105 protein-coding genes and 2 pseudogenes (1 of these 107 only partly in view) are annotated in these 112,242 nt (G+C 63.7%); 55 read left to right on the forward strand and 52 right to left on the reverse strand.

Going from position 1 to position 112,242, the window contains the following annotated elements; genetic code table 11:
• Positions 1–193: 193 nt before the first annotated feature.
• From THIMADRAFT_RS26450 to THIMADRAFT_RS04465, 10 genes are all read left to right on the forward strand, one after another.
• On the forward strand, positions 194–1,288 hold the full coding sequence (locus tag THIMADRAFT_RS26450) for an HNH endonuclease (RefSeq protein WP_007191776.1): 1,095 nt from the start codon (positions 194–196) through the stop codon (positions 1,286–1,288).
• 353 nt (positions 1,289–1,641) lie between these two features.
• Positions 1,642–1,812 (forward strand): hypothetical protein, encoded by a 171-nt coding sequence (locus tag THIMADRAFT_RS26990; RefSeq protein WP_158308358.1) that lies wholly within the window; start codon positions 1,642–1,644, stop codon positions 1,810–1,812.
• 232 nt (positions 1,813–2,044) lie between these two features.
• Entirely contained in the window at positions 2,045–2,365 is a 321-nt protein-coding gene (locus THIMADRAFT_RS25415; RefSeq protein ID WP_199484211.1) for a type II toxin-antitoxin system RelE/ParE family toxin, read from the forward strand.
• Positions 2,352–2,657 carry a helix-turn-helix domain-containing protein gene (locus tag THIMADRAFT_RS04440; RefSeq protein ID WP_007191777.1) on the forward strand — a complete coding sequence of 102 codons (306 nt, stop codon included), beginning with the start codon at positions 2,352–2,354 and terminating at the stop codon, positions 2,655–2,657. The genes THIMADRAFT_RS25415 and THIMADRAFT_RS04440 overlap by 14 nt, the downstream gene beginning before the upstream one ends.
• Before the next feature lie 362 nt (positions 2,658–3,019).
• Positions 3,020–3,316 carry an AbrB/MazE/SpoVT family DNA-binding domain-containing protein gene (locus tag THIMADRAFT_RS04445; RefSeq protein ID WP_007191778.1) on the forward strand — a complete coding sequence of 99 codons (297 nt, stop codon included), beginning with the start codon at positions 3,020–3,022 and terminating at the stop codon, positions 3,314–3,316.
• Positions 3,317–3,348: 32 nt separating this feature from the next.
• A complete protein-coding gene (locus THIMADRAFT_RS25420) occupies positions 3,349–3,678 on the forward strand; it encodes a hypothetical protein (RefSeq protein WP_007191779.1) in 330 nt (109 codons plus the stop codon).
• A 305-nt stretch (positions 3,679–3,983) separates the two neighbouring features.
• The gene (locus tag THIMADRAFT_RS04450) at positions 3,984–4,244 is read left to right on the forward strand and encodes a hypothetical protein (protein WP_007191780.1); all 261 of its coding nucleotides are present in this window, start codon (positions 3,984–3,986) and stop codon (positions 4,242–4,244) included.
• Entirely contained in the window at positions 4,241–4,663 is a 423-nt protein-coding gene (locus tag THIMADRAFT_RS04455; protein ID WP_007191781.1) for a type II toxin-antitoxin system VapC family toxin, read from the forward strand. Before THIMADRAFT_RS04450 ends, THIMADRAFT_RS04455 begins: the two co-directional genes overlap by 4 nt.
• A 360-nt stretch (positions 4,664–5,023) precedes the next feature.
• Positions 5,024–5,653 carry a hypothetical protein gene (locus THIMADRAFT_RS04460; protein ID WP_007191782.1) on the forward strand — a complete coding sequence of 210 codons (630 nt, stop codon included), beginning with the start codon at positions 5,024–5,026 and terminating at the stop codon, positions 5,651–5,653.
• Between the two features lie 269 nt (positions 5,654–5,922).
• A complete protein-coding gene (locus THIMADRAFT_RS04465) occupies positions 5,923–6,273 on the forward strand; it encodes a type II transport protein (protein ID WP_050799481.1) in 351 nt (116 codons plus the stop codon).
• 67 nt (positions 6,274–6,340) lie between these two features.
• Here THIMADRAFT_RS04465 and THIMADRAFT_RS04470 read toward each other — a convergent pair whose 3' ends face one another.
• The 10 genes from THIMADRAFT_RS04470 to nosZ form a co-directional block, all read right to left on the reverse strand.
• A complete protein-coding gene (locus THIMADRAFT_RS04470) occupies positions 6,341–7,168 on the reverse strand; it encodes an ABC transporter permease (RefSeq protein ID WP_007191784.1) in 828 nt (275 codons plus the stop codon).
• Positions 7,169–7,191: 23 nt separating this feature from the next.
• Complete coding sequence (locus THIMADRAFT_RS24425; protein WP_324603127.1) at positions 7,192–7,725, reverse strand: hypothetical protein; 534 nt, start codon at positions 7,723–7,725, stop codon at positions 7,192–7,194.
• A gap of 202 nt (positions 7,726–7,927) precedes the next feature.
• Positions 7,928–8,812, reverse strand: coding sequence for an ABC transporter ATP-binding protein (locus THIMADRAFT_RS04480; RefSeq protein ID WP_007191786.1), 885 nt, complete (start codon positions 8,810–8,812; stop codon positions 7,928–7,930).
• A complete protein-coding gene (locus THIMADRAFT_RS04485) occupies positions 8,809–9,786 on the reverse strand; it encodes a NapH/MauN family ferredoxin-type protein (protein ID WP_007191787.1) in 978 nt (325 codons plus the stop codon). The genes THIMADRAFT_RS04480 and THIMADRAFT_RS04485 overlap by 4 nt, the downstream gene beginning before the upstream one ends.
• Positions 9,783–10,634, reverse strand: coding sequence for a 4Fe-4S binding protein (locus THIMADRAFT_RS04490; protein WP_007191788.1), 852 nt, complete (start codon positions 10,632–10,634; stop codon positions 9,783–9,785). Before THIMADRAFT_RS04490 ends, THIMADRAFT_RS04485 begins: the two co-directional genes overlap by 4 nt.
• Before the next feature lie 14 nt (positions 10,635–10,648).
• Positions 10,649–12,052 carry a nitrous oxide reductase family maturation protein NosD gene (gene nosD / locus THIMADRAFT_RS04495; RefSeq protein ID WP_199484212.1) on the reverse strand — a complete coding sequence of 468 codons (1,404 nt, stop codon included), beginning with the start codon at positions 12,050–12,052 and terminating at the stop codon, positions 10,649–10,651.
• Positions 12,053–12,150: 98 nt separating this feature from the next.
• Positions 12,151–13,353, reverse strand: coding sequence for a hypothetical protein (locus THIMADRAFT_RS04500; RefSeq protein WP_199484213.1), 1,203 nt, complete (start codon positions 13,351–13,353; stop codon positions 12,151–12,153).
• 210 nt (positions 13,354–13,563) lie between these two features.
• A complete protein-coding gene (locus THIMADRAFT_RS04505) occupies positions 13,564–14,325 on the reverse strand; it encodes a c-type cytochrome (RefSeq protein WP_007191791.1) in 762 nt (253 codons plus the stop codon).
• A 160-nt stretch (positions 14,326–14,485) separates the two neighbouring features.
• Positions 14,486–14,809, reverse strand: a complete 324-nt coding sequence (locus tag THIMADRAFT_RS04510) for a c-type cytochrome (RefSeq protein ID WP_007191792.1) — start codon at positions 14,807–14,809, stop codon at positions 14,486–14,488.
• Positions 14,810–14,893: 84 nt separating this feature from the next.
• Complete coding sequence (gene nosZ / locus THIMADRAFT_RS04515) at positions 14,894–17,206, reverse strand: Sec-dependent nitrous-oxide reductase (RefSeq protein ID WP_007191793.1); 2,313 nt, start codon at positions 17,204–17,206, stop codon at positions 14,894–14,896.
• A gap of 256 nt (positions 17,207–17,462) precedes the next feature.
• Here nosZ and THIMADRAFT_RS04520 point away from each other — a divergent pair, with 256 nt between their 5' ends.
• Complete coding sequence (locus THIMADRAFT_RS04520; RefSeq protein ID WP_007191794.1) at positions 17,463–17,936, forward strand: DUF302 domain-containing protein; 474 nt, start codon at positions 17,463–17,465, stop codon at positions 17,934–17,936.
• Between the two features lie 69 nt (positions 17,937–18,005).
• Here THIMADRAFT_RS04520 and THIMADRAFT_RS04525 read toward each other — a convergent pair whose 3' ends face one another.
• Entirely contained in the window at positions 18,006–18,887 is an 882-nt protein-coding gene (locus THIMADRAFT_RS04525; RefSeq protein ID WP_007191795.1) for a sirohydrochlorin chelatase, read from the reverse strand.
• 338 nt (positions 18,888–19,225) lie between these two features.
• On the opposite strand from THIMADRAFT_RS04525, the gene THIMADRAFT_RS04530 reads away from it, so the two are divergent.
• On the forward strand, positions 19,226–21,529 hold the full coding sequence (locus tag THIMADRAFT_RS04530; protein ID WP_007191796.1) for a putative bifunctional diguanylate cyclase/phosphodiesterase: 2,304 nt from the start codon (positions 19,226–19,228) through the stop codon (positions 21,527–21,529).
• Positions 21,530–21,562: 33 nt separating this feature from the next.
• On the opposite strand, the gene THIMADRAFT_RS04535 is transcribed toward THIMADRAFT_RS04530, so the two are convergent.
• The 3 genes from THIMADRAFT_RS04535 to THIMADRAFT_RS28205 all read right to left on the reverse strand — a co-directional run bounded on the left by THIMADRAFT_RS04535 (position 21,563) and on the right by THIMADRAFT_RS28205 (position 25,581).
• Complete coding sequence (locus THIMADRAFT_RS04535) at positions 21,563–22,315, reverse strand: anaerobic ribonucleoside-triphosphate reductase activating protein (RefSeq protein ID WP_233490184.1); 753 nt, start codon at positions 22,313–22,315, stop codon at positions 21,563–21,565.
• 34 nt (positions 22,316–22,349) lie between these two features.
• Positions 22,350–22,541 carry an anaerobic ribonucleoside-triphosphate reductase gene (gene nrdD / locus THIMADRAFT_RS28200; RefSeq protein ID WP_007191798.1) on the reverse strand — a complete coding sequence of 64 codons (192 nt, stop codon included), beginning with the start codon at positions 22,539–22,541 and terminating at the stop codon, positions 22,350–22,352.
• A gap of 61 nt (positions 22,542–22,602) precedes the next feature.
• On the reverse strand, positions 22,603–25,581 hold the full coding sequence (locus tag THIMADRAFT_RS28205; protein ID WP_007191799.1) for a ribonucleoside triphosphate reductase: 2,979 nt from the start codon (positions 25,579–25,581) through the stop codon (positions 22,603–22,605).
• Between the two features lie 305 nt (positions 25,582–25,886).
• Here THIMADRAFT_RS28205 and miaB point away from each other — a divergent pair, with 305 nt between their 5' ends.
• Genes miaB through THIMADRAFT_RS04570 form a run of 5 tightly spaced genes read left to right on the forward strand, consistent with a single transcriptional unit; the run spans position 25,887 to position 30,724 of the window.
• On the forward strand, positions 25,887–27,263 hold the full coding sequence (miaB, locus tag THIMADRAFT_RS04550) for a tRNA (N6-isopentenyl adenosine(37)-C2)-methylthiotransferase MiaB (RefSeq protein ID WP_007191800.1): 1,377 nt from the start codon (positions 25,887–25,889) through the stop codon (positions 27,261–27,263).
• 14 nt (positions 27,264–27,277) lie between these two features.
• Positions 27,278–28,276, forward strand: coding sequence for a PhoH family protein (locus tag THIMADRAFT_RS04555; RefSeq protein WP_040729912.1), 999 nt, complete (start codon positions 27,278–27,280; stop codon positions 28,274–28,276).
• Positions 28,273–28,800 carry an rRNA maturation RNase YbeY gene (gene ybeY, locus THIMADRAFT_RS04560; RefSeq protein ID WP_007191802.1) on the forward strand — a complete coding sequence of 176 codons (528 nt, stop codon included), beginning with the start codon at positions 28,273–28,275 and terminating at the stop codon, positions 28,798–28,800. The genes THIMADRAFT_RS04555 and ybeY overlap by 4 nt, the downstream gene beginning before the upstream one ends.
• Complete coding sequence (locus tag THIMADRAFT_RS04565) at positions 28,781–29,671, forward strand: HlyC/CorC family transporter (protein ID WP_040729827.1); 891 nt, start codon at positions 28,781–28,783, stop codon at positions 29,669–29,671. The genes ybeY and THIMADRAFT_RS04565 overlap by 20 nt, the downstream gene beginning before the upstream one ends.
• Positions 29,672–29,692: 21 nt before the next feature.
• Positions 29,693–30,724 carry a ribonuclease T2 family protein gene (locus THIMADRAFT_RS04570; protein ID WP_007191804.1) on the forward strand — a complete coding sequence of 344 codons (1,032 nt, stop codon included), beginning with the start codon at positions 29,693–29,695 and terminating at the stop codon, positions 30,722–30,724.
• 31 nt (positions 30,725–30,755) lie between these two features.
• Here the strand turns inward: THIMADRAFT_RS04570 and THIMADRAFT_RS04575 are convergent, their stop codons facing one another.
• Both THIMADRAFT_RS04575 and THIMADRAFT_RS04580 read right to left on the reverse strand, forming a co-directional pair.
• On the reverse strand, positions 30,756–31,532 hold the full coding sequence (locus THIMADRAFT_RS04575) for a 23S rRNA (adenine(2030)-N(6))-methyltransferase RlmJ (protein WP_233490185.1): 777 nt from the start codon (positions 31,530–31,532) through the stop codon (positions 30,756–30,758).
• A gap of 217 nt (positions 31,533–31,749) precedes the next feature.
• Positions 31,750–32,640, reverse strand: a complete 891-nt coding sequence (locus THIMADRAFT_RS04580; RefSeq protein ID WP_007191806.1) for a phosphoribulokinase — start codon at positions 32,638–32,640, stop codon at positions 31,750–31,752.
• A 272-nt stretch (positions 32,641–32,912) separates the two neighbouring features.
• On the opposite strand from THIMADRAFT_RS04580, the gene THIMADRAFT_RS04585 reads away from it, so the two are divergent.
• Entirely contained in the window at positions 32,913–35,045 is a 2,133-nt protein-coding gene (locus THIMADRAFT_RS04585; RefSeq protein ID WP_007191807.1) for an ATP-binding protein, read from the forward strand.
• Between the two features lie 183 nt (positions 35,046–35,228).
• Here the strand turns inward: THIMADRAFT_RS04585 and THIMADRAFT_RS04590 are convergent, their stop codons facing one another.
• The 7 genes from THIMADRAFT_RS04590 to metG form a co-directional block, all read right to left on the reverse strand.
• Positions 35,229–35,951, reverse strand: a complete 723-nt coding sequence (locus THIMADRAFT_RS04590; protein ID WP_007191808.1) for an electron transport complex subunit E — start codon at positions 35,949–35,951, stop codon at positions 35,229–35,231.
• The gene (rsxG, locus tag THIMADRAFT_RS04595; protein WP_007191809.1) at positions 35,951–36,598 is read right to left on the reverse strand and encodes an electron transport complex subunit RsxG; all 648 of its coding nucleotides are present in this window, start codon (positions 36,596–36,598) and stop codon (positions 35,951–35,953) included. The genes THIMADRAFT_RS04590 and rsxG overlap by 1 nt, the downstream gene beginning before the upstream one ends.
• A complete protein-coding gene (rsxD, locus tag THIMADRAFT_RS04600; RefSeq protein WP_007191810.1) occupies positions 36,595–37,641 on the reverse strand; it encodes an electron transport complex subunit RsxD in 1,047 nt (348 codons plus the stop codon). Before rsxD ends, rsxG begins: the two co-directional genes overlap by 4 nt.
• 111 nt (positions 37,642–37,752) lie before the next feature.
• Complete coding sequence (rsxC, locus tag THIMADRAFT_RS04605; RefSeq protein ID WP_007191811.1) at positions 37,753–39,351, reverse strand: electron transport complex subunit RsxC; 1,599 nt, start codon at positions 39,349–39,351, stop codon at positions 37,753–37,755.
• A gap of 13 nt (positions 39,352–39,364) precedes the next feature.
• A complete protein-coding gene (gene rsxB, locus THIMADRAFT_RS04610) occupies positions 39,365–39,937 on the reverse strand; it encodes an electron transport complex subunit RsxB (protein ID WP_007191812.1) in 573 nt (190 codons plus the stop codon).
• 13 nt (positions 39,938–39,950) lie between these two features.
• Positions 39,951–40,532: an electron transport complex subunit RsxA gene (gene rsxA / locus THIMADRAFT_RS04615; protein ID WP_007191813.1), complete on the reverse strand. Its 582-nt coding sequence runs from the start codon at positions 40,530–40,532 to the stop codon at positions 39,951–39,953.
• 265 nt (positions 40,533–40,797) lie between these two features.
• Positions 40,798–42,879: a methionine--tRNA ligase gene (gene metG, locus THIMADRAFT_RS04620; RefSeq protein WP_007191814.1), complete on the reverse strand. Its 2,082-nt coding sequence runs from the start codon at positions 42,877–42,879 to the stop codon at positions 40,798–40,800.
• Positions 42,880–43,124: 245 nt separating this feature from the next.
• Here metG and apbC point away from each other — a divergent pair, with 245 nt between their 5' ends.
• Together apbC and dcd are read left to right on the forward strand one after the other, a co-directional pair.
• Positions 43,125–44,216 carry an iron-sulfur cluster carrier protein ApbC gene (gene apbC / locus THIMADRAFT_RS04625; RefSeq protein ID WP_007191815.1) on the forward strand — a complete coding sequence of 364 codons (1,092 nt, stop codon included), beginning with the start codon at positions 43,125–43,127 and terminating at the stop codon, positions 44,214–44,216.
• A 247-nt stretch (positions 44,217–44,463) separates the two neighbouring features.
• On the forward strand, positions 44,464–45,030 hold the full coding sequence (gene dcd, locus THIMADRAFT_RS04630; protein ID WP_007191816.1) for a dCTP deaminase: 567 nt from the start codon (positions 44,464–44,466) through the stop codon (positions 45,028–45,030).
• A 196-nt stretch (positions 45,031–45,226) separates the two neighbouring features.
• Here the strand turns inward: dcd and THIMADRAFT_RS04635 are convergent, their stop codons facing one another.
• On the reverse strand, positions 45,227–46,453 hold the full coding sequence (locus THIMADRAFT_RS04635) for a glycosyltransferase (RefSeq protein WP_007191817.1): 1,227 nt from the start codon (positions 46,451–46,453) through the stop codon (positions 45,227–45,229).
• 84 nt (positions 46,454–46,537) lie between these two features.
• On the opposite strand from THIMADRAFT_RS04635, the gene THIMADRAFT_RS04640 reads away from it, so the two are divergent.
• From THIMADRAFT_RS04640 to THIMADRAFT_RS04700, 13 genes are all read left to right on the forward strand, one after another.
• Complete coding sequence (locus THIMADRAFT_RS04640; protein ID WP_007191818.1) at positions 46,538–46,936, forward strand: hypothetical protein; 399 nt, start codon at positions 46,538–46,540, stop codon at positions 46,934–46,936.
• Between the two features lie 124 nt (positions 46,937–47,060).
• Positions 47,061–48,104: a PstS family phosphate ABC transporter substrate-binding protein gene (locus tag THIMADRAFT_RS04645; RefSeq protein ID WP_007191819.1), complete on the forward strand. Its 1,044-nt coding sequence runs from the start codon at positions 47,061–47,063 to the stop codon at positions 48,102–48,104.
• Positions 48,105–48,189: 85 nt separating this feature from the next.
• On the forward strand, positions 48,190–49,581 hold the full coding sequence (pstC, locus tag THIMADRAFT_RS04650) for a phosphate ABC transporter permease subunit PstC (RefSeq protein WP_007191820.1): 1,392 nt from the start codon (positions 48,190–48,192) through the stop codon (positions 49,579–49,581).
• Positions 49,574–50,881, forward strand: coding sequence for a phosphate ABC transporter permease PstA (pstA, locus tag THIMADRAFT_RS04655; protein ID WP_007191821.1), 1,308 nt, complete (start codon positions 49,574–49,576; stop codon positions 50,879–50,881). The genes pstC and pstA overlap by 8 nt, the downstream gene beginning before the upstream one ends.
• Positions 50,882–50,945: 64 nt before the next feature.
• Positions 50,946–51,809: a phosphate ABC transporter ATP-binding protein PstB gene (pstB, locus tag THIMADRAFT_RS04660; protein ID WP_007191822.1), complete on the forward strand. Its 864-nt coding sequence runs from the start codon at positions 50,946–50,948 to the stop codon at positions 51,807–51,809.
• Positions 51,809–52,573, forward strand: coding sequence for a phosphate signaling complex protein PhoU (gene phoU / locus THIMADRAFT_RS04665; RefSeq protein ID WP_007191823.1), 765 nt, complete (start codon positions 51,809–51,811; stop codon positions 52,571–52,573). The genes pstB and phoU overlap by 1 nt, the downstream gene beginning before the upstream one ends.
• Positions 52,574–52,668: 95 nt before the next feature.
• A complete protein-coding gene (locus THIMADRAFT_RS04670) occupies positions 52,669–52,956 on the forward strand; it encodes an encapsulin-associated ferritin-like protein (protein WP_007191824.1) in 288 nt (95 codons plus the stop codon).
• 189 nt (positions 52,957–53,145) lie between these two features.
• The gene (locus THIMADRAFT_RS04675) at positions 53,146–53,472 is read left to right on the forward strand and encodes a 4a-hydroxytetrahydrobiopterin dehydratase (protein ID WP_007191825.1); all 327 of its coding nucleotides are present in this window, start codon (positions 53,146–53,148) and stop codon (positions 53,470–53,472) included.
• Positions 53,473–53,620: 148 nt separating this feature from the next.
• Positions 53,621–54,880: an ABC transporter permease gene (locus THIMADRAFT_RS04680; protein ID WP_007191826.1), complete on the forward strand. Its 1,260-nt coding sequence runs from the start codon at positions 53,621–53,623 to the stop codon at positions 54,878–54,880.
• Positions 54,881–55,107: 227 nt separating this feature from the next.
• Positions 55,108–55,689 (forward strand): DUF3299 domain-containing protein, encoded by a 582-nt coding sequence (locus tag THIMADRAFT_RS04685; RefSeq protein ID WP_007191827.1) that lies wholly within the window; start codon positions 55,108–55,110, stop codon positions 55,687–55,689.
• Positions 55,690–55,995: 306 nt separating this feature from the next.
• Positions 55,996–56,490 (forward strand): 6-pyruvoyl trahydropterin synthase family protein, encoded by a 495-nt coding sequence (locus THIMADRAFT_RS04690; RefSeq protein WP_007191828.1) that lies wholly within the window; start codon positions 55,996–55,998, stop codon positions 56,488–56,490.
• Complete coding sequence (locus THIMADRAFT_RS04695) at positions 56,487–57,188, forward strand: SDR family NAD(P)-dependent oxidoreductase (RefSeq protein ID WP_007191829.1); 702 nt, start codon at positions 56,487–56,489, stop codon at positions 57,186–57,188. The genes THIMADRAFT_RS04690 and THIMADRAFT_RS04695 overlap by 4 nt, the downstream gene beginning before the upstream one ends.
• Positions 57,185–57,946 carry an SDR family NAD(P)-dependent oxidoreductase gene (locus THIMADRAFT_RS04700; protein ID WP_007191830.1) on the forward strand — a complete coding sequence of 254 codons (762 nt, stop codon included), beginning with the start codon at positions 57,185–57,187 and terminating at the stop codon, positions 57,944–57,946. The genes THIMADRAFT_RS04695 and THIMADRAFT_RS04700 overlap by 4 nt, the downstream gene beginning before the upstream one ends.
• A gap of 142 nt (positions 57,947–58,088) precedes the next feature.
• Here THIMADRAFT_RS04700 and THIMADRAFT_RS04705 read toward each other — a convergent pair whose 3' ends face one another.
• A complete protein-coding gene (locus tag THIMADRAFT_RS04705) occupies positions 58,089–58,508 on the reverse strand; it encodes an SCP2 sterol-binding domain-containing protein (protein ID WP_007191831.1) in 420 nt (139 codons plus the stop codon).
• Positions 58,509–58,685: 177 nt separating this feature from the next.
• On the reverse strand, positions 58,686–60,209 hold the full coding sequence (locus THIMADRAFT_RS04710) for a Ppx/GppA phosphatase family protein (protein ID WP_007191832.1): 1,524 nt from the start codon (positions 60,207–60,209) through the stop codon (positions 58,686–58,688).
• 190 nt (positions 60,210–60,399) lie between these two features.
• Here THIMADRAFT_RS04710 and recQ point away from each other — a divergent pair, with 190 nt between their 5' ends.
• The 5 genes from recQ (at position 60,400) to THIMADRAFT_RS04735 (ending at position 65,036) form a co-directional block, all read left to right on the forward strand.
• Positions 60,400–62,604 carry a DNA helicase RecQ gene (recQ, locus tag THIMADRAFT_RS04715; RefSeq protein ID WP_007191833.1) on the forward strand — a complete coding sequence of 735 codons (2,205 nt, stop codon included), beginning with the start codon at positions 60,400–60,402 and terminating at the stop codon, positions 62,602–62,604.
• A gap of 94 nt (positions 62,605–62,698) precedes the next feature.
• The gene (locus THIMADRAFT_RS04720) at positions 62,699–63,085 is read left to right on the forward strand and encodes a hypothetical protein (protein WP_007191834.1); all 387 of its coding nucleotides are present in this window, start codon (positions 62,699–62,701) and stop codon (positions 63,083–63,085) included.
• Between the two features lie 203 nt (positions 63,086–63,288).
• Positions 63,289–63,834 carry a Uma2 family endonuclease gene (locus tag THIMADRAFT_RS04725; protein ID WP_007191835.1) on the forward strand — a complete coding sequence of 182 codons (546 nt, stop codon included), beginning with the start codon at positions 63,289–63,291 and terminating at the stop codon, positions 63,832–63,834.
• Between the two features lie 290 nt (positions 63,835–64,124).
• Positions 64,125–64,532, forward strand: a complete 408-nt coding sequence (locus THIMADRAFT_RS24430; protein ID WP_007191836.1) for a type II toxin-antitoxin system Phd/YefM family antitoxin — start codon at positions 64,125–64,127, stop codon at positions 64,530–64,532.
• Positions 64,533–64,673: 141 nt separating this feature from the next.
• A complete protein-coding gene (locus THIMADRAFT_RS04735; protein WP_007191837.1) occupies positions 64,674–65,036 on the forward strand; it encodes a SpoIIAA family protein in 363 nt (120 codons plus the stop codon).
• Positions 65,037–65,101: 65 nt separating this feature from the next.
• Here the strand turns inward: THIMADRAFT_RS04735 and metH are convergent, their stop codons facing one another.
• The 9 genes and pseudogenes from metH to uvrA all read right to left on the reverse strand — a co-directional run bounded on the left by metH (position 65,102) and on the right by uvrA (position 76,126).
• Entirely contained in the window at positions 65,102–67,741 is a 2,640-nt protein-coding gene (metH, locus tag THIMADRAFT_RS04740; RefSeq protein ID WP_007191838.1) for a methionine synthase, read from the reverse strand.
• A 63-nt stretch (positions 67,742–67,804) separates the two neighbouring features.
• Positions 67,805–68,182, reverse strand: coding sequence for a type II toxin-antitoxin system VapC family toxin (locus tag THIMADRAFT_RS04745; RefSeq protein WP_007191839.1), 378 nt, complete (start codon positions 68,180–68,182; stop codon positions 67,805–67,807).
• Positions 68,183–68,184: 2 nt separating this feature from the next.
• On the reverse strand, positions 68,185–68,424 hold the full coding sequence (locus THIMADRAFT_RS04750) for a type II toxin-antitoxin system Phd/YefM family antitoxin (RefSeq protein ID WP_007191840.1): 240 nt from the start codon (positions 68,422–68,424) through the stop codon (positions 68,185–68,187).
• Positions 68,425–68,698: 274 nt separating this feature from the next.
• A pseudogene (locus THIMADRAFT_RS04755) lies at positions 68,699–69,765 on the reverse strand (ATP-binding protein); the annotation flags it as partial.
• Between the two features lie 87 nt (positions 69,766–69,852).
• Positions 69,853–70,051, reverse strand: a pseudogene (locus THIMADRAFT_RS25430) (Txe/YoeB family addiction module toxin).
• A 47-nt stretch (positions 70,052–70,098) separates the two neighbouring features.
• Positions 70,099–70,341: a type II toxin-antitoxin system Phd/YefM family antitoxin gene (locus THIMADRAFT_RS04760; RefSeq protein WP_007191842.1), complete on the reverse strand. Its 243-nt coding sequence runs from the start codon at positions 70,339–70,341 to the stop codon at positions 70,099–70,101.
• Between the two features lie 364 nt (positions 70,342–70,705).
• Complete coding sequence (locus tag THIMADRAFT_RS04765) at positions 70,706–71,899, reverse strand: hypothetical protein (RefSeq protein WP_007191843.1); 1,194 nt, start codon at positions 71,897–71,899, stop codon at positions 70,706–70,708.
• Position 71,900: 1 nt separating this feature from the next.
• Positions 71,901–72,344: a hypothetical protein gene (locus THIMADRAFT_RS04770; RefSeq protein WP_007191844.1), complete on the reverse strand. Its 444-nt coding sequence runs from the start codon at positions 72,342–72,344 to the stop codon at positions 71,901–71,903.
• Positions 72,345–73,300: 956 nt separating this feature from the next.
• The gene (gene uvrA, locus THIMADRAFT_RS04775) at positions 73,301–76,126 is read right to left on the reverse strand and encodes an excinuclease ABC subunit UvrA (RefSeq protein WP_007191845.1); all 2,826 of its coding nucleotides are present in this window, start codon (positions 76,124–76,126) and stop codon (positions 73,301–73,303) included.
• 127 nt (positions 76,127–76,253) lie between these two features.
• On the opposite strand from uvrA, the gene THIMADRAFT_RS04780 reads away from it, so the two are divergent.
• The 6 genes from THIMADRAFT_RS04780 (at position 76,254) to rfbD (ending at position 82,083) form a co-directional block, all read left to right on the forward strand.
• Positions 76,254–77,636 (forward strand): MFS transporter, encoded by a 1,383-nt coding sequence (locus THIMADRAFT_RS04780; RefSeq protein WP_007191846.1) that lies wholly within the window; start codon positions 76,254–76,256, stop codon positions 77,634–77,636.
• Between the two features lie 78 nt (positions 77,637–77,714).
• Positions 77,715–78,230 carry a single-stranded DNA-binding protein gene (ssb, locus tag THIMADRAFT_RS04785; protein ID WP_007191847.1) on the forward strand — a complete coding sequence of 172 codons (516 nt, stop codon included), beginning with the start codon at positions 77,715–77,717 and terminating at the stop codon, positions 78,228–78,230.
• Positions 78,231–78,660: 430 nt separating this feature from the next.
• The gene (gene rfbB, locus THIMADRAFT_RS04790; protein WP_007191848.1) at positions 78,661–79,719 is read left to right on the forward strand and encodes a dTDP-glucose 4,6-dehydratase; all 1,059 of its coding nucleotides are present in this window, start codon (positions 78,661–78,663) and stop codon (positions 79,717–79,719) included.
• An 11-nt stretch (positions 79,720–79,730) separates the two neighbouring features.
• Entirely contained in the window at positions 79,731–80,612 is an 882-nt protein-coding gene (gene rfbA, locus THIMADRAFT_RS04795; protein ID WP_007191849.1) for a glucose-1-phosphate thymidylyltransferase RfbA, read from the forward strand.
• Positions 80,609–81,175, forward strand: a complete 567-nt coding sequence (rfbC, locus tag THIMADRAFT_RS04800; RefSeq protein WP_007191850.1) for a dTDP-4-dehydrorhamnose 3,5-epimerase — start codon at positions 80,609–80,611, stop codon at positions 81,173–81,175. The genes rfbA and rfbC overlap by 4 nt, the downstream gene beginning before the upstream one ends.
• Positions 81,172–82,083: a dTDP-4-dehydrorhamnose reductase gene (gene rfbD / locus THIMADRAFT_RS04805; RefSeq protein ID WP_007191851.1), complete on the forward strand. Its 912-nt coding sequence runs from the start codon at positions 81,172–81,174 to the stop codon at positions 82,081–82,083. The genes rfbC and rfbD overlap by 4 nt, the downstream gene beginning before the upstream one ends.
• 175 nt (positions 82,084–82,258) lie before the next feature.
• Here rfbD and lon read toward each other — a convergent pair whose 3' ends face one another.
• From lon to tal, 3 genes are all read right to left on the reverse strand, one after another.
• Entirely contained in the window at positions 82,259–84,667 is a 2,409-nt protein-coding gene (lon, locus tag THIMADRAFT_RS04810) for an endopeptidase La (RefSeq protein ID WP_007191852.1), read from the reverse strand.
• Positions 84,668–84,713: 46 nt separating this feature from the next.
• Complete coding sequence (gene rsmA, locus THIMADRAFT_RS04815) at positions 84,714–85,508, reverse strand: 16S rRNA (adenine(1518)-N(6)/adenine(1519)-N(6))-dimethyltransferase RsmA (RefSeq protein ID WP_007191853.1); 795 nt, start codon at positions 85,506–85,508, stop codon at positions 84,714–84,716.
• A 296-nt stretch (positions 85,509–85,804) separates the two neighbouring features.
• Positions 85,805–86,776, reverse strand: coding sequence for a transaldolase (tal, locus tag THIMADRAFT_RS04820; protein ID WP_007191854.1), 972 nt, complete (start codon positions 86,774–86,776; stop codon positions 85,805–85,807).
• 174 nt (positions 86,777–86,950) lie between these two features.
• On the opposite strand from tal, the gene THIMADRAFT_RS25435 reads away from it, so the two are divergent.
• Both THIMADRAFT_RS25435 and THIMADRAFT_RS04830 read left to right on the forward strand, forming a co-directional pair.
• Positions 86,951–88,519: a CHAD domain-containing protein gene (locus tag THIMADRAFT_RS25435; RefSeq protein WP_007191855.1), complete on the forward strand. Its 1,569-nt coding sequence runs from the start codon at positions 86,951–86,953 to the stop codon at positions 88,517–88,519.
• Positions 88,520–88,629: 110 nt separating this feature from the next.
• Positions 88,630–89,322, forward strand: a complete 693-nt coding sequence (locus THIMADRAFT_RS04830) for a rhodanese-like domain-containing protein (protein WP_040729830.1) — start codon at positions 88,630–88,632, stop codon at positions 89,320–89,322.
• A gap of 140 nt (positions 89,323–89,462) precedes the next feature.
• Here THIMADRAFT_RS04830 and THIMADRAFT_RS04835 read toward each other — a convergent pair whose 3' ends face one another.
• The 8 genes from THIMADRAFT_RS04835 to hoxE form a co-directional block, all read right to left on the reverse strand.
• Positions 89,463–89,852 carry a DUF4124 domain-containing protein gene (locus tag THIMADRAFT_RS04835; RefSeq protein WP_007191857.1) on the reverse strand — a complete coding sequence of 130 codons (390 nt, stop codon included), beginning with the start codon at positions 89,850–89,852 and terminating at the stop codon, positions 89,463–89,465.
• Between the two features lie 236 nt (positions 89,853–90,088).
• The gene (locus tag THIMADRAFT_RS04840) at positions 90,089–90,634 is read right to left on the reverse strand and encodes a hydrogenase maturation protease (protein WP_007191858.1); all 546 of its coding nucleotides are present in this window, start codon (positions 90,632–90,634) and stop codon (positions 90,089–90,091) included.
• Positions 90,635–92,062: a Ni/Fe hydrogenase subunit alpha gene (locus tag THIMADRAFT_RS04845; protein WP_007191859.1), complete on the reverse strand. Its 1,428-nt coding sequence runs from the start codon at positions 92,060–92,062 to the stop codon at positions 90,635–90,637. It lies immediately after the preceding gene.
• A complete protein-coding gene (locus THIMADRAFT_RS04850; protein WP_007191860.1) occupies positions 92,059–92,403 on the reverse strand; it encodes a hypothetical protein in 345 nt (114 codons plus the stop codon). The genes THIMADRAFT_RS04845 and THIMADRAFT_RS04850 overlap by 4 nt, the downstream gene beginning before the upstream one ends.
• A gap of 4 nt (positions 92,404–92,407) precedes the next feature.
• Positions 92,408–92,950 (reverse strand): NADH-quinone oxidoreductase subunit B family protein, encoded by a 543-nt coding sequence (locus THIMADRAFT_RS04855; RefSeq protein ID WP_007191861.1) that lies wholly within the window; start codon positions 92,948–92,950, stop codon positions 92,408–92,410.
• Positions 92,947–93,678 (reverse strand): bidirectional hydrogenase complex protein HoxU, encoded by a 732-nt coding sequence (hoxU, locus tag THIMADRAFT_RS04860; protein ID WP_007191862.1) that lies wholly within the window; start codon positions 93,676–93,678, stop codon positions 92,947–92,949. The genes THIMADRAFT_RS04855 and hoxU overlap by 4 nt, the downstream gene beginning before the upstream one ends.
• A gap of 109 nt (positions 93,679–93,787) precedes the next feature.
• Positions 93,788–95,398, reverse strand: coding sequence for an NADH-quinone oxidoreductase subunit NuoF (nuoF, locus tag THIMADRAFT_RS04865; RefSeq protein ID WP_007191863.1), 1,611 nt, complete (start codon positions 95,396–95,398; stop codon positions 93,788–93,790).
• A complete protein-coding gene (gene hoxE / locus THIMADRAFT_RS04870; protein ID WP_007191864.1) occupies positions 95,398–95,892 on the reverse strand; it encodes a bidirectional hydrogenase complex protein HoxE in 495 nt (164 codons plus the stop codon). The genes nuoF and hoxE overlap by 1 nt, the downstream gene beginning before the upstream one ends.
• A gap of 273 nt (positions 95,893–96,165) precedes the next feature.
• Between hoxE and pssA the strand changes: the two genes are divergently transcribed.
• The 4 genes from pssA to THIMADRAFT_RS04890 all read left to right on the forward strand — a co-directional run bounded on the left by pssA (position 96,166) and on the right by THIMADRAFT_RS04890 (position 99,587).
• The gene (gene pssA / locus THIMADRAFT_RS04875; protein WP_007191865.1) at positions 96,166–96,918 is read left to right on the forward strand and encodes a CDP-diacylglycerol--serine O-phosphatidyltransferase; all 753 of its coding nucleotides are present in this window, start codon (positions 96,166–96,168) and stop codon (positions 96,916–96,918) included.
• Between the two features lie 242 nt (positions 96,919–97,160).
• Entirely contained in the window at positions 97,161–97,379 is a 219-nt protein-coding gene (locus tag THIMADRAFT_RS04880) for a hypothetical protein (protein WP_007191866.1), read from the forward strand.
• Positions 97,380–97,382: 3 nt separating this feature from the next.
• The gene (locus THIMADRAFT_RS04885; protein WP_007191867.1) at positions 97,383–98,549 is read left to right on the forward strand and encodes a hypothetical protein; all 1,167 of its coding nucleotides are present in this window, start codon (positions 97,383–97,385) and stop codon (positions 98,547–98,549) included.
• 225 nt (positions 98,550–98,774) lie between these two features.
• A complete protein-coding gene (locus THIMADRAFT_RS04890) occupies positions 98,775–99,587 on the forward strand; it encodes a UDP-2,3-diacylglucosamine diphosphatase (RefSeq protein WP_007191868.1) in 813 nt (270 codons plus the stop codon).
• A 16-nt stretch (positions 99,588–99,603) separates the two neighbouring features.
• Here the strand turns inward: THIMADRAFT_RS04890 and ampD are convergent, their stop codons facing one another.
• Positions 99,604–100,233, reverse strand: a complete 630-nt coding sequence (gene ampD / locus THIMADRAFT_RS04895) for a 1,6-anhydro-N-acetylmuramyl-L-alanine amidase AmpD (protein WP_007191869.1) — start codon at positions 100,231–100,233, stop codon at positions 99,604–99,606.
• 345 nt (positions 100,234–100,578) lie between these two features.
• On the opposite strand from ampD, the gene THIMADRAFT_RS04900 reads away from it, so the two are divergent.
• On the forward strand, positions 100,579–102,720 hold the full coding sequence (locus tag THIMADRAFT_RS04900; protein ID WP_040729832.1) for a DUF1631 family protein: 2,142 nt from the start codon (positions 100,579–100,581) through the stop codon (positions 102,718–102,720).
• Complete coding sequence (gene nadC / locus THIMADRAFT_RS04905; RefSeq protein WP_007191871.1) at positions 102,713–103,603, forward strand: carboxylating nicotinate-nucleotide diphosphorylase; 891 nt, start codon at positions 102,713–102,715, stop codon at positions 103,601–103,603. The genes THIMADRAFT_RS04900 and nadC overlap by 8 nt, the downstream gene beginning before the upstream one ends.
• Before the next feature lie 252 nt (positions 103,604–103,855).
• Here nadC and THIMADRAFT_RS04910 read toward each other — a convergent pair whose 3' ends face one another.
• The 3 genes from THIMADRAFT_RS04910 to THIMADRAFT_RS04920 form a co-directional block, all read right to left on the reverse strand.
• Positions 103,856–104,200 carry a chaperone modulator CbpM gene (locus tag THIMADRAFT_RS04910; protein ID WP_007191872.1) on the reverse strand — a complete coding sequence of 115 codons (345 nt, stop codon included), beginning with the start codon at positions 104,198–104,200 and terminating at the stop codon, positions 103,856–103,858.
• 3 nt (positions 104,201–104,203) lie between these two features.
• Entirely contained in the window at positions 104,204–105,130 is a 927-nt protein-coding gene (locus tag THIMADRAFT_RS04915; RefSeq protein WP_007191873.1) for a DnaJ C-terminal domain-containing protein, read from the reverse strand.
• 107 nt (positions 105,131–105,237) lie between these two features.
• A complete protein-coding gene (locus THIMADRAFT_RS04920) occupies positions 105,238–106,830 on the reverse strand; it encodes an AAA family ATPase (protein WP_199484215.1) in 1,593 nt (530 codons plus the stop codon).
• Positions 106,831–107,393: 563 nt separating this feature from the next.
• Here THIMADRAFT_RS04920 and THIMADRAFT_RS04925 point away from each other — a divergent pair.
• The 3 genes from THIMADRAFT_RS04925 (at position 107,394) to THIMADRAFT_RS04935 (ending at position 110,360) form a co-directional block, all read left to right on the forward strand.
• Positions 107,394–108,944, forward strand: a complete 1,551-nt coding sequence (locus THIMADRAFT_RS04925; RefSeq protein WP_007191875.1) for a 2-isopropylmalate synthase — start codon at positions 107,394–107,396, stop codon at positions 108,942–108,944.
• An 11-nt stretch (positions 108,945–108,955) separates the two neighbouring features.
• Positions 108,956–109,876, forward strand: a complete 921-nt coding sequence (locus THIMADRAFT_RS04930; protein ID WP_007191876.1) for a uracil-DNA glycosylase family protein — start codon at positions 108,956–108,958, stop codon at positions 109,874–109,876.
• A 106-nt stretch (positions 109,877–109,982) separates the two neighbouring features.
• Positions 109,983–110,360, forward strand: coding sequence for a sulfur globule family protein (locus THIMADRAFT_RS04935; RefSeq protein WP_007191877.1), 378 nt, complete (start codon positions 109,983–109,985; stop codon positions 110,358–110,360).
• 318 nt (positions 110,361–110,678) lie between these two features.
• On the opposite strand, the gene THIMADRAFT_RS04940 is transcribed toward THIMADRAFT_RS04935, so the two are convergent.
• Complete coding sequence (locus THIMADRAFT_RS04940) at positions 110,679–111,206, reverse strand: phosphatase PAP2 family protein (protein WP_007191878.1); 528 nt, start codon at positions 111,204–111,206, stop codon at positions 110,679–110,681.
• Positions 111,178–112,242, reverse strand: partial view of a glycosyltransferase family 4 protein gene (locus tag THIMADRAFT_RS04945; protein WP_007191879.1) — the 3' portion only. The gene runs 171 nt beyond the window's last position; 1,065 of the gene's 1,236 nt are visible here — the last part of the coding sequence; its start codon lies beyond the right edge, outside the window — the gene reads right to left on this strand; the stop codon is at positions 111,178–111,180. Before THIMADRAFT_RS04945 ends, THIMADRAFT_RS04940 begins: the two co-directional genes overlap by 29 nt.

The raw sequence follows: 112,242 nt of genomic DNA on the forward strand, positions 1-112,242 counted from the left end.
CGTAGCGGCGGCGATGGTCCTCGTCCAAGGTGCGCGAGAACATCCGCATCGTCTCCTCGTGCGCTGCGCCGTAGCCCGGAAATTCGTTCATGCGGCAACCACTCCCGTTCGGATCATCGGGAGCGATGCTCGCAGCACGTCGATTCTTTTTCAAGTCGCTAACGCACTTTTCATACAAGATGGCTGAGGTAAAATGCCTTACTTGTTAGTGAATCGTTACCTAGAGCAATACCAGCTGGCTTTTTGTGTTGAACATAGGCAAGCCGCTATCATGCTTCCAAATAATTCTGCTTTAGTGTTTAGCACCGAAGTGAGTGGGTTAAAGAAGCAAACGTCATTCCCCAGTTCTCGGTATGCGTTGAGCAAACGGCAAGGGGTTGACTTGTTTTCCTTCCTTCACCTATTGGACAGGGAAGGGAGCGACAGATCACCTTCTTGGTTTGATAATTTTGACGATTTTTTTCTTGAGGCCGTGAGGTATCTTTCTTATTCGCCTGGCGAGCCATGTGCTACGTTTGAGATCTCCGAGGATGGCGGCGGTTTCTTCGAAGTGGCACGATTCGATATCGGCGGTGGCGCAGGCAAGTTCATCAGTCTAAATTTTTCGCACTGCCATGACCACGAATCGTTCCAAAGAATGTGCTTGGAGGTAATGAAACAAGTTGGGCTCGAAATGTTCGGCGCTTGTGGGCGTTCACTTTCGGAAGCATCATGGGCTTGTGTTACGCTTGGTGACTGCGCCCACCTCATGCTTCGTGGACTAGTAAGGCAAATCTTGAGTATTGTCTGGGGCTTTGTCCCGCAATCGTTTAGCAGAGTGGTATGGCGTAACCTTCATAAACGCCACTCGGGGTCAGAACAAATTTTTGAATGCCAACCGAAACGCGAACGCATTGAAGTCGTGCGCTTTGACCGTGATCGAGAACCCCGGGAATTCACAAAGGCCCTCTATGACGACTGCTGCCAGGCGTGCGGGTACAGGATCATTAGCCCCAACGAAACCGGGTGCTCTGAAGTTCACCATATCCGACCCTTGAGCGAAAGCGGTCCGGATATGGTTGGTAACATGCTGGTGCTATGCCCTACGCATCACAAGGAATTCGACTTGTCGATTCTGGCTATTGATCCTGATTCTTTCCGTATTTCTTCGCTTGCCTCCTCGCATCCTTTGCATGACCAGCCTCTTCGCATTTGCAGCGAACATCGGCTTGACCTTCAATGTCTCACATGGGCAAGGGAACGCCAAGAGGCTTTCGCCCAACAAATGCCCAAGCCGGTCGAGCGCTGACGGGGTCAGGTCGTGTTTAAAAGGGGCCTGGCTCAATTCCTGGGGTTGTCGCAACGTTGAGTGGGGCTTCCTCGTAACTTCGGCCATCGTGGCTCGTGGCGCAGAGCGCCAGGGGCATGCGTGATACCTCAGCGCGGGTGTCACGAGCGATACGGTCTTTTGGGTGGCCGGTCTTACGAGCGAGGAAGTTGAGGCTTGCTCATGAACCCGTCCACGTCGCTGATCGGAGCCGTCGGGTGGACAAGCGCAGCGCTGTCCACCAGCGTTGGCGCGGGGCTCGGTGGACTTCGCTCTCGCTTGTCCATATATGAAGATAACCGTGGTACGTCCAGGGGTTTCCCGCGATCTCCGATGTGCTGAAACGCGGCCTGCAAGCCCATGCGGCAGGCGGCGGAACAAGTCGACGTAAGCCCGATGACATCTACCGTGAGCTGGATCTCGGCCGGAGCGGCGATGCGGGCGCACCGGCGCGTGAGGTCAAGGCCGCCATGGCGCATCTGATCCGCAGGAAGCACCAGTGGTGAACACGGTCGACACCGCGCCACTGGTCGCCCTGTTCGATCGCTGCGGATGGTGACCACGAGAGATGTTTTCGATTCGTTGCGCAGATTGAATCTCGTGCAACGCTCGCCCGCAAGAGCATTCGGGCCGGGGTCGCGCACCACGGCCTGCGAGCGAACTGCGACACATATCCCCTCCGACCTTGCCCCGTCGTCTTGGCTTGCCGCCTATGCGCCAATGGCGTATGCTCGGAGGATGCTGACGATCATTGAGTCTCCGCTGTTCACAAGGCTCTGGCCGGACTATTGGTCAGAAGAAGAGCGAGCCGATTTCGCGAGCTATGTTGCTGCCAGTCCAGATGCGGGCGATGTTGTGCCTGGCTCCGGTGGCTGTCGAAAAATCCGTTGGGGAAGGCCGGGGACCGGGAAGCGCGGCGGAGTCAGAGTCATCTATACCACGCGGCTTTCGAGCGGTGCTGTCGTGCTGCTCATCATGTATGCCAAGAGTGCCGAGGGCACGATTCCTTCTCACGTATTACGGCAAATTGCAGAGGAGATGGGATATGCCACTCACTGAAAAAGAACTCCTTGAGCGCGATGCCAAGCGCAATATTGGCGAGGAACTGCTGCAAGCTATTCGCGACGTGAAGGCGGGGCGTCATGGCGCCGTCTATGAGGTCGAACCTAACGAGGTTGCGGCGACACGCTTGCGCTGCGGTCTGTCGCAGGCACAGTTTGCAGCTGCCCTTCGTATCTCGCCGCGTACCTTGCAGCAGTGGGAGCAAGGGCGCCGCAGGCCGTCCGGAGCGGCTGAAACCTTATTGAAGATCGTTGCCCGCCATCCCGAGATTCTGCGCGAAGTCATTTGAAGCACGAGAGCAGCGATAAAAGGGGAATGGCTCGAATGGCGCGCCGCTTCCGTTTTGCGTGGGTGACCCCGCTGCCCCAGCTTTCGACGTTGCCCGGTCATTGCCTCGATCTCTGCAGAAGCCGTCCTGCGGGGGCTCATTCTCGAATTGCGCGCCCTGCGCCCCTTTACGGCCGCCGAGCTCTGCAATGTGATCGGACGCAGTGACCCACGGGAACTGTCACGCAGCCGCTTGAAACCGATGCGGGAGGCTGGGCAAATCGAACTGCGCTACCCGGAAAGCGTCAAGCACCCACACCAAGCCTATTTGGTTCCTGGAAATGCCCATTTGAAAGGGATGCCATTCAATCGAGGAGATTTCCCATGTCTATCGCGACCGTCATCATCAACCAGGGGCAGATTGAAATTCCCAAGCACATTCGCGACGAGATGCATTGGGAAAGCGGCCATGCCCTGATTCTCGAAACCACCGACGCAGGCGTTCTGTTGCGAGCGCAAACGGCGAAAAAGCCGCTGCGACTCGAGGCACTGCGCGGCTTCCTCAAGCAGGACGGCCCGCCGGTATCCACCGACGACCTGTGCGCGCCGGTCGATGCCGGCGTCGACTGGGATGCGGCGGAACGGCGCAGCCGACCTTGCGCATGCAACCTTGTCGCATGAGCGTGCAACCCAGACAGCACAGGAAGACCGGCATGAGTGAGGGACTCAACCGAACCAGGCTGGCGGCGCGTCAAGTTCGGCGAGGTCGTCCATCTCTCAACAAGGACACCAGCAAGAATCCCCAGGCCGATGGACTCAACCGCTATGTGGGTCTGGAACACCTGGAGCCGGGCGATCTGCGGATTCGGACCTGGGGCAACATCGCCTACGGGATCACTTTCACGAACCGTTTCCGGGCGGGGCAAGTGCTGCTCGGCAAGCGCCGAGCCTGTCAGCGCAAGGTCGCCGTCGCTGATTTCGATGGAAATAACCGTGGTGCGTCCCCGGTTTCCCGTTCTGGGTCCATCCGCGGGACGCGATGATGGCGGCCTCCGCCGGGGTGTCGGCGATGGCATCCCAGACGCTGGTATGAGTTTCGACGCTGCCGTCATTCCCAAGGTCGCCGGCTCTTGGATCTGGCGAATCTCTCAAGCCCCATCGAGATGTTGTAGACGCTGTCTGCCGAATCCCTGTTCGCCGATCCTTTCTCCTACCCGGGGCGTTGCCCTGGCCTCGCCGTTTTAATACCGTCCGTATTTGCAGGCCGCTGGAGCGGCGTGTGAGGGGTGCCAGCGATCGCGACCGGTGCCACGCGGCATGATCCACACGACCAGGAAAGAGAGTCAACATGGGTACCAGAACCGTCCGGCTCGACGATGAGGCTGAAAAGACCTTGGGGCATCTGCGCACCCTCACCGGGCTTTCGATCTCCGAGGTGCTGAAGCGCGGCCTGCAAGCCTACGCGGCACAGGCCGCGGAACAAGCCGACCGCAAGCCCTATGACATCTACTGTGACCTGGATCTTGGCCAGGGCGGCTATGCGGGCGTACCGGCACGCGAGGCCAAGACAGCGGTCGCGGATCTGATCCGCCGGAAGCACCAGCGGTGATCCTGGTGGATACCGGGCCGCTGGTCGCGCTTTTCGATCCCGCCGATGGCGACCACAATGGGTGCGTTCGAGTCCTTGCAGAAATCGAAGAGCCCTTATCCACCACAGTCCCGGTGTTGACCGAGGCGTTTCATCTGCTCGGTCCGGGTCGCATCGGCTCACAACGGCTGATGGACTTTGTGCCCCGCCAAGGTTTGCAGGTTCATTTCCTCGACGATCGGGCGCTGGTGCGGACCTTTGAGCTGATGCTCCGTTATGCCGACCAGCCCATGGACTTGGCAGACGCATCGCTCGTGGTGCTGGCGGAGACCTTAGGTCTGCGTCGGGTTTTCACCATTGATCGCCGGGATTTCGCAACCTATCGCATCCGGCAAGGGCATCGCCACCTCGCCTTCGACGCGCTCTCGGGGGCGTCCTGATGCCCGGTCGGTACACGGATCCTGCGCCTTGTGCGCGGCGTACTTCGAGGCCGCGTCTGCGTTGAATCCGGAGCTGGTGGCACATTGTGAGGGCGATGACGGCGAAAGGACTCGCTCATAAACCCGGCTACGTCGCTGATCGTAGCTGTAGGGTGGACAAGCGCAGCGCAGTCCACCAGCGCCGGCGCGGGGTTCGGTGGACTTCGCTCTCGCTCGTCCACCCTACGGCCGGGATGATGAACAACGCCCGGCGAAACTATCCGCGGTGCGGCTGAGAGGATCCGGCGTATACGCTGCAACGCCCATCATGCAGAACGATCCGGCGAATCATCCATCAACGAAAAGCCACAAGGACCATCTATGGCGCTCGATCAAAAGGCATTGCAGAAGAAGCGGGCCAAACGTGAGCTGAAACGCAGGCAAACCAAGCCGGCGTCTTCAGTGCTGCCGGGCGCCCTGTCGGCGGCGCGGGTCTGGGCCAACGTGGGCCGGGCACCGATCGCGGATATCTTTGTCCCGTCGAACCTCTTCGAGCTGGGCATCGGCACCGTCTGGGTGAGCCGGATTCTTCCGGATGGACGCTATGCCGTAGCCGGGATTGTCGTGGATGTTTTTTGTTTGGGTATCAAGAACGCCTTGTACAAGATTGTCGATGCGGCCGAGTATCCGACCGTCCTGGCTCGCATCCAAGGGAATACGACGGAGTCGTTCGAGGTCCAGCATCCGAGCTATGCGCGCAAGCTGGTCGAGGACGCATTGGCCTATGCCAAGGACCTCGGCTTCGAGCCGCACCCGGACTACCGGATTGCCCGGTTGATCTTCGGCGACATCGATGCCGGCGCCTGCCCGGTGTCCTTCACCTTCGGGAAGGACGGCAAGCCCTTCTATATCAACGGGCCGAACGAAAACCTTGCGATGCAGCGGCGCATCGTCAATCAGCTGGAGCGTCGCTGTGGTCCGGGGGCATACGACTATCTCGTGATGGCTTGATGGCGTGGCGGCGTCGGATCAGCCTTCGGGGTGAATCGACGCTGTTGGTCTCGAGGTCGATACTCTGACTTCTGCGGTTGGTTATTCGTGCGTAAGAGACTGATGGAAAGCGAGTCTTTGGCTTGAGTCAGTCGCCGGATGGCCGGTCGACAGCATCGGATCAAGTACCACCGAAGAGGCGAGGTCATCACAACAACGATGAAGAATATCGAGCTGGCGTCCTTCGACGATTTTCTGCACCTGGCTCGGCGGCAGCCCGACCCCAGCAATTGCTGTTCGTGTTCACGCGCAACGAGCTTCCGGAGGGTCATACGCCCGAGCAGGCGGAGCACTACAAGGCCGGCCAAGGCGGGCACCTGGCGCCGGTCGTTTGCGTGGACAAGGTGCCGCATGAGATCGGCGGTTTTTCGGCCTTTGTGGAGGAGGCCGACGGAAATATCGACGACTGGGCGGTGTTCTTCGTGGCCGCCCTGCCCGGGGTCGCGAATCGCGAGCCGACCCCGCTCGCGGTGGAGGAGGCGCTCGATCGGATGGTCGAGTCCGTGCGGATCGGGCAGGTCGGCACCTATCTGGCGTTCGATCGCTCGGGTGCGCCTTTGCAGTTTGCCTCGGTCAATTGACGTGCGCTCGGCGGGATGTCGGGACGACACCCCGCCGTACCGGCTCGAATCCCTTGTGCGATGGGGGTTAGGGTAGGTCGCCCCGACGGAAGAGCAGATACCCACCGAAGGCACACGCGGTGCCGACCAGCATCGGGTAGACAATGGCATAGGCCATGTACCCGGCCTGCCCGAAGTTGTCGAGGATGACGTAGGCGGAGGGGCCGAGCATGACCAGCTGCGAATCGAGCAGGAGCATGGCCGCGGTGCGGAAGACCTGCATGGGGTTGGCCAGGGCGATGCCGACGACCGTCTCGGGCGGGATCTGATTGCGGATCAGGGTGCCGAGCAGGATGAGATCCAGGAACAGCAGGAGCGTCAGCCAAACGACGAAGGCGGATGCCTGGGCGACATCGGCCGAACGGCTGAGTGTGGAGAGCAGCATCCCGATGCCCAGAAAACACCAGGCGAGCGCCATCAGAAGTGCGGTGTACCAGATGAAGAGCACCCAGGGTACCTCGGCCCCTTTGACAGAGCCCCAGACGATGGCGCCGACCATTGCGAGGAACACGGGCAGGAAGACGACCAGGAAACGGCCGGCGAGCTTGCCCCAGTACCAGGGCGCCAGACCGATGGGCAGCGAGAGCAGATATTCGTAGACGCCGGCCTCGCGGTCGCCGGCCACCGAGCGGACCGTGGTGATGAGCACGAAGACCGGCAGGATGGCCATGGCGAGCTGGATATAGGTCACCATCAGGCGGGACAGCCCGGTAAAACCCATGATCCGCGACTCGGTCAGCCCGAAGGCGAACAGCAGGACCACCAGCCCGCCGAAGACCAGCGTGTAGGCGACGAACCACTTGGCCCGGAACGACTCGAGGAGATCGGTTTGGGCGGTCAGCCAGAATTCACGCATGGTCTCGGGACTCCATCAAGGGTTCACTCGGCGTGGTCATGCGGCTTCTGGGTCGGCTGGACCTGATTCGCCGGCGGGATCTGATCCGAGGCCGCGCCGGGCGACGCCGGGTTGGCATCCAGATGTCCGCCGTGGACATTGAAGCGGGCTTCGACGTCGAAGATGTGCGCCTTGGCCTGCCCGAAGTCGAGTCCGTCCGGCGCGGGCTCGGGTTGGGCACCGAGGCCGTATTCCATCGGCGTGACCTGGCCGCGCAGATAGGTCGCGGTGCGCGCATCGATCCAGTCGCCGGTGCGCCAGTCGTTCACCCAGATCTCGGTGGCGGGATCGTCGCGCTCGGCACGCTCTTCGAGCCAGATCAGCGCGCACCCGATATCGTCGAAGCGATAGACGCGCGAGCGACCGTCCGGTGTCGGGACACGCACCTGAGCGGAGTGCAGACGGTCCGAGAGGACCATGCGACAGCGCCCGCAGGCATCACGGTCCCATTTCACCTCGCCAGGTCCCTGACCCGGATCACCGCCGCAGGCGGCGAGCAGAAGCGCAAGCACAACCACCAACAAGGCGCTGAACCGCGACGAGAGTGATGAAGGGAGGCTCGGCGGTTCACTCTCCGACCCGTACACCCCAAGCGACCCGAGCTCGACGCGCTTCAGAAAAAGAAACAAAGAATCTCTGAACCGCGTCGACTGCGACGCCTGTTGATCGCCGCGGACGAAGCGCCCGTGCGAAACCGATCCATATTCTGCCGGACGCGGTTCACGCATACCGCACCTCGGCCAATTCCGGCCCTCTCGCCGCATCCAACCGAATGGAATCAAGCAGCGCCGCATACCTCGACAAGAGCCCGAGGAAGCGCAGGCGATCCGCCCCGGCGACCCAGCCGTCCCATGTGATGCCCTGATCTGCACTGCGCAGACCCCAAGGGGTGACCGCCCGCGCGAAGGCGTCGTCCGCACGCGTCAGGACCAGACGGCAGCGCAGACGGCTGGTGAGATCCACCAGGTCCGCGACACGATCGTCGAGGACCACCAGACCTTGGTCCATCTCGATGACCCGGTTCACGAGTGCGGCGACCTCGTCGAGCCGGTGACTGGAGATGAGCATGGCGACCTGCTCCTGGCGTTCGGCCAGCAGCTCGAAGAAGATGTGGCGCGCGTCGGGATCCAGGTTGGCGGCGGGTTCGTCCATGACCAGCAGCTCGGTATCCCGACCCAGGGCGATGCTGATCAAGAGCTTCTGTTTTTGGCCGCCCGAGAGCTTCACGAAGGGCTGGTGCCGAAACGCCTTCGCATCCAACCCGAGCCGTGTCGCGACCGCTTCCATGCGGCGTGGATCCGCGCCGCAGACCCCGGAGGCAAACTGAATCAATTGCCCGACCGGCATCTTGAGCGGCGGCGGCAGCTGCGGCACGAAGCCGATCTTGCCGAGCACCTCGCGCCGGTGCTCGCGCGGGTCCAGATCATCGACGCGGACCTTGCCCTGACACACATACTCCCCGAGCAGACAGCGGATGAGCGTGGTCTTGCCAGCCCCGTTGGAGCCGACCAGGGCGACCCGGTGTCCGCGCTCGATGACGAGGTCGATCCCCTTCAGAACGGTCTGGCGACGAAAGCGTTTGCTGACCTGCTCGAAACGGATCATAGGGCCTTCTCCAGTCCCTTGAAGGTGTAGCTCAGCGAGCCGGTCGGACAGATGTCGACGCAGAGACCGCAGCGGGTGCAATCGGCGCCGATGTCGGTGGTGAGTCCTTGCGCACGGCCGCGAATGGTGACGTCGAGCACATGCGGCACCATGCAGATCTTCCGACAGTCGCCCTCGTGGTGGCAGCTGCGCATGTTGTACTGCACGCGCAGCGGCGAGATGACACCGACGAGACCGTAGGTGATGCCGATCGGGCAGACATAGCGACACCAGGCCCGGCGCGAGAGCAGCACCTCGAAGGCCAGCAGGGCGAGGATCCAGAGCAGCGCCAGGCCGGGACCGTAGATGAGCGCGCGGCTGAGGATCCCGGTCGGGGAGATGGTCTCGAAGACGGTATAGCCGGTCAGCAGGGCAAGCAGGGCGAAGATGACGTAGAAGACCGCCCGCACGGTGCGATGGAACTGGATGTCGATCGCCCAGCCGCGCTTGGCGAGCCACAGGTGCAGCGATTCGGCCCATTCGGCGACCAGATGATAGGGACAGACCCAGGAGCAGAAGGTCCGCCCGCCGAGCAGGATCCAGAGCACCAGGACGGTCAGTGTACCGATCAGCAGGTTAACCACGATGTGCTTGTAGGCGAGCGTGACCTGCAGCGCCGAGTTCAGATCGGCCAGGTGGAAGCCGATGACGCGCGAGGCGGTCAGCGCGCCCTCGACCAACTGCACGTCGAGCACGTAGGACAGGACGAACAGCAGATTCACCACGATCAAGGTGATCCAGCGGCGATTGCGCCATTTGTGGCGGTTCGCGCTGCGTGCGTGACCCGCTTCGACGGCGTGCAGCGCCTCGCGGGTCAGAGGCGTCTTGCGCTTCTCTTTATAGATCGCCTGGACCGGGATGGGGATCTGCTCGGGCGTCGGCTTGACCGGTTTGAGCCCGAGCAACTGGCGCAGCGATTCGACGAAATAGCTCATTGGAAGTCGGCGCTCCGATGGATGTCCACCACGATGGCGGCGGGCTCGGCGGGACAGACCATCTCGCAGACGCCGCATCCGACACAGCCGTCTTCGACGACCGGTGTCGCGGTGCGTCCGTCCGGCATTGGTTGCATCCGGATGGCGTGCAAGGGTGGGCACTGATTGGGATCGCCCGAGGGCGGGGTGCCGGCCTCGCATTGGGCGATCCGGATCTCGATCGGGCAGAGTCGGACACACAGATCGCACAGCGGCAGGTCGAACGGATGCTCGGCCAAGCGGATCGGATTCCAGCGGTCGACGGACTCGAAGCGCAGCAATGCGGGGTGATCCGTGCCGCGCGCAGCACCCTTGAAGGGCTGACCGCGCACGGCAAGACAGCGGCAGGGCCGGGCGAGCCGCGCAAATCCCATCCGCGTCTCGGCGGGGTAGTCGATGTCGTGCGTCAGTGCCCCGGTGGGACAGGCCAGCACGCATTGCAGCCCGTCGCAGGAGAAGTCGCAGGCCTGGTCGCGCGCCTCGATGTAGGGCACGCCGAGGCCGACGCCGTCGTTGATGTCGGCCAGCTTGATCGCTTCGACCGGACAGACTTGTACGCACTGGCCGCATTTGATGCAGGCCGAGAGAAATTCCTGCTCGTCGAGCCGATCCTTGAGCGCGCCCGGTGGACGCAGACGCGCGTTGGCCTGTCCAATCAGCGGGATGAGTCCGACGAGCGAGGCCCCGACCATCCCGACGAGGAGGGCGGTGCTGCGCAGAAACTCGCGTCGTCCCTGCTCGCGCAGCTTCTTGGTCTTGCGCTTCGGTTTCGGCTTCGTCTTCGGTTGGGCGTTCGGTTTCTCTTTCATGTTCGCTTCACCTCTCAATCCCTCCCGAGCGAGCGACGCAACGCCTCGTAGGCGTCATAGCCACCCGGTGCAGCATCCGGGGCGGGCGCCTCGGACTCCGCGTCCGGATCCAGCTCCCAATCAGAACCGCCCGCCAATCCGGCTTGCGGTACGGCGAGCACGACCTCGGTATCGGCGGCCCAGAGCGGATGCTCGTCGCGCACCAGAAGATCCGGCGTCGTGAAGGGGGCGAGGCGCTCGAGGAAATCGATGACCTCGAGCATCGGGGAGCCCTTGAAGAACTGCGCCGGAGGCACGTCCATCCAGAGCCGGTCGGCGAAGGCTTGAATGACGTGCGGCGAGTCGCCGACGCCGTCGTCGTCTCGGTCGAATCCCTCGTAGTCGTCCCAGTAATTGCCGTCCCAGGTGTTGCGGTTGGCGGTCTTGCCGCCCTCGACCACCACCTGCGTGGTGTTGCCCTTGAAGCGATTTCCGGTCAGGACGTTGCCCTGCCAATCATTGATGAAACGGATCCCGATACCGTTGTAGGCGATCAGGTTGTCGCGAAAATAATTGAGGCTGCCGGGTTGGTAGGGCGAGACGTCCAGATACAGGCCCTCGGCGCAATAGAGGATGCGGTTGCCTTCGATGACGACGTCCGAGGTCTCCTTGAAGCCGATCCCGATGCCGGTCGTGCCGGTGGCGTTGGCGATCAGGTTGTTGCGTACGACGATACCGTCGCTGTACATGAGGAAGATCCCGACCGTGTTGTTCTCGTAATGGTTGCCCTCGACCCGGTTGGTCTGGGAGTACATGAAGTGCAGCGAATAGCGGCCGCCGCGCGCGTCGTTGCGGGCGATCAGGTTGTTGCGCGAATACCAGACCACGGTGTCGCGCGCGTCGCGGATGATGTTGTCCGTGACCTGGTTGTCGAAGCTGTACCAGAGCCGGATCGCATCGCCCCGCACACCGAGATCGACCGGCTTGGACGAGATGTGGTTTCGCCGCACGATGTTGTTCTCGGACTGCTGCAGGTCGACGCCGAACAGGGCGTTGTCGATACGGCTGTCCGTAATCACGTTGAACTTACCTCGAACCTGCACGCCCGAGTCCAGATCGTTGTGCGAGCTGCCCGAGTTGGTGAGATGCAGGTTCCGAAGCGTCGCCCCGTCGGTCTCGAGCAGGACCACGGTGCCTTTGCCGCCGCCGTCGATCGTCACCTCATCGCGACCGTCGATGGTCAAGGGCTTGTCCACGCGCACGGGCCCGGCGTAGATGCCGGGCTCCGGCATCAGTACCGAACCCGCTTCGGCGGCATCGACCAGAGGCTGCAGCGGCGGGTAGGCCGCCCCGGCCAATGCGGGGATCAGGAGCAGTGCAGCGCAAGCAAGTCGGCTGGACTCAAGCCGTAGGATGGGTAGAGCGAGAGCGAAACCCATCCGGCCCGCGCCAATGGCATCGGGCCGAAACCCGGCAACGCGGCGGTTTGGAGGATGGGTTTCGCTGCGCTCTACCCATCCTACGGTTGAGCTTGGACTCATGGGGACGACTTAAGCTGCTTGCGTCGCAGCAGGGTCGCCGCCGCCAGCACGACCGAGAGCAGCAGCATCAGCCCGAAGCCCCAATAGGGATAGGAATGGGTCCCGAATTGGGCAACCTTGCCGTCGCCGAAGACGGTCGGCATGAAGGGCTTCACCGTGAAGGCGCCCATCGCATTCATGTTGTGGCCGTACCACCAGAGCCAGGCGGAATAGTCCAGGATGAAGATCAGGGGCAGGGCAAGCGGTGCGATGATCAAGAGCCAATAGAGCGGACCTTGCGTGCGGCGCGCACCCCAGAGCAGCAGCAGCATGGCCCCGATGATCCCCCAGAAAACGACATGGGCGGCCGTGCTCATGATGCCGACCATGGGCCGGATCTCTTCGGGATTGTTGAAGTAGCGCCCGAGGCTCTTGCCGTAGTGCCAGGTGAGCAACTGATGGCCGCTGCCGGTCCACTCCAAGCGCTCGCCGGCCGGCTGTTTGGCCTGATCGCGCTCGAAGGCACCGCGCAGGCTTGCGGCAAGTGCGGCCTTGTCCGGTTCGCCGGCGATGTCGATGTCCGGAACACCCGAGTCGGCCCCCGGTTCCGCATCCCCCTCCAGCGACGCCTTCATCTGGGCGATCAGTGCCTCGGCCGGTGACAGGCCCTTTTCGGCTTCGGGTGTCGCACTCTCTTGATCGAGTGCGAACGCCAGTGCGCTCAGATAGCCTTGGCTGTTCAGCTTGAGCCCATCGGCCGTGTAGAGGGTCATGGTCATCCAGCCGACGATGAGCGCAAACCCCGCGCCCATGACCGCCAATCGGGTCTTGGAGCCGGGGATGGCGAATCCGACGATCATGACGCCGAGCATCGACAGCAGAAATGGCGCGAAGGCCCGCTCGACCACGCCGCCGGCCGAGATGGGATACATGCCGACATAGTGATTGATGGTGTCCATCTCGTGGACACAATTGAGCGCCTCGTCCTCGGTGATCTCCGACTTCTCGACCTTTTGGCAGCCGTTGAAGACGCCGTTCATATGGAAATGGATGCGAACGCCGTCCGGAAAGGATTCGGGCGGATAGTTGGGTGCGGTCAACGAGACCCACCAGACGGGAACGAAATAGATGGCGCCGAGCAGGATCAGTCCGATCAGGCTCAGACCGAAGATCAACGGCGTGCGCCGATCCGAAAAGGAGAGAGTCGATGTATTGCTCATGATGGATACGGCCATGCGCGTGCGTTGCGTGGAGGAGCCTTCAGCATCGGTCCGGCCGGCGACAGCTGAAGTGAGGAGCGTCGAGCCGATACGCGACACCGCCGCAGCGGTGTCACGCGATCGGAATCAGGCTGCGGATCTCGGGATCCGGAATGCGCCGTATCGATGCTTTCCGTCAAACGCCGGATCCGAACCGTGATCCTCTCCGGATTACTCGAAGTCCGGGTTCTTCCAATCCGCCGAGTCGGCCAACTGCTCCTCGGGGACCGGTTGCCAAGAGGTGTAGCTGATGACCGCCTGCATGTCCTTGTCCGAGAAATTCTTGATCTGCTCGACCATCTCCGGATTGGCATTGCGCCGCTTATGGTCGCGGATCCATTCGAACTGGCGAACCATGTATTCGTAATGTTGGCCGTTGATGCGCGGATAGAATTTTTCCACGTCGCCCATCCCGACCTCGCCGTGGCATTTCACGCAGTTGTCCTTGTAGAGCTGCTCGCCCAGCGCATACTCCTCGGTTCCGGGTCCATACGGCCCTTTGCCCCACGCCGGGTTCATCGGCAGGCTTTCGATATAGGCCACCACATCGGCCAGCGCCTGTGCGTCGCCGATCGACTGCGGGAGCGAGAAGGGATACATGGTCGGGTTGTCGCGGTTCTGGGCGCGGATGTCCGCCATTTGCTTGATCAGCACACCACGATGCTGGCCTGCCAATTGCGGGAAGGTTCCGTCAGGCGTGCCCCAGCCTTCGGGCAAATGGCAGGCAGCACACACCTCGTAAACATCCATGCCGTTCTCGATGTCGGGCTCGAGATGCAAGGCTGCGTCCTGCTCGCCTCCGCCTTGGTTCCAATCGACGGGCTCGGCGCGATGGACGCGGTCGGCGTCGCTCGCCTCTTCTGCCCAGAGTGTTCCGGCTGTTCCGACGGCAGCAGCCAGGATTGCGACCTGAAAAAGATGACGTTGATTCATGATGGACTCCGAATCGAGCTCGAACGACTTCCACTACGGCGCAAGGCGGCATGAGTCGTTTCGATGTTTTGTGTGTTGAGATGAAACATGTTCGCACTGCGAGGAGACACGCGCTCCGGACAAACGATCGATGATGCGAGTGACGCTGAACGGCGCGCGTTTAATTCAGCGTGCCCAGCCAGTTCGCGATGGCTCGCATCTCTTCCTCGTTGACGAGATGCATAACACCCTTCATCGCCGCGGTCATGCCGTTGCTGCGGGCGCCGCTTTTGATGTCCACCATTTGATTGTAGGCGTAATCCGGACTTTGGCCCGCGAGCTTCGGATAGATGGGCAGAATGGGTGTTTTGGCGTCTTTGCCGTGACAGGCGACACAGGTCTTGGTGACGTAGAGCTCGGCGCCGTCCATCGCGAGAATGGGCAAGGATGCCGTTGTCGCCGCGGCGATCGAGATCGAGATTAGAACGGACTTCAAGGCGTTCATCGTGGACTCTCCGGCGATTGGCCGATTGCGGATGTCGAGAGGCTGTCATTGACCGGGATCGGGATCCCGGTCAATGACGCGACTTCACTTGTTGACCGTCGCGCCCTCCTCGTCCAGGAGGTTCTTCGCCCGCAGGCCCAGGTCGGCGGCCTTCACCTGGTATTGCCACCACTGATTGGCCCAGAGCATGGCGTTCTGCCAGTCGGCCTTGGCGGCGGCGTCCTCGGATTTCTTCTTGGACTCCTGAGCGAAGCCGAGCTGGTCGGTGGCGTCCTCGACGAGCGCGACCGCGGTCGGGAAATCCTGGAAGTTCCGAGCCGTGATATAGGCGACGACCTGATCGATGACGCCTTGGGTCTCGAGGTTGGTCTTCACCTGGGTGTCGTAATCGGCTTGCGAATACAGCGTCCCTTCGACCATCGCGACCTCGGTCGCCTGGTAGCCCTTCGGACGGACGAGCAGGTAGCCCTGCATCTCCAGATGCAACGCGGAGCAGAACTCCGTGCAGTAGTAGGGGAAGACGCCTTCCTCGTCGGCGACGAAGCTGAACGACACGGTCTTGCCGGGCTCGATCGAGAGGTTCACGTTTTGCCCGTAAAGTGCGAATCCATGGACCTGATCTTGAGCGCGCTCGAGGTTGGTGAGATGCAGATGGACCTCGTCGCCGACCTCTGCCTCGATGATCTCGGGGGTGATGTGCGAGCGAATCACGGTACCCATCACACGGGTGGTGCACTTACCGTCGGCATCGCAGGTCCGCTCGGTCGTCTCGCGGCCGGCGCGGGTCCGATTCGGGTGCTGTTCATCGGTCCGACTGTTCCAGCCGGATTTGTAGCGCACGGCGGGTTGCAGCTTCTCGGCGCGAATGGCGGCGGCATAGTGGGGCTCGCCGAGGGGCAGGGGCATGTCGTAGATGAGCTGCATCTTGTCGCCGCTGATGTCGATCAGCTGATGGTTCTGCGGATGCAGCGGGCCGACGGGCTGATGACGATCGATCGAGAGCTTGTTCAGGGCGACCAGATATTTGCCCTGCGGGTTGACCGTGTCGCCCTCCATCGTCATGAGATGACCGATGTTGTAATGGATCGACAGCTTGTCGAGGACCTTGCCTTCGCAGTAGTCATACTTCGCGACCTGCGAGTCCACATACAGAGAGGTATAGGCGATGCAGGGCTTGGAGTCGAACTGGGTGTGCAGCGGACCCAGCCCGAGATTGACCTGCGTATGGAGCGCATCCTGCATCGGGATGATCGGCACACCGTAGGGATCCTTGCCCTCGAAATTGCCATCCGCGATGGCCTTCATGATCTTCTCGACACTGTAGACCGAGACATGGCTGTCGAGCTTGCCGGCGACGATGATGAATTTGCCGTCCGGCGTGACATCCACGCCGTGCGGACTCTTGGGCTCCGGCACCAGGTAGAGCAGACCTTCGGCGATCGCCTGCTCCAACGGGATGAAGTACATCCCCTTTTCCTTTTTCACCTTGCCGGCCTTGACCAGCTCCTCGGCCTTCTTCCAATGGGTGACATGCAGATAATCGGTGTCCTTGGAGGAGCATCCGGCCTCGAAGGGTGGGCGTCCGCGCTCGATGCCGCCGACATAGCGCTCGGTACAGAAAGAGTTTGTGAAGCCCCAGCCGTAACTGTCCTTCTTGCCTGCGTCGGAAAGATCTTGGCTATAGGGGCCGAGCTCGAGCGTAAAGGAGTTTTCGGGCTCGATGCGGCCTTTTTCCTTATTGAAGCTCCAATAGGTCAAGCCGCCGCGGTATTTGTCGTTGAACTCCTCGAGGGGCACGAAGCCGTCGTCGAGGAGCGGGGCCGCGTATTGCGCTGCTTCCATGACATACTCGGTATTGGGCGTCACGAACGCACCGCCGTGCGATGATTTGAAGAAGGGATTGACGACGATCTGCTTGGTTTCGAAGTCATGCAGATCGATCACCGCGATACGCGGGTTTGCCTTGTCGTTGATGAAGACGTATTTGGCGTCGTAATCGCCGTCGGTCTCGGATATCGCCGGGTGATGGGTGTCGCCGTAGACCAGATCCTTGCCGCGTGTACGGCCCTGCTCGAGGACCGCCTTGGACTCGTCGTCGAAGCCGTAGCCCTGCCAGGGCTCGGGCGTGAAGACGCCGATATATTTAAGCAACCGCATCGAGGGGATGCCGTAGACGATGACCTGTCCGGACTGTCCTCCGGACGCGAAGACCACGAACTCGTCGCGCCCGCCCGTGGGGACATAGGTCTTGGCCGCGGCGAGAAGATCCTTTTCGGTGAGGCCGCGTCGGTCCATGACGTCCTTCAGTGTGTCTTCGGACCAGGCGGCCCCCGCGGCCCCCAGTCCGAGGACGACTCCCGTGGCCAGGGTCGTCAGACGTTGCGCGCTTTTATTCATATGTTCTCCTCCGGTGCCATTGAACGAGATCTCGAACCGGTCTCTCGACCGGTTCAAGCTAGCAAAAGGCACCGGGGAGGAACTTGATCTATGTTAAATCCGATAGTGAGCGTGTGATATCGCACATTCTCGGTGATGACGGACCGCATGATCCCGAGCGCGGGGCGGCCTGGCCGTGGCGGGCTTCGGGTCAGCAAAAATAGTAGAAGACGCTAATATTCTAAGTAAGACCATGCCTAATGCGGAGGTTTCGGCAATGTCCACGCGATACAATCCGTCTGTCTCCTTCGTTGTTTTGTTCATGCTGCTGGGCGGCTGCTCGATGGGCTCCCTGTTCATTCATGAGCAGCGCAGTCCTTACGACTTCGATACTACGGTGGCGAAGGTCGTGGAGAACGCACAAGCGGAAGGTTGGATCGTTCCCAAAATATTCGACTTTCAGAAGTCTCTGGTGGACCATCGTCAGCGGGACCCCGGACGGATGAAGGTCATCAAGATCTGCTCGCCCGAGCTGGCGTCGCGGATGTTCGCCGATGACGACTCGAAATTTGTATCCGTGATGGCGCCCTGCTCCATCTCCGTGTACGAAAAGGCCGATGGTTCCACCTATCTCGCGGCCATGGATATGGCTCTGATGTCGAAGCTCATGGGTGGAAATGTCGGGCCGGTACTTGCCGACATCGCGGCTGAAGACGCCGCAATCCTTCGCTTCGCTTCGGGCGATCCATAACAGGAAAAAGCTCGCCTAGGGTGCTATGGTTTTTCGATCCGGGCTGCTGTCAGGCAGCCCTTACCATCCCTATTCCTTCAAGGTCATCTCGGCGAGGTCAGCTGTTGTGGCAGGCTCGGTCCTCATCTCGCTAACCCGCGCTGCAAGGATGTCGAGCAGTCGAGGATGAGCGCCGACCAGCGCGGATGGGTGGATGCGAAAGCCCGGATGATCGCGTTCGACCGACGCGCAGATCTCGGTGATATCGCCGCCCGGTCCGGCGTGTCGCCCGGGCGAGAGGAACAACATCGAGAGGATGACCGGGGTCGAGGCGTCATCCGCGGCGAGCGTGCGCAGCCGGTCCTCCAGAAGTTCTCCGTTGAAGTCGTATTCCGCCCCGGAGCGCCGCTCCATGACGGCCTCGCCGAGCTCGATGCCAGGGCCGGAGTCCTCGGCAAGCCGTCGCGCCAGCTGTCGCGCAAGCCACTGCCGGACCTCGGTGACGGCGGGGATGGGCGAGCCGTGGTCGACCAGCAGGATCCGGCTCGGCGCGATGCCCTGCTCGCAGGCGGTGCCGCGAATCTGCTCCAGAAGGATCTCGACTAGATCAGGCTCGCCCTCCGGTAGCGGGCAGAGTGCTCGCGCAACCCGGACCTCGAACGGGCCGAAATCGCCTCGCAGGGCCGCGATGCGTTCCGGGACGTAGTCGCTGATCGCACGGCTCGCGCCGAAGAAGAGCGGGAGGATCAAAAAACGCCGAGCGTCCTCGTTCAGGCGACGACGCAGAAAGGACTCGAAGGTGTCGGCGGGTTGTCCGTGCAGCTCGCTCGCCGGGATACCGTCGGAGTGCAGCAGGGAGACGGGATGGACGGTCTCGCCGAGACGCTCGGCGAGACCGCTCGCGATCCGTCTCAGGCTCAGCGTGGCGTCGGCTCGCTTGGAGCCGTTGTCGATCAGCAGGATGTCGCGCATGGCATGCTCTTGGTCGTCGCTGTTTGACAGTGTTGTATGAGCCATGAGATGGGGTGGCGTAGGGTTACGCACAAACAGGAACCGCGCGCGGTATGCGCCGCAGATCCGTGCCGTGCGTCGCGAGGGACAACGGGATCTCAATGAGTGCGATCGCGTCGATTTTGCGACTGAGCTCACGGTTTCCGCATCGCTCTGCATCCGGCTCTGATCATTGCCCGAGGCTGCATTACACTCCTTATCATGCAGCTTCATCGAGACGTGTGTTGGCCGGCACCTCTCGAGATGCTTGGCAAGGTCGCCCCCGAGCCTTGTCGCAATAGGGGAGAAGGATCGATGCGTTGGGAACATCCGTGAAGGCCGATCCGCAGGGCAAGAAGGTCCGCAGCCGACGCTGGTTGCCTGCGTCGACGGTTGCCGGCGGCGTCGCAGTGGTCGTCTATCTTGCCATCCTGCTCGTGACCACCTGGGTCGCGCAGGACCGCTTGAGTCACTCCACTGCGGCCCGGCGCGCGCTCGATGCACAGCTTCACGCCAACGCCTTGAGCTATTTCTACGCCGAGCGTCTCGGCGATCTGGCGAATCTTCGTCGTGATCAGGCGGTTCAGTCCTTTTTCGTGAATCGCGACCTGGGCATGTCGATGAAGTACGGACTGCAAGCAAGCTTGGTTTCGATCCGAGCGGCCCTGATCGAACGCGTCGGCGAGAAGCGGGTCGATTCGGGGCCGTTCTTCGATCGAATCGCCCTGTTCGATGCCGACGGTACAATCCTGGTCGATACCGCGACCGATCCGCCGTCGGCGGAGCCTCGGGCGCCGCTGGATCCCGGCGCTCAGGCCCATGTCCGGTTGGTTGTCGATGCGCCCGGGCACCCGGATGCTGTTCTCGTCGAAGCGCCGATCGTCATGGCGGCGCGCGCGCGCGGGACATTGGTTGCCTGGGTCAACGAGCGGACGACCCTCGCTGCTCTGGTCGGGTTGGATCCGTCTGGCAGTGGATTCGCTCGTTATCGATTGCTGCGCTCGGCGGCGGAGCTTGCCGACGTCGAGGACGCTGCCGGAGCGCCGGTCGAGGTGTCCGGAACCCCCTTCTTCTTGGTCGACCGTAAGCCGACCTCGCTCGACGAGCGCCTCCTGACATCGCGTTGGTTCTTGTTCGCACTCGTCCTGCTGGCCTTCGCCTTGTTGGTCGGGGGTTGGATGCTCCTCGGGGCGCAGCGGGAGAACTTGGTGCTGCAGACGCGGATGGATGTTGCGCGACTCCAGCGGCGCAAGCTCAGCGAGCACAACGAGCGTTTGCGCGAAGAGATCAAGAAGCGGAAGGAATACGAGCGCCGTCTGGTCTATCAGGCCAATTACGATGCCCTGACGGGGCTTCCGAATCGTGCCTTGGCAATGGATCGCCTCGAGCAGAGCCTGATGATCGCGGCGCGCGAGGGGCATCGGGTCTTGGTCTTTTATTTGGATATCGACCACTTCAAACGGGTCAACGACAGCCTAGGCCACGCCGCCGGCGACGAGGTCCTGATTCAGACGGCCGAGCGGGTAAGCGCGCTCGTCTCGGCGGGCGATACCTTGGCGCGCCTGGCAGCCGACGAGTTCCTCGTCATCTATCCGGACCTTCGCGAACCTGTCGATGCTGCGGAGCGTGCTCGGGCGCTACTGGGACTTTTCGCAGCACCCTTTTCGATCGAGGGTCGAGAGCTCTTTTTGACGGGAACCCTGGGTATCGCCGTGAGCCCTTGCGACGGGAAGAGCGCGGAGGATCTGCTCAAGAATGCGGACTTGGCGATGAAGGAGGCCAAGGACGGTGGGCGGGCCCGCTACAGCTTCTATGTCCCCGGGCTCGATGTGCAGATCCGCGAGCGGTTGTCGATGGCAAACCTCCTTCGACACGCCGCCGAACGCGGAGAGCTCACCCTCTTGTACCAGCCTTTGATCGATCTGCGCAGCGGGCGTGTCGTGGCCGCGGAGGCACTGCTGCGCTGGAACAGCGAGGAGCTCGGCGCCGTGGCCCCGGACCTTCTCGTCCCGGTGGCCGAAGACGCCGGGTTGATCCCTCAGATCGGCGGATGGGTGCTCGAGCGCGCCTGTGCGACGGCGGCGCGATGGCAGGCGATCGCGCCGTGCAGGGTTGCCGTGAACGTGTCGTCCTTGCAGCTCCAAGCGCCGGAATCCTTTTCGGAACAGGTCGATCTGGCCTTGAAACGCTCGGGTTTGAGTGCGGGGCTTCTGGAGCTGGAGATCACCGAAGGGGTATTGCTGCGTGACCGCCCCACCATCGGTGCCCTGCTGGCAGACCTGGATCGCCGGGGCATTCGGCTATCGCTCGACGATTTCGGGACCGGCTACTCGGCACTGAGCTATCTGCGGCGGTTTCCGTTCCATGTCCTCAAGATCGACCGGAGCTTCATCGCGGGCATACCCGACAACCAGGAGGATGCCGAGCTGACCCGTGCCATCATCGCGATGGCCCAAGCGCTCGACCTGAGCGTGCTCGCGGAGGGGGTTGAACGGCCGGAGCAACGCGCCTTTCTACTCGAGCAGCGCTGCGATCTTGCGCAGGGGTATCTGTTCAGCCGACCGATCGACGCCGATGCCTTGGGGGCGATGCTGGCCCGTCAAGGCGAAGTGACGCGAGGGTGAGGGCCGCCGGGCGCGCGGGTCTCGCCCGACGCGTCAGTGGCCGCGCAGCAGGAATTCCTCGAAGGATGCGGGATCGATCGCGGCGGCGAGCTGTGCGAGCGGAATTGCGGGCGGAGGGATCAGAGGATCCAGGGCGTTTCGAGTCTCGCACGCCTGAACGGCATATCGTCGCACACCCTGTTGCGCGAGTAGCGCGGCGAGCGTCGCGAGATCAGATGCAGTCCAGTGCGGCATGGCCGTGGTGCGGACCTCCAGCGGAACGCCGGACGCCTGGACCAGCGACAGGCTCTGCCAGGCAGCCGCGCCGGATCGCGGAATGCCGGTGATCGTGGGATAGTCTTCGGGTAGCGCCTTGATGTCCAGGGCCACCCAATCCAGCAAGGGTAAGAGCCGCGCCAAGCGCCTCGGCGCGGGCCCCGCCGTGTGCAGGCCGACCTTGAACCCGAGCCCCCGCACCTCGCTCATGGCTGCGGGCAGCGCTGACTGAAGGGTCGGCTCGCCGCCGCTGAAGACGACGGCATCGAGCAGCCCACGACGACGCTCGAGGAATTCGCGGATCTGCGACCAGTCGATGACCGGGGTGGCGCTCGGGTCGATCAAGGCGCCGTTCTGGCAATAGCGACAACGCCAAGGACAGCCTTGCAGGAAGATCACCGCGGCGAGCTCGCCGGGGTAGTCGATCGTCGTGAGCGGAACGAAGCCGCCGATACGCAAGCGCTCTGCGCTTGCCGAGGCTGCCGCGGTCGGCCGATCGAGATTGCTCGGGCAGGGCATCTTTCGAGACATGGGAGCAGCGCTTCGATCGGCTCGGCGCGCAGACCTAGGCGGCGGCGCGGCGCTCTTGGCTGATCGCGGATCCGGTCGGCGTCTCGGTGAAGTAGCAGCGCTCGGCGTGCTCGGCGCGCTTGCCGGCGTTGAAGGCCGAAACCGGGCGGTGGTAGCCCATCACGCGGGTCCAGACCTCGCAACGGGTGCGTTCTTCGGTCTTCAGCTCGATGGTTTGCTGGGTCATGGTCATGCTCCTGATTTCGGTTGATGATGTTGTCTGTGGATGACGATGGCGCCGATTCGACCTACGCGGGCGTCTCTTCGAGCGCAGCGGACTTGCGTGCGATCAGCTCGCGGTCGCAGACCGGGCAGAATTCGTGCTCGCCCGCGATGTAGCCGTGTTTGGGGCAGATCGAGAACACCGGCGTCACCGTGATGTAGGGCTGACGGAAGTTCTCCAGTGCCCGTCGAACCAGCCGTTTGCACGCGTCGGTCGTGGAGATCTGCTCGCTCATGTAGAGATGCAACACCGTGCCGCCCGTGTATTTGGTCTGCAGCGCCTCCTGCATGGCGAGCGCCTCGAAGGGGTCGTCCGTGTAGCCCACCGGCAGCTGCGAGCTGTTGGTGTAGTAGGGCGTCTCGGTCGTTCCGGCCTGCAGGATGTCCGGGAAGCGCTTCTTGTCCTCGCGGGCAAAGCGGTAGGTCGTGCCCTCCGCGGGCGTGGCCTCCAGGTTGTACATGCTGCCGGTTGATTCCTGAAACTCGACCATCCGAGCACGGACATGATCCAGGATCCGGCAGGCCATCGCGTGCCCCCATGCGGTCGTGATGTCCTCGGCATCGTTGGTGAAGTTGCGGATCAGCTCGTTGATCCCGTTCACCCCGATGGTCGAGAAATGGTTGCGAAGCGTGCCCAGATACCGCTTGGTATAGGGGAAGAGCCCTGCATCCATGTGGCGCTGGATGACCTTGCGTTTGATCTCGAGACTGTTGCGCGAGAGGTTCAGAAGGGTGTCTAGCCGCGCCAGCAGCCCGGCCTCGTCGCCGCGATGGGTGTATCCGAGGCGCGCGCAGTTGATGGTCACGACGCCGAGCGAGCCGGTCTGCTCGGCCGAGCCGAAGAGCCCGTTGCCGCGCTTCAGAAGCTCGCGCAGGTCCAGCTGGAGCCGACAGCACATGGACCGCACCATGTTCGGGGAGAGCTCGGAGTTCAGGAAGTTCTGGAAGTAAGGCAGGCCGTACTTCGCCGTCATCTCGAACAGGTGCTCCGCGTTCTCGCTGTCCCACGGGAAATCGGAGGTAATGTTGTAGGTGGGGATCGGGAAGGTGAAGATCCGCCCCTTGGCATCGCCCTCGGTCATCACCTCGATATAGGCCCGATTGATCAGGTCCATCTCGGCCTGGAGATCGCCGTAGGTGAAGGCTTGCTCCACGCCCGCGATCACCGGCACCTGCTCGCGCAGATCCTCGGGGCAGACCCAGTCGAAGGTGAGATTCGTGAAGGGCGTGTTGCCGGTGACGAAGGTCTTGCCGCGACGGCGTGCGACGAAGGTGCCGTTGCGGGTAGTCGGGCACCAGACCAGGCCCTTGTAAGCCTTGCGCTCGATGAGCTGGATATAGGTGTCGCGGTTGCGGATGATGTTGAGGACATGCACGCCGGAGTCCTTGCGCGTGAAGACCGTGCTGCCGTAGCCGGCCAATGCACACAACTCCTGCAGGGCGTCGAGATTCTCCCGGTCGTTGGTGTAGATCCGGACGCGTCCGCTCTCCTCGATGCTGCCGTCGCCCTTCACATAGGTGTCCAGGAAGAGTCGGATCTGCCGAACCGACAGGGTGCGGATGAATCCGGGGACACACTTGCGCTCGAGATACCCGAGCACGAAGTCGCTCGCGTCCCGGTTCAGGCGATAGCGGCAAACGGGATAATTGGCGTAGGTCCCGGTGTGCTCGTAGCGATGCCAGCTCAGATCGAGCTCGTGCAACAGCCACTCGATCTCGGCGGCGTTTTCGGGGTTTCCAGTCGACTGATAGAGGGCAACCCGGCGGCGACCGTCGCTGAAGTCGAAATTGCCCTCGGCGACCACCCAGGCCATCAGCATCACGAGCTTGTCGTCGACCTCGAGCGTCGACGTGGTCTCCCAGGCATTGGGAACGATCACCGGGGACTTCAGCTCCGCAACGGTTTCGATGTCTTCCAGCACCCAGCGGTCGTCGCTGTTGAAGACCTTGCGCAGGATCTTGTGCCGTGGCGTGACCCATTGCTCCTGCGTGCGGTTGCGCAGGACGTACATGTCGCCGTCGAAGTCGTAGGCGGTAATCGCCAGCGGCTCCAGGTATTCAAGCTGATTGGTGCGCCAGTCGATTGTGGCGATCTTCTCGCCCGGGGCAATTTGGTCGTGTCGCTTCCAGCCGTTCTCGGTCAGGCACTCGGTCTCTTCATCGACACACTGACAGCCCCAGCGCGAAGGCACGTTCAGGTTGTAGATCAGCTCCTGGATGGCCTGCTTGACATGCGGATAATCCAGCCCGTCGACGCGCACGAAGGGTGCCATGTAGGTATCGAAGCTGGAAAACGCCTGGGCGCCGGCCCACTCGTTCTGAAGCGTGCCCAGGAAATTCACGATCTGCCCGATCGCCGAGGACATGTGCTTGGGCGGGCCGGCCTCGACCTTGCCCGGAACACCGTTCAGTCCCTCGTTGAGTAGGGTGCGCAGCGACCAGCCCGCGCAGTAGCCGGAGAGCATGTCCAGATCGTGGATATGGATGTCGCCGTCGCGATGCGCCTGGCCGATCTCGGGTGGGTAGACGTGGCTGAGCCAGTAGTTGGCGATCATCTTGCCCGAGGTATTGAGGATCAGGCCGCCGAGCGAGTAGCCCTGATTGGCATTGGCCGCGACGCGCCAGTCCGAGCGGTCGAGATATTCGTTGATGGAGCCGCCGACATCGACCAGCGTTCGATGCTCGTCGCGCAGCTTTTTGTGCTGCTCGCGATAGACGATGTAGCTGCGGGCGGTCTCGAAATGGTTGGCGCTGATCAGCGTCTGCTCGACGACATCCTGGATGCCCTCGATGTCGGGCAGGCGGTCGGCTCCGTAGCGATGGGCCAGCACCTTGACCACCTGTGCAGTCAGCAGACTCGCCTCGGGCGCACCGAACTCGCCGCTCGCCTGTCCCGCGCGTTGGATCGCCGACTCGATCTTGGCGGCATCGAAACGCACCTCGACGCCGTCGCGCTTGCGGATCCGCAAGGGCAGAGTCGACAGGTTGTTTTGCTGGTGTCCCATGGAGGCGTCTCTTGTCCATTTCCACTATATCTTGTGGTGCGGACTATAGCGTCAACTAGATGCTGTGTCGAAGAGTTTGAGGGGAAGTTGATCGGCGTCAACCCGAGTGCATTCGCCGGTTGCGTTCCGGGCAGCGCCGGACGTGCGTGTGCGGAGCCAACGGCGGCTTGACACCCGCACACCGAAGCCGGACGATGCGGTGCTGCTCGGCCGGCCGCACGACGGCCGGGGGTTGTGGATTGATTCTCCTCGCCCCATCCCTCTGGTCTACTGCGCGATCGCGCCCCCTCTCTCTCATGCCTTCGATGCCTCGCAAGCTTTTTATCCAGACCCACGGCTGTCAGATGAACGAGTACGACTCGGCGCGCATGGCGGATGTCCTGCAGGCTTCGGCAGGTCTGGAGCGCACGGAGCGGGCCGAGGACGCGGATGTCCTGCTGCTCAACACCTGCTCCATCCGCGAGAAGGCGCAGGAGAAGGTCTTCTCGCAGCTCGGGCGGTGGCGCGCGTTGAAGCTCGAGAACCCGAACCTGGTGATCGGTGTGGGCGGCTGCGTGGCGAGCCAGGAAGGCGACGCCATTCGCGCCCGTGCACCCTATGTCGACATCGTATTCGGGCCTCAGACGCTGCACCGTTTGCCCGAGATGCTCAGCAACCTCGGGGAACGACACTTGCCCCAGGTGGATGTGTCCTTTCCGGAGATCGAAAAATTCGATTGCCTGCCGGCACCCCGGGCCGAGGGGCCGACCGCCTTCGTGTCCGTGATGGAAGGCTGCTCGAAATACTGCACCTACTGCGTCGTCCCCTACACGCGCGGGGAGGAGATCAGTCGGCCCTTCGACGACGTGATCGCCGAGGTTGCCGCCTTGGCCGAGCAGGGCGTACGCGAGGTCACCCTGCTGGGGCAAAACGTCAATGCCTATCGCGGCGCTTTGGCCGAAGAGGCCGGCGAGGGCGATGCCGCGGATCTCGCCCTCCTGATCCGCTATGTCGCCGCGATCGACGGCATCGACCGTATCCGTTTCACGACCAGCCATCCGGTGGAGTTTTCGGAGAGCTTGATCGAGGTCTATGCGGATGTTCCGGAGCTCGTCGGTTTCGTGCACCTGCCGGTCCAGTCGGGCTCGGATCGCATCCTCGCCGCCATGAAGCGCGGGCATACGGCCTTGGAGTATCGCTCCAAGATCCGTCGACTGCGCCAGGCCCGGCCGGGAATCGGCATCTCGAGCGATTTCATCGTGGGTTTTCCGGGCGAGACCGAGAGCGACTTTGCCGCAACCATGGATCTGATCGAGGAAATCGGATTCGATCAGAGCTTCAGCTTCATCTTCAGCCGGCGTCCCGGCACGCCCGCGGCCGACTATCCGGACGATGTGCCGCTTGCCGACAAGAAGGCTCGGTTGGAGCGGCTGCAGACGCGCATCAACGAGAATGCCCGGCACTACAGCCAGGCGATGGTCGGCACCATTCAGCGGGTGTTGGTCGAGCGGCCCTCGCGCAAGGATCCGGCCCGGCTCGCCGGTCGGACCGAAAACAATCGCGTCGTCAACTTCGCCGGTTCGCCCGAGCTGATCGGTGATTTCGTCGACATCGAGATCACCGAAGCGCTGCCCAATTCGCTGCGCGGTCGTCTGATTGCCGCTGAGCCTGCCCGCGCGGCAATGTGCGGGATCGGCGCTTGAGCTCCGCCGGCGGCGTGTCGACCCAACCGCAAACACTGGATCTGGAGCTCGAGCCTGCCGACAACGTGCGGCTCGCCAACCTCTGCGGCCAGCTCGATCAGCATCTGCGCCAGTTGGAGCGTCGACTCGGCATCGAGATCAGCAATCGCGGTGTCAACTTCCGTCTGATCGGGGATCCCGAAGGCGTGCGGCTCGGGGAGCAGATGCTCCGGGATCTCTATACCGAGACCGCGGTCGAGGTTCTCACGCCCGAGACGATCCATCTTTGGCTTCAAGAGTCCGGGGCCGACGCGCTTCTGGAATCGGCCGAGGATCGCCTGCCCGATGTCGTCATCAAGACCAAGCGCGGCCTGATCCGAGCGCGCGGACCCAATCAGCAAAGCTATCTTCACGCCATGCTGAAGTACGACATCAACTTCGGCGTCGGTCCGGCCGGCACCGGCAAGACCTATCTCGCCGTGGCCTGCGCGGTCGAGGCACTCGAGTCCGACCGCGTGCGCCGCCTCTTGCTGGTGCGGCCGGCGGTCGAGGCCGGCGAGCGCCTGGGATTTCTGCCCGGCGATCTGGCCCAAAAGATCGATCCCTATCTGCGTCCGCTCTACGATGCGCTCTTCGAGATGCTCGGTTTCGAGAAGGTCACCAAGCTCCTCGAGCGCAACGTCATAGAGGTTGCCCCGTTGGCCTACATGCGCGGGCGCACGCTCAACGACTCCTTCATCATCCTCGACGAGGCCCAAAACACGACGCCCGAGCAGATGAAGATGTTCCTGACCCGCATCGGCTTCGGCTCGACAGCCGTGATTACGGGCGATGTCACCCAAGTGGATTTGCCGCGCGGGCAACCCTCGGGGTTGCGTCAGGCGGTCGAGATCCTCAAGGACGTCGAGGGCATCAGCTTCACCTTCTTCAGCGCGCGCGACGTGGTGCGCCATGCACTGGTTCAGCGCATCGTCAATGCCTACGATGCCTTCGAGCAGCCGGTTCCTCTGCGAGGGCGGGCGCCGCAGGTATGAGCGGCGAGCAGCCCTTGACGCTGGACCTGGATCTCCAGATCGCCTGCACGGCACCGGACATCCCGCCTCCGGCCGACTTCGAGCGCTGGGCGGCGGCCGCCTTGGCCGGTCGGCGCGAGCGTGCGGCCCTGACCATTCGCCTCGTGGATACCGAGGAGGGCGCTGCCCTGAACGGGACCTATCGCGGACGTGAAGGTCCGACCAACGTCCTGTCCTTTCCGTTCGACCTGCCGCCCGAGCTGGGGGTCGGTCTCGATCCGCGGGATCCGATCGCCGATCTGCTCGGCGACCTGGTGATTTGCGCCGATGTGGTGCAGCGCGAAGCACGCGAACAGTGCAAGACGGCTCAAGCCCACTGGGCCCATATGGTCGTGCACGGCGTCCTGCATCTGCTTGATTACGATCATCTTACCGAGAGCGATGCCGAGGAGATGGAAACCCTGGAATCCGGTATCCTCCGCGCATTGGGATTTCCTTCACCTTACGAGGATCAAACAGCACACGATGGCCAACGATCGATCTAGCGAGGGCTCGCGTTCACGTAACTGGTTCGAACGGATCGGCCAGATGCTCGGGGGCGAGCCACAAGACAAGGAGCAGCTCCTGGAGGTGCTCAAAGATGCCAAGGAGCGCGAGCTGCTCGATACGGATGCCTTGAGCATGATCGAAGGTGTCTTGCAGGTCTCTGATCTGCGGGTGCGCGATATCATGATTCCGCGTGCCGAGATGGTCTATCTCAGGCGCGACGACCCGCTTGAAAAGATCCTCGAGATCGCCGTCAAATCGGCACACTCCCGTTTTCCCGTGACCGGCGACGACAAGGGGGAGGTTGTCGGCATCCTGCTCGCCAAGGACCTGCTGTCCTTCTGCCGAGACCACGGAGGGCGCGCCTTCAACATCCGCGATCTGTTGCGTTCGGCAGTCTTCGTGCCCGAGAGCAAGCGCCTGAATGTCCTGCTCAAGGAGTTTCGTTCCAGCCGCAACCACATGGCGATCGTGATCGACGAGTACGGCAGCGCCGGCGGACTCGTGACCATCGAGGACGTGCTCGAGCAGATCGTCGGGGAGATCGACGACGAGCACGACTACGACGAAGGCCCGGGCATCTTCCGCCGCGGCAAGAACGAGTTCAGCGCCAAGGCGCGAACGACCATCGAAGACTTCAACGAGTATTTCGGGAGCGACTTCTCGGACGAGGAGTTCGACACGATCGGCGGTCTCGTCGTGAACGCATTGGGCCATCTCCCCAAGAAAGGCGAGTCGGTCGAGCTCGGCCGTTTCCGCTTCACGGTGATGCGTGCCGACAGCCGCCGGGTCCACCTCGTGAGCGTCGAGGCGCTGGATGACGCCGAGAACCCACCCGATCTCTCTGAGGATGCCGCGCGTCCATCCTGAAGCCGAAGGCAGGAGGGAGGAGTGAAGAGACGGGAAACAAGGGCACCGAAGCCGCTACGCCTGTGCGGATTCCTGTCGTTCGTGTTCGTTCTGCTGTGGCCGTCGGCACCCTTCGCCGAGCGGCTGGACGCCATTCTGATCGCCGAGCAACCCTGCCCTGCGACGGTCTCGATCAAGCGACCGGACAACCCCGGCTCGATCCGGCTTGTCCCCGGCCAAGGGTATAGGGTCGTCGGGACCAATCGGGCGGATCCGAGCCACTATCGACTCAGGTTCGAGGACGCGAACCCGAAGGAGCGCTGGGTCGAGATCCGATGCGGTCATCTTGAGGACGCCCCCGCGACCGCAGCGGCTGCGGACGCGCGGCAGGGGCCGCCGACGTCCGCGCGTGCGGGCTCGATGGATGGCCAGCTCGTGCTGGCGGCCAGTTGGCAGCCGGCCTTCTGCGAGTTGCGCACGACGCGTCCCGAGTGCCGCGACCAGACCCCCGAGCGTCCGGATGCACGGCGCTTCTCTCTCCACGGTCTCTGGCCTCAACCCATCGGCAACAGCTATTGCGGTGTCGGTGAGCGGGAGCGGACACTTTCCAGCTCGGGCCAGTGGCGCCGCCTGCCCGCACTGGATCTGGATGCGACGACCCGCGCGCGCCTGAACGCCTTGATGCCCGGAACCCTGTCGGATCTGCAGCGGCATGAGTGGTTCAAGCACGGAACCTGTTACGGCACGGATGCGGACACCTATTTCGACTATTCCCTGTTGCTGCTCGAGCAGCTCAATGCCTCCGGCGTGCGTGCTTTGTTCGAGGAGAATATCGGCAAGCGCCTGAGCGCGACCCGGGTGCGTGCGGCCTTCGACGACGCCTTCGGCAAGGGGGCGGGCGAGCGGGTTCGTCTGAGCTGTTCCGAGGGTCTGATCGAGGAGCTGAGAATCGGTCTGGCGGGCGTCGTCGACGACACCGCCGAGCTGGGCGAGTTGATCCTTGCCGCGCCCAAGCGGAGCCCCGACTGCCGCGGTGGATGGGTCGATCGAGCGGGCGTCGATACAGCGCGTTGACTCGGAAGAGCAGATGAATCCGTGCGGCGGTCTAAATCCGCTCGATTGTCCATGAGGGTACCGATCGCCCCGTCTCCTCAATGGCGAGCGTATCGGCGAGTCGCGGCAGCAGGTCCCCGAGCCGCTCTTCCAGGCGCCAAGGCGGGTTGAGAATCAGCATCCCGGAACCGTGCATCCCGAAGTCGTCGACCTGCCGCCGCACCCTCAACTCGCACAGCAGTCCGTCCGAGACGGATCGCCGGATGCTCCCGATCAGGTCAGCGGAACGATCGCGCTGCAGCCCCAGACGCGGGAACCAGAGTGCGTAGACCCCGGTCGGCCAGCGGGCATGCGCTGCGAGGAGTGCCTCTGCAACGCGCCTGTACTCGGAGACCTGCTCGTATGGCGGGTCGATCAAGACCAGCCCGCGTGCGGGCTTCGGCGGCAAGAGTGCGGTCAATCCTTCGAGCCCGTCGCGACGGTGGATGCCGATCCGGGGGTCGCCGCCGAGATGGCGACGCAGCGTCTGCGACTCGGTCGGATGAAGCTCCATCAGGATCAGCCGATCCTGCGCGCGCAGCAGGTGCGCCGCGAGAGCGGGTGAGCCCGGATAGACCGAAAAGCCTCCGCTCGGGTTCAGCGAGGAGATGGCCCCGAGATAGGCCGACAGCTCCGGAAAGACATCACGCTGCTCCCAGAGTCGTGCGATCCCGAGCCGATATTCCGCGGTCTTGAGCGCCTGCTCGGCGCCGAGATCGTACCGACCGGCCCCGGCGTGCGATTCGACGTAGACCAGGGGTTTAGGCTTGGCCAGGAGTGACTCCAGCACGAGGCCGAGAACCGCGTGCTTGAAGACGTCTGCATGATTACCGGCGTGGAAGCCGTGAAGGTAGCTTAACAGGCCGGTGCTCCTCTCGGATCGATTGCCTTCGATGCGGCGACCGCAATCGAAGCAGGGTCCGGCACGCGTCGAGCAACACGACGACGGCGCGCCGATGAGTCCCCTTGCGGGTGAGCTCACCCGCAAGGTGGATTCTCGCGCGCGATCAGACCCTGCGCGCGTCCATCATGCGTTCGATGATGGGCTGGAGGACAACCTCCATCGCCATCCCCATCTTGCCTCCCGGCACGACCATGGTGTTGCGCCGCGACATGAAGGAGTCGTGGATCATCGACAAGAGATACGGGAAATCGATCTGGAGCCGCTCGGGATCCTTGAAGCGGATGATCACGAAGCTCTCGTCGGGTGTCGGGATGTCGCGGGCGATGAAGGGATTGGAGGTGTCGACCGTCGCGACACGCTGGAAGTTGATGTCGGTCAGCGAGAACTGGGGCGTGACGTGGCGGATGTAGTCCGGCATGCGGCGCATGATGGTGTCCACGATCGCCTCGGCCGAATAGCCGCGCTCGGCGTTGTCGCGGAAGATCTTTTGGATCCACTCCAGGTTGATGATCGGGACCACGCCGACGCCGAGATCGACGTGTTGGGCGACATTGTCCTCCTCCGTCACGACCAACCCGTGGAGGCCCTCGTAGAAGAGCACGTCGGTGCCCTCGGGCAGATCTTCCCAGGGCGTAAACTGGCCGGCTTTGAGCTGGGTCCCGAGGCGCGCATTATGGTGATCGGCCTCCGAGTCGCTGTGGATGTAGTAGCGTTGCTTGCCGGTACCGCTCTCGCCGTAATTGCGAAAGAGCTCCTCGAGGAGGTCGAACCGATTGGCCTCGGGACCGAAATGGCTGAGGTTGCGGTGGGTCTCGGCGGCGCGTGCCATCTCGGCCTTCATCTCGACACGGTCGTAGCGGTGGAAACTGTCACCCTCGATCACGGCGGCCTTGATGCCGTCGCGATAAAAGATGTGCTCGAAGGCGCGCTTGACGGTGGTCGTACCGGCACCCGAGGAACCGGTTACCGCAACGATCGGATGCTTCTTGGACATAGTCTTCTCCTCGTTCTCTTGAGCTGAGGGCCTCGTCGCGCCCGGTGTTGATCGGGCTGCGATCGGGCTTGCGATCGGTCCGGGGGCGGATCGGGGATCGAACCCGGAATCGGAATGGATGCGCGCGGGCCGGTCAATCTCGTTTCGCGGCTCGGGATCGGCGAAGGGCCGAAATGCGCGAAACGATTCGCTAATATACCATGATCGATCCGTGCGGCAGCGATCGCGCAAGCGCGCCTCTGGCGTTCCGACGCAGGCTTGGAGGGAAGGGAATGAATGGACTGACGAGGCGTCTCGGTGTGTCGAAGGAGCTCACGGGTAACCCCGAGTTTCAGTCGGCTTTGGTGCGTATAACCGCTTGCCTCCTGGGTGCGCTCTACATCGCCGTCGGCGCCCTGACGCAATACTACCGTGTCGATGTTCCCTACTATCTCACGCTGTTCGCGATCTATCTGGTCTCGAACGTCGGGTTTCTGATCAGTATCGTGTTGCGCCGGGAATGGCCTGCGCGGGTTTACCTCGGGATCTGTCTGGATGTGGTCGCCATCAGTCTGGCGATCTTCATCACCCGCGAGGCAATCAGCCCCTTTTACCTGCTCTATATCCTCGTCTTTATCTCCGCCGGGACGCGATTCGGCAAGCATCATCTCGTGGTGGCCTCGCTGGCGGCTGTCTTCGGCTACAACGTCGTACTGATCGCGCTCGACGAATGGCGTCTGCACACCTTCGAGGCGACCTTTTTCCTGGCGCTCCTCGTGCTGTTGCCCTTGTATCAGTATTCCTTGCTGCGCAAGGTCCAGGATGCGCGGGACGAGGCCGAAAGGGCCAATCAAGCGAGAGGGGATTTTCTGGCCTTCATGACGCACGAGCTGCGCACCCCCTTGACCGGCGTCGTCGGGATGACCGAGCTTTTGCGAGGAACCCGGCTGGATGACGAGCAACGCGACTATGTCCAGGCGATCGCCAACTCGGCGGATATCCTCGGCGCGCTGATCGGCGACATTCTGGACCTGTCGAAGATCGATGCGCGTCGTATCGTGATCGAACGCATCCCCTTCGATCCCCGCAGTCTGGTGCGCGAAGTCTCCGATGCACTCGCGACGCGGGCGCATTCGGCCGGGCTCGAGCTGATTGCCGACGTGGAGCCCGAGGTCCCGCCTCGGTTGATCGGCGATCCGCTGCGGTTGCGCCAAATCCTTTTCAATCTGATGGGGAATGCCGTGAAGTTCACGTCGGCGGGCGAGGTTCGGGTTCGCCTGAGCGTTCGGCCACCCGAGGCCGAGCAGAGCCGCCCGCACCTGCTCTTCGAGGTCCTCGACACCGGGATCGGCATTCCGCCCGAGAAGCTCCCGCGTCTCTTCGAGCGCTTTCGCCAGGCGGACGAGTCGACCACGCGACGCTTCGGCGGGACCGGTCTCGGGACGACCATCTCGCGCGAGCTGACCCTTTTGATGGGCGGGGCGATCGGCGTGGAGAGTGCGGAGGGCCGCGGGAGTCGGTTCTGGATTCGTCTGCCCTTGATCGAGGATGCCGCGGCGGTGCCGAGCGCACCCGACGGTGGGCTCCGCGGTACGAGGATACTGATCCTGGAGCCGAATCCCACTTGTCGCGGTTTGGCTTGTGCCGCCTTCGGTCGCGAGGGCGCGCTCTGCGAGACGCCTGTCGAGCCTGTCGATGTCGGCTCCGAGCAGATCCGCGGGCACCGTTTCGATCTACTCGTGATCGCCGACCACCCGCAGGGCCGGGATCTCAATGCGGTGCGGGACCGGGTCAAAACGGCCCTCGGCGAGGCGGTGCCCTGCCTCTTTCTGGTTTATCCCGGACGACGCCCCGCGCTCGAGGAGACGACGGATGCCTGTCTGGCGAAGCCCTATCTGCGGGAGGATCTCACCGCCGCGGCCGAGTCGCTCTTGGGGCGCGCCGGCACGTCGATGGATGGACAACGGCGAGCCGTGCGGTCCTCGTCGTCGCTCGGTTTGGAGCCGATACCGGATGCAGCGCGGATGCGTGTCCTCGTTGCCGAGGACAACGAGATCGCCGCCAAGGTGATCACCCGCTTTCTGGGTAAGATGGGCTTCGAGCTTACCCGGGTCGCGGACGGGGAGGCGGCCTTGGCCGAAGCGCTCGGCGGCGACTACGGGATCGCGATCGTCGATCTGCGGATGCCCAAGCTCGACGGGATCGGCTTCGCTCGGCGCTACCGCGAGCAGGTGCGCCATCGACCGATCCCGATCGTTGCATTGACCGCCAACGCCTCCGAGGACGTGAAGCGCGACTGCTTATCGGCCGGTATGGATGACTTTTTGTCGAAACCGGTCAAGCCCGACGAGCTGCGGCGGGTGCTTGAAGCGGCGCTTCGCGGGCTCCCTGCCGCCCGCCACCGGCCTCCAGGCATCAGCCGATAGGTTCTTGACGGTTGCGCCTGTCATGAAGACAGAGCGGACACCGGGGCCTCGCGCAAGACCTGCCGGTAGGGTGGACGAGCGAGAGCGAAGTTCACCAAGCACCGCGCCGACGCTGGTGGACTGCGCTGCGCTTGTCCACCCTACCGATCAGATCCCCCGGCGCTCCGATCAGCGAATCGTTCCTCAGCCCGCCGCCGGTGCCGCCACGCCCCCTGAGGATTGCGGCGCTGGTGCGGCCTTGGCCGCCCGCACAGATGCACGCCGCTTGACGCGCTTGTCGATCAGGTTTTTCAGAGCGATTAAGAGGCCGAGCCCAATGAAGGCGCCGGGGGGCAGAATAGCGATCAGTGCACCCTGGAATCCCTCGCCCAGGCTGAGGCTGAGGCCGGTCGCGGCGTCCCCGAGCAGAAGGTTGGCCTGGTAGAAAAGGGTGCCTTGCCCGATGAATTCACGCATTCCCCCCAGTACGACCAAGACCAGCGTAAAGCCGAGCCCCATGGCGATCCCGTCGAGCAGGGCACGGTCGACACGATTCTTGGAGGCGAAGGCCTCGGCTCGGCCGATGATGGCGCAGTTGGTCACGATGAGCGGAATGAAGAGCCCCAGCACGAGATAGAGCTCGTAGAAATAGGCTTGGACGGTGAGCTCGACCGCTGTGACGAAGGAGGCGATCACCAGCACGAAGACGGGCAAGCGGACCTCGGGGCGCACCAGGTCGCGGATGAGGGAGACGGTCACGTTGGACAGGACGAGGACCGCCGTCGTGGCCAGGCCCATGCCCAAACCGTTGGTGGCGCTCGTGGTCGTTGCGAGCAAGGGACACAGCCCCAGCAGCGCGACGAGGGCTTGGTTGTTGTTCCAGAATCCGTCGCCGATGATGCTGCCGTAGGGTTGGGGTGCCGCCATCAGCCCGCCCCTTTTGCCGCGGTCGTCACGCCTTCGGCGGGTTCGAAGAGGGTCTCGCCCTGTTGTTGGACGTAGATGAGCGTGTTCTTCACCGCCTGGACGATCGCGCGGGGTGTGATGGTCGCGCCGGTGAACTGATCGAATTCGCCGCCGTCGCGCTTCACCGCCCAGCCCTCGGGCGTCGGGTTCGACAGTGACTTGCCGTCGAAGCTCAACACCCAGTCGGACTTGCGCTCCTCGATCTTGTCGCCCAGCCCCGGGGTTTCGTGGTGGTACAGCACCCGCACCCCGCCGACGCTGCCGTCGCGCAGCACCGACACCAGCAGTTGGATCGGACCGGCGTAGCCGTCTGGCACGACCGGGTCGAGGATGACCGCGGTGGGTTCGCCGGCCTTGCGCACGCGATAGACGCGCGTGTTCTCGGCGCCGAGCAGGTCACGCGCACTCACTTGGATCAAGTCTTCGAGCGGTTCGTTGTCGAACTGTCCATCCGGGATGATCGACTCGAGCTTGCTTTGCATCGCAATCCGTTGGTTCTCGGCGATGCGCCCGTCCATCAGGTGGTGGGTTACCGCGACGAGTGCGACACCGGTGACGGAGAAGGCGCTCAGGACGACAGCGGCTAGAATGATCGGTGCTTTCTTCATGGGTTTGCTCGGTTTCCGGTGTGCCCGAAGACCCTGGGCTGGGTGTAGTGGTCGATCGTCGGGGCGGCGATGTTCATCAACAAGACCGCGAAGGCGACGGCGTCCGGATAGCCGCCCCAGGTGCGGATCACGAACACCAGCAACCCGATCGAGGCGCCGAAGATAAGCTGCCCCGTCTTGGTCGTGCAGGCGCTCACCGGATCCGTCGCGATGAAGAAGGCCCCTAAGATGGCCGCTCCGCTGAACAGGTGGAAGGCCGGGAAGGGGTGGGTCGTCGGGTCGAGCAGCCAGAATGCACCTGCCGCGACGGCCAGCGCCGCCAGCATTGAGACCGGGATGTGCCACGTAATAATGCGCCGCCACAGCAGGTAGACCCCGCCGAGCAGGAACCCGTTCGCAACCCATTCCCAGCCGCGCCCGCCGAAGTCGCCCCACAGCGGACTGAGGCGGATCTCCGCGATGAGCATGCCTTGATCGAGCTTGCCGCGCATCTCGTCGAGCGGTGTCGCGGCGGAGATGGCGTCCCACTCGACACCGCTCGGCAGGGCGCCTGCAAAGATCAGTCGCAGCGACTCCGTGAAGGAGACCGCGTGCTCGGCCAGCATGTCCGGCGCCAGCCAGGTGGTCATGGCGACCGGGTAGGACACGAGCAGGAAGACGTAAGCGGCCATCGCCGGGTTGAAGGGGTTGTAGCCGATGCCGCCGTACAACTGCTTGACCAGGACGATGGCGAAGAGCATGCCGAGCAGGGTCATCCACCAGGGCAAGGTCGGCGGGACCGAGATAGCGAAGAGCACGGCCGTGACGACGGCGCTGTAGTCGCCGACCGCGGGTCCGATCGGGCGCCGGCGCAAGCCCATGACCGCCGCCTCGGCGGCCACGGCCACCGTCACGGCGAGCGCGATGTTGATGAGTACGCCCCAGCCGAAGAACCAGATCATCGCCAGCACGCCGGGCACCAAGGCGAGCAGGACCTCCTGCATGACCCGGTCGACCCGGTTCGGCCGAGACCCGTGGGGCGAGGAGACGAGCGCGGCGCTCATGCATGCACCTTCGGCGACGGACCCGTATCGACCGATCCGGTCGGCGAGGCCGGCGCTCGGCGGGGCCGCTCGGCTCGGGAGGCGGTCTTGCGGCCATTGTGCCGGCTTCTCTCAGGCGTCATCGGTCTCCTCCGCCTTGGCGGCCGCGGCCTTCTTGGCCGCCGCGCGTTGTTTGGCTGCCTCGATCGCGGCCTTCTTCGCGTCTTGATCGGTCTGACTCTTTCCGGGGCTCGCCTCGAGCGATTCCTTCTTCCGGCGAAGGCGGGCCTTGCGCTCGCGCTCTTGGCGCTCGAGTCGCGTTTGCTTGGCCTCGTGACGCGTGCGCGCCAGCTCCGCCTTGCGCTTCTCCTCTTCGCGTGCCCAGACCTCGTTCTTGGCGTATCGATAATATTGAACGAGGGGGATATGGCTGGGACAAACCTGAGCACAGCATCCGCACTCGATGCAGTCGAAGAGGTTGTAGTCCTGGACCCGATCGAGATCCTTCGCCCGTGCGTGCCAGTAGAGCTGTTGCGGCAGGAGCTTGGCCGGACAGACCTCGGCACAGCGACCGCAGCGGATACAGGCGAGCGCGGGCCCGGGGTCGGGGGCTTCCGCCTCGGTCAAGGCCAGTACGCAGTTGGCGGGCTTGGTGACCGGGATCTCGGGATGTGCGATCTCGAAACCCATCATGGGTCCGCCGCAGACGAGTTTGCGCGGGCGCTCGCGATAGCCGCCGCAGTGTGCGATCAGGTCCGAGACGGGCGTGCCGATACGCACCTCGAGGTTGCGCGGCTCGGCGATCGCCCGTCCGGTGACGGCGACGACGCGCGAGATCAGCGGGCGACCTTCGAGCACGGCTTCGGCGACCGCGGCCGCGGACCCGACGTTCTGACAGACGATGCCGATCCGCGCCGGAATGGCATGCGTGGGCACCTCTTCGCCGGTCAGGATGCGGATCAACTGCTTCTCCCCGCCGCTCGGGTAGAGGGTCGGGATGGAGCGTATCTCCGTGTGGCTGCGCATGTCCGTCTCGGCGAGGGCGAAGCGCATGGCTTCGAACGCCTCGGGCTTGTTGTCCTCGATCCCGATCAGGATCCGCGGACCGCCGAGCAGGTGATGCATGATCCGTGCGCCCGCGAGGATGTCGCCGGCGCGCTCGCGCATCAGCAGATCGTCGCAGGTGATGTAGGGCTCGCACTCGGCCCCGTTGATGATCAAGGTACGGATGCGTTGATCCGGGCCGGGGTTGAGCTTGACGCTGGTCGGAAACGAGGCGCCGCCGAGTCCGACGACGCCGGCCCAGCGGATGCGCTCGCGAATCTCGGACGGGTCCAGCTGCGCGTATTGCGTCATCGGCTCCGGCAGCTCGCACCAGGTATCCTCGCCGTCGGTCTCGATGACGGCGCAGAGCGCGGAGAGCCCGGACGGGTGCGGCACCGGATGGGGCTCGATCGCGACCAGGGTTCCCGAGCTCGAGGCATGGATGCAGGCGCTGACATAGCCTTCGGCCTGCGCCAACAGCTGACCCTTGAGAATGCGTTCGCCAACGTTGACGACCGGCCGCGCGGTCGCCCCGATATGCTGCTGCAGCGGGATCACGAGGCGTTCGGGAAGGGGCATCATCTCCACGGCGCGGCCGTTCGAGAGCGCCTTCTCGTCGGGCACATGGATCCCGCCGTGGAATGTCCACAGGCGGTCGCGGCGCAGGAGTGATTGGATGGCTGCCATGGCAGGGCTCCGGTCAGGCTGCCTCGGTCTCCCGCTCGGGCGACGCCGTGCGGGAGGCGGGCTCGCTGGACGGATAAGGCCAGCGCCAATGGGGGATGTCGGTGGCGATCGGCACCATGTGGATGCACTCCACCGGGCAAGGCGGCAGGCAGAGCTCGCAGCCGGTGCATTCGGCGGCGATGATGCCGTGGAGTTGCTTGGCAGCGCCGACGATGGCATCGACCGGGCAGGCTTGCAGACACAGCGTGCAGCCGATGCAGGTCTCGGCGTCGATCACGGCGACCGAGGGCGGCTTCTCCTCGACTTCGAGTGCGGCAGGCTCGCGCCCGAGCAGATCGGCCAAGGCGAGCAGGGTTGCTTCCCCGCCGGGGATGCACTTGTTGATCTCGTCCTCGCCGCGGGCCAGGGCCTCGGCATAGGGTCGGCATCCGGGGTGGCCGCATTGGCCGCACTGGGTTTGCGGCAGGAGCGCGTCGATCTGATCGGCGATCGGGTTGCCTTCGACTCGAAAGCGGATGGCCGAATAGCCGAGCAGGAGTCCGAGGACGGCGGACAGCCCGGTCATGGCGAGGATGGCGGTCAACATGTCGATTGTCCCTTCAACTCGACACGAGCCCGGCGAAACCCATGAAGGCCAGAGACATCAGGCCCGCGGTGATCAGGGCGATGGCGCTGCCTTGGAAAGGCTCCGGGACATCGCCGACCGCGACACGCTCGCGCACCGCGGCGAACAGCGTCAGCACGAGCGAGAAGCCGACCGCGGCACCGAAACCGTAAAGCGTCGCCTCGACCAGGCTGCGCTCGGCCTGCAGGTTCAGTAAGGCCACTCCGAGCACGGCACAGTTGGTGGTGATGAGCGGCAAGAAGATCCCGAGCACCTGATAGAGCAAGGGACTGGTCTTGCGCATGATCGTCTCGGTGAACTGCACCACGGCCGCGATGACCACGATGAAGGCGATGATGCGCAGATACTCGATGCCGAGCGGCACCAGCATGTATTCGTTCACCAGCCAGGAGGTCACCGAGGAGAGCGTCATCACGAAGGTCGTTGCCAGACCCATGCCCGCGGCGGTCTCGAGCTTCTTCGAGACGCCCATAAAGGGGCAGAGTCCGAGAAACTTCACCAGCACGAAGTTGTTGACCAACACGGTGCCGATCAGGATGAGCGCGTATTCAGTCATGCTCTCTTTGGCTTCGGGGCGTGCGATGGGCGCTTGCTGCGCTCTCGGGTCTCGGGTCTCGGAACGAGCCGCGAAATGCTGCAAGCGCGAAATCGCCGAAGGATACGCCTCGGGGGCGGTTTGCTACAACACCGGGACTGAAGGGTTATCGGGGAATCGCCTCCGGCCTCCGGCCTTCAGCCTTTAGCGCAACTGGTGCCTTCTATCGTCGGCACAACCGGGCTGCCCTCGGTCCACAGGCTGCGCTATCCGGTTCATTTTACTCTCATTTTACCCTCATCCCCGGCTGCGCCCCGGCGTCCGGGCTCAGGATAAAGATGTCCTTTCCGCCGGGACCGGCGGCCAGCACCATCCCTTCGGAGACGCCGAAGCGCATCTTGCGCGGGGCGAGATTGGCGACCATGACGGTCAATCGGCCCTCCAGGTCGCTCGGGTCGTAGGCCGAGCGGATGCCGGCGAAGACGGTGCGGGTCTCGCCGCCGAGATCCAGCTCCAGCTTCAGGAGTTTGTCGGCGCCTTCCACCAGGGCGGCCGAGCGTATGCGCGCGATGCGCAGATCGAGTTTGCCGAAGGTCTCGATGTCGATCGTCTCGGCAATCGGCTGCCCGCTCAGGTGTTTGCTCGACTCATCCGCGGCCGCCGGCGGCGGTGCCGTCGTGCTCAGATCTTCCTTGGACGCCTCCAGCATGGCCTCGATATGGGCCGGCTCGACGCGGGTCATCAAAGGTTTGAAGGGGGCGATCTCATGGTTGAGCAGCGGCTCGGCGATCGCGTCCCAGGTCAGCGGCTCGATCCGCATGAAGGCTTCCGAATCGGCGGCGGTGCCCGGCAGGATCGGGCGCAGATAACCGATCAGGATCCGGAAGAGGTTGATGCCCATCGAGCACACCGCGTGAAGGTCGGCCTCTCGCGCCGGGTCTTTGGCGATCACCCAGGGCGCCTGCTCGTCGATGTATTGGTTGGCGCGGTCGGCCAGCGCCATGATCTCGCGCACGGCGCGGCTGAGCTCGCGTCGCTCGTAGGCGCCGGCGATGGATTCGCCGGCCTGCACGAAGTCGGCCTGGAGCTGCGGATCGGCCAGGGTCGGGGAGAGTCTGCCGGCGAAACGCTTGGCGATGAACCCGGCGCTGCGGCTGGCGATGTTCACGACCTTGCCGACCAGATCCGAGTTCACGCGGGCGGTGAAGTCCTGGAGGCTCAGATCGATGTCGTCGACGCCCGGTCCCAGCTTGGCCGCGAAGTAGTAGCGTAGATACTCGGGATTGAGATGGTCCAGATAGGTGCGGGCCTTGATGAAGGTCCCGCGCGACTTGGACATCTTCTGTCCGTCGACCGTCAGGAACCCGTGTGCGAAGACCGCGGACGGTGTGCGGAAATCGGCGCCGTGGAGCATCGCCGGCCAAAAGAGGGCATGGAAATAGATGATGTCCTTGCCGATGAAGTGATACAGCTCCGCGGTCGACTCCTTGGCCCAGAACCGATCGAAATCCAATCCGGCGTCGCGCCCGTGTGGGCTTTCGCAAAGATTCAGGAAGCTCGCCATGTAGCCGATCGGAGCATCGAGCCAGACATAGAAGAACTTGCCCGGATGGTCCGGAATCTCGAAGCCGAAATAGGGTGCGTCGCGCGAGATGTCCCACTCCTGCAGGCCGGCATCGAACCACTCGTCGAGCTTGTTCGCGACCTGGGCCTGCAGGCCGCCGCCGCGGGTCCAGTCGCGCAGCATCGGCTCGAAGTCGCCGAGGCGGAAGAAATAGTGGTCCGATTCGCGCTGCTCGGGCACGGCGCCCGAGACCGCCGAGCGCGGGTTTTTGAGCTCGTTCGGTGAATAACTCGCCCCGCAGACCTCGCAGTTGTCGCCGTACTGGTCAGGCGCGCCGCACTTTGGACACTCGCCCTTGATGAAGCGGTCGGGCAGGAACATCTGCTCGACCGGGTCGTAGGCCTGGGTGATGGTGCGCTTGCTGATGTGACCCTTGTCGCGGTTGCGGCTGTAGATCAGATTCGCGAAGTGGCGGTTTTCCTCGGAGTGCGTCGAGTGATAGTTGTCGAAGCCCACCCGGAAGGCCGCAAAATCGGACCTGTGCTCCTGCGCGACCCGCGCGATCAGCGCCTCGGGCGTGATGCCTTCCTGACGCGCTCGCAACATGATGGGCGTACCGTGGGCGTCGTCCGCGCACACGTACCAGCAGGCGTGACCGCGCATCTTCTGGAAGCGCACCCAGATATCGGTCTGGATGTATTCGACCAAATGGCCGATGTGAATCGGCCCGTTGGCATAGGGCAGTGCGCTGGTGACCAGAATCTCTCGAGGGCTGGCGCCCGGGATGTCGCGGGTTTGACTCATGGATGGGCTCAAGTGGATCGGCTTTCGGGTCTCGAACGATGCCCCAGTATCTCACGGGCCGTCCCGGTGCGGACAGCGCGGTCCCCGTCTGGTCTTTCGAGTCCGGACTTGATTTAAGGCATCTCCACACCAAAACTCTGCGGGAACTTTTCCGACCCCCGGTTGCAGCGTTCCGGTCCATCGAAAAGCATCGATCTCGTGCGATCCGGCTGCGCCGGGCGCATCCATTTATCTTGGAGTACCTCATGTCCGAACCCACGAAAGAAGCCGTCGAAGCCGCCATCAAGGGCTACAAGGAACCACACCTCGGGCGCGATCTGGTGGCGGCGCATTCGATCAAGGGCATCGAGATCGAGGGCGGTCAGGTGCGCATCAAGGTCGTCTTGGGCTTCCCGGCCAAGACCATCTGCGCGGGCATCGCCAAGACGCTCGAGGAGGCCGTTCTCGCCGTCGAGGGTGTCGAGATGGTACAGGTCGACGTGACCTGGGAGATCAAGTCGCACTCGGTTCAGAAATCGCTCAAGCCGATCGACAACATCAAGAACATTATCGCCGTGGCCTCGGGCAAGGGCGGCGTCGGCAAGTCGACGACCGCCGTCAACCTGGCGCTCGCCTTGTCGGCCGAGGGCGCGCGCGTCGGCATCCTGGACGCCGATATCTATGGCCCGTCCCAGCCGCGTATGCTCGGGATCTCGGGCAAACCCGAGTCCAAGGACGGCAAGAGTCTCGAGCCGATGAGCAGCTACGACCTCCAGGCGATGTCCATCGGCTTTCTGATCGACGAAGAAACGCCCATGATCTGGCGCGGCCCGATGGTCACACAGGCCCTGGAGCAGTTGCTGAACGACACCAACTGGTCGGATCTGGATTATCTGGTCATCGACCTTCCGCCGGGTACGGGCGATACGCAATTGACCCTCGCGCAGAAGGTGCCGGTGTCGGGTGCGGTCATCGTCACTACCCCCCAGGACATCGCCCTGCTCGATGCGCGCAAGGGTTTGAAGATGTTCCAAAAGGTCGAGGTGCCGGTGCTGGGTGTCGTCGAGAACATGAGCACTCACATCTGCTCGGCCTGCGGCCACGAAGAGCACATCTTCGGCGAAGGCGGCGGACAGAAGATGTCCGAGCAGTACGGGATCGATCTCCTCGGCTCGCTCCCCCTGAACGGCCATATCCGCGAGGAGACCGACAACGGAAAGCCGACCGTGGTGGCCCAACCGGATTCGCGTGTCGCGGAGATCTACCGCGAGATCGCCCGCAAGACCGCGGCGAAGCTCTCTCTGCAAGCCAAGGATTATGCTTCGAAATTCCCGCGGATCGTGATCCAAAACAACTAAATTGCGCCTTTTGGAGTCTGCGACGGCCGAGTTAGTTTGGGCCTCGCAGGCTCCCATGAGTGTCGTGCCGGGCCCAGTTTAGGGCTTTTCGCGCCTTCGATTCGGGCCAGAGCCTCTGGAGCGGTCGTGGGATTGCGATCACCTGTTCGGGAACGTCCGGGTGGCCGTTGTCGATCACTCGTCGGCTTGTTGTGCTCGGCTCCGCGGTGTAGCCTTTTCGGCTTTGCGCGCACACCGAGATTTCCTGATGGCCATCAAGTCCGACCGTTGGATCCGCCGTATGGCCGAAGAAGGCGGCATGATCGATCCGTTCGAGCCGGTTCAGGTCCGCGAGGGCGAGCAGGGACGAGTCATCTCCTACGGAACGTCGAGCTACGGCTACGACGTGCGGTGTGCCGACGAGTTCAAGATCTTCACCAACATCAACTCGGCCATCGTCGATCCGAAGAACTTCGACTCCAACGGCTTTGTCGACCTCAAGTCCGACGTCTGCATCATCCCGCCGAACTCGTTTGCACTGGCGCGCACCGTCGAATATCTCCGCATTCCGCGGAATGTCCTCACGATTTGCCTCGGAAAAAGCACGTACGCGCGTTGCGGCATCATTGTGAATGTCACGCCGTTGGAGCCTGAATGGGAAGGCCACGTGACCCTTGAGTTCTCCAACACCACGCCTCTGCCGGCGAAGATCTACGCGAACGAGGGCGTGGCACAGATCCTCTTCTTCGAGTCGGACGAGGTCTGCGAGACCTCGTACAAGGACCGCGGCGGGAAGTATCAGGGCCAGCGTGGTGTGACTCTGCCGAAGTCGTGATGTCCGCTGAACCGCGTCCAGACCGACATACTGACTTTCGAGCGAGCGCGACCTTTGGTGCATCCACGGCCCTTGGCAGAGACGCGGTTTAAAACCATTTATTCTTCAAGACCCTAAACCGCGCCGGTTCCGGCGGTCGTCGAGTCTGCCCGGGCCGATCCCGTCTGAGCACATTCCATACTGCGCCGGGCGCGGTTTAGACGACGTCGTCGGTTTTCGGGGTCGGGTCGAGCGCGGGATCCGTCGCCTGATTGCGCACCCGCCGTGCGATAACCTGTGCGTAGAACTGCAACATCCGCTCCGCGAGGACGGGTGCCGACCAGGATCTTGCGTGCTCGACCGCCTCGACGGCGAGTCGCGCCCGCAGTGCCGGATCCGTGAGGACTCGGACCGCCTTGTCCGCGAAGTCGGTCTCGTCGTCCTCCGCGATGAGCGATCCGCCGCCGCCCGCCAGCACCTCCTTGGTTCCCATCACGGCCGTCGAGACTACCGGCACCCCGAGCGCCATTGCCTCCAGGAGCACGAGCCCTTGCGTCTCGGTCTTCGAGGCGAAGACGAAGGCAGCGCCCGCGCAGTAGCAGTCCTCGAGGGAGCCGTCACGCTCCAGATAGCCCGTGAACAAGGTGTTGTCGGCCAGCCCGAGATGGTTCGCCAGGGTCTGAAGCCGACGGTGTGCCGGGCCCTCCCCGGCGATGACCAGGAGCACATCCGGGACCTGCGTCTTCACGCGCACGAGCATCCGCAGGATGAAGTCGATGTTCTTCTCGAAGGCGAGACGGCTGACGTGCACCAGAACGGGACGCCCGGGCGGGATGCCCCGACTGTTGCGGAAACGAGCACCGTCGCCCTGGCTGAACTGGACGAGCTCGATCCCGGTCGGGATGACCGTCGCGGGCGTCTTCACACCGTAGCTCTTCAAGACCTCGAGCATGGCGTGCGAGGGCACCGCCAGCGCATCGACAGCGTTGCACTGGGCCGTCGAGAAGTCGCGTGCCAGCCGCTGCATCCAGGCGGTCGGGACGAAAGGCACATAGTGATGGAGATACTGCTCGAAGAAGGTGTGGTAGCTCTCGACCACCGGGACACCCAATCGCTTGGCGATCCCGAGGCCGAGATAGTGCGCGAAGAAAGGGGTCTGGATATGCACCAGATCGTACCCGCGGCTTGCCAGCATGCCATCGAGGCGACGGATCTCGCGGGGGCGCAGCATGCGGTCCTCGGGATCGATGACCAGATAGCGCGACGGGATGCGTAGAACCTCGAAGGGCTCGGGCGCGGACTCGCCGCCGGCCGCCGAGTAATCCGGCGCGATCAGGGTAAGCTCATGTCCTTTTGCGACGAACTCCCGCGCAAACGTCTGGATCGACGTCGATACGCCCGTGATGCGAGGGAAGTAGACGTCGGAGATCATCAGGATGCGCATGACGATGGACTTGCGGGCTGTCGGCAAATCGGCGAATCATACCTTCTGTCGATCACTAAGCCCATCCAATGAAGGACTCATGACATGATTGATCTCTCGAGCCGGCGGTTGCACCGCGGACCGATGTTTTCGATGCTCCTCGGCGCTGCACTGACCGTCGGACCGCTCGGGAGCGCCTTCGCGGCGGGGGCGCCCGTGCTGTGGGGTGCGGGGGTGACGGGGTGCTCGGATTTTCTGGCCACCGCACCGGCGGATCCGACCGCGCAAGCCATCGCAGGGGAGGGCTATCGTCGCTATCAGGAGTGGCTGTCCGGGCTCGTGACCGGGCTGAATCTCGCAACGGGGCGGGACGTGTTGAAAGGCGCCGAGCTCGATGCCGCCATGATCCGGATTCGGGCCAACTGCGAGCGTTACCCGAACGACGACTTCTTCAACGCCGCCATGCGTTTGGTTCGATCGCTGGGCGACCCGAACGCGAATTGATCGCACGCGGCCGCGCAGTGCGATCGCGCGTCGTCATCGTATCGTCACATGAACTTCATACAATCGGCATGATGCAAGGGCACAATTCGGGCTCGCTTATCAACGCCCTCCCGGAGGTCATGTCATGAACAGAATCACTATCGCTGCCGCGGTCACACTCGCGGCGGCCTCTCTCTCGACCCAGGCGATGGCCCGTGACTCCGTCTGGATCGCCGGCTCGTCCACTGTCTTCCCCTTCTCGACCGCGGTCGCCGAGACGTTCGGTCGCGAGTCGTCCTTCCCCACGCCCAAGGTCGAGTCCCTGGGCACCGGCGGCGGCTTCAAGCTCTTCTGCTCCGGGGTCGGGGTCGACAAGTCGGACATCAGCAACGCCTCGCGTGCGATCAAGCTCTCCGAGTTCGAGCAGTGCCGGGAAAACGGCGTGACCGAGATCACCGAGGTGAAGATCGGCTACGACGGCATTGCCATTGCCAATGCGAAATCCGGCCCGGTGATCGACCTGACCCTCGGCGAGCTCTGGCAGGCCCTGGCGAAAGACGTCCCGAACGACGCCGGCGAGCTGGTTCCGAACCCCTACAAGAAATGGAGCGAGATCAACAAGGATCTGCCTGATGTCGCGATCGAGGTGCTCGGCCCGCCGCCCACCTCCGGCACCCGCGATGCGTTCGTGGAGCTGGCGATGGAAGGCGGCTGCGACAGCTTCGATTCCATCAAGGCGCTCAAGAAGACCGACAAGGACAAGCACAAGGCGGTCTGTCACGGTATCCGCGAAGACGGCGCCTTCGTCGAGGCCGGCGAGAACGACAACCTGATCGTTCAGAAGCTGGTGGCCAACCCGAACGCCTTGGGCATCTTCGGCTATAGTTTCCTCGATCAGAACGCAGACAAGGTGCAGGGTGCGAAGATCGACGGCGTCGAGCCGACCTTCGAGACGATCGCCGACGGCTCCTATCCGGTCTCGCGCTCGATCTATTTCTATGTCAAGAACGCCCACGTCGGCACCATTCCGGGCATCCAGGAATACGTCGCCGAGTTCACCAACGACAAGGCATGGGGCCCCGAGGGTTATCTGGCCGACAAGGGTCTGATCCCGCTGCCGGACGACATGCGTGCCAGCGTGGCCGAGCAGGCGCAGGCGCTCACCCCGATGGAGGCTCCCGCCAAGTAAGCGGACTCGCTCGGCAGAGCGTGCCCGACCGGTCAGCGGCCTTCGGGCCGCTGGCGTGTTTCATCCGCCACGGCACAGCACATCCATGAATCCATCGACTCTATTGATCGTTTTGCTTGGGTTGATGGCGTTTGCCTATCATTTCGGGCGCAAACGCGCCATCTCCGCCGCCGGCGGTGTCGCACGCCTCAACACACTGCATTCGCTCCCCGCCTACTACGGGCTCTACGCGGCACTCTGGGCCGGAATCCCGGCATTGTTGCTGATGGGGCTCTGGGTCGGCTTCCAGAACGAGATCCTCATCACGATCGTCAAATCGGAGCTGCCGCCGGAGATCCTCGACGGCATGTCTTCCGGTCAGATCGGCCTGATCGTGAACGACATCAAGAACCTCGCCTCCGGCACCATCGTCTCCGGTGTCGTGACGCCCGAGATGCAGGCCGCCGCGGATCGCTACACTCAACTCGATCAGATCGCACGCTGGGCCATGTGGCTGGCTGTCTTGGCGGTTGCGGTCGCAGGTATGGGCTACGCTTGGGCCAAGACCAAGCCGACCATGCGGGCGCGCAACCGGGTCGAGACCATTTTTATGGTCATCCTGGTCATCTTCTCCTCGATCGCCATCCTGACGACGCTCGGGATCATCCTCTCGGTCCTGTTCGAGTCGCTGCTGTTCTTCAAATCCGTTTCGCCGCTCGAATTCTTCTTCGGCACGCTTTGGAGTCCGCAGACCGCGCTGCGGGCCGATCAGGTCGGTGCCTCGGGCGCCTTCGGTGCCGTGCCGCTCTTCACCGGGACCCTGATGGTCTCGGCGATCGCCATGCTGGTGGCGGTGCCGATCGGGCTCATGTCGGCCATCTATCTGTCGGAGTATGCGCCGCGCCGGGTCCGCTCCTATGCCAAGCCGACGCTCGAGGTGCTTGCGGGCGTGCCGACGGTGGTCTACGGATTCTTTGCCGCCCTGACCGTTGCGCCCGTCATTCGGGAGCTCGGAATCTCTCTGGGCCTGGACGTTGCCTCCGAGAGCGCCTTGGCCGCGGGTTTGGTGATGGGCATCATGATCATCCCCTTCGTGTCGTCCTTGTCGGAGGACGTGATCAATGCCGTGCCGCAGGCGATGCGCGACGGCTCCTACGCCCTCGGGGCAACCCAGTCGGAGACGATCCGGCGCGTGATCATCCCGGCGGCTCTGCCCGGGATCGTCGGCGGGATTCTGCTCGCCGTCTCGAGGGCGATCGGCGAGACCATGATCGTCGTGATGGCCGCCGGTCTCGCGGCCAATCTGACGGCCAACCCGCTCGACAGCGTCACGACCGTCACGGTCCAGATCGTCACCCTGCTCACGGGGGACCAGGAATTCGACAGCCCCAAGACCATGGCGGCCTTCGCCCTGGGTCTGACCCTGTTTGTCGTCACCCTGACGCTCAACGTGATCGCCCTTCAGATCGTGCGCAAGTATCGGGAGCAGTATGAATAACGCGCGTGCGGCCGGTGCCCCGCCTCAACGCACCATCGACATCGTCAACGCCAGTCTGAAGCGGCGCTATGCCAAGGAGCGGCGTTTCCGCCTGCTCGGCCTCGGCGCCGTGGTCTTGGGCTTGTTGTTCGTCGCGCTGCTGTTCGCGGATATCGTCGGCAAAGGCTACACGGCCTTTCAGCAGACCTATATCCAGTTGCCGGTGACCTTCGATGCCTCCGTCATCGATCCCGAAGGTGCGCTCGACCCCGAGACCCTCAGGCGTGCCAACTATGCCGCGCTGATCCGAAAGGCCCAGCGCGAGGTCTTCCCCGAGGTCACGGCGCGCCGGGATACGCGGGCACTCGGGTCCATGATCAGCGTCGGCGCTTCCTCGCATCTTCGCGACATGGTTCTGGCCGACCCCGATCTGATCGGGACCACGAAAGAGGTTTGGCTGCTTGCCGACGACGACATCGACATGTTGGTCAAAGGGCACATCGATCGGACGCTTCCGGAGAGCGAACGCCGTGTGAAGGACCAAACGCTCGGGTGGGTGGAACGGCTCGAGTCCGAGGGGCGCATCGAGAAGCGCTTCAACACCATCTTCTTCACGCACGGAACCTCGCGCGAGCCCGAGCTGGCCGGGATTGCGGGTGCGCTCATGGGGTCCTTCTACACCTTGGCGTTGACCCTGCTCTTCTCCTTTCCGATCGGGGTGGGCGCGGCACTCTATCTCGAGGAGTTCGCGCCCAAGAATCGCTGGACCGATCTGATCGAGGTCAACATCAACAACCTGGCGGCCGTTCCCTCGATCGTGTTCGGGCTCTTGGGGCTCGCGGTCTTTATCGGGATCTTCGGCGTGCCGCGATCGACACCCTTGATCGCGGCCTTGGTCCTGAGTTTGATGACCTTGCCGACCATCATCATCGCCAGCCGCGCGGCGCTGAAGTCGGTCCCGCCCTCCATCCGCGAGGCGGCGCTTGGCGTGGGCGCCTCGCCCCTGCAGACGCAGCTGCATCATGTGCTGCCGCTGGCGATGCCCGGCATGTTGACAGGCACCATCATCGGGATGGCGCAGGCACTCGGCGAGACCGCGCCCTTGCTGATGATCGGTATGATCGCCTTTATCGTCGATATTCCGAGCGGCTTCACCTCGCCCTCCACGGTGCTGCCGGTCCAGATCTTCCTCTGGGCCGACAGCCCCGAGCGCGCCTTCGTCGAGCGCACCTCCGCGGCCATCATGGTTCTGCTCGCCTTCCTGATCCTGATGAACCTGACCGCCGTCCTGCTGCGCCGTCGCTTCGAGCGGCGCTGGTGAGCGCGTTTGCGAACATTTTCGATCCCACCGTCCACGGACGTTGGGTCTACACTCGAGGTCAGTCATGAGCACCACGGTTGATGAGATGAGTCGACGCACCGGCGCGATGAGCTCTGCGGAGTTGTCCGGCGAGCGCGAGTCGCGCGCGACGGTCGGAGATGTCACGGTTGCGAACCCGCGCATGGTGTGTCGCGACGTCGATGTCTGGTACGGCGCCAAGCAAGCCATCAAGGGCGTCAGTCTGGATATCGGCAAGAACGAGGTCGTTTCCATGATCGGCCCCTCCGGCTGCGGGAAATCGACCTTTCTGCGCTGTCTGAACCGGATGAACGACACCATCGACGGGTGTCGCGTCACCGGGTCCATCCAGCTCGACGGTCAGGACATCTACGACAAGGGACTCGATCCGGTGCCGTTGCGCGCCCAGGTCGGGATGGTATTCCAGAAGCCGAATCCCTTCCCCAAGTCGATCTACGAGAATGTTGCTTACGGTGCGCGCATCCACGGGCTCACCAACAACAAGGCCGAGCTCGACGAGCTGGTCTCGGCCAGTCTCCAAAAGGCCGGCCTCTGGAACGAGGTCAAGGATCGCCTGGACCAACCCGGGACCGGGCTCTCCGGCGGTCAACAGCAGCGGCTGTGCATCGCGCGCACCATCGCCGTCTCCCCCGAGGTGATCCTCATGGACGAGCCCTGCTCGGCGCTTGATCCGATCGCCACCGCCATCATCGAGGAGCTGATCGACGAGCTGCGGGCCAACTACAGCATCGCCATCGTGACCCACTCGATGCAGCAGGCCGCGCGCGTCTCGCAGCGCACCGCCTATTTTCATCTCGGTGATCTGATCGAGGTCGGCGAGACCAATCAGATCTTCACCAACCCCAAGCACCGGTTGACCGAGGACTATATTACCGGGCGGTTCGGCTGATGGTCGGCGACAACACTGCTGCCCCTGTCGGCGACATTGCGGGCGGTCATACGGTTCGCCGTTACGACCAAGAGCTCGCGAAGCTGCGCGGGATCATCCTCGACATGGGGCAGCGGGTGATCGAGCAGACCCAAGCCGCCGTCGCTGCATTGGTCGACGGCAAGGACACCCAAGCCTACCGCGTGCTCGATCGCGAGCCCCAGATCGATTTTCTCTCCCTCGACGCGGACGAAGAGATCTTCCGCGTCATCGCCCGTCGCCAGCCCACCGCGGTCGATCTGCGCATCGTGCTTGCGCTCTCGCGCATCGCCGGCGATGTCGAGCGAGCCGGCGACAAGGCCGTGCGCATCGCCCGTCAATCCTTGGCGCTGCGCGAAGGCGGCCTCATGCCGGGCGCGCTCCCGTCGGATGCACTCAAGGATCTGCTCCGTAAACTCGACGACCATGCCTGCTGTATGTTCGAGCGCAGCATCCAGGCCGTCGCCGGTTTCGACGTGGAGCTCGCACTCGGGGTCTTCGAGGACGAGCCGCGGCTCTTCGGGGCCTCCGACGAGGCCCGCGACTTCCTCGGCCAAGAAGATCTCGCCGGATTTACGCCGCGCCAGATCGTCTGTCTCCTGACCGGCGCCCATGCCTTGGAGCGCATCGGCAACCACGCCTCCAATATCGCCGAGCAGGTCATCTACGTGTCCGAGGGCAAGGACATCCGCTACCGCAATCGCGAGATCCTGATCGAGACCCTGCGTCGCGACCGCGCCTCCTAAGTCGCGCGGTTGTGTTTCGTCGCGGCACGTCCGACAATCGACGAAGCGCGCACGACGCGCCCGACCTGTGAACCACACGATTCGGAGAAGTGCCAATGGCGAACGAGGGCTACCACGAGCCAGTCGAAGAACTGTCCGACGAGACCCGGGACATGCACCGGGCCATCATCTCGCTGATGGAAGAGCTCGAAGCGGTCGACTGGTACAACCAGCGGGTCGATGCCTGCAAGGACGGAGATCTGAAGGCGATCCTCGCGCATAATCGCGACGAGGAAAAGGAGCATGCAGCCATGGTGCTGGAATGGATCCGTCGCAAGGATCCGACCTTCGACAAGGAGCTGAAGGACTATCTCTTTACCGAAAAGCAGATCGCGCATCACTAAACCGCGTCCGTGGGTTCATGTTCGGGGCGGCGTGATCCGCACCGTCGACCCGGCTACACACCTTGGCGTTGACGCGGTTCAGATGAGCAATATCAGGCGTTTTTGATTTGGACGCTCACCACCTCTTGAATCGTGTCGGCTCAAACCTTTCGGGATTGACGTGAAGCGCCACAGTTCCTGGAGCCGTCCATGTCGTGCCGGGCGCGGTTCAACATGAGCCGCGCCAAGCTCGATACCGAATCGATCGCGAAGGCGCTCTCGGAGCTCAATGCCGAGGCCGTGTCGCCGTGGAGTCTAGTCGACGGTAAGCTTCACAAGGCATTCCGGTTCCGGGACTTCGTCGAGGCGTTCGGATTCATGAGTCGGGTCGCCCTGGTGGCCGAGTCGATGGATCATCATCCCGAGTGGAGCAACGTCTACGACCGGGTCGTTGTCGATCTCTCGACCCACGACGCGGGCGGGATCACGACGTTGGATTTTATCTTGGCGAATCGGATCGAGGGCCTCGGCAGCTAGCGCCGCACCGCGGACGTCTCGATGCCGCCTCTCGGGTACGCCGACGTCAGCCGGCACGCGGGGGAGGCGGACGTCAGGTCGCCGTGGATCCATGCGCGAATGGCCTCGGAGATTGCGCGGCGGGGTACTAGGACGTCCGGAGAGACCCATGCCCATCCTGATCCTGGCCTGGAAGAGCCTCCTGAATCGCCGCGGCACGGCGCTGCTCACGGTCCTGTCGATCGGTCTGAGCGTTGCGCTGTTGGTCGGTGTCGAGCGCCTGCGCACCGAGACGCGTGCGAGCTTCGCCAATACCATCTCGGGTACCGACCTGATCGTCGGCGCGCGGACCGGACCGGTCCAGCTGCTGCTCTACGCGGTCTTCCGAATCGGTCAGGCCACCAACAACATCTCGTGGGACTCCTATCTGGAGATCGCGGCCCACCCGCGCGTCGCCTGGGCCATTCCGATCTCTCTGGGTGACTCGCACCGCGGCTACCCGGTGCTCGGGACCACCTCGGCCTATTTCGAGCACTATCGCTACGGCCGCGGTGATGGGCTCGTCCTGGCCGAGGGTGCGCCCTTCTTCGACCTCTATGACGCCGTACTCGGGGCCGATGTGGCGAGGGCGCTGGGCTATGGGTTGGGCGATGCCGTCGTGATTGCGCACGGGGCCTCGGATGTCGCCTTCGCGCGTCATGACGAGCATCCATTCCGCGTTGTCGGGGTCCTCGCGCCGACCGGCACCCCGGTCGATCGCACGGTGCATGTGAGCCTGGAGGGTATCGAGGCGATCCATGTCGGCTGGGATGGCGGGGCGCCCTTGCCCGGCCGGGTCGTCGATGCCGATGCGGCGCGAGCCATGGATCTTGCCCCCAAAGCCATCACGGCGGCCTTGCTGGGCCTGACCTCGCGGATCTCGACCTTCCAGGTGCAACGTTTCGTCAACGACTACCGAGCGGAACCGCTGACGGCCATCCTGCCCGGCGTGGCACTCGCGGAGCTGTGGGGCCTGATTGCAGTCGGGGAGCGGGCCTTGCTCCTGGTCTCGGGATTCGTGGTCGTCGTGGGCCTCTTCGGGCTCTTGACCGCGCTGCTGACGAGTCTCGGCGAGCGCCGGCGCGAGATGTCGATCCTGCGCTCGGTCGGTGCCCGTCCGAGCCACGTCTTCGCGCTGATCCTGGGCGAGGCGCTCGTGCTGACCCTGCTCGGTATCCTCGTCGGCCTCGGGGTTCTCTACGCGGCGCTGTTTGTGGCCCAGCCGCTCATTCTGTCCGAGATGGGTATCTTCGTTGCTGTCGGAACCCTCTCGGCTCGTGAGATGATGTTGCTGGCGCTGGTGCTCGCCGCGGGTGTCCTGGTCGGTCTGATCCCGAGTTATCGCGCCTATCGGCTGTCTTTGGCTGACGGGCTGTCGATTCGCGTGTGAGTCATTAAACCGCGCCCGATGCGGCATGCGTCCCTTGTTGGATGGGATTGGATCGGCCGCGCCAGCTCCGACAGCTGTCGGAGCTGGCGCGGCTGGTCGAAGGCTCTTGTTCGTTGTCGTGTTCGTCGTCCGGAGTCCGATTACGACAACGACAGGACATGGAGAGGTTCTGCGACGGTTCGTCCAAGACTTGCGGCGTAAAGGGCTAAATCCTGAGAATCAAGACGATGAGACTATTTGTGCGGCTGTTCCCGGTGATTCTCGCCCTGGGGCTTGTGGGTTGCGGCGAAGAATCGTCCGAACCCGAGTCAGCGATTTCAGGCGCGATGCAAGTCGAGGAGATCGATTGGGACCGCTTGATCCCGGTCGAGTGGCAGCCCGAGACCCTGCTCGAGGGCTTCGACCTCGACGCGTTCGATGCGATGGACGACGACGATCCCCGTGCGACCGCGCTGATGGACAAGCTCATGGCGCTCTGGGCCGATGCACCGGTCGTGGAGGAGCTCGACGGGCTCAGGGTCCGTCTACCCGGCTTCGTCGTGCCGTTGGAGCTGGATGCGCAAAAGATGTCCGAGTTCCTCCTGGTGCCATACTACGGAGCTTGCATTCATGTCCCGCCGCCGCCCGCAAACCAGACCGTTCATGTGGTTGCGCCCGAGGGGCGCGAGTATGTCGGCGAGCTGTTCGATACCGTTTGGGTGACCGGGACCCTTCGGGTGATCCGCTCCAGCAGCGAGCTGGCCGACGCCGGCTACCGGATCGACCTGACCGAGATCGAGCCCTACGACGGCGAGTTGGAGCCCCTTTAAACCGCGCCTCCGCACGACAGGCACCGTCGTGCCTTGAATCGGTCTCGCAGGAATCAATGACCCTTTCAGCAGGCGCGGTTTAAGTCTTTCAATTTTTAATCTAAACCGCGTCGACTCCAACCTTGTAGGTGTCCTCGAAGTTGAGGGTGCGCTCGAACGTCATCATGCACCGCGGACGCGGTTCAGCTTGGATTCGGCCGAGTGACCCCACATCCCCCAAGTGTCGGAGGCGAGTGGCGAGCGATCGCGGACTTCACCGACAGATGCTCCGAGCCCCGGGGCACTCGATCCGCAGCGGAGACGACCTTGGATACCGACATCCTCACCCGTATCGAGATCAGCAAGGAATATCTCAATTTCAGCGCCGGCCATTTCACCATCTTCTCCGCGACCGAGCGTGAGAACCTCCATGGCCACAATTTCAGGATTCGCTGCAATGTGACGGCGCCGATCGGGGCGGACGGGATGGCGTTTGATTACGTCATGCTCAAACGGGTGCTCAAGGCGCTGTGCGACGAGCTCGACGAGCGCCTGCTGCTGCCCGAGCGCTCGCCGCATTTGCGCATCGAGCGTGTCGACCGGATGGTGATCGCCTGGTTCGGCGAGGAGCGCCTGACCTTCCTCGAGCGCGACGTGCTGCTCTTGCCCATTCGAAACGTGACGATCGAAGAGCTGGCGGAGTTGCTGCTGGCGCGGCTGCGGGTGCGACCCGAGCTGGACGGTCGAGATCTGCGCGCCATCGAGCTGGGTGTCTCGTCGGGCGACGGACAATGGGCCTTTTCGTCTTGGAGCACACCATGAACCTACTGGTCGTCACCGGTGCGAGCGCCGGGATCGGTCGCGCCATCGCAACGCGCTTTCTGCTGGAGGGCAGCGTTGTCGTGAACCTCTCGCGCCGTCCCTGCACGGAGCGGGGCGTGGAGAATCTGGTTTGCGATCTTGCACAGCCCGACGCGATCGATCGGATCGCGGCCCCGCTTGGAGCCTGGTTGGCCGATGCCGAGCGCATCTGTTTGGTCCACAACGCCTCGATCATGCGACGCGACAGCATCGACGCCTTGCCCAGCGAGGACCTGCGTGCCGTGCTCGAGCTGAATCTGGTGGCCGCCAACGCTCTGAATCAATTGGCTCTGCCGCACATGGGCGCCGGGTCGAGCATCATCTACATCGGGTCGACACTGGCGGAGAAGGCGGTTCCCGGGGTGGCGAGCTACGTGATCGCCAAGCATGCCTTGGCCGGGATGATGCGCTCCACCTGCCAGGATCTTGCCGGGCGCGGGATACACACCTGCATGATCTGTCCTGGTTTCACGGATACCGAGCAGATTCGTGCCATGATCGGCGGCGATCCGGGCACCCTTGCCGCATTGACGGGGATGTCCGCGTTCGGTCGGCTGATCGAGCCGGAAGAGATCGCCGAAACCGTGGCCTTTGCGGCCCATGCCCCGGTGCTGAACGGGGCGCTCATTCACGCCAACCTCGGGCAGCGCGAGCGATGACCGCGACGACGTCGCGCACCGTCTGCATCAGCGGCGGGACATCCGGGATCGGCGCGGGGCTCGTCGGCGCGTTCATCGAGGCCGGCGATCGCGTCGTGACCTTCGGGCGGGATCCGGAGAAGGTCGCCGCACTCGCGCAGCGACGGGGTCAGGCCGTTGCCTCCGGTGCCTTGCGTCTCCTGGTGGGCGACGTGACCCATGCGGATTTCCGCGAGCAGCTCGTCGCCGAGATCCGGGACAGGGACGGGCGACTGGATGTCCTGGTGAACAATGCCGGGGTGATCTTAAGCCAAGGCGATATCGAGGAAACGGTCGAGGCATGGAGGACGACCCTCGAGGTCAACCTGATTGCGCCCTTTGCCCTGACCCAAGGTTTTCTCGGCTTGCTCGAGCAAAGCGCCGCCCCGGTCGTCATCAACATGTCGTCGGCCTGTGCGCAGCACCCCTTCGAGACCTGTACATCGACGAGCTATTCCGCCAGCAAAGCGGGTCTGGAGATGTTGACCCAGCGACTGGCGATGGCGCTGGGGGGGCGCGGCATTCGGGTGAACGCGGTCGCTCCGGGCGTGGTGGAATCCCCGATGTGGGGCGGTGCGAGCGATCTGATCGACTCGACCGTCAAACGCCGTCACCGTTTACGCCAAGAGGCGATCGAGCCATGCGACGTGGCGCGTGCCGTCCTCTTTCTCGCCTCCGAGGACGCGCGACGGATTACGGGCGCCTGCCTCAATGTCGATGCGGGTTATGCGCTTGGCTAATCCGAAGAGAGCCGTTATGAAGCCGAGAGGCGAAGCGCGGAAAAATCTTCAATCAACCTGAACCGCGTCCCGCCGAGTCGATTGTTCGAGGTGACCTCGCAGTCACCTCGACACGATTCATGTCACTGCTGGCGGTTCAGGTTCAGCCGAGCTCGTCGGTCGGGATCTGCTGCATGAGCCCGAAGCTCTTCACGAAGGGATTGGCCATGCGCGGGTCCTTCAGCATCGCCTTGTAGTCACCTTCCTTGAACTTGAGCTTGCCGGTCATGAAGGCCGTGCCCATGCCGGCCATACCGATGCCCTTCTCGACCCACTTGAGCCAATCCTTGAGATCGGCGCGCATGTCCCAGTTGGCGGGCGGATCCGTTTCCGACCAGGCGCCGGCACGCACGCATTCGCCCTTCTCGACGACGAAGACCCCGCGCGGGTTCTCCTCGTTCTTGAACCCACAATAGATGACCGAGTTGAAGTCGATCTCGGCCAGCTTGTCTTTGACCTCCGGCTCGGCGTTCCAAGCGTCCTTGAGATGGTTCATCCACTCGGCGGAAAAGAGTGCGGCCATTGTTGTAGTCCTCCAGTTTAGCGGCGTTGGTGCCGCGCGCGAGATCGCGGCGGCGGGGAAATTCCGTTCCGGGGGGCTGCGGTGCCGAACCCCGTTCGTTGCACCCGCAATTTTACCAGGATGAGGGGAAAAGGATACGGGGCGGCGATGGATGCCGCCCGGGGGAACCCGTCAGGTTCAACCGAATTCCAGACGAATCCCGGCGGAAGCAAGGCGCTCTGCCTCCTCTTCGAGCTCTAAACGGGTCAAGGGGTGATCGGCGAGCCAGTCGTCCGGGAAGCTCAGGGCGAGGTTGTCGCCGTCGGTCGCGAGCGTTGGATTGGGTTTGTTCTCCGAGGAGCGTCCGCGATGCAGCAGCACGGCAAGCCGCAGGATGACACAGAGCCTGCGTGCCGCCTCCCCGCCGCCGTGGGGCAGGGCCGCGAGCTCTTGAACGGGAAACTTTCGCCTGTGTCCGAGCACCAACGCGGCGAGCAGCATCTGCTCCGGCCGCGTGAAGCCGGCGAGATCGGCATTGCGCAGCAGATAGGCCCCGTGTTTCTGGTGTTGGCTGTGGGCGACCATGACGCCGATTTCGTGGAGTCGTGCCGCCCACGCCAGCATCAGCCCGTGGCTGGGATCCTGCAGCGACCAGGGTGCGGTGAGCCGGCGTAAGAGGGCCAAGGCCGTCGCGCGGACACGTTGGGCGTGGTCCTGGTCGATCTGAAAGTGTCGGCCGAGGGTCTCGACGGTTCGTTCCCGGACATCCACGTGTTGGCTGCGCCCCATCATCTCGTAGATCAAGCCTTCACGCAGGGCGTATTCCGAGACCTGCAGATGTTGTATCCCGAGTGTCTCGAAGACCGATCGCAGTACGGCGACACCACCGGCGAAGACCGGCTTACGCTCCTCGGCCAAGCCCTTAAGCGCAAGAGCGGAGATTCGACCCGTCTCGACGAGCACATCGCGAAGCCGCAGCAGTGCCGTTGCAGAGATCCCGTCCTCGCACCAGCCTTCGGCCGCCACGACCGCCGCGATGGATTTGATGGTCCCGGAGCTGCCGACCGCCGTTTGCCAGCCGGTGCGTCGAAACAGCTCGCGCACGGGCCGGACCTCGAGCGCGCCGGTGAGCTCGGCCTTTTCCATCGTCCGAGCGGTGATGCGCCCGTCGGCGAAATGGCGGCGCGACATGCTGACGCAGCCCATGTGCAGGCTCTCGCGCAGGCGTGGTGAAAAACCGAGTCCGACGATGATCTCCGTGCTTCCGCCGCCGATGTCGACGACCAGGCGACGCTCGGTCCCCGCGGCCAGGTCATGGGCGACGCCGAGGTAGATGAGACGAGCCTCTTCGCGGCCTGCAATGACCTCGATCGGGTGGCCGAGCTTGGCTTCGGCAAGCGGGAGGAAATCGCTCTCCGGTGCAATCTGGCGCAGGGTGTTGGTTCCGACCGCGCGCACGCTGCCGGGAGGGAACCCGCGGAGCCGCTGGCCGAATCGTTCCAGACACGCCAAGGCGCGCTCGGCGACTTGAGGATCGAGCTGCTTGTCCTCGCCCAAGCCTTCGCCGAGCCGGACCATCTCCTTGAGGCGATCGGTCACCTGCATGTGACCGTTGCCGATGCGGGCGACGATCATGTGAAAGCTGTTGGATCCGAGATCGACGGCTGCGACAACCTCTGGCAGCATGGTCTCGACGGCGTCCTGGACGGGCTCTTCAATCATGGCAGGGTCCAACGCTGAACGGCGCGTAAATGGTACCAGAAGCCGACGCCATCGCGGGTGTCGCCCGTCGATGTCGCCCGTCGATGTTTCCGTGGATGTCCGAACGCGCGAGGTCAGAAGATCGCGCGTACACGGATAGGTTAAAATGCGCATCGCAACCGATGCGGTTGCGACTGTGTGGAGTGACAGGATGAACGAGACGCCACTTCAGGTGCTCAACCGTGTCTTCGGCTACGATCGTTTTCGCGGCGCCCAAGCCGAGATCATCGACCGGGTGATCGCCGGCGGAGACGCACTGGTGTTGATGCCGACAGGCGGCGGCAAGTCGCTTTGTTATCAAATTCCGGCGCTCCTGCGGCCCGGGGTCGGCGTGGTGGTCTCGCCGCTGATCGCATTGATGCAGGATCAGGTCGACGCGTTGAGACAGCTCGGCGTGCGGGCGGCCTTTCTGAACTCGTCGCTGACATTGCAGGAGGCCCGCGCGGTCGAGGAGGCGATGCTCTCGGGCGATCTGGACCTGGTCTATGTCGCCCCGGAGCGCCTGCTGACCGAGCGTTTCCTCGCGCTGTTGGAGCGTGTCCAGGTTGCCCTGTTCGCGATCGACGAGGCCCACTGCGTCTCCCAATGGGGCCATGATTTCCGCCCCGAATACATCCAGCTCCACCTGCTGCACGAGCGCTGGCCCCGAATCCCGCGCGTTGCCCTCACCGCGACCGCCGATGCGCCGACCCGTGCGGAGATCCTGACCCGACTGGGTCTGGAGCAGGCCGGGCAGTTCGTGTCCAGCTTCGACCGACCGAACATCCGCTATCGCATCGTCGAGAAGGCCAGCCCGCGTCAACAGCTCATCGCCTTCTTACGCACCGAGCATCCAGGCGATGCCGGAATCGTCTACTGCCTGTCGCGGCGCAAGGTCGAGGAGACGGCGGCCTATCTTGCGACCCAGGGCATCGCAGCCCTGCCGTATCACGCGGGGCTCCCGGCCGAGACGCGGCGTACGCACCAAGCGCGGTTCCTGCGCGAGGAGGGCGTGGTCATCGTTGCGACCATCGCCTTCGGGATGGGGATCGACAAGCCGGACGTTCGCTTCGTCGCCCATCTGGATCTGCCCAAAAGCCTGGAGGCCTACTACCAGGAGACCGGCCGCGCCGGCCGCGACGGCCAAGCCGCGGATGCCTGGATGACCTACGGTCTGGGCGACGTGGTGATGCTGCGTCGCATGATCGAGGACTCAGAGGCGGAGGAGCGCTTCAAACGGGTGGAGATGCAGAAGCTCGACAGCATGCTCGGATTCTGCGAGACCACCGAATGTCGGCGTCAGGTTCTGCTCAACTACTTCGGCGAACACCTGCCCAAGCCCTGCGGCAACTGCGACACCTGCCTGGAGCCGGTCGCCACCTGGGACGGAACGCAGGCGGCACAAAAGGCGCTCTCCTGCATCTATCGTACGGGCCAGCGTTTCGGCAGCAGCTATCTGGTGGATGTCTTGCTCGGCAAGAAGAACGAGCGCATCCGCCGCTTCGGACATGACCAGGTCACGACCTTCGGCATCGGCCAAGAGCTGTCCGCGGATCAATGGAAGTCGGTCTATCGCCAGCTCGTCGCGGCCGGGTTTATCAGGGTCGATTTCGAAGGGCACGGCGCGCTGTGCCTGACCGAACAGAGCCGGCCCCTGCTGCGCGGGGAGCGCACCCTGCGCCTGCGCCAAGACCCGGACCGTAAGAAGTCGACCGGAGCGGGTCGCAAACCTGCCGCGGAGCTGCCGAGCGATCCCGAAGCGCTCGCCTTGTGGGAGGCCCTGCGCGACTACCGACGCCAGCTTGCCCTAGAGCAGGATGTCCCTGCCTATGTCATCTTCGGCGATGCGACCCTGCGCGAGATTCTGACCTACCGCCCGCGCGATCGCGACGAGCTGAGCCGGATCAGCGGTGTCGGTCAGGCCAAGCTCGAGCGCTTCGGCGATGGCTTCCTGAAGCTGCTCGCCGCGCACGCGGCCAAGCACGGCCGACCCTCGACAGTACCGAAGCTGCCGGTTGCGAGATCTGCCTCGGTCGGTGCGCGCGACCGCGAGTCCGGATTGACCGACACCATTCGAGAAACCCTCGCGCTCTTTCGCGCAGGCCAAGGTGTCGAGGCGATCGCCGAGCAGCGTGCCTTGAAGCCCAGCACCGTCTACACGCACTTGGAGCGGTGCATCGAGGAAGGGCAAGTCGCCGTGAAGGATGTCGTGCGCCTCGATCATGACACCGTCCGGGCGATCGAATTCGCCATCGAGCGACTGCCCGAGAACGCGCTCATGAGCCTCAAACCGATCTACGAAGCCTTCGAAGGCCGCTATGATTACGGCCTGCTGCGATGCGTGCGAGCCGGGATGGGCGTTTTAAGCGAAGATTGATCCGTGTTGGTTCTCGGCGAAAGATCCCGGCCAAAGCCTCCTGATCGGCTCTCTTGATATACTCCTGCCTGTGCGAGATCCATCGGAGTCCGCCGTGAGCTTGACCCAGCAAGACATCGATTTCATCAAATCCAACATGGCCGTTTGGCTTGCCGAGCAGAGTCTCGGCAAGCCGCCTGCGGTCTATGAGATCGAGCTGCGCGAGCGCATGGTGCGCGTCGAGGAGGAGCTCAAGCACCAGCGCGAGTTGATGCGTCAGGGCTTCGAGCAGATGGACAAGCGCTTCGAGGCGATGCAGGTCAACATGGACAAGCGCTTCGAGCAGGTCGAGCGGCGCTTCGAGCAGATCGACAAGCGCTTCGAGCAGGTCGACAAGCGCTTCGACGAGATGATCCGTCGCCACGACCGCCACTTCCTGTGGCTGATCGCGTTCATTACCACGGTCGGCGGCCTGGTCATTGCCGCCGGCAAGTTGTGGTAGCGTGTCCGCCCCCGAACGCGCTTGGGAACGATTCAAAAACAACCGAAACCTGTAGGCTGGGACGAGCTTGCGAACCCCGGCATCCCCGAGGGTCAAGATGTACGACTGCAATATCCCCGAGACCGGGGCCGAGACGGCCCCGCTCCACTGAAGCCGGGGCGTCCCGCCCCGAGCGACCGACATAGCCCCGGAGGCATCGAATCGTGGAGGCTCTGAAGCTCAAGACCGTCGCCGATCTCATCACCAGCCCCGAGGAACGCGTCGAGCTGATCGACGGCGAGATCGTACGCCGACCGATGGCGCGTATCGACCACGGCACGGCGCAGACCCACACTGCCATCGAGCTCGGCGCCTTGACCCGTCGCGGCGGCCCCGGCGGCTGGTGGATCGCCACCGAGGTCAGCGTCGCCTACGAGGCCCATCAATGCCCGAGCCACGACCTGGCCGGCTGGCGCAAGGAACGCCTGCCCGAGCGCCCGAGCGGCATCATGGAGCTGCCCCCGGATTGGGTCTGCGAGATCGTCTCCCCCGGCCACGAGCGCAAGGACACCCTCACCCTTCTGCTGCTGCTGCAACACCACAGGGTGCCGTTCTACTGGCTGCTCTGGCCCGAGGACCGCACGCTCGTCGCCTACGCCCTCGAAGCCGGCCAATACCGCATCTGCGCCACCATCAGCGAGCCGACCAGGGTGCGTGTGCCGCCCTTCGACGAGATCGAGCTGGACCTGGGCTATATCCTCGGGGAATGAGCCGGCGGCACCGCCAGCTACACCTGGCAACAGGCGCTGCAGCTCGCCGATAGCGCGACCGACTTCGGCCATGCCGATTGGCGCGGGCCCAACATCAAAGGGCTGTCCTCCATCGTCGAGCATGCCAGCTACCGCGCGCCCATTGACGTCGCCGTCCGCCTGGCCCTCTCTGTCACCAAGTCCAGTAATGAGAGTCAGAAGGGAAGACCCCGTTTGTACTGCTCGGCGCTTGAGGTTCGGGCGAATTTGGCCCAGTTTGGCCGAATCGGACTGATTTCTAAGGAATGCTCATGCGCAATGTTTCTGCCCACGACGCCAAGGCCCGCTTCGGTCAACTGCTCGACACGGCTAGGCGCGAGCCCGTGGTCACCGAACGCCACGGTCGCCCCGTCGCTGTCGTGGTTTCAAAAGAGGCATACGATGAGCTTAACGACATCAGACTGCAGCAGCTTCGCGCGGAGATCGACCTGGGACTCGCGGACCTTGAACACGGCGCGTATACCGATTACCAGGCTGACGACCTGCCCAAGCTCGCCGAACGGATCAACGCTGCTGGCCGTCAGAACTCGCGAAGACAACCCTTGCCTGTGGAGACCTCGGCCAGACATCAACAAAGGGCTCTACAGCTATCCCCGGCAGAGCCAGGTCATCTACTCGGAAACCGCAGCCGGCATCGGGACCTGCCGTGTCCGGTTTGACGTGCGGCCCCGTGGCGATCCTCTTGCGACGCGCTAAGCTTGATATGACGGCGACGGGCGAAACGGGGCCTCCGCGACGCCGATCGCCGGCGCCGGCCGCATCCACGCCACGCGGCCAACCCATCTGCATGGAGGTCGATCATGATCGAGATGATGAGCGGATTGCCGGACAACGTCATTGGCTTCAGCGCTCTTGGCAAGGTGGCCGCGGCCGACTACGAGGAGAAGATCCTGCCGGCAGTCGAGGCCGTTCTCGCGACCCACGACAAGGTGCGCCTCTTGTATCACCTGGGCGATGGTTTCGACGGCTTCGAGGCCGGCGCGCTGTGGGAGGACGCCAAGGTCGGTCTGAGCCATCTGGCTGCGTGGGAGCGCATCGCGCTGGTCAGCGACGTGGATTGGATCCGCGCCGCAACCAAGGCGTTCGGCTTTGCGATGCCGGGAGAGGTCAAGGTCTTCGAGAACGCAGAGCTTGAAGCGGCAAGGGCCTGGTTGGCCGGCTGAGGTCCGAGCCGCGACAAACCGCGATGCCGGGGTCGAAGCGCCCCGGCGATCAAGGCATCGTCGGCTTACTCTGCTTCATAGGCCAGATTCGGCGCCAGCCAGCGCTCGATCTCGGGCAGCGGCATGCCTTTGCGCTCGGCGTAGTCGGCGACCTGGTCGCGGGCGAGCTTGCCGACGGCGAAATAACGGCTGTCGGGGTGCGAGAAATAGAGTCCGCTGACCGCCGCCGTCGGCACCATGGCCTTGGATTCGGTCAACCAGATGCCGGTATTGCGCTCGACATCCAGCGCCTGCCAGAGGAGGTCCTTCTCGGTGTGGTCGGGCGAGGCGGGATAGCCCATCGCGGGACGGATGCCTTGGTAGCGCTCCTCGATCAGGTCTTCGTTGCTGAGATCCTCGTCCGAGGCATAGCGCCAATGGCGCGTCCGGACCCGTGCGTGGAGCATCTCTGCCAGCGCCTCGGCGAGGCGGTCGGCGATCGCCTTGAGCATGATGGCGGAGTAGTCGTCGTGATCGGCCTCGAAGGCGGCGACACGTTCATCGATCCCGATCCCGGTGGTGCAGGCGAAGCCGCCGACATAGTCCGGGATGCCGGTCTCGGCCGGAGCGATGTAGTCGGCCAGACACTCGTTGTATTTGCCGGGCGGCTGCTTGCCCTGTTTGCGCAGGCAGTGGAAGGTCAGCAGGGTCTCGCTGCGGCTCTCGTCGGCATAGACGGCGATATCGTCGCCGACCGCGTTGGCGGGGAAGAGTCCGATGACCGCGGCAGCCCCGAGCCACTTCTCGGTGATGATCTTGTGCAGCATCGCCTTGGCGTCGTCGAAGAGCTTGCGGGCCTCCACGCCCTTCTCGGGGTCGTCGAGGATCTGGGGATAGCGCCCGCGCAGCTCCCAGGCGTGGAAGAAGAAGGTCCAATCGATGTAGGCCGCGATCTCCTCGAGCGGGATGTCGCGGAAGGTCTGCACACCGGGCTCGGCAGGGACCGGCGGCTGATAGTGTTCCCAGTCGATCGGCGTGCGGTTGGCTTGGGCCTTGGTCAGCGGCACCAGGTCGCGGGCCTCGTCGCGCGAGGCGCGTCGCTCGCGGATCTGCGCATATTCGGCGCGCACACCGGCGACGTACTTCTCCTTCATCTCCTTCGACAGCAGGCTGCCCGCCACGCCCACTGCGCGCGAGGCGTCCTTCACATGGATCACCGGGTGCGCATACTGGGGCTCGATCTTGACCGCCGTGTGCAGTTTCGAGGTCGTCGCACCGCCGATCAACAGCGGGATGGTGAAACCCTGACGCTGCATCTCTTTTGCGACATGGACCATCTCGTCGAGCGAGGGGGTGATGAGCCCGGACAGCCCGATGATGTCGGCGTTTACCTCGCGCGCCTTGGCCAGGATCCGATCGGCCGGCACCATGACGCCCATGTCGATCACTTCATAGCTGTTGCACTGGAGTACGACCCCGACGATGTTTTTGCCGATGTCGTGCACGTCGCCCTTGACCGTCGCCATGAGGATGCGACCCTGGGTGTCGCCCTCGCACTTCTCGGCTTCCAGGAAGGGCTCCAGATAGGCGACGGACTTCTTCATGACGCGCGCGGATTTGACCACCTGCGGCAGGAACATCTTGCCCTCGCCGAAGAGATCGCCGACTACGTTCATGCCGTCCATCAGCGGGCCTTCGATGACGTTGATGGGCGCGCCGAGCTTCTGGCGTGCCTCTTCCGTGTCCTCGACGATGAAATCGGTGATGCCCTTGATGAGCGCATGCTCGATGCGCTTCTCGACCGTCGTTTCGCGCCAGGAGAGATCCTGCTTGTTCTCGATGCCCGAGCCGTCGCCCTTGTACTTGGGCGCGAGATCGAGCAGCCGCTCGGTGGCATCCGGGCGCCGATTGAGGATGACGTCCTCCACCGCTTCGCGCAGCTCCGCCGGAAGATCGTCGTAGATGGCGAGCTGGCCGGCGTTGACGATGCCCATGTCCATGCCGGCGCGGATGGCGTGATAGAGGAAGACCGAGTGGATCGCCTCGCGCACCGGGTCGTTGCCGCGGAACGAGAAGCTCACGTTGGAGACGCCGCCCGAGACCTTGGCGTAGGGCAGCTCGCGCTTGATCCGCCGGGTCGCCTCGATGAAGTCGACCGCGTAGTTGTTGTGCTCCTCGATCCCCGTGGCGACGGCGAAGATGTTGGGATCGAAGATGATGTCCTCCGGCGCGAAGCCGATCTCCTCGACCAGGATGCGATAAGCGCGGGCGCAGATCTCGAACTTGCGATCCTGCGTGTCGGCCTGACCGACCTCGTCGAAGGCCATGACCACGGCCGCCGCGCCGTAGCGCTTGACCTTCTTCGCCTGCTCGCGGAAGGCCGCCTCGCCTTCCTTCATGCTGATCGAGTTGACGATGCACTTACCCTGGACACACTTGAGCCCGGCCTCGATCACCGACCACTTCGACGAGTCGATCATGATCGGCACGCGCGCGATGTCCGGCTCCGCGGCGATCAGATTCAGGAAGCGCACCATGGCCGCCTGCGAGTCCAGCATCGCCTCGTCCATGTTGATGTCGATGATCTGGGCGCCGTTCTCCACCTGCTGGCGCGCGACATCCAGTGCAGCATCGAAGTTGCCGTCGAGGATGAGTCGCTTGAACTTGGCGGAGCCGGTGACGTTGGTGCGTTCGCCGATGTTGATGAAGGTGGCTTGTGGGGTCATGGCATCGATTCGCTGTGGCGGGGGGCGGTTGCGTTGCGGCTCGACGCCGTCGGACGCGAGCGCTCAGGCGAGCAGGGTGCGTACATCATACTTGGCAATCCCCGGATCGCGCGTGACCAGAACCAACGAGGAGGTCTGTGCCTGCGCCACCAGAAGCCGGTCGAACGGGTCGCGATGATGCATCGGCAAGCCACGATATGCGGTTAGGTGAGGGATCTCGATCTGGAGCACGCAGTAGCCGGCCTTCGGGATTGCCTCGAAGAAGTCGGCAGGTAGATCGAGCTTGCCGATCGATGACTTGATCGCACACTCCCACAGGGACACGAGGCTCACGCAGACGAGGTTCTCGGCCGACCCGATGACCTCCTGCGCCGTTGTCGAGAGCGCGGCAGGCTGATGGAGTGCCCATAGAAGGGTATGCGTATCAAGCAGGACACGCACGGTCAGTCGACCATCCCGAGGTCGCGTGCGATCTCTTCAGGCCATGCGTCGAAGTCGTCGGCGATCCGCAATTGCCCCTGAAAAAGCCCGAGGCGCTGATTCGACGGCGTAGGCTCATAGCGGGTGATTCGCACGACAGGCTTGCCCATCCTGGTGATGATGATGTCCTGGCCCTGGCTGGCCTGCTCGACGACCTCGGAGAAGCGGGCCTTCGCGTCCGTCACGTTGAGAATGGCATTCATGGTCGAAGATTCCGCCGGTCTGACCTGGTCTGACTATAAGGTCCGGGCCGACAGCGAGCAAGGGCGTTCGCCCCGGGGTTTGGTACTCGGGTATGCGCGGATCAGGACAATTCAATTACAGATCAGAGAGATGCCGTAGGTCTCAAAGAGCCTGGCGCGCGTGACCAGGGTCACGCGTCCGACATGCGCCCAAGCGCTGAGCATCTGATCGAAGGGGTTGCGATAATGGTCGGGGAGGCGTTCGGTTTCGGGCCGTGCTTCGCCGCTAAACAGTCTCGACCTCCAGGTTCGGATAGCCCAGGGTGTATTCGAGCCGTGCGCCGATACGCCGTGTGACGGTGAAGGTGAGGTAGCCGCTTTGCCACGACAGGGCCTCGGGGGTCAGGTGATCGACGTCGAGGGCCGATAAGAGCGCCTCGTCGGCGCGCAGCCGTGCCAGACTGGGGGTAAAAAGCCTCGCTCGGTGAGCAAATCGACCAGAAAGGTCGGCGTGCCGGTCTCGAACCACCAGGTGCGGAATTCGCGCGCATCGAACAGCAGCAGGAGATCGAAGGGGTTATAGACGGCCTCGCCTGTCCAGTTATAACCGTTGTACCAGCGGCGAATCTGCTTTCGGTCCAGGCCGGGAAGCTCGGGAGCAAAAACGGTCCCGACATCCTGCTCGGTGTAGCCGCAGAGGGCCGAGTAGCGTGCATCGATCGTGATGTCCTTCAGATTGTTTAGCCCCGAGAAGATGCTCACCGTGCTGAACTTGCTCACCCCGGTGAGGAAGGCGAAACGGATATGGGCGTCGGATCCCTTGATCACCGAGTAGAGGTTACGCAGTCCGTCGCGCATCGCGCGAGCCGTATCGCGATCGTTCAGATTGTCGAGGATCGGCTTGTCGTACTCGTCCACCAAGACCACGACGCGCTGCCCGTAGTGGGCGTGGGTCTTGCGAATCAACTCGCCGAAGGCCCCGGCGATGTCGAGATCCGGATGGACGGCGACCGCCAGTGCCTCCCGGTTGATGCGCAACAGATCGGCGATACGCGCATCCAGCGCTTCGCGACTCTGCAGGACTCCTTCGGCAAAGCTGATCCGGATGACCGGATAGCGCGTCGACCAGTCCCAGTGCGGATGGATCTTCAGCCCTCGGAACAAGGGCTCGTTGCCGGCAAACAGCTCGGCCAGGGTATCGATCAGCAGCGACTTGCCGAAGCGCCGCGGGCGCGAGAGGAAATAGTATTTCCCATCGCCGATCAACTGTCGGACAAAACCTGTCTTGTCGACATAGTAATAGTCCTCCTCACGGATCTCGCGGAAGGTCTGAATCCCGATCGGCAGTTTGCGGCGGTGCATGGCTGACCTCGGCAGGCTGATGCGTGATGGGCGCGGCGGCGGCGATCGAGCGCCCTCTGCTCGGCGGAACGGGTCGATGAGGGGCTGTCATGTGAGCCGCAGCGCCTTGACGATCCTTTCCTCTTCCAGGATCTCGTATACCAGCCGATGCTGAATATTGATTCGCCTTGAATAGGCGCCCGCAAGATCGCCAACGAGTGTTTCGAAAGGGGGGCAGCTTAAATGGGTCTTCGGCAAGAATCGCCAACAACTCCCGTGCCTTTGATTTCAAGCCGCTTGACGCCAGCTTCTTCGCGTCCCTCTATGCTTGCTTCGTATAAACGAGCTGCCAGTTCAGCAATTTAGATCACCGGCACACTCGTCAACGGGCGTCTTCATCCCTTCCCGGATCGATTCGCGCATACCAGGGGCAGATAGCAAAAACAGAGTCTCTTGGATCGCCTCCCAGTCTTCCGCGGAAACCAGCACTGCACTGTTCCGCTTCCCCGAGATCAGCAGCGGTTGATGCGAGGATGCGGTCTCGTCGATCAGCCGATACAGGTTTGCGCGCGCTTCGCTGGCCGTGATGGTAGCCATGACACACCTCCAATGAGCCAAGAATCCCGAGTGTCGGATATTTCGTGCGTGCGTCAAGAGGTACGTTTGAGCCGCATAAGACCCAGAGGCGACAACCGGGAACAGCCCTCGGTTTTCGGGCTTTGTCGCCTCGGTCGGCTGAACGCGTCTGGGCAAGTCCGCCGACCGACCGTGATCGCGATCTGTTCATGGGTTCAGGAAAGCGGGCTCAAGTCTTGCGATCACGCGCCGCGTGATTGCAAGACTTGATCGGGGTCAGTTAAATGGCGACCCCGCGACCCCGCGACCCCGCGACCCCGCGACCCTGCTCAATGCGGACTCGACACGCTTCGCGACGCACGAATCGGGCGTGTCGACGGTCCCCTCAAAATCGAAAGACGACCTGAAGGCCAAACAGGTTCCAATACTTGGCAAGCGCGTCCGGATCGGGGTTTTCGCGGGGCGAAAGGATAAAGGTTCCCTCATTGTGCTGATATTCGGCGCGAACCATCCAGTGCTCGTCGATATCCCATCGAAGGCCGAGGCTCCAAATCTTGGAGAAACCCGAGAAGGCAGGGGCAAGCCCGCCGGTTGCCGCCGAGAGCGCATTCCCCTCACGATCCTGACGATCGGCAAAGCCCTCCTGGTACGTCAACATGAGCTGCAAGGGCGGGCGCACGCGGTAGGTCGCCTGAACATAGTAGCCTTCGCCGACCGCCTTGCGATCGGGAAAAGCGGGGCCGTAGCTGCGCCACTGCAGGGGCTCACGCGCGTACTCCGCGGTCAAGCTCCAGTCCTCGGCTCGGTATTGGGCAGAGGCGATCCAGTAGAGAATGTCGGTCGTGCCTGAATCGAGAGTCCATGCGACGTCTCGGTCGGGCCGGAAGCGCAGGGCCAAAGCAGCACCGCTCAGGCCGAGCTTCAGCCGTTGGGAGCTCGACGTGAACCACGCGCTGCCGATCCAGGAATTTCCGTCTGGCGCAATATCTCCGGGGAAGTTGCCGTTGAGGTAAGACCATTCGACGTTTTCGTCGACCAATGACTGCCCGTACACGAGGGTCCCCGAGAAGGTCCCGAAATCCGTGGTGGTTTCGCCGAAGAGTGCAGCCCCATCAGAGGACAGGACCAGGTTCCGCACGCGGTCGAAGTAGACCACTTGAGGCAGAAAAATCCCAGGGTGGGTGAAGGGCACGTCGCGCGTCTCGTTGTAGAGACCCAAGGGGTTCTTGATCCGCCCCAGGCGCACGTGAACACCATGCTGCGGCGAATCCAGCAGGCTGATGTCGGCCAAGGCATAGTCGATGGCCGGTGTTCCCTCCGACATCCCGCCCGCGCGCCGAGCAAGCACTTGACCGGCCACCAAGAGCTCGGGCAGCACGCGGAGCGAGGCATTGACCCCCAACTCGGTGAAATCGAACGAGGTCTGGTCGCTGTCGCCGAACCACCGATTATCGCTGGTCTTCAACACGGCTTGAGCGCCGAAACCATGGATCTGGAAATCATTCCAAACGGACTGCGCCGGCGTCGGGCTTCCCCAAAGGCTTGCGACAAGGGCGGCGATCAGGCGTTTGCGGTTCACCTCAACGCACCTCCAACATACGCACCCGGGGGTCTTTCGGCAGCTTCGAAACGTATCCGATCGCCCCGGGCGTGGAGGCGACGCGGCGGATCATCTCCTCTTCGTTGGCAACCGTGGTCGGCGCCTGTCCGGTCCCGGAGAAGATCTGTCGGTCCCAGCCGGTTCGCAACTGGCTCGGGAACAGCCCCAAGAGATCCTTCGCGAATGCGATGTGCAGCGGATGGTCGTCAGGCAACACGTAAATCTTCACGGGTTGCCCGTCCGCCCAGAGACGTCGGCGCATGCCGAAATAAAGTCGGGCCTCGTTCTGGGTCAACTCCCGCGGGGCGAGGCTCTGATTGACGATCGTTTCCTGGCCCGTAAGGCAGGTCGGCCATAGAGCACAGGCGAAGCAGGCGAGCGAGAATCCGTGAAACCGAAGCGAGCGCCGGACGGCAAGCGCCATTCGGGCATGGTCGGCAGTCCGCTGTCGAGAGCTTCCCATGCGCTAGGGACTTGCGTGGACACATCCGATTGCCGGGAAGTAGCCTTGAAGACCATTGCCGCGACGGTGGACACCGAGGTCGATGGAGCAGGCCGGAATCGTCCCGATGTAGGCCCACCCGAGGATGCACTCGCGCACTGCTTGTCTCCCTAGTCAGGCCGGGAGTGCGCCGCAAGGCGATAGAGGCTCGCATCGCATCCCAGCCGAGCTCAAGGCGCCGGATCGAAACACCGAAACCACTCTCAAAATCGACTCAGATCGTACTCCAATGCTGCAGTTGACTCAATTCAACGCCGCTTCGCCCCCTGTCCGGAAAGGCAAAGCAGCCACCTAGAGCAAACCGTCAGTGCGCGCCGCACTCGCGTCGCCACGGTTTCCAGGATCCTCGTCCTCGAGCGGGGCAGTGCGGGATTGCCAAATGCCGGGGCACGCAGCATCTCGAACCACCGAGCGGCGTCGAGCTGTCGATGTAGTCGCCGCATTGTATTCCCGAGGCCGTCATGCCATTCGAGAAGCGAATGTGCCTTGTGCCGCCGATCTTCGAATAGCCGCCGGACACTTCCGATGTGTGAGTTTAAGGTGTCAGGCTCGATTCACCCTCTGGCGGTCGTCTACAAATACTTGTCGTAGCGAGCAGTCGAGCGTTGCAGAGGTCAGGGTTGACGGGGATGCGGCGGTCCAGGTGCGAGCGGGGCGTGATGCTGTCGGACACCGCGTTCATTGAGTCTGGCTCCGACTGTTTTGGCGCCATCAGCGACCCCGTCGATGTCGAATCGCGCGGCGTGCAACTCTGATCCGGCTTCCCCTTCAGACCGTAGGTTACTTTGACTCTCCGATCCGCTCCCACCGAATTTCGAGCATCTCTTGCTCGCCGCGCCCGGTGCGTGGCCCAAGGGCTGCGAACACGATCCCGCCCCTCACCACCCCCGCTCCAACAACGGCCCCAAAAACCGCCCCGTATGCGACCGCTCGTTCGCGGCAATCGCTTCGGGCGTGCCGATCGCGATGATCTCGCCGCCGCGGTGCCCGCCCTCCGGCCCCAGGTCGATGATCCAATCCGCCGTCTTGATAACATCCAGATTGTGCTCGATCACGACCACGGTATTGCCCTGGTCACGGAAGCGGTGCAGGACGTCGAGCAGATGTTTGACGTCGTGGAAGTGCAGGCCGGTGGTGGGCTCATCCAGGATATAGAGTGTCCGGCCGGTGTCGCGCTTGCTGAGCTCGCGGCTGAGCTTCACGCGCTGGGCCTCGCCGCCGGAGAGCGTGGTGGCGCTCTGGCCGAGACGCACGTAGGCGAGGCCGACATCCATCAGGGTCTGGAGCTTGCGTTTGATGAGCTGAACGGGCGAGAAGAACTCGAGGGCGTCTTCGATGGTGAGGTTCAGCACCTCGTCGATGGTCTTGCCCTTGTAGCGGATTTCTAGCGTCTCGCGGTTGTAACGCCGGCCCTTGCAGGTGTCGCACTGGACATAGATGTCGGGCAGGAAGTGCATCTCGACCCGAATGAGTCCGTCCCCTTTGCAGGCTTCGCAGCGCCCGCCTTTGACGTTGAAGCTGAAGCGACCAGGGCCGTAGCCGCGCGAGCGTGCCTCGGGCACGGCGGCGAAGAGGTCGCGCACCAGGTTAAAGAGTCCGGTGTAGGTGGCGGGGTTGGAGCGCGGGGTTCGACCGATGGGGCTCTGATCGATGTCGACGACCTTGTCGAAGGAGTCGAGCCCTTCGATGGCGGTATGGGGTGCCGGTTGCAGCCCGGCGCCGTTGAGATGACGCGCGGCGACCGGGAAGAGCGTGTCGTTGATCAGCGTCGACTTCCCCGAGCCCGAGACCCCGGTGATGCAGACGAAGCTCCCGACCGGGATCTCGGCGTCGACGGCGCGCAGGTTGTTGCCCCGCGCATCCAGGATGCGTAACTGCCGATCCGGGTCGTTGGGCGTGCGCTGTGTCGGGATTTCGATCCGCAGGTCGCCGGACAGATAGCGCCCGGTCAGCGAACCGGGTGCGGCTGCAATCTCCTCGGCAGTGCCTTGGGCGACGATCTCGCCGCCGTGTACGCCGGCGCCTGGCCCGAGGTCGACGACCAGATCGGCGCAGCGGATCGCCTCCTCGTCGTGCTCGACCACGATGACGGTGTTGCCGATGTCGCGCAGGTGGTTCAGGGTCTTGAGCAGTCGTGCATTGTCGCGCTGGTGCAGACCGATCGATGGCTCGTCCAGGATGTACATGACCCCGACCAGCCCGGCGCCGATCTGGCTGGCGAGACGGATGCGTTGCGCTTCACCGCCGGAGAGCGTCTCGGCGCTGCGGTCGAGGGTCAGATAGTCGAGCCCAACGTCGACCAGGAAGCGCAGCCGGGTAGCGATCTCTTTGATGACCCGCGCACCGATCTCGCCGCGCTTGCCGGGCAGCTCCAGCCCCTCGAAGAAGTGAAGCGAGTCGCCCACGGGCATCGCGGCGACCACGGGCAGGTTGTGACCTTCCAGAAAGACATGGCGGGCCGCTTCGTTCAGCCGCGCGCCGCCGCAGGTCGGGCAGGGCTGGTGTGAGAGATAACGTGCCAGCTCCTCGCGGACCGCGCTGGAGTCGGTCTCTTTGTAGCGGCGCTCCATGTTGCGGATGATGCCCTCGAAGGGATGGACCTTCGCGGTGCCGCGCTCGTGCGGCAGCTTGAGCTTGATCTTCTCCTTGCCGGTGCCGAAGAGGATCAGCTGCTGGATGCGTGCGTCAAGCCCGTTCCAAGGCGTCTCGACGTCGAAGCCGTAGTGCTCGCCCAGTGCGCGAATGACCTGGAAGTAGAAGGCATTGCGCCGGTCCCATCCGCGCACCGCGCCGCCCGCCAGGCTCAGCTCCGGATGGAGGACGACCTTGGCGGGGTCGAAGAACTGTTCCATCCCGAGCCCATCGCAGGTGGGGCAGGCGCCGACCGGATTGTTGAAGGAGAAGATCCGCGGCTCGAGCTCCGGGATGCTGTAGCCGCAGACCGGGCAGGCGAAGGATGCCGAGAAGGTGATCATCGGCCGCTCGGGCTCGTCGATCGCAGCGACGCGGACGATGCCTCCGGAGAGCTTGAGCGCGGTCTCGAAGGACTCGGCCAGGCGCAGGGCCAGATCGGGACGCACCCGGAAGCGGTCCACCACCACCTCGATGTCGTGCTTCTTCTTGATGTCTAGCTCGGGCGGGTCGTCGAGCTCGTAGAGATCGCCGTCGATGCGTGCACGTACGAAGCCCTGCGCATGCAGCTCGGCGATCAGCCGCTGGTACTCGCCTTTGCGCGCCGAGACGACGGGGGCGAGCAACATGAGGCGATCGCCCTCCGGCAAGGCCATCACCTGATCGACCATCTGACTGATCGTCTGGGCCTCCAGCGGCTCGTCGTGGGCCGGACAGCGCGGCTGGCCGACACGCGCGAAGAGCAGGCGCAGATAGTCGTAGATCTCGGTGATGGTCCCGACGGTGGAGCGCGGATTGTGCGAGGTCGTCTTCTGCTCGATCGAGATGGCCGGCGAGAGGCCCTCGATATGATCCAGGTCCGGCTTCTCCATGACCGACAGGAACTGCCGGGCGTAGGACGAGAGCGATTCGACGTAGCGGCGCTGGCCCTCGGCATAGATGGTGTCGAAGGCAAGCGATGACTTGCCCGAGCCCGAGAGGCCGGTGAAGACGATCAGCCGCTGACGGGGGAGATCGAGATCGATGCTCTTGAGATTGTGCGTGCGTGCGCCGCGGATGCGGATTGTGTCCATGGGCTTGGGAGACCTGCGGCGGTGGGCGGCCAATCCGCGATTATTCCGCAAATCGCAATCGGGCACGATCGCCGACAAGCCCTTATACTCGCGTCTTCTGCCGAATCGACGAAGAAGGCCACCGTCCTTGACCCCGTCCCATCAACCGCTCGTCGCCTTCACCGGGCTGGAGAAGCGCGCCGCGGCCGGTCTGGCTGCGATCTTCTCCACGCGCATGCTGGGCCTCTTCATGGTCCTGCCGGTCTTCGCGCTTTATGCGCACGACCTGGACGGCGCCACGCCTCTGCTGGTCGGGCTGGCGATCGGCGCCTATGGCTTGACGCAGGCACTGTTTCAGATCCCGCTCGGACTGCTCTCGGATCGCATCGGGCGCAAGCCGGTCATCTACGGGGGGCTGGTGCTCTTTGCCATCGGCAGCGTCGTGGCGGCACTCGCCGACGGGATCGAGATGGTCATCCTCGGGCGCGTACTCCAAGGCAGCGGGGCCATCGCGGCGGCGACCATCGCGCTCACTGCGGATCTGACCCGCGATGCGGTGCGCACGCGGGCCATGGCGGCGATCGGTATCAGCGTTGCGCTGTCGTTCGCCGCGGCACTGGTCGTCGGGCCGCCCTTGGCCCGCTGGCTCGGTATCTCCGGGATCTTTTGGCTGACCGCGTTCCTGGCGATCGTCGGTATGTTGGTGTTGGCTTACGTCGTTCCCGACCCCGCGCGTTCCAGCGTCCATCGCGAGGCCCAGCCGGTACTCGATCAGTTCGCGGGTGTGTTGGGTAATCCCACCTTGCTGCGCCTGGATCTGGGCATTTTCCTGCTGCATCTCACCATGGTGAGCCTATTCGTGGTGCTGCCGCTGTCCATCGAGTCGGCCGGCTTGGCGCCCGTGGATCATTGGCTGCTCTATCTGCCGGTCGTGCTGCTCGCCATCGTCGCGATGGTTCCCTTCATCATCATGGCGGAGCGCGGGGGCAAGGTGAAGGGTGTGCTGCTCGGTGCGGTCACGGCGATGTGCGCATCCATGGTCGGCTTCTATCTCTTTCACCAGTCGATTTGGGTTGTCGGATTCCTGCTGTTGGTGATGTTCACGGTCTTCAACCTGATGGAGGCCATCCTGCCGTCGCTGGTCTCGAAGGCGGCGCGCGCCGGTGCACGCGGGACGGCGATGGGGGTCTTCTCAAGCTCCCAGTTTGTAGGTGCCTTCCTGGGCGGGCTGCTCGGCGGTTTGGCACATCAGAGCTTCGGGGCGGATGCCGTCTATCTGGTCGGCGCCGCGACCTCCCTGGTGTGGATCGGTCTGGCAGCGACGATGGCGATGCCGGCGAATCTGACGGCGCATGTCCTTTCCCTCGGCGAACAGCCGGCCGAGGAGGGTCTGGGTCTCGAGGCGCGTCTGCTGGCCATCCCGGGCGTGGAGGATGCCGTCGTCGCGCTCGACGAGGGTGTCGCCTACCTGAAGGTGGACAGTGGCAGACTGGATTGGGCAACATTGCAGACATTTTCGGCCAGGGCTTGAGGCGGAACGCCAAAGTCGGCCGCGAACTTTTAGGCGAGACTACAAACGCCCGCGTTCGGCGCGGAGCGGGAGGACTGCATGGCAGGCGTCAACAAGGTGATTCTCATCGGCAACCTCGGGGCTGATCCGGAGGTGCGTTATATGCCGAGCGGCGATGCGGTGGCGAATATCCGCATCGCAACGAGCGAGACCTGGAAGGACAAGAACACGGGTGAGAGGCAGGAGCGCACCGAGTGGCACAACGTCGTGTTCTTCGGGAAGATCGCCGAAATCGTCAAGCAGTACGTGCATAAGGGCTCGAAGATCTACGTCGAAGGCAAGCTTCGCACGCGTAAGTGGCAGGGTCAGGACGGACAGGATCGCTATACGACCGAGGTCGTGGTCGACATCAACGGGACCATGCAGATGCTCGACAGCCGTTCCGGCGGCGGTGGTATGGGGTCATCGGTGCCCTTCGACGACGCGCCCGCCTATCAGTCGTCGCGAGGCGGCGGACGGCCGCAATCCTCGAGTCCGGCGCCGTCATCCGGAGGGAGCAGCCCCGGGGGCGGCAGCCAAAGTGCGGCGGATTTCGACGACGATATCCCCTTTTAAAACTGAACCGCGTCCGGCATGTCATGCTTTGTTGTCGCATCGGCTCAATCTCGTGTGAATCGATGAGGCTCGGAGCTGACGCGGTTCAGGTATGAAACGCATTTGAGCTTCGAGTTTCTTTGAATCCTGCTTTTCGGAGACATGCGAGAGCAAGTGCTTGTTGAGCACGACAACTCACCATCCTCGGCTCTTCGAATGCGGTGTTAAAATGTGTTGAGGGCGAGATGCTCATTTGCGTGCGAGGTCGACGTTTAGTGCATCGACAGCCCTGAGCTGGGACGCGGTTTACAATGATTTATTTTTTAATATCTTAAACCGCGCCGACTCCAGCGGTCGTCAAGTCTGCCGGGGCCGATCCAATACAAAAACGTCGCATACCGTGCCGGGCGCGGTTTAAGCGTTCCACCTTCAGCGTCAGGGAGCATTGCGTGTGTTGACCATTCTCGTCACCGGCGGGGCCGGGTTCATCGGCGGCAATTTCGTCCATCATATCCTCGAGACGACCGATGCGCGGGTGGTCAACCTCGATCTACTAACCTACGCCGGTAATCTGGATACCCTGGCCAATCTGAAGGACAACCCGCGTCACGTCTTCGTGCAGGGCGACATCGCCGATCCTGCGCTGGTCGCGCGACTCCTTGCCGAGTACGACGTCGACGCCGTGGTGAACTTCGCGGCAGAGAGTCATGTCGACCGCTCGATCGACGGTCCGGCGCAGTTCGTCCAGACGAACGTCGTCGGCACCTTCAATCTGCTGGACTGCTCCCGTGCGCATTGGGCGAAGCGCAGCGGTGCAGCCAAAGAGGCCTTCCGCTTTCTGCATGTCTCGACCGACGAGGTCTACGGCTCGCTCGGGCCGACGGGTCTCTTCACCGAGTCGACCCCTTACGCGCCCAACTCGCCCTATTCCGCGTCCAAGGCCGCATCGGACCATCTGGTGCGCGCCTGGTTTCACACCTACGGCCTGCCGGTGCTCACGACCAACTGCTCGAACAACTACGGGCCTTACCAGTTCCCGGAGAAGTTGATCCCGCTCATGATCCTGAAGGCGCAGCGTGGCGAGTCCTTGCCCATCTACGGCGACGGCGGGAACGTGCGCGACTGGTTGTACGTCATCGATCACTGTCGGGCGATTCTGCGCGTGCTCGAAGCCGGCAGACCGGGCGAGGTCTACAACGTCGGCGGCAACAGCGAGAAGACCAATCTCGAGGTCGTGGATACCCTCTGTGCCCTGCTCGACGAGCGCCTGCCCGAGTCGCCCTATCGGCCGCACGCAGGCCTCAAAGCCTTCGTCAAGGACCGCCCCGGACACGATCGGCGCTATGCGATCGATGCCGGCAAGCTCAAGCGCGAGCTGGGTTGGGAGCCGACGGAGACCTTTGAGTCCGGCATGCGCCTGACGGTCGACTGGTATCTGGACCATCCGGACTGGTGTCGGCGGGTCACCGACGGGAGCTATCTCGGCGAACGTCTCGGCGCTGCCGGTTGAGGGATCGGATCATGAATCGAAAAGGCATCATCCTGGCCGGGGGCTCCGGCACGCGCCTCTATCCGCTGACGCGGGCGATCAGCAAGCAGCTTCTGCCCGTCTACGACAAACCGATGATCTATTACCCGCTCTCGACCCTGATGTTGGCGGGGATTCGCGAGATTCTGATCATCTCCACGCCGCACGACCTGCCGATGTTCCGATCGCTGCTCGGGGACGGATCCCAATGGGGGCTGCATCTCGAGTATGCCGAGCAGCCCCAGCCTGGCGGGCTCGCGCAAGCCTTCCTGATCGGCAAGGATTTCGTCGGCACATCGCCGTCCTGCCTGGTCCTCGGCGACAACATCTTCTACGGCCACGGCCTGGTCGATCAGCTGCGGGCCGCGGGTGCCCGCGAGCGCGGCGCCACCGTCTTCGGCTATTACGTGTCTGACCCCGAACGCTACGGCGTTGCCGAGTTCGATGCGAGCGGGCATGTCCTGAGCCTCGAAGAGAAACCCATCAAGCCCAAGTCCAACTGGGCGGTGACCGGTATCTATTTCTACGACGATCAGGTCTGCGGGCTGGCCGAGGAGCTGCGCCCCTCTCCGCGCGGCGAGTTGGAGATCACGGATCTGAACATCCGCTATCTCGAGCAGGGCGAGCTGCACGTCAGTCGGATCGGCCGCGGGACGGCCTGGCTCGATACCGGCACGCACGAGTCGCTGATGCAGGCCGGGCAGTTCATCGAGACGATCGAGCGTCGCCAGGGGCTTAAGATCTGTTGTCCGGAAGAGGTGGCCTACTTCAACGGATGGATCGACGACGACCAGCTCCGGGCGATGGGCGAGGCGTTGAAGAAGAGCGGCTACGGCGAGTATCTGCTCGGCCTGCTCCGCCGAGGTGACGTATGAAGGTTATCGAGACGGCTATCCCAGGCGTCCTGATCCTCGAGCCGAAGGTCTTCGGCGACGAGCGCGGCTACTTCATGGAGACCTACCGGACCAATCGCTACGAGGATCTCGGGATCCCCGCGCCCTTTGTCCAAGACAACCTCTCCTACTCGCGTCGGGGTGTGCTGCGGGGCCTTCACGTCCAGCACCCGCATGCCCAAGGCAAGTTGGTGCAGGTCATGGACGGCGAGGTGTTCGACGTCGCGGTCGATATTCGCCGGGGCTCGCCGACCTTCGGGCGCTGGGTCGGTGCGACCCTGTCCGGAGAGAACCGGCGCCAGTTCTGGATCCCGCCGGGATTTGCACACGGCTTCCTGGTGACCGGCGACTCGGCGCTTTTCATCTACAAGAATACGGCTTATTACAGCCCGGAGACCGAGCTTAGCCTGCGCTGGGACGACCCCGAGATCGGCATCGATTGGCCGCTCGAGGGGGCGCCCGAGCTCTCTGCAAAAGACTCGGTCGCGCTCTGTCTGAACGAGATCCCACCCGAACGCCTTCCCGACTACGAGGCCAGCCTATGACCACCACGCGCACGATCGCCGAACGGCCCCGTATCCTGCTGATCGGCGCCAACGGTCAAGTCGGCTGGGAGCTGCGGCGGACACTCGCGACACTTGGCGACGTGATTCCGGCATCGCTCGAAGGGGAATACGGGCCGACGATCGATCTGATGGACTCCGCCGCCATGGCGAGACTCGTCGAAGACAGCGCCCCGGATGCGGTCGTGAATGCCGCCGCTTACACCGCCGTCGACAAGGCCGAGACGGACCGCGACATCGCGCGGCGAATCAACGCGGATGCGGTCGGCGAGCTGGGCGCCTTGCTGGCCGGGCGCGGCACACCGATCATCCATTACTCGACCGACTTCGTGTTCTCCGGCAATCTCGATCGGCCCTACCGGGAAGACGACGTCCCGGGTCCGCTCAATGTCTACGGCGAGACCAAGCTCGGCGGAGAGCAGGCTTTGCTGAGCTCCGGCGCCCGTGCCCTGATCTTCCGCACCAGCTGGGTCTACGGCATCCGTGGCGCCAATTTCCTACTGACGATGCTGCGTCTGCTCAAAGAGCGCGACGAGCTGCGCATCGTCGACGATCAGATCGGCTCGCCGACCTGGAGCCGGATGTTGGCCTCGGCGACCGCCTTGGTGCTCTACCGGGTCTTGCGCGGCGAGCTGGATCTGGAGAAGGTCGGCGGGCTGTATCATCTGACCGGCTCGGGTCAGGTCAGCTGGTACGGGTTTGCGAGCGCGATCCTGGAAAACGCCGGCTTGGAGGCAAATCTCATCCCGATCCCGTCGTCCGAATATCCGGCGCCGGCGCGCCGCCCGCTCTACTCGGTCCTCGACAACAGCCTCTTCCAAGAGACCTTCGGACTGTCGATGCCGGATTGGCGTCTGTCCTTGAAACAGTGTCTGGACGAGAAGACTTAAAGCGCGTCTCACCGGGATCGAGGATATCTCCGAAGCCAAACGCAACGTGAAAATGACCGTGTCGCTCTGGACGCGGTTTAGCCCTGTAGGGTGGACGAGCGAGAGCGAAGTCCACCTCAGCCCTATGCCGGCGCTGGTGGACTGCGCTGTGCTTGTCCACCCTACCCGTACGATATCAGGCCCTCGGCGCTGCTCCGAACAAGAGTGGCAGAACGTCGTGGTAGCGCGACGCGAAATGCACCTTGAAGCCCTTGCGGACATGCGCGGGCACCTCTTCGAACTCGCCGCGGTTGTCCTCCGGCAGGATGATCTCGCGGATGCCGGCGCGCCGCGCCGCGATCAGTTTCTCGCGGATGCCGCCGACCGGGAAGACCTCGCCGGTGAGCGTGATCTCCCCGGTCATGGCGAGCCGCCGGATCGGTTGGTTGCGGGCGAGGGAGAGGAGGGCGGATGTCATGGTGATCCCGGCCGAGGGACCGTCCTTCGGGGTGGCGCCCGCGGGGACGTGGACATGGATGAAGGCGTTCTCGAAGAAGGCCGGATCCGCTCCGAGCTCGGCGGCGTGCCCGACCAAATAACCGTAGGCGATCTCGGCCGACTCCTTCATGACGTCGCCGAGCTGGCCGGTGAGCTTGAAGCCGCGGGTGAAGCTGTGGGTCCGGGCGGCCTCGATCGAGAGTGTCGCGCCGCCCATGGCGGTCCAAGCGAGCCCCGTCACGACGCCGGGCCCGGAAAGTTTGCGCTCGTCGCGAAACACCGGGCTGCCCAGATAGTCCTTTAGATCGCTCTCGCCGACGCTGATCGGCGTCTCCTCGCCTTCGAGCATACGCACGGCGACCTTGCGCACGATCTTGCCGAGCTGTTTCTCCAGGCGACGCACCCCGGCATCCCGGGCGTAACCCTCGATCAAGGCGCGTAGCGTTTTGGTGTCGAGTGCGACCGTGCGCTTGGCGAGTCCGGCCCGTTCGATCTGACGGGGCAGCAGATATTTCTTGGCGATCTGAAGCTTCTCCTCGGCGATGTAGCCCGAGAGTTGAATCACCTCCATGCGGTCGAGCAAGGGGCCCGGGATGCTGTCGGTCTGGTTTGCGGTGCAGACGAACAGGACCTTCGAGAGGTCGAAGCGCAGATCCAGATAGTGATCGAGAAAGTCGCTGTTCTGCTCCGGGTCCAGGACCTCGAGCAGGGCCGAGGCCGGATCGCCATGGTAGGAGGCGCCGATCTTGTCGATCTCGTCGAGCATGATCACGGGGTTGGCCGTGCCGGCGTCCTTCATCGCCTGCAGAAACTTGCCGGGCATGGCGCCGATGTAGGTGCGACGGTGACCCTTGATCTCGGCCTCGTCGCGGATGCCGCCCACCGAGAAGCGGTAGAAGCGCCGACCGAGCGCATCGGCGATGGAGTGCCCGATCGAGGTCTTGCCGACACCGGGCGGGCCGACGAGCAAGATGATGGAGCCGGCGATCTCGCCCTTATGGATACCGACGGCGAGGAACTCGAGGATGCGCTTCTTCACGTCTTCCAGCCCGTAATGATCGCGGTCCAGGACGCGCCGTGCGCGTTTGAGATCCAGCTTGTCGGCGGAGTGCTTACCCCAGGGCAGGATGCTGATCCAGTCCAGGTAGTTGCGGGTCACGGCGTATTCCGGAGAGCCGGTCTCCAGCATGCGCAGTTTGTTCATCTCCTCGTCGACCCGTTTGGTTGCCTGCTCGGTCAGCGTGAGCTTGGCCAGCCGCTCGTTGAAGCGGTCGATCTCTGCGGTGCGGTCGTCCTTGGCGATGCCCAGCTCCTTTTGGATCGCCTTGAGCTGCTCGCGCAGAAAGAACTCGCGCTGCTGCTTCTGCATCTTCTCTTCGACGGTGCGCCGGATCTTCTGCTGGGCACGGGCGAGCTCGAGCTCGTTGTTGAGCAGGACGAGCACCTTTTCCATCCGCGGCAGGAGCGGCAGGATCTCCAGCACCTCCTGGAGCTGCTCCTTGGTCGATGTCGTGAGGCTGGCCGCGAAATCGGAGAGATGCGATGGGTCGTCGGGGCCGAAGCGATCGAGGAACATCCGCAGCTCTTCCACGTAGAGCGGGTTGAGCGGCAGCAGCTCCTTGATGGTGTTGATCACGGCCATGGCGTAGGCCTTGATCTCTTCGTTCGGTGGACCGGAGGGTTCGGGGAGATAGGTGACCTGCGCGTCGAACGGCGCCTCCCTGCTGACCCAGGTGGCGATTCTGAAGCGTTGCAGGCACTCCACGAGCACCTGCAGGTGGCCGTCCTGCTGATGGACGCGATGGACCCGGCAAGCCGTACCGACCGAATAAAAGTCCGTGGTGTGCGCCTCTTCGGAGGTCTCGCTGCGCACCAGAACCACGCCGAGGATCTTATGCTCGCTTGCTCCGACCGCCTCCAGCGTCGAGGCCCAGCCGCCGGCATCCATCAACAGCGGAACCGCCTGTCCGGGAAAAAAGGGACGCGAGGCGACGGGCAGAATGGGGATGCGCGTCGGCAGCACATCGTTGGCCCGCGCAAGCGTGATCTCGGAACCCTCGTCGATCTCGATTTCGCTCGTATTCGCGTCTGAATCCCGGCCCGCCATCCTCATTCTCCTCGTTCGCCGATACCCCTCGTCGGATCGGCCAATTTCAGGGTATCGGCAGCGATTTGCAAGCGGCGTTTGCCAGGCGCGCATAGCTCGCGACATCGAGGTTTTCGGCCCTCAGCGTCGGATCGATCCTGGTCTCGATCAGCAGGTCCGCGTCGATCAGCTTGGAGAGACTGTTGCGCAAGGTCTTGCGGCGCTGCCCGAAGGCCGCGGCGACGATACGGGCGTGCAGCGCAGGGTCCTCGATCGGATAGGGGAGCGGTCGATGGGGCTTGAGTCGTAGGAAGGCCGACTCGACCTTCGGGGCCGGGGTGAAGGCGCCCGCACCGATCCGAAAGAGACAGTCCGCCGAGCACAGGGTCTGAACCATCACCGAGAGACGTCCGTAGGTCTTGTCGCCGGGCTCGGCGACGATGCGCTCCACGACCTCCTTCTGAAGCATCAGGTGCATATCCTCGATGCAGTCGGCCTGCTCCAGAAAGCGGAACAACAGAGGGGTGGAAATGTTGTAGGGCAGATTTCCGACGAGACGCAAGCGCTCGCCCTCGTCCGGGAGGGCGCAGAGGTCGAAACTCAAGGCATCGGCCTGGTGGATCCGCAACGCGCCGAGCGCGCCCAGCCGATCGCGCAGCGGCCCGACCAGGTCGCGATCCAGCTCGACGACATCGAGCGAGCCGACCGCGGTCAGCAGTCCTTCGGTGATGGCTCCCTGTCCTGGACCGATCTCGACGACGCGTTCGCCGGGTGTGGCGGCGATCGCTCCGTGGATACGGTCGATCACCTGGCGGTCGTGCAGGAAATTCTGGCCGAAACGTTTGCGTGCGCGGTGCTCCATTAAACTGCGTCCGGCACGATATGGATTGGTTGCACCTCGATTCGGCCTCCGATCAATCCACGGCCGTCGGAGTCAACGCAGTTTAAGTATTTAATTTTTAAGACGTTGATATGCATTCGCGGTCTATTTCCATGTTGTCGATTCGACGGCGATTTCGAACACGCCAAGAGGCTTCGCTATGGGCCTGTTCAGCATACTCCCTGTCTTATCATCCTAAACCGCGTCTACGCCGACGTTCGTGGATTCATCGGCGGTTAAGCTCAAGTGAGCACTGAATAGGTTGTGCCGGACGCGGTTTAGCAATTGTGGCAGACCTCATGGGCGAACTGCTCGAGTTTACGCGTATCGGCGGCGAAGAGGCGGATACCCTCGGCGAGCTTTTCGGAGGCCATGGCGTCTTCGTTGAGCTCCCAACGGAAGCCGGGCTCGTCGAAGGTGACCTTCGCCATCTCCATGCCGAGCGCGTGTTCGGGGTCCAATTTTCTCGGGACATCGCCTTCGGTCGAAGCAAGCTCGCCGAGCAGGGCGGGCGAGATGGTCAGGTAGTCGCAGCCGGCCAGTTCCAGGATCTCGTCGAGGTTGCGGAAGCTCGCGCCCATCACGACCGTTTCGTAGCCGTGGCGTTTGTAATAGTTGTAGATCCGGGTGACGGACTGCACGCCCGGGTCCTCGTCGGCCGGATAGCCGGGGACGTTGTCGGTGTTTTTGTACCAGTCGAGGATGCGTCCCACGAACGGCGAGATGAGCGTAACACCCGCGTCGGCGCAGGCGACGGCCTGGGCAAAGCTGAACAGGAGGGTCAAATTGCAGTGCAGCCCTTGGCGCTGCAGGATCTCTGCCGCCCGGATCCCTTCCCAGGTCGAGGCGATCTTGAAAAGCACCCGGGTGCTCGGATCGATGCCCGCGTTTTGGTAGAGCTCCACCAGCGCCGCGGCGCGTTTGAGTGTGGCCTCGGTGTCGAATGAAAGACGCGCATCGATCTCGGTCGAGACCCTTCCGGGAACAATCTTCAGGATCTCCGTGCCGAAGTTCACGGCGAGCTTGTCCATGGTTGCCCTGGCTTGGTCCATCGTGTCGCTTCCGCCTTCACGCGTCCCGAAGAGGACAGCGTCCTCCACCAGCTCGCGATACTGAGGCATCTGGGCCGCTTTGAAGATCAGGGACGGGTTGGTGGTGGCATCCCGGGGCTGGTACTCGGCGATGGAATCGAAGTCGCCGGTGTCGGCGACGACCGTGGTCATGCTCTTGAGTAGATCGAGCTTGCTCATGGTTCCGGACCTTCTCGAGGGTTGAGACGCATCGGCGTCGATAGGTTGACCTTAACGGAATCCGATGACGATTTCGAATCGGTACGGCGGGATTCGATAAGTGCCCCGTGCGCTCGAGTCGTTCATACTCCCGCATGCATCGGTTCAACGGACGCAGGACGTCCCGGACATCCCATGAGCGATTCGACGACGGAACTACAGATCCCGCACGGCACGTCGACGGAGCGAGTCGCCGATCTGCTGCAGGGGCGCTACCGCACGGTTCTCGCGCCGGCGGAAACGGTGACTCGCGTGTTTTACGACACCTTCGATTGGGCGATATTCCACGACGGCGGGGCCTTGGAGTGTCGCACGCGCAGATCGACTCGGCGCTTGGTCCGAAGCAGTCTCGATGGTCGTGCCCCGCCTGTGTCCCAGACGCTGGCGGGCGAGCCTGGGTTCGCGTTCGATTTGCCGCTCGGGCCCGTGCGGGAGTGTGTCCTCGAGATCTGCGGCATCCGGCGTCTGCTGCCGGTCGTCGTGGTGGAGAGTCACGTCACGGCATTTCGGCTCGTCAACGACGAGGAGGAGTCGTTGTTGCGGGTCGAGATCCATGCGCAGAGTGCACGGACACCCGAGGAGGAGCCATGCGGTCCTCTCGGGATCCGCATCCGTCTCGTTGCCGAGCCCTATCACGAAGGGGTGTGTCGGGAGGTGGAGGCTCTCCTGCTCGAGCATCTCGCGCCGGCGCCGACGTCGGCGCGCAAACCGCTTCTGACCGAGGCACTTGCCGTTTGTGGTCGTCGCCCCGGCGATTACTCCTCCAAGATCGACAATCGGCTGGATTCGGAACAACGCGCCGACGAGGCGCTCAAAACGCTGCTGCGCAGTTTGCATCAGACCCTGCTTGCGAATCTGGAAGGCGCTCGGAGGCATCTGGATACGGAGTTTCTGCACGATCTGCGCGTTGCGACCAGGCGCACCCGTTCGGCCATCGGGCAAGTCAAGGGTGTGCTGCCGTCCGAGCGTGTCGAAGACTTCAAGGTCAGATTTGCCTGGCTGCAGCAGGTCACCGGGCCCCTGCGCGATCTGGACGTCTATCTGCTGGAGTTCGATCGCTACAGGCAGGCTCTGCCGTGTCGCCTCAGGGCCCGCCTGGATCCGGTTCATGCGTTCTTGCTCCAACGCCAGGCCGAGGAGCAAGGGCGCGTTGCCGGCGCCTTGAGCTCCCCCGCCTTCGATGCGTTGACGCGCGAGTGGCAGGCCTTTCTTGACCTGCCCGTCCTCGAGCATCCGTCCGAGCCCAACGCCGCGCGTTCCATCAAGTCCGTTGCGGACGAGCGTATTCGGCGCATGGAAAAGCGGGTTCGTCGCGAAGGCAGCGCGATCCGGCCGGACTCGCCCGCCACCGACCTGCATGAGCTGCGCAAGAGCTGCAAGAAGCTCCGATACCTCATGGAGCTGTTTCAGAGTCTCTACCCGCGCGCCAAGATTGCCAAACTGATCAAGTTGCTGAAAGTGCTGCTCGATCATCTCGGTCTGGTTCAGGACTTGGCTGTACAGGCCGAGCACCTGCTCGACTGGGCCAAACAGATGCATTGCGAGGGCAGTGCCGATACCGAAACACTGCTGGCGATGGGCGCACTCGTCGGACAGCTCTTGGAGCGTCAGGCGCAGGCCCGCGAGGCCTTTGCCGAGGTCTTCGACCGGTATCGACACGATGAGCATCAGGCGTTGTTCCGTGCCCTGTTCGAGAGCGGCTGAGCCGCGCTAGCCGCGAGACGCGCCGCCGGGGTGCGGATGCCGCTCGGCGTCGACCAACAACACTTGCCGCGGATGCGGTTCGGAGGAGGTGAAGAACGGTGTCGATGAGAATGGCTGTGTCCTCATGTCTGCAGGCGTCGCTCGTTTCGCTCGCCGCTGTTGCGACAGGCGCCGGAGCGGCGGATCCGGAGGAGGGGCTCTTCGATCTGGACGATCTTCGGGTCAAGATCACCGAAACCCTGCCCTATGTCGAGGTCGAGCACGCGGGAAAACCGGTTATCTTGATGCGTCATCAGGAGCCCGAACACACCATCGTCGCGCCCTACGACCAGACCGCCCGCGACTGTCCTCCCTACTGCATCCAGCCGATGCAGTTGGCGCCCGGCGTGGAAACCATCGGGGAGCTCGAGCTGATCGCGTACCTCGAGCGCGCAGCCAAGGGCGAGCCGATCCTGGTGATCGATTCGCGCACCGAGCCTTGGGTGTCGCAGGGGATGATTCCGGGTGCGATCCACCTCCCTTACACGCGACTGGATCCGGCGCATGCGCAGCCCGATGCGATCGCCGAGCTGTTGGAGTTCGAGCTGGGTGCGATTCGTCTGAACGCGCTCTGGAATTTCAGTGCTGCCAAGACCTTGGTCTTTTACTGCAACGGACCTTGGTGCGGGCAGTCCCCGACCAATATCCGGGCTCTACTGGCGCTGGGCTATCCGGCGGATCGGATCAAGTGGTATCGCGGCGGGATGCAGGTGTGGGAACAGCTCGGTTTCACGACCGTTAAACCTAAACCGCATCCAGAGTGATATGCGTCGTTTTCATTGTGTGTCGGGCTTGAGGATTTTTCCGACCTTTGCGGAGACGCGGTCTGGAATTTGATGATTTTTGATCTCTTAAAGCGCGCCGGTTCCGGCAGGTTGTCGGAACCGGCGCAGCCGATGCGTCCTCAGCGACGCTGTTGCGTGCTGCCGCGAAAGGTCTCCTCGTCCGTGATCCGGTTTCGCAATGCGTTGCGTCCCCAGCGGTCGGCTTCGATGGCCATTATGCGCATCCGCTCGCGTCTCGCGCGCTCTTCGCGCAGATTCGTGCGTTCGGCCTCCGCTCGGTTCCTGCCGATCCGCGCGGTCTCGGGTATGGCCGCAGGCGTACTGCGGGTCTCGGGAGAGGTCTCGCGATCGCTCCAGGGGCGATCGGGCAGGTCGATCCGCCTTGCATCGAGTGCACAGCGCGTCTGCGAGAAGGTCACCGCGCCCTCCTGATCCGTGCATCGGTAGATCTCGGCGGGCTGCCCCGTTCTGTAGACCAGCAATAAACCGACGATGATTGCTGCTCTCATCTCCCATCTCCGTCGGTCTTTTTGATCGATGCGCGTGCCCGGTGCGAGGACGTGTCGCTGACCCGAGCAGGCTTACGCGCCATCTCCGGACGATTGGGTCCGCAGTTTCGCCTGAAACGTACACGTTATGCAATATCGGTTGATGGGGCGGAAGGAGTCGGTCTTGGACTCGAGGTGAGCGGGTACTGCGGGCGGGCTGCCCATCGACGTCCCCGACGAGACAGGGCGACGCCGAATTACGGGGTCTGAAGCGGAACCGGCGTGTCTGTCTCGCGCGACGATGCGCTTTGCAGCAGACCCGTCGGGATGGGGGTGCTCGGGTCGATCAGCCGCCGCACCCAATCCAGCATGGGCTCGATCGCGGCTTCGGCGGTCGGCGTCAGCACGTAGTTGGAATAGTCGAACGCGCTCCCGCACGCCGAGACTAGGAAGGTCTCGGGGACCTTGTCGTAGAGCGTCTCGCACCAGGCGAGAAGCTCGCGCGGGTCGAGAAAATGCGCCATGGTCGACATGGCGCTGGCGTCGGGGCCGAGCGATCGGCAGCGGACCTCGCCCGGTGTGCCGTCGACCGCGGCATCGAGAAAGATGACTCGGTCGTGCTCCACCAAATCGGCGACCAGCTCGGCGGTGAGGATGTGGCGCGAGACCACCTCCACGCCCGCCGGCACGCCCTCGGCCTGCAATCGATCCGCGACCAATGGCCCGATCGCATCGTCTCCGCGGATCGGGCTGCCGTAGCCGATGATCAAGACCTTCAGGTCCTCCAAGCGTGCCTGATCCATTCAGCCGCGCCTGAGCGTGTCGACGACGCGGCCCGACGCATCCTTGAGCTCGATGGCGAGCGGCATCTCGCCGAAGGCGTGCGAGGCGCAGGACAGGCAAGGGTCGAAGCAGCGGATAACCGCTTCGACGCGATTGAGCATCCCCTCCTGAAGATTGTTGCCGTCGACATAGGCGTCGGCGACCTGACGGATGCTCTGGTTCATCGCGAGGTTGTTGTGCCCGGTCGCGATGATGAGGTTGACCCAGGTGACGAGGCCCTCGTCGTCGATGCGGTAGTGATGCATCAAGATCCCGCGCGGCGCCTCGGCGACCCCGATCCCTTCGTAGCGGTTGCTGCGCGCGCGGGCGCGCACCCGCGCATCGAGGATGGTCGGATCCTTGAGCAGGCGGTCCATCATCTCGAGGGCATAGATGATTTCCACCAGCCGGGCATAGTGATAGTGGAAGCTGCTCGCGATCGGGCCGGATTCCTGAAGCATGTGGAATTCGGCGAGCGCCACGTCGGCATAGGGTGTTCCGCAGGCATCGACGTTGTTCAGCCGTGCAAGGGGTCCGACCCGATAGATGCCATTGGGATAGCCATGCGGTTTGTAGTAGGGGAACTTCATGTAGCTGAAGTCCTCGACGGCCTCGCCGATCAGACGCTCGTACTCGTGCGGCGGCACCATGTCCTCGAGGATGCGGCCTTGGGCATCCTTGAGTCGCAGGAAGCCGTCGTAATGCTCCAAGTGACCCTTGGGGCTGACCAAGCTCAGAAACATGGTCGGTTGACTGCCGAAGTGGTTCGCCTCGTCCTTGAACTTGGGCACGAGCGTCTTGAAGAAGGCGTAGGTGCGCTTGGCGATCTCCAGCCCCTCGGGCATCAGCTTGAGCATTGCGTCGCGCTTCTCCTGCGTCAACGGCTCGCTGACCCCTCCCGGGACGACCCAGGTCGGGTGGATCTTTTTTCCGCCCAGGGTCTCGATGATGGTCTGGCCGATCTGGCGCAGGCGGATGCCGTCTTTGGCTAGTGCCGGGTCTTGGCGCATGACGCCGAAGATGTTGCGCGAGACGGGATCGGAGTCCCAGCCGAGCAAGAGATCCGGCGAGGAGAGATGAAAAAACGACAAGGCGTGCGACTGCGTGAGCTGCGCGAGGTTGATGATGCGGCGCAGCTTCTCGCCGGTCGGCGGGATGCTCACCGAGAGCAGGTGATCGCACGCCTTGTTGGATGCCAGGACATGACTGACCGGACAGATCCCGCAGGTTCGCGCGGTCAGTGCGGGCATCTCGCGATAGGGCCGGCCCTCGCAAAACTTCTCGAAGCCGCGAAACTGAGTCAGATGAAACTTGGCGTCTTCGACCTCTCCCGCGTCCCCGAGCTGCAGGGTAATGCGGGCATGGCCCTCGATGCGGGTAACGGGTTCGATGGTGACGGTGCGGCTCATGGATGCGGCCCCTGCGGGTTGGGATTCGGGATGGCGTCCGGGTCGTCGCCTTCGTTGCTCAAGGCGCGCTCGGTAATCTCGTGATAGAGATGGGTCATCCGGGCGATGATGTCGTCGAGCTCCGGATGCTGTGCCCATTTGAACTGCTTGTCCCTGGCATCGGAGAAGACCTCGGTGAGGAACTCGATATCGAAGCTGTCGAGTCGCGCACCGCCGTCGACCTTGGCCTTGATGTCGAGCAGACGCGGCAGGCGTTGCGTGCGCAGACGTTCGAGGAGCGCGACGATCACGCCCGTGTCCGCATCCTGCGGCGTTTGGCTCCCGGCAGTCGGGTTCGCCATGGCGTCAGGCCCCGAAACGCGTCACGGCGCTGGGATCCGGCACGCGCCCCGCGATCAGCTCTCTCAACACGTACCAGATGGCGTCGGCGCTCGGCGGGCACCCGGGTACGAAGACATCGACCCCCACCACGCCGTGGATGGGTTTGACGACCGAGAGCAAGGCCGGAACCCCTTGGGTCGGGGTTTGCGGTTGGACCGTGACGGTGTCGCGGTAGGCGCGATCCACGACATCGGCGAGCTTGAAGTGGTTGCGCATCGCCGGGACGTTTCCGTTGACGGCGCAATCGCCCAGGCTGACCAGGATCTTGCAGTGTTTGCGAAAGTCCCGCGCCTTCTCCAGGTCGTCTTCCGAGCTGATCGAGCCTTCCAGGATGCCCACATCGACCTGCTCGGGCAGGGTCTTGGTGTCGACCAAGGGGCTGTAGACAATGTCGACCTGCTGAACCAGCTCGATCAGGCGCTCGTCCATATCCAGGAAGGACATGTGACAGCCCGAGCAGCCGTCCAGCCAAGTGGTCGCGACCGTGATCTTGGACGTTGCGCTCATTGGGGGTGTCTCCGGCGGGCAAGAATCGGCAGGAAGTGTTGATCTTTGACCATTTCGCCGACGGAAGTGCCCTGTTTGACCAGTGCGCCGGTCGGGCAGACCTGCACGCATTTGCCGCAGCTGGTACAGGTGTCGCTCTCGCCCCAAGGCTGCGCCATGTCCGTAATGACGCGGCAATCGCTCCCGCGGCCCATGACGTCCCAGGTGTGAGCACCCTCGATCTCGTCGCAGACACGTACGCACCGGGTGCAGAGGATGCAGCGGTCGTGATCGAGCCGAAACATCTCGTGCGAGCTGTCGACCGGGTAGCTCGCCTGACGATATGGCACCCGGACATGGTCGACACCGCACTTCTGAGCCATGTGCTGCAGCTCGCAGTGTCCGTTGGAGACACAGACCGAGCAGACATGGTTGCGCTCGGCGAAGAGCAGCTCGACGATGGTGCGGCGATAGCGCTGGAGCCTCTCCGTATTCGTCTGGATCTGCATCCCTTCGGCGACGCGCGTGGAGCAGGCGGCCAACAGGCGCCCCTGACCGGCCAGCTCCACGAGACAGAGCCGGCAGGCACCCCACACCGAGAGGCCTTCGAGATAACAGAGACTCGGGATCGGGATCTGATTCTCGCGACAGACCTCGATGATCGTCTCGTCCTCGCGGGCGGAGAGATCCCGGCCGTCGATGTTGAGCGTGACGACGCGGACATTCGGTTGCTTGGCGGGTAGGGGCATATCGGCTCCGTCAACCTCGTTCGTGCTAAACCGCGGCCGGTGCGGTATGCGTTCTCAGTTGGATTGGCTTGGCCGCGCCAGCTCCGACAACTGGCGGAGCTGGCGCGGTTTAGGTGTCGCCGAGCTTCGCTTCATACTCGTCGCGGAAATAGCGCATGGTGCTCAGCACCGGATTGGGCGCGGTCTGGCCCAGTCCGCAGAGGCTGGTGGCCTGCACCACCTCGCAGAGCTCTTCCAAAAGGGCCAGCTCAGCCCGTGTGGCTTGCGACTTGGCAAGCCGGTCGAGGATGCTGTGCATCTGTTGCGTGCCGGTGCGACACGGGATGCACTTCCCGCACGACTCGGTCATGCAGAATTCCATGAAATAGCGTGCGACGTCGACCATGCTCGAGGTCTCGTCCATGACGATCATGCCGCCCGAGCCCATCATGGTCCCGAGCGTCTTGAGGCTGTCGTAGTCCACGGCGATGTCGAGGTGCTGCGCCGGGATACAACCCCCCGAAGGACCGCCGGTCTGCACGGCCTTGAAGGCCTTGCCGCCCGGGATCCCGCCGCCGATGACCTCGATGATGTCGCGCAGCGAGGTGCCCATCGGGACCTCGATGAGGCCGGTGTTCGTGATGGTTCCGGCCAGCGCGAACACCTTGGTCCCTTTCGATCGCTCGGTGCCGATCGAGGCGAACCACTCGCCTCCCTCGCGCACGATCGGGGCGATGTTGGCGAAGGTCTCGACGTTGTTGATGAGCGTGGGATGACCCCAAAGCCCGGACTCGGCGGGATAGGGCGGACGCGGGCGGGGTTGACCGCGCAGTCCTTCGATGGAGGCCATGAGCGCGGTCTCTTCGCCGCACACGAAGGCCCCTGCGCCGAGCCGGATCTCGACCTCCAGGTTGAACTGGGTATCGCCGATCTTGTTGCCCAAGAGCCCCGAGCGCTTGGCCTTGCGAATCGCGGTCTGGAGTCGCTCGACCGCGAGTGGATACTCGGCGCGGACGTAGACATAGGCCTTGTTGGCCCCGATCGCGTAGGCGGCGATGGCCATGCCCTCGATCACGCGATGCGGGTCCGACTCCAGGATCGCCCGGTCCATGAAGGCGCCCGGGTCACCTTCGTCCGCGTTGCAGATGACGTATTTCTGAGTCGCGGGCATCTTGGCGACGGTCGACCATTTCAGTCCGGTCGGATAGCCGCCGCCGCCGCGTCCGCGCAGGCCGCTGTCGGTGACTTCGCGCAAGACATCGGCCGGGGTCATCTCGCTCAAGGCCCGGATCAGTGCCGCGTATCCGCCGACGGCGACATATCCCTTGAAGCTGTCGGGGTCGATGATGCCGGCATTCTCCAGCACGATCTTCTGCTGACGCGCGAAGAAGGGCTGATCGGTCGGACACCGGAGACGTTCCACGGGCGGGCCGTCGACGCTCGCGATGATCTCCCGGGCGTCATCCGCGGTCACGTCGCGGTAGAGCACGGAACCTTGAAGGTCCGCCTCGCGATCGGCGACGGCGACCAGCGGCCCGGCCGAGCAGAGGCCCATACACCCGACCCCTTTGACCTTGCACGAGGGCTTGGCGTCGCCGAGCTCGGCGACCAGTGCATCGAAGACGGGGACGGCACCGGATGACTGACAGCTGGCCGCGAGACACACACGCACCTCGCGATCGACGCCGGCTTCGGCTTCTCGGTATTTCTCGGCCAGATCGGCCAGATCGTCGAGGTTCATCAGGTCAGCTCCTCGAGCTTGGCAATGAGTGATTCGCTGTCGAGCTTTCCGAGCACATCGCCGTCGATCACGATCGCCGGGGCTAGACCGCAGGCGCCGACGCAGCGTGCCGTCAACAACGACAGGCGGTCGTCCTCGGTCGTTTCGCCGGGATTGATGTCGTAGCGCTCTTGCAGGCGCTCGACGAGACCCCCGGCCCCTTTGATGTAGCAGGCTGTTCCCGTGCAGACGACGCAGGCGTGACGGCCTTTCGGCTTCAGTGCGAAGAGGTGATAGAAGGTCGCGACGCCGTAGACCTTGCTCAGCGGCAGGTCGAGGGACGCTGCGACAAACCGCAGCGACCCTTCGTCGAGAAAGCCGAAGGCGTCCTGCACGCTGTGCAGGGTCTCGATCAGGGCATGGCCGGCATAGCCGTTGCGGCGCATGGTCGCGTTGACGAGCTTCCAACGCTTGTCGTCACTGGGCAGTGGCGGCTTGGCTTGCTGCAGACTCATCTCCCCTCCGTTTCAATGGGTCATGGTTGCCGAGCGATCCAGTCGTCGACGCCGATGTCACAGAACCATGCCACAAGTCTATGACAAATGGATAGCCGGACGATGGTCTTCTTTTCGCGCACTTTCGGTGCGTTCGGTGTCTCCGCGCTTCCTTTCGGTGCCGCCCGGCGTGCGGGCCCGCCGAGCGCGTGGGGCGTGCAATGCGGCGGAAAACCCTCGGGCGCTCGGTATATACTCCCGACCCGACCAGACGGCCGCCAACGAGATCGATCCATGGACAATGCGCCAGCCACCCGAAAGCGACCACGCGGAATCTATCTGCTGCCCAACCTCTTCACGACCGCCGCACTCTTTGCTGGATTCTACGCGGTTCTCGCGGCCACGCAGGATCGTTTCGAGGCGGCTGCGCTGGCGATCTTTGCGGCCCAGGCGCTCGACGGGATCGACGGGCGCGTGGCCCGAATCACTCAAACCCAAAGCGATTTCGGTGCCGAGTACGACAGCCTCTCGGACATGGTCGCCTTCGGGGTCGCCCCGGCGTTGGTCGCCTATCACTGGGCCCTGGGCGGGCTCGGCAAGGTCGGCTGGCTTGCCGCCTTCGTCTTCACCGCCGCCGCGGCCTTGCGCCTGGCGCGTTTCAACACGCAGGTGAGAATCGCCGACAAGCGTTATTTCCAGGGGCTCGCCAGTCCGGCGGCCGCGGCCATCATTGCGAGCGGGGTCTGGATCGGCGCGGACACGGGGATCGCCGGGGCCGACGTGGCCTGGATTGCGGCCTTCCTGACCGCGGGCGCGGGTTTGCTGATGGTGAGCAACTTCCGCTACCTCAGCTTCAAGCAGCTCAACTTTCAGGGCCGCGTTCCCTTTCTCTTGGCCGTCGCCATGATGCTCGGGTTTGCCGTGATCTTCATCAACCCGCCGCTGATGCTCTTTCTGATGGCGACGACCTATGCGGTTTCCGGGCCGGCGTGGACCCTGCTGCGAGTGCGCAAGAGTCGGTCGCGCCATCGACGCGAGAGGCGTTGAGTCCGGTCGGAGCCGCTCGACGTGGATTGCCGACGCGCCCGGGTCGGTATCAAGCCGATGAATCTCGGCCATATCTTTTTTCTGAAGTCGGGAAACTGCTACGATACAGACCGTGCAGAGATCAAACCTGTTCTCGGTATCGATATGACGGACCGACCCTGAATGGATGGACCCGGTTTGCCGTCCGCGCCCTCGGGGGTGCTGTGACGGGCAACACCCGATCGATCTCCGGAGGGTCGATAATGAACAAGACATCCAACAAGAAGCCGGGTCTGCTGCGCCGGCTCGGGTCGTCGTTGTCGAAACGGCTGGCTCCGCGCGTACCGGACGAGGTCTCGTGCTGCGAGTTCGATTGTCGGCGGGCGGAATGCGTCGCCGGCGATTGGGAGCGCTGCACCTTGCGTCTGGACTACGCCGACCGACTCCGCGAGCGTCACGCACCAGACCACGAGCAAGGTTGAGCGATGTCATCGGGTCCGCGCGAGATCGTCACACCTTTTCGTCCCATCCCGTTGGATGTTCCGGCGGGCCTGACGCCGAACGAGTTCTTCAACAGTGCCGAAAACCTTCGGGATCTGGTGCAGAACAACGGTCTGCTGCGCAACCAAGAGGATCTTCTGCTTTACCGCAAGGCGCTGGGGCATTCCACCGAGCTGGATTGCTCGATCATCTACGACACCTCCAAGCGCATCCTCAACCCGCTCGGCCGTCCGGTTCGCAGGACCCAGGTCTCGCCCTCGGTGAAGCGTGTCTGGAACCGGATGAATCGGATCATCATCGAGGAGATGCTCCGACGCTATCCGGATCCGGGCGAGGCGCTGGTGATGGCCGGCGAGGCAAGTCTGGATGCGACCTGGCCGATGACCTCGCCGGGCGTGCCGAGTATCCGCATGCTGCACAACCACTTCATCGTCTTTCCGATGGAGCAGCTGCGCGCGGCTCCGTCGGCGGATCCAAGCCATCCCAACCTGACCGACGGGGGCCAGCACAGCCTCTTTCAGGCGCACATGCGGGATGTCTACCGCCGTTTCTTCGACGAGGCGTTGGACCTGCGCATCCTGAAAACGGTGCATACCGATGAGTCGCGCCTCGCCCTCACCGGCTATCCCGAGGGTCTGCCCTGCTGGGAGATCCAGGGCGGGGTCGCGGCCCTCGGCGACATCGCCTTTTGGGCGGAGTACGACGAGATCCTCCGGGGCTTTCTCGACTTCTACCGCACCTTCTTCTCGCAGGTGTCGAGCCGCAACGCAGCGATCCTGCCGGACGTCTACTTCCCGGATCAGATCGAATCGGTCCTGCTCTTCGACAACGCCTTCATGCAGACCGCGAAACGCGTTCGCGAGCGCTGTCTCGGCGACCCCGCCTACGCCAGCTCGATCCGCTGGGAGCCGGCCTTCAAACAGCTCATCTTTCGGCACGACTCCGGCCGCCTGATGCTGACCATCAGTCAGAACTCGATCGGCAACGCCATCACAGAGCTGCTCGGCGTCGTGGTGAAGCGCGTTCCGGACCGTGCCGCCTACGAGGCGTGCGAGCCGGCGCTCATCGAGCGTCTGCTCGAGATCCGGCGTCTACTCGTCGCCGCCGACCTCGGCGACGGTATCGCCACCCCGCATTGGCCCGCGGACTGAGTCTTACCCCGCACACGGAGTCGAGTACCTCGCGAGGTCTAGTGCAGTCCGGTGCTGTCCGGGTCGACCCGTTGCTCGGGTCGGCACGCCCGGCAGAATCGCCCCGGCCGAGTCCGCATGGCGGGCTGCCCCGAGATTTCATCGCATCTTCACGGTTCGTCAATATCCCGGCAATCGCGTACGGAGATCATATCCCGACGTTGATGGCTCGAGGCCGGCGATACGATGACCGACATCAAGCGCATGAATCCGCTGAAGTATCGGAGTATTTTCATCTCCGATGTCCATTTGGGCTTTCGAGGCTGCCAAGCCTCCCTTGTACTCGATTTCCTGCAATCGACCGAGTGTAAGCAGTTGTACTTGGTCGGCGATATCGTCGACATCTGGGCGATGAAGAACGGTGTCTATTGGCCCGAGGCCCACAATCAGGTGGTCCGCGAGGTGCTCGACAAGGCCAGGCGAGGGACGGAGGTCATCTACACGCCGGGCAATCACGACGAGCTCTTCCGCACCCATCTCGGTGCCGATTTCGGCAACGTGGCCGTGCGCGAGGAGGTGATTCACACCACTGCCGACGGTCGTCGCTTTCTGGTCATGCACGGGGATGCGTTCGACGCCGTGGTACAAAACGGCAAGTGGCTCGCGATGATCGGCTCGCACGCCTACGATGGCTTGCTCATGCTCAACGGGCTCGTGAGCCGGATTCGCCGTGCGCTTGGCCTCGACTACTGGTCTCTGGCCGGGTATCTCAAGCACAAGGTCAAGAATGCCGTGAGCTATATCGGCAATTTCGAGGCGGCGGTCGCGGGCGAGGCGGAACGCCGGCGGGTCGACGGCATGATTTGCGGCCATATCCACCACGCGGAGATGCGCGAGATCGCCGGTGTCGCCTACTGCAACTGCGGCGACTGGGTGGAGAGCTGCACCGCCCTCGTAGAGCACCACGACGGTCGGCTCGAGCTGCTGCGCTGGACCGACGCCTATCCCCAGACCGCAGACGTCGAGCACGCGCGCTTGGCGCTGGCGCGGACCGGTTAGCGGATCGGTCGGCGAGTCATTCGGCCGGTCGGTCGAGGGACAGGTCGGGAGCAGCCGCCGCTCGGTCTTCCGCGCGAAGCGATCTTCGATAGCGATCCCAATCGAACGCCGGCCCGGGATCCGTCTTGCGACCCGGGGCGATCTCGGCGTGTCCGGCGATCCGATCCTCCGTAATCGCGGGGTAGCGACGGAGGATTCGTCGTGAGCATTCGGCAAGGCGCATGTATTGCGCATCGGTGAACGGGATGTCGTCCGTCCCCTCCAGCTCGATCCCGATCGAAAAATCGTTGCAGCGCTCGCGCCCCCGGAACAGCGAGACGCCCGCGTGCCAGGCACGTTGCTCGAAAGCGACGTACTGCAGGAGCCGGCCGCTGCGTCGGATCAAGAGATGCGCCGAGACGCGCAGTCCCGCGATCGCTCGGAAATAGGGGTGCGCGGCTGGATCGAGGCGATCGAGAAAGAGATCGTCGATCCAATTGCCCGAAAAGTCGCCCGGCGGCAGACTGATATTGTGGATCACCAGCAGATCGATGGCCGTACCCGGCGGGCGTCGGTCCTGACTCGGCGAGGGGCGACGCTCCGCGCCCGCGAGCCAGCCCGCGTCGTCGATCTCTGCGTAGCCGCCTGCTCGTTCGTCAACGTCCACGTGGGCCTCCGCGCGGGCTATCCGTGCTCGAATCGATCCGTACGAGCGGCCGTCGACATGCCGGCGGCTCGGCCTGGAGCGATGCGGCGGCGGTTTCGGAATTCACCGCGTGCACCGCGGCCGTAGAGCAGGGACGAGTCGGCCTCGAATGCGCCGATCCAAGGTGACACCGCTCCCCGTATTGCTTACCATCGCCGAAAAAAAGCCCATCGCTTCCTCGGGGTTTGCCGGCCGCCCGAGCCTCGGCCTACGATGGTGACATGGCCGGCAATCGGCGTCGAGATTCACTTGCCCAAGTCCCCGCCAATCCAACCAGCATCCGGCCTCGCCGGTGATGCTTCGATCATGCGCGGGCGCGTCGTTGCCGACTGCGTGGGTCTGCTGGCCGAACGCTTGCCTCTACTCTGGCGCGCGCTCTTCGCAAAGCTCGACGATGCCCTGAACGATCTCGCCGACAAGTCGACCAACGATTTGAGCTATCGGGTCTATTTCGACGCTCGCGCGATCCTCGTCAAACAGCGCCAACGCCTTCAGAGCGATTTTTTACGGCGCGTCGCGCAGAGGGCAGGTCACCTGGTCGGCCGCAATCGCGCACCCGAGCCTAAGCCCGTGAACGGCGTCGGCGCCGAGTCGGCATTCGGCGATCTGGCCCTGCTTGCGGAGTCCGAGCTCGAGGAGATTTTGGCCACAGAGAACCTGGTATCGAAGGCGGAGTCACGCTATCGCTCCGATTTAATGGAGATCGATCTGCGTCTTTCCGCCTTGATGGGCTGGGGTGAGGTCGGCCTCGAGGAGAATCCGTTCGCCCCGTCTGCACTCTGCCATGCGTTTCGCGATACGCTGGCCGCGCTCCCCCCGTTCGAGCCGTCCGTGAAGCTGGTTGTCTACAAGCTCTTCGATCGGCATGTCATGGACCGGTTGGGCGATTTCTACCGCACTTGTGCGAGGCACCTCGAGCCCTTTTCGTCCGAAGCAGCCATTCTCTCGGCAAGAGGGCGTCCGACATCGACACCCGCCATGCCGACGCGTGGCATCCCGAGCTCGCGGGAAAGGCCGAGCTCGTCCTCGGACAGCCTCTCGGTTCCGTTCGATGCCTTGCGGACCTTGCTTGCGCGCCAACGACCGATCGCGACCGCGAGTAAGGATAGCGGTCGGGTGAAGATTGCGACGGCCGAGCTTCTGGCGTTGTTGGACAATCTGGACGTCGCTCCCGATCCGGTGACCGGACATCCCGCAGGGGAGACATTCTTGAGTGAGCAGCTGTCGGCTGCTCTCTCGGGCGAGGGCGGCCCGAGGTATGCGTTGGCGGAGCGAGATGAAGACACGCTCGATCTGGTGTTTCTCTTCTTCGAGCATCTCTTGGCCGGCGGTGCCATTCCCGATCCGATCAAGGTCCTGATCGGGCGGATGCAGATCCCGGTTGCGAAGATGGCACTGCTGGACAAGACTTTTTTTTCCGACGATACGCATCCTGCTCGGGTGTTGATCAACAACATCGGTCGGGCCGCGATCGGTTGGAGCGATGCCGACGGGCGCGATGCCGACAGCCTCTTCGGAATGATCGAGCGGGTGATCGAACGGTTGCTGCTGGACTTCGACGGCGACCCCAAGCTGTTTGCTCGGCTCGATCGGTATTTCCGGGCCTTCCTCGCGCGAGAGGTTGCCCGGGGCGCCGGCGTTGACGGCGATACGCCTTCGCTCCCCCGTGAGGGTCTGTCGATCGGTCTTCGCAGCGCGGGAGGGGTGATCGTCGATGCTGATCGCGCCGGCGTATCCGTGGATGCCGATCCTGCGCAAACGCAGGTTGCGGGCGCCCTTGCCGATCGCTTGGCGCCGTATGCGCAGATCCCGGGTGCAGTCGAAGTCATCCTATACGAGGGCTGGTCCGCGGTTCTGCTCGCGATCCATCGTACCCGGGGTGCGGATAGCCCGGATTGGCAAGCCGCGCTCGAGCTGATCGATCGACTCCTCTGGAGCGTGACCGCCAAACGCACCGCCGAGGAGCGCCGCCAGCTGCTCCACCGGATCCCGCACCTGCTCGAGACCTTGCGCCGGCAGCTCGCCGAGGTAGGCTGCGATCCGCGTTTGACGGCGCGGTGGCTCGGGGAGCTGCAGACCCTTCATTTGGATGTGCTCCAGGGCTCGGCACGCGGCGCAGTGCTCGGTGGTTCCGACGCCGAGACCGAGCGTTCGATCCGGGCTTCGAGCCCGGTGCCCTGCGGATGCGCGATCGGTGATTGGATCGATTGGGCTTGCCCGGACGGCGGGCGGGTCCGTCTCAACTTGGTTGCGTGGAACCCCGCACGCGACGAGTTGTTGTTCTTCGACCGACAGGGGCGCCGCCCGACGCGTTTTTCAGCGCGGGGGCTTGCCGAGGCGATTGGGGCCGGACGGGTCTCGATTCTGGGAAACGGCGAGACGCCGCTGGCGGATCAGGCGTTGCGCGCGATGTTGACGAGTTTAAGCGAGGTCTCGTTCGATGGCTGATTCAAAACAGGAGACGGCTGCCTCGCCCCGCGTTGCTCGCCCGTCGGGGCATCCGGACCTGCGTCTCGTCGAGACCCAGGTCCGAGCAGCGCTAGAGGAAGACGTCGGTTCCGGCGATCTCACGGCTGAGTTGGTGCCGCGCGATCAACGCGCCCGGGCCGAGTTGATCACGCGCGAGCCTGCGGTCATCTGCGGATGCGCTTGGTTCGAGGCCGCGTTTCGCCTGCTTGATCCCGGGATTGCGGTCCGTTGGGAGGTTGCCGACGGCGATCGCGTCCGTCCCGGACAGCGTCTCGCCCTCATCGAGGGTCCATCGGCCGGTTTGCTGACCGGCGAGCGCACGGCCATGAACTACCTTCAGACCCTCTCCGGGACGGCAACCCGTGCGGCTGAATTTGCGGCCGCGGTCGCCGGTCTGCCCGTGCAGGTCTTGGATACGCGCAAGACACTGCCCGGCTTGCGGGTGCAGCAAAAATATGCGGTCCTCTGCGGGGGCTGTCACAACCAACGCATGGGTCTGTACGACGCGATCCTGATCAAGGAAAACCATATTCTCGCGGCGGGCTCGATCCCGGCGGCCCTTAAGGCCGCGGTCGCCGCGGCCGGTGCCGGCGTGGAGATTCAGATCGAGGTCGAGAGTCTCGACGATCTGCAGACGGCTTTGGATGGCGGGGCGGAGTCGATCCTGCTCGATAATTTCGCGCTCGGGGATCTGCGTCTCGCGGTGGCCATGAGCGCGGGGCGCGCACGCCTCGAGGCGTCGGGAGGCATCACGCTTGCCACCATTCGGGCGATCGCCGAGACCGGCGTGGATCGCATCTCGGTCGGCGCGCTGACGAAGGACGTCACCGCGGTCGACCTCTCGATGCGGTTCGTGGGTTAAACCGCGTCCCGAGCGAGATGCTAACTTTCGAATGAGCTCGACGCTTGGTGCATCCACGGCCCTTAAACCGCGTCCGGAGCGAGATGCTGAATTTTCGAGTGAGTTCGACGTTTGGTGCATGCACAGCCCTTGGCGGGGACGCGGTTTAAAAAATATCTTTTTTAATATCTTAAACCGCGCCGGCTCCAGCGCTGGTCAAGTCTGCCGGAGCCGATCCCATCCAAAAGCATCGCATACTGCGCTGGGCGCGGTTTAACCGAGCTCGCGCGTGCGCCTCTGCCCGAGTTGGTGCTCGAGCGCACGCAGCCGCTCGCGCAGTTGTTCGAGCTCGTCGAGCAGCTCGAGCGCGAGTGCAGTACCTGCAAGGTTGAGGTCGAGGTCGCGCTGCAGGCGCACGGCTCGGCGCGCGCGGCGCACCTCCAAGCCGTCGAATCGCCAATCGTCGGGGTCTTGACCCTTGGGCCGCAGGAGCCCTTCGGTCACCATCAGTCTCACCACTCGGCCGCTGGAGCCGCACAGCTGGGTCAGCTCGGTGAGTGTGACCGTCAGCCCCTCGTCGAGCACGATCCCTTCAATGCGTGTCTCGGTCTGCGTCATGCGTCAGACTCCCATCTCGGCCCTTGGGTTGAAGTGTAGACGCTCGGCCATCTCGCGATAGGCTGCCTTGGCGGCATCCGTGGCTGCAGGCGGGGTGACGATCTCGAGCATGACCAGCTCGTCCCCGGCCGGCTCGCCGGGCAGCCCCCGACCCTTCAAGCGCAGGCGTTGCCCGGACTGAGATCCCGGAGGGACCTTAAGGTTCACTGTTCCGCCGAGTGTCGGGACCGAAACGGACGCGCCGAGCGCGGCCTCCCAGGGCGCGATGGGCAGTCGCAGATGGACGTCCTTGCCGTCGGTGGTAAAGAAACGGTGCGGATTGATCTCGATCTCCAGATAGAGATCGCCGGCATGGCCGCCGTTGATCCCCGGCCCGCCCTGACCGGCCAGGCGGATCTGGCGACCTTGCGTGACGCCCGGCGGAATGCGGACGTTCAGCGTGCGCGTGCGCGAGGTGACACGCCCGTCCGCGCCGATCTCGGGGATGTCGAGACGCAGCTGACGGGTTGCGCCGCGGTAGGCGTCCTCGAGGTCGATCGCGATGCGCGCGGTCTGATCCTGACCGCGGCGGCGGCGTTGAGTCTGGGCTCCCGGGTGAAACTCGCGTCCGAAGATGCTGGAAAAGAAGTCGCTGAACTCGGCTGCCTCGTCGGCGCCGAAATGGAAGTCGTGATGGACACCTCCGGGTGGCGGGCGAAAGTCCTGGCCGGCGTGCCAACTGCTGCCGAGTGCGTCGTAGGCGGCGCGCTTCTCCGGGTCGTGCAGCACCTCGTTGGCTTCGTTGATCTCTTTGAATCTGGCCTCGGCGTCGGCTTCCTTGCTGACGTCGGGATGGAATTTACGCGCGAGCTTTCGGTAGGCCCGCTTGATCTCGGCTTGGGTGGCGTCTCGCGCCACGCCCAACGTCTTATAGTAGTCCTTGTATTCCATCGCAGCGCCTCGAAGGTTTGGCCGACACGGACTCGTGAACCTCGTGTTGTGGGGGGAGGTATGGGCTGGCGGCGGTCATTGCACGGGTCGCGGTCAAGCGAGCGGGCTTATCCGGCTTGCTCCGGCGGCTGCCCGTCGGCCTTTTCGCGAGTGGACTCCATCCCGGCGAATGCGATCTGCGCGCCGTCATCGAGCGCGACGGTGGCCGGGTCGTCTTGCTCTTCGGGCGCGTGCGCCTGAACCGTTCGGCCCGATGCCCAGGCGCGCAGCGCTTGAAGTTGTCCGTGCATGACGACGGACAGGGGTTGGGTGCTAGCGATCTCGCCAAGGAGACCGGCCGTGGTCAGGCCATCCCCGGCGGTCTCGTCGGCATAGAGCGCGGAGACGATGGCTTGCTCGATGCCGGCGCCGGTGAAGCCTTCGCTCGCCTCGGCGAGTCGAGCCAAGTCGAAGCGTTCGGGGTCGATCCGCCGCTTGAGCAGGTGGATCGCAAAGATCTCGCGCCGTACGGTTGCGCCGGGGAGATCCACGAAGAAGAGCTCGTCGATCCGTCCTTTTCGGATGAGCTCTGGCGGGAGTCTGGAGATGTCGTTCGCGGTGGCCGTGAGGAAGACGCGGCTGTTGCGCTCGGCCATCCAGGTCAGCAGGGTGCCGAGCACGCGCCGTCCGACCCCGTCGTCCTCGGCACCCGTCGCGACGCCTTTCTCGATCTCGTCGATCCACAGGACGCAGGGCGACATGACATCGGCCGTCGCCAGCGCCTTGCGGAGGTTCTTTTCGGTTTCGCCGATATATTTGTCGTAGAGCGCGCCGAAGTCCAGGCGCAGCAGGGGCACGCCGAAACGTCCGGCAACTGCCTTCGCGGCCAGGCTCTTGCCGCCACCCTGAACGCCGAGGAGCAAGACGCCGCGCGGGTGATCCGCTTTGCGGTCCGGATCCAGGAAGGCATCGCGGCGCCGATCGATCCAGGCCTTGAGATTGCCCAGACCGGCGACCTCGGCGAAGGAGCGGGTGTCGTACTCGAAGCTGATGGCGCTCTCGGGGCCGAGCAGGTCGTATTTGGCGCGCTTGACCGCTTCGACGTCCTCCCGGGTGATGGCGCCGTCGTGACGAATGGCGTTGCGGATCAGCCGACGCGCGTCGGATTCGGTGACGCCGAGCAGGTTGCGGGCGAGCTGATCCACCGCGTCGCGGCTGGTCTTGAAGCTGCGCCCGTTCGCGCAGTCCTGCCAGCGCTTCGCCTCCTCCCGAATCAGGCCCATGATGCGCTGGCGGTCGGGCAGGCGCAGGCCGAACTGTACGCTTAGATGATGAAGCTCGGGCGGAACCTCGAGCGCATGACTGACCAGGACCAGGGTGCGCGGCAGGTCCGCGTAGCCTTGCGCGATCTCCTTCAGGAGGCGTACGTGCAGCGGATTGTCGAGATAGGGATGGAAGTCGAGCAGCAGATAGATGCCGCGTTGCTGTGTGGAGCGGATATTGCGGAGCGCTTCGGTCGGATCGGCGAGTCGACTCTGCGGCTCGGTATCGAGCTCGATGCGCCGCAGCCCCTCGGTCACCGACCAGCGAAAGGCCGGCTCCGCGAGGCGCACGGCAAGGCCGGCGAAGAGCTCGACGACACGCGGCTCCTCGATCGACTCGATGAGCACGATCGGGGTGTCCGAGCGCAGCAGAATCTCCAGGTCGTGCAGGTCCGGCATCATCGCGTACATGGCCTCCTCGGGATCCATGGGGCGTCGAGTCGTCGGGTGCCGGCCGGGCTCGGGGCCCCAATCTCCCGCCCGGCCTCCCGGCGCCGCCGGCGTAGGGTGCGGTGAGCGAGAGCGAACCGCACCGACACCCCAGTCTCCCGCTTAGCCTCCCGGCGCCGCCGGCGTAGGGTGCGATAAGCGAAAGCGAACCGCAACGACACCCCAGTCTCCCGCTTAGCCTCCCGGCGCCGCCGACGTAGGGTGCGGTAAGCGAGAGCGAACCGCACCGACACCCCAATCTCCCGCTTAGCCTCCCGGCGCCGCCGACGTAGGGTGCGGTAAGCGAGAGCGAACCGCACCGACACCCCAATCTCCCGCTTGACCTCCCGGCGCCACGGGCGGCAGCTTATACAGGAACCGCCGCGGGCCACAAGCTCCCGCATCCCCCAGCCCGCGTCAGATCACTCGGGCGTGCGATCGCAAAGGCGCCGCTTGCGCGCCGATCGCCTACAATAGCCTCCCGAAGACCAGGTCCCTTCCTTCCAGACGGCCGCCCGACTCAGAGACCATCCATGACCTCAAAAGACCACTTGATCATTTTCGACACCACGCTGCGCGACGGCGAGCAAAGTCCGGGCGCCTCCATGACCCGCGACGAGAAGGTGCGCATCGCGAAGGCACTGGAGCGGATGCGTGTCGATGTGATCGAGGCGGGGTTTCCGATCGCCAGTCCGGGTGATTTCGAGGCGGTCAAGGCGGTTGCCGCGACGGTCAAGGAGAGCCGTGTCTGCGGTCTGGCGCGCGCGCTCGACAAGGACATCGACCGGGCGGGCGAGGCGTTGGCGGGCGCGAACGCCGGCCGGATCCATACCTTTATCGCCACCTCTCCGATCCACATGCAGCGCAAGCTGAACATGACCCCGGATCAGGTGCTCGCGCAAGCGGTGCATGCCGTTCAGCGGGCGCGTCGCTACACCGACGATGTGGAGTTCTCGCCCGAGGATGCGGGACGCTCGGAGATCGATTTCCTCTGTCGGGTCCTCGAGGCCGTCATCGACGCCGGTGCCGGGACCGTCAATATTCCGGATACGGTCGGCTACAACATCCCGGATCAGTTCGGGAGTCTGATCCGGACCTTGCGCGAACGGATTCCGAATGCCGACAAGGCGATCTTCTCGGTGCATTGTCACAACGACCTCGGGCTTGCCGTCGCCAACTCGCTTGCCGCCGTGCGCAACGGTGCGCGCCAGGTGGAATGCACGATCAACGGTCTGGGCGAGCGCGCCGGCAACGCGGCGCTCGAGGAGATCGTGATGACGGTGCGCACCCGTCAGGATCTGTTCGAGTGTCAAACCCGGCTCGATACCACCCAGATCATGAACTGCTCGCGGCTGGTCTCGGGCATCACGGGTTTTGCCGTGCAGCCGAACAAGGCGGTCGTCGGCGCCAACGCCTTCGCCCACGAGTCCGGTATCCATCAGGACGGGGTACTCAAGCATCGCGAGACCTACGAGATCATGCGCGCCGAGGACGTCGGTTGGAACGCCAATCGGATGGTGATGGGCAAGCATTCCGGTCGCAATGCCTTCCGTACCCGGCTGCAGGAGCTCGGCATCGTGATGGGTTCCGAGGAGGAGCTCAACGCGGCCTTCTCGCGCTTCAAGGATCTCGCCGACAAGAAGCACGAGATCTTCGACGAGGACCTGCAGGCGCTGGTGACGGATGCGACGCTGGACGCGGCCAACGAACGGGTGAAGCTGGTCTCGTTGCGGGTCTGCTCCGAGACGGGCGAGACGCCCTGCGCGAACCTGGTCCTGACCTTCGACGGGGAGGAGCTGACCGGAACCGCCAGCGGCGGCGGTCCTGTGGATGCGACCTTCAAAGCGATCGAGTCGATCGTCGACAGCGGCACGGTCCTGAAGCTCTACTCGGTCAACGCCATCACCAGCGGCACCGACGCACAGGGCGAGGTGACGGTCAGGCTGGAACGCGGCGGGCGCATCGTCAACGGGCAGGGCGCGGATACCGACATCGTGATCGCCTCCGCCAAGGCCTACATCAATGCCTGCAACAAGATTCTCCAGCCGGCCCAGCGGGCCCATCCGCAGACCGGCGACGTCTGAGCCCGATCAGGATGGACGAGCGCCGACGTTTGGACTACTTGGGCGCGATGGGCGTCGATGTCTGGGTGCCGCGCCTCGTCGCCGCCGGTCGCATCGAGAGCTCGGATGAGATCGCCGTCGTCGAGCCCTCGCGTATCCTGCCTCCGGCGCGTGTGTCCGACCCTGCGGACTTGCGTCCCGTTTCCCCGTCGGCGCAACCCATACCCCGAACCCCGCCGGCTCATGCCGAGGCGCATGAGGTCGCGCCGAATCCGGTCGTGCCGGGGCCCGTTGCGTCCGGACCGGTCGGGCCCGCTCTGCCTGAAGCACTGTCCCCGCCTGATCCGGCGCTTATGGATTGGGATGCGCTCGCCGCGGCCGTGTCGGGATGCCGCGCCTGCGGCCTCTGCGAGACGCGTACCAATACCGTTTTCGGTGTCGGCGACCGCAACGCCGACCTCCTGATCATCGGCGAGGCCCCGGGGGCGGAGGAGGATCGCGCCGGCGAGCCCTTCGTCGGGCGTGCCGGCCAGTTGCTGAACCGCATGCTCGCGGCGATCGGGCTGGCCCGGGAGCAGGTCTACATCGCGAACGTGCTCAAGTGCCGCCCGCCGGGGAATCGCGATCCACACCCCGAGGAGGCCAGGCAGTGCGAGGCTTATCTCTTGCGGCAGATCGAGCTGCTTCGCCCGCGCGCGATCCTCTGCGTCGGGCGCGTGGCGGCCCAGAACATCCTGCAGACGGATGCGCCGCTGGGGAGTTTAAGGGGGCGTTGGCTTACGTTTCGGACGGGGGCGATTCCGCTTCGCGTGACCTATCATCCGGCCTATCTGCTGCGCTCGCCGGAGCAAAAGGCGAAAGCCTGGGAGGATTTGGTCGAGGTTGTACGGCGTCTACGCGGGGAGGGATGTGCGGTAATCGGCAAAGGCAATGATAAAGATCAGTCTGATTGATACTACTTATTTCATATTTAATCATTTGCTAATATAATGCGACCCGTGGATGTTGATCAGTCATCCACGCTTGCTGCCAAAAACAGAAATCGATTCGGAGAATAGAATGAACAAGCTTGCTACTGCTGCTGCCGTCGCCGCCCTCCTCGGTGCTTCCGCGTCCGCGTCCGCTTGGTGGGGCCCGGGTTACGGCGGCTACGGCCCCGGCTACGGCTCGGGTCTGGGCGATGCGTTCAGCGATATGTTCGGCGACGGCTACGGTGATTTCAACTTCGGCATGAGCGGCGGCGGCAGTGGTCGCGGCTACGGTCGCGGTCTGGGTCGCGGTTACGGCTATGGCTACAACAACCCCTACTACGGCTACGGCGCTCCTTACGGCTACGGCGCTCCGTACTACGGCGGCGGCTATCCTTATGCCTACCCCTACGCAGCACCGGTTGCCCCGATGGCTCCCGCTGCGCCGGCTCAGCCTGAAGCCAAGTAAGACCATCGTTCGATGACGCGGCTCACCGCAGGTGTGCCGCCACGAAAAGGCCGGGCAATCGCCCGGCCTTTTCGTATGTCCTGCGGCACCCTTGACTCATCGATCGGGTCGGGGCAGAGCAGGGATGTCGGATGAACAACAGCGCCGTCTAGCCCAACAGCGTCGCCGCAAATCCGGGTGGACTTCGCGATCGTTTGTCCGACTTGCATCCCTCGTGAGCGTGAGGCTTAAACCGCATCGACTCCAACGCTGATCACGTCTTTCGGGGCCGATCCCATCCAAAGACATCGCATACCGCGATGGGCGCGGTTTAGAGGGTCAAACAACCATCTGGATGCCGGCAAAGGCCAGAGCGAGTCCGATCAAGGTCGCGACGAGCACATCGCTGGGATAGTGGAGCCCGAGGATGATCCGCGAGCCGGCGACCAGCATCGTGAAGGGCACCAGTAACCAGGCGAGCTCGGGAACATAATAGATGGCGACACTCGAGAAGCTCACGGCGTGCAGCGTATGGCCGGACGGAAAGCTGTAGCGGTCCAGCGGAGGGACCAGGGCGATGATCTCGGCGGCATAGTGGCAAGGCCGCTCGCGACGCGTGTAGACCTTCAGCGACTTGTAGAGCGCGAGCGCGACACCGCCGGTGACGAGCATGTGCACACTGGCTTTGAGGCCGAGGAGCCCGTGTGTCAACGGCAGGATTGCGATCAAGCTGTACCAAAAGACCCCGTCGCCGAGCCGACTGACGACCGCGAAAGGGCGTTGAATCCAACGGCGCCGACCGCCTCGGCTCCACGTGCGGCAGAGCGAGACCTCGATCTCATTGAGATGTTGTAGCCACAGTCGCACGGCAAGCCTCCGTTCCACGTTCTCGGTGGATGACCTGAAAGAGACGGTCTTCGACGCCCCGGATGACGCGATCCCAGCTGATCTCCTCCGCCGCGCAGCGGGCCTGTTCGCCGAGCCTTCTAACCCGTGGCAGGTCACGAGCCAGCTCACATCCGGCAGCGATAAACGCTGCACGATCCCCAAGCGGTAATGTAACCCCGTTCCGCCATGGATCAATGAGGGATCTGGCCGCGGCGTAGTCGAAAGCGACAACCGGTAGGCCGCTGGCCATTGCTTCGAGCACAACGTTTCCGAAGGTTTCGGTCAGGCTCGGAAAGAGAAAGAGATCTCCCGAGGCGTAATATTTCGAGAGCTCCACACCGATCTTGGCCCCGGGACAGATGAGCTCGGGACTCTCCCGTTGGATCTGCTCGCGCGCTGGACCCTCTCCGACCAGGATGAAACGCACCTTCGGTCGAGCGGCCCGGATGGCTTGGAAGGCTTCGCGTGCGAGATCGAGATTCTTCTCCGGCGCAATTCGCCCGACGTAGAGTACAGCCAAGGTTTCCTCGTCGCAGCCCCAACTGCGTCTGAGCGAATCGTCGCGCCAAGCGGGCGAGAAGAGGTCCACGTCCACACCGCGACCGAAGACGTGGACATCATGGAATCCCTCGCCCGAGAGCTCCGCTTTCAGCTCGGCTGTAGGGACGAGGGTCGCATCCGATCGATTGTGGAAATGACGCAGCGTCTCGGCGATCTGGTGGGTGAAGAGCCCGAGACCATAGTGCTGGCTATACTGCTGAAACTGGGTGTGGAATCCGGTCACCGTCGGTATCCCGCGTCGGTGCGCGGCGGAGAGCGCGGCGTGGCCGAGCGGGCCCTGGGTCGCGATGTAGACGAGATCCGGCGCGACACGGCCCCAGAGGCGACGCAGCCGCCAGTACACCGGGAGCCCGAATCTGAGACCTCGGTAACCCGGGATCGGCAGGCCGGGGACCAGGTGCACGCCGATGCGGCCGAGCGACGGTGCAGCCGGGTCGCGTTGCTCGCCGTGCTG

Source organism: Thiocapsa marina 5811, assembly GCF_000223985.1.
GTDB lineage: Bacteria > Pseudomonadota > Gammaproteobacteria > Chromatiales > Chromatiaceae > Thiocapsa > Thiocapsa marina.

What these genes read in the sequence shown, in the direction of transcription:
- THIMADRAFT_RS26450 (WP_007191776.1), top strand. Translation starts at nt 194, where the DNA reads ATGCCTTACTTGTTAGTGAATCGTTACCTAGAGCAATACCAGCTGGCT.
- THIMADRAFT_RS25415 (WP_199484211.1), top strand. Translation starts at nt 2,045, where the DNA reads ATGCTGACGATCATTGAGTCTCCGCTGTTCACAAGGCTCTGGCCGGAC.
- THIMADRAFT_RS04440 (WP_007191777.1), top strand. Translation starts at nt 2,352, where the DNA reads ATGCCACTCACTGAAAAAGAACTCCTTGAGCGCGATGCCAAGCGCAAT.
- THIMADRAFT_RS04445 (WP_007191778.1), top strand. Translation starts at nt 3,020, where the DNA reads ATGTCTATCGCGACCGTCATCATCAACCAGGGGCAGATTGAAATTCCC.
- THIMADRAFT_RS25420 (WP_007191779.1), top strand. Translation starts at nt 3,349, where the DNA reads ATGAGTGAGGGACTCAACCGAACCAGGCTGGCGGCGCGTCAAGTTCGG.
- THIMADRAFT_RS04450 (WP_007191780.1), top strand. Translation starts at nt 3,984, where the DNA reads ATGGGTACCAGAACCGTCCGGCTCGACGATGAGGCTGAAAAGACCTTG.
- THIMADRAFT_RS04460 (WP_007191782.1), top strand. Translation starts at nt 5,024, where the DNA reads ATGGCGCTCGATCAAAAGGCATTGCAGAAGAAGCGGGCCAAACGTGAG.
- THIMADRAFT_RS04470 (WP_007191784.1), bottom strand. Translation starts at nt 7,168, where the DNA reads ATGCGTGAATTCTGGCTGACCGCCCAAACCGATCTCCTCGAGTCGTTC.
- THIMADRAFT_RS04480 (WP_007191786.1), bottom strand. Translation starts at nt 8,812, where the DNA reads ATGATCCGTTTCGAGCAGGTCAGCAAACGCTTTCGTCGCCAGACCGTT.
- THIMADRAFT_RS04485 (WP_007191787.1), bottom strand. Translation starts at nt 9,786, where the DNA reads ATGAGCTATTTCGTCGAATCGCTGCGCCAGTTGCTCGGGCTCAAACCG.
- THIMADRAFT_RS04490 (WP_007191788.1), bottom strand. Translation starts at nt 10,634, where the DNA reads ATGAAAGAGAAACCGAACGCCCAACCGAAGACGAAGCCGAAACCGAAG.
- nosD (WP_199484212.1), bottom strand. Translation starts at nt 12,052, where the DNA reads ATGGGTTTCGCTCTCGCTCTACCCATCCTACGGCTTGAGTCCAGCCGA.
- THIMADRAFT_RS04500 (WP_199484213.1), bottom strand. Translation starts at nt 13,353, where the DNA reads ATGAGCAATACATCGACTCTCTCCTTTTCGGATCGGCGCACGCCGTTG.
- THIMADRAFT_RS04505 (WP_007191791.1), bottom strand. Translation starts at nt 14,325, where the DNA reads ATGAATCAACGTCATCTTTTTCAGGTCGCAATCCTGGCTGCTGCCGTC.
- THIMADRAFT_RS04510 (WP_007191792.1), bottom strand. Translation starts at nt 14,809, where the DNA reads ATGAACGCCTTGAAGTCCGTTCTAATCTCGATCTCGATCGCCGCGGCG.
- nosZ (WP_007191793.1), bottom strand. Translation starts at nt 17,206, where the DNA reads ATGAATAAAAGCGCGCAACGTCTGACGACCCTGGCCACGGGAGTCGTC.
- THIMADRAFT_RS04520 (WP_007191794.1), top strand. Translation starts at nt 17,463, where the DNA reads ATGTCCACGCGATACAATCCGTCTGTCTCCTTCGTTGTTTTGTTCATG.
- THIMADRAFT_RS04525 (WP_007191795.1), bottom strand. Translation starts at nt 18,887, where the DNA reads ATGCGCGACATCCTGCTGATCGACAACGGCTCCAAGCGAGCCGACGCC.
- THIMADRAFT_RS04535 (WP_233490184.1), bottom strand. Translation starts at nt 22,315, where the DNA reads ATGTCTCGAAAGATGCCCTGCCCGAGCAATCTCGATCGGCCGACCGCG.
- nrdD (WP_007191798.1), bottom strand. Translation starts at nt 22,541, where the DNA reads ATGACCCAGCAAACCATCGAGCTGAAGACCGAAGAACGCACCCGTTGC.
- THIMADRAFT_RS28205 (WP_007191799.1), bottom strand. Translation starts at nt 25,581, where the DNA reads ATGGGACACCAGCAAAACAACCTGTCGACTCTGCCCTTGCGGATCCGC.
- miaB (WP_007191800.1), top strand. Translation starts at nt 25,887, where the DNA reads ATGCCTCGCAAGCTTTTTATCCAGACCCACGGCTGTCAGATGAACGAG.
- ybeY (WP_007191802.1), top strand. Translation starts at nt 28,273, where the DNA reads ATGAGCGGCGAGCAGCCCTTGACGCTGGACCTGGATCTCCAGATCGCC.
- THIMADRAFT_RS04565 (WP_040729827.1), top strand. Translation starts at nt 28,781, where the DNA reads ATGGCCAACGATCGATCTAGCGAGGGCTCGCGTTCACGTAACTGGTTC.
- THIMADRAFT_RS04580 (WP_007191806.1), bottom strand. Translation starts at nt 32,640, where the DNA reads ATGTCCAAGAAGCATCCGATCGTTGCGGTAACCGGTTCCTCGGGTGCC.
- THIMADRAFT_RS04585 (WP_007191807.1), top strand. Translation starts at nt 32,913, where the DNA reads ATGAATGGACTGACGAGGCGTCTCGGTGTGTCGAAGGAGCTCACGGGT.
- THIMADRAFT_RS04590 (WP_007191808.1), bottom strand. Translation starts at nt 35,951, where the DNA reads ATGGCGGCACCCCAACCCTACGGCAGCATCATCGGCGACGGATTCTGG.
- rsxG (WP_007191809.1), bottom strand. Translation starts at nt 36,598, where the DNA reads ATGAAGAAAGCACCGATCATTCTAGCCGCTGTCGTCCTGAGCGCCTTC.
- rsxD (WP_007191810.1), bottom strand. Translation starts at nt 37,641, where the DNA reads ATGAGCGCCGCGCTCGTCTCCTCGCCCCACGGGTCTCGGCCGAACCGG.
- rsxC (WP_007191811.1), bottom strand. Translation starts at nt 39,351, where the DNA reads ATGGCAGCCATCCAATCACTCCTGCGCCGCGACCGCCTGTGGACATTC.
- rsxB (WP_007191812.1), bottom strand. Translation starts at nt 39,937, where the DNA reads ATGTTGACCGCCATCCTCGCCATGACCGGGCTGTCCGCCGTCCTCGGA.
- rsxA (WP_007191813.1), bottom strand. Translation starts at nt 40,532, where the DNA reads ATGACTGAATACGCGCTCATCCTGATCGGCACCGTGTTGGTCAACAAC.
- metG (WP_007191814.1), bottom strand. Translation starts at nt 42,879, where the DNA reads ATGAGTCAAACCCGCGACATCCCGGGCGCCAGCCCTCGAGAGATTCTG.
- apbC (WP_007191815.1), top strand. Translation starts at nt 43,125, where the DNA reads ATGTCCGAACCCACGAAAGAAGCCGTCGAAGCCGCCATCAAGGGCTAC.
- dcd (WP_007191816.1), top strand. Translation starts at nt 44,464, where the DNA reads ATGGCCATCAAGTCCGACCGTTGGATCCGCCGTATGGCCGAAGAAGGC.
- THIMADRAFT_RS04635 (WP_007191817.1), bottom strand. Translation starts at nt 46,453, where the DNA reads ATGCGCATCCTGATGATCTCCGACGTCTACTTCCCTCGCATCACGGGC.
- THIMADRAFT_RS04640 (WP_007191818.1), top strand. Translation starts at nt 46,538, where the DNA reads ATGATTGATCTCTCGAGCCGGCGGTTGCACCGCGGACCGATGTTTTCG.
- THIMADRAFT_RS04645 (WP_007191819.1), top strand. Translation starts at nt 47,061, where the DNA reads ATGAACAGAATCACTATCGCTGCCGCGGTCACACTCGCGGCGGCCTCT.
- pstC (WP_007191820.1), top strand. Translation starts at nt 48,190, where the DNA reads ATGAATCCATCGACTCTATTGATCGTTTTGCTTGGGTTGATGGCGTTT.
- pstA (WP_007191821.1), top strand. Translation starts at nt 49,574, where the DNA reads ATGAATAACGCGCGTGCGGCCGGTGCCCCGCCTCAACGCACCATCGAC.
- pstB (WP_007191822.1), top strand. Translation starts at nt 50,946, where the DNA reads ATGAGCACCACGGTTGATGAGATGAGTCGACGCACCGGCGCGATGAGC.
- phoU (WP_007191823.1), top strand. Translation starts at nt 51,809, where the DNA reads ATGGTCGGCGACAACACTGCTGCCCCTGTCGGCGACATTGCGGGCGGT.
- THIMADRAFT_RS04670 (WP_007191824.1), top strand. Translation starts at nt 52,669, where the DNA reads ATGGCGAACGAGGGCTACCACGAGCCAGTCGAAGAACTGTCCGACGAG.
- THIMADRAFT_RS04675 (WP_007191825.1), top strand. Translation starts at nt 53,146, where the DNA reads ATGTCGTGCCGGGCGCGGTTCAACATGAGCCGCGCCAAGCTCGATACC.
- THIMADRAFT_RS04680 (WP_007191826.1), top strand. Translation starts at nt 53,621, where the DNA reads ATGCCCATCCTGATCCTGGCCTGGAAGAGCCTCCTGAATCGCCGCGGC.
- THIMADRAFT_RS04685 (WP_007191827.1), top strand. Translation starts at nt 55,108, where the DNA reads ATGAGACTATTTGTGCGGCTGTTCCCGGTGATTCTCGCCCTGGGGCTT.
- THIMADRAFT_RS04695 (WP_007191829.1), top strand. Translation starts at nt 56,487, where the DNA reads ATGAACCTACTGGTCGTCACCGGTGCGAGCGCCGGGATCGGTCGCGCC.
- THIMADRAFT_RS04700 (WP_007191830.1), top strand. Translation starts at nt 57,185, where the DNA reads ATGACCGCGACGACGTCGCGCACCGTCTGCATCAGCGGCGGGACATCC.
- THIMADRAFT_RS04705 (WP_007191831.1), bottom strand. Translation starts at nt 58,508, where the DNA reads ATGGCCGCACTCTTTTCCGCCGAGTGGATGAACCATCTCAAGGACGCT.
- THIMADRAFT_RS04710 (WP_007191832.1), bottom strand. Translation starts at nt 60,209, where the DNA reads ATGATTGAAGAGCCCGTCCAGGACGCCGTCGAGACCATGCTGCCAGAG.
- recQ (WP_007191833.1), top strand. Translation starts at nt 60,400, where the DNA reads ATGAACGAGACGCCACTTCAGGTGCTCAACCGTGTCTTCGGCTACGAT.
- THIMADRAFT_RS24430 (WP_007191836.1), top strand. Translation starts at nt 64,125, where the DNA reads ATGCGCAATGTTTCTGCCCACGACGCCAAGGCCCGCTTCGGTCAACTG.
- THIMADRAFT_RS04735 (WP_007191837.1), top strand. Translation starts at nt 64,674, where the DNA reads ATGATCGAGATGATGAGCGGATTGCCGGACAACGTCATTGGCTTCAGC.
- metH (WP_007191838.1), bottom strand. Translation starts at nt 67,741, where the DNA reads ATGACCCCACAAGCCACCTTCATCAACATCGGCGAACGCACCAACGTC.
- THIMADRAFT_RS04750 (WP_007191840.1), bottom strand. Translation starts at nt 68,424, where the DNA reads ATGAATGCCATTCTCAACGTGACGGACGCGAAGGCCCGCTTCTCCGAG.
- THIMADRAFT_RS04760 (WP_007191842.1), bottom strand. Translation starts at nt 70,341, where the DNA reads ATGGCTACCATCACGGCCAGCGAAGCGCGCGCAAACCTGTATCGGCTG.
- THIMADRAFT_RS04770 (WP_007191844.1), bottom strand. Translation starts at nt 72,344, where the DNA reads ATGGCGCTTGCCGTCCGGCGCTCGCTTCGGTTTCACGGATTCTCGCTC.
- uvrA (WP_007191845.1), bottom strand. Translation starts at nt 76,126, where the DNA reads ATGGACACAATCCGCATCCGCGGCGCACGCACGCACAATCTCAAGAGC.
- ssb (WP_007191847.1), top strand. Translation starts at nt 77,715, where the DNA reads ATGGCAGGCGTCAACAAGGTGATTCTCATCGGCAACCTCGGGGCTGAT.
- rfbA (WP_007191849.1), top strand. Translation starts at nt 79,731, where the DNA reads ATGAATCGAAAAGGCATCATCCTGGCCGGGGGCTCCGGCACGCGCCTC.
- rfbC (WP_007191850.1), top strand. Translation starts at nt 80,609, where the DNA reads ATGAAGGTTATCGAGACGGCTATCCCAGGCGTCCTGATCCTCGAGCCG.
- rfbD (WP_007191851.1), top strand. Translation starts at nt 81,172, where the DNA reads ATGACCACCACGCGCACGATCGCCGAACGGCCCCGTATCCTGCTGATC.
- lon (WP_007191852.1), bottom strand. Translation starts at nt 84,667, where the DNA reads ATGGCGGGCCGGGATTCAGACGCGAATACGAGCGAAATCGAGATCGAC.
- rsmA (WP_007191853.1), bottom strand. Translation starts at nt 85,508, where the DNA reads ATGGAGCACCGCGCACGCAAACGTTTCGGCCAGAATTTCCTGCACGAC.
- tal (WP_007191854.1), bottom strand. Translation starts at nt 86,776, where the DNA reads ATGAGCAAGCTCGATCTACTCAAGAGCATGACCACGGTCGTCGCCGAC.
- THIMADRAFT_RS25435 (WP_007191855.1), top strand. Translation starts at nt 86,951, where the DNA reads ATGAGCGATTCGACGACGGAACTACAGATCCCGCACGGCACGTCGACG.
- THIMADRAFT_RS04830 (WP_040729830.1), top strand. Translation starts at nt 88,630, where the DNA reads ATGGCTGTGTCCTCATGTCTGCAGGCGTCGCTCGTTTCGCTCGCCGCT.
- THIMADRAFT_RS04835 (WP_007191857.1), bottom strand. Translation starts at nt 89,852, where the DNA reads ATGAGAGCAGCAATCATCGTCGGTTTATTGCTGGTCTACAGAACGGGG.
- THIMADRAFT_RS04840 (WP_007191858.1), bottom strand. Translation starts at nt 90,634, where the DNA reads ATGGATCAGGCACGCTTGGAGGACCTGAAGGTCTTGATCATCGGCTAC.
- THIMADRAFT_RS04845 (WP_007191859.1), bottom strand. Translation starts at nt 92,062, where the DNA reads ATGAGCCGCACCGTCACCATCGAACCCGTTACCCGCATCGAGGGCCAT.
- THIMADRAFT_RS04850 (WP_007191860.1), bottom strand. Translation starts at nt 92,403, where the DNA reads ATGGCGAACCCGACTGCCGGGAGCCAAACGCCGCAGGATGCGGACACG.
- THIMADRAFT_RS04855 (WP_007191861.1), bottom strand. Translation starts at nt 92,950, where the DNA reads ATGAGCGCAACGTCCAAGATCACGGTCGCGACCACTTGGCTGGACGGC.
- hoxU (WP_007191862.1), bottom strand. Translation starts at nt 93,678, where the DNA reads ATGCCCCTACCCGCCAAGCAACCGAATGTCCGCGTCGTCACGCTCAAC.
- nuoF (WP_007191863.1), bottom strand. Translation starts at nt 95,398, where the DNA reads ATGAACCTCGACGATCTGGCCGATCTGGCCGAGAAATACCGAGAAGCC.
- hoxE (WP_007191864.1), bottom strand. Translation starts at nt 95,892, where the DNA reads ATGAGTCTGCAGCAAGCCAAGCCGCCACTGCCCAGTGACGACAAGCGT.
- pssA (WP_007191865.1), top strand. Translation starts at nt 96,166, where the DNA reads ATGGACAATGCGCCAGCCACCCGAAAGCGACCACGCGGAATCTATCTG.
- THIMADRAFT_RS04880 (WP_007191866.1), top strand. Translation starts at nt 97,161, where the DNA reads ATGAACAAGACATCCAACAAGAAGCCGGGTCTGCTGCGCCGGCTCGGG.
- THIMADRAFT_RS04885 (WP_007191867.1), top strand. Translation starts at nt 97,383, where the DNA reads ATGTCATCGGGTCCGCGCGAGATCGTCACACCTTTTCGTCCCATCCCG.
- THIMADRAFT_RS04890 (WP_007191868.1), top strand. Translation starts at nt 98,775, where the DNA reads ATGACCGACATCAAGCGCATGAATCCGCTGAAGTATCGGAGTATTTTC.
- THIMADRAFT_RS04900 (WP_040729832.1), top strand. Translation starts at nt 100,579, where the DNA reads ATGCGCGGGCGCGTCGTTGCCGACTGCGTGGGTCTGCTGGCCGAACGC.
- nadC (WP_007191871.1), top strand. Translation starts at nt 102,713, where the DNA reads ATGGCTGATTCAAAACAGGAGACGGCTGCCTCGCCCCGCGTTGCTCGC.
- THIMADRAFT_RS04910 (WP_007191872.1), bottom strand. Translation starts at nt 104,200, where the DNA reads ATGACGCAGACCGAGACACGCATTGAAGGGATCGTGCTCGACGAGGGG.
- THIMADRAFT_RS04915 (WP_007191873.1), bottom strand. Translation starts at nt 105,130, where the DNA reads ATGGAATACAAGGACTACTATAAGACGTTGGGCGTGGCGCGAGACGCC.
- THIMADRAFT_RS04920 (WP_199484215.1), bottom strand. Translation starts at nt 106,830, where the DNA reads ATGCCGGACCTGCACGACCTGGAGATTCTGCTGCGCTCGGACACCCCG.
- THIMADRAFT_RS04925 (WP_007191875.1), top strand. Translation starts at nt 107,394, where the DNA reads ATGACCTCAAAAGACCACTTGATCATTTTCGACACCACGCTGCGCGAC.
- THIMADRAFT_RS04930 (WP_007191876.1), top strand. Translation starts at nt 108,956, where the DNA reads ATGGACGAGCGCCGACGTTTGGACTACTTGGGCGCGATGGGCGTCGAT.
- THIMADRAFT_RS04935 (WP_007191877.1), top strand. Translation starts at nt 109,983, where the DNA reads ATGAACAAGCTTGCTACTGCTGCTGCCGTCGCCGCCCTCCTCGGTGCT.